Below are 115,343 nucleotides of genomic sequence, written 5' to 3'. Positions count from 1 at the left end.
GTATAAGTGAATGGTGGCTATTCATTTGGGCATCCTTGCCTAGAGAACATGGTTAAAGGATATGCAACCAAATAAGTATTTTCCAGCAAGTGGCAATTTTATTGCAAAGTCACACTTTAAGAACCCTTAACGTTCACCAATAATTGATACGCAATTTTCAACAAACATTCCGAAAAAGACTCTTTAATCTTCTTCTCTTCCCTCAATCACCAATAAGCGCTGTTTACGTTCTACACCACCCGCATACCCGGTAAGCTTGCCATTTTTACCAATCACACGGTGACACGGCACAATCACTGACACCGGATTTTTTCCATTCGCTAAACCCACGGCTCGCACCGCTTTGGGGTTACCAATCGCGTCGGCCAATTGTGCATAGCTCCATGTTTCTCCATAAGGAATGGTAGTAAGAGCCTGCCAAACCGATTGCTGAAATGGCGTGCCCTTTGCGGCGATCGGCACAGAAAATTGGATAACCTCACCAGAAAAATAGCGATTGAGCTGGTCGGTAACCAATTCAAAGATCGGAAAGCCATCATCTCGAACACCTAATTCTTCAGGCTTGGTGGTGTATATTTCAAACCAAAGGCCGAGCAGCCCTTCATCGTTCGCCTGTAAAGTCACGGTGCCCAATGGGCTCTCATAATAAGTAAAACGGTTAGCCATAATATCTCCTAGCCTGCTATTGCATATGTTTGTGGGTTGCAGATGTTTTTGGGCGCTCTTTCTATTAAGACTGATTCCAACAATGGAACGTGGCGTAACTTCCCCAAGGCGAAACACTCTCTGTATTGATGGCTGGGCGATGCTCAATGAACTTCTTCACCACCAGGTCGCCAACCAACAGATGATTAGGTTCACTTAACCCGCGAAGTAGCGCGTATTGAATCGTCCAAGGCCCAATACCCTTTAGCTCAATCCACTTAGAAGGGTGCTCAGCTTCATTGTCGACCATGTATTCGGCAAAGCGCTTTAAGGTCTCTTTGCGGCTTCCCGGCATTCTTAAGAAGCTGACATCAGCCTCCGCTATCTGTTTAGGTGTCGGGAAGTAGACCTTCTCATGTGCATCAGAAAGCTCTTTGACCAACAAGTTAAGCTGACCAATGGCCGCGGTTACCGAGACTTGCTGTCCGAGAATCGCTCTTACTCCGGCTTCCCAAGCACTCCACACGCCAGGAATGCGGATGCCACTCTTAGCCACTAAGTTGGGGTCAATGGTTGTAAAGAAGGCCTCGACCTTGGCAATATCGACATCAAGGTCGAACATGCGTCGAATGTTAGCAATCAAGCTTCTTAACTGGCTTATATCGTCCAACTCAAATTCAATATCTAAGCGGTTCTCTTTGGCCAAGGTGGCCTTGAACCAACCCTTTGACCCATTAACTTTCACTGTGCGTTTGTAATAATCTTCGCCAACGTCTTCTGCACCTTCAATCATTCTTCGTCGATAGAAACCCAGCAAATGCTTCCAGTCTAATGGGCCGTGAAAGACTAGCTGAATATGATTGCTCAGGTTTTCACTTAGCTTTGTTCGTCGGATTTGGCTTGGCGAGAGCTGAAGCTCTTTTAGAAAGGCATCATTGAAACGACGCGTGCTATTAAAACCACTCGCAAAGCCAATATCGGTAATGCTCATGCTACTGGCGTGCAGTAACTGCTTGGCAAACATCAATTGGCTATAAAGGCTATATTGCTTCGGTGACACCCCGATGTAATTGTCGAATAGGGTTCGTAAATAACGATCGGAAATACCTAATCGAGTGGCAAGGTCGACGATTGACCCTGAGTTCAGCGCACCATGATCAATCAACTGTAAAGCACGCAAGAAAGTCGTTTCAACACCTTTCCAAGCTGGAGAAAAAGGTGCGCTGTCTGGCCGGCAACGTAAGCATGGGCGATACCCAGCCTTCAAGGCTTGAGCTTGATGAGAAAAATACTCGACATTTTCTTCTTTGGGCGGGCTTGCTGGGCAAATCGGACGACAAAAAATTCCGGTGGTTTTTACCGCCGTAAAAAACATCCCATCAAAGCGAGCGTCTCGCGCATATCGAGCCAAATGGCACTGCTCACTCGTTAACGTACTGTTGTGATGAATATTTTTCGACATGCTGTGCTCTTCCCATTTGCCATAACTTTTACTCCGATACCTAAAAGTTTACCGTGAACTGTCATTGTCGCTAGCCACTTTCGGAACTGAAGGTTAGATAAATCACAAAAAAGGGTTTTCTTTTCACGCAATTCGACTAAATTTAACCTTGAGAAGAAACTCTTCTCACAACGTCAACGATAGGTACTTAGCACACTAAGATGCAGAGACCTGTCGAATATAAAAAGGAAAAGGCTATGGTTCTTCACACGTGTCGTATTGTTTTATCAAACCAACAGGTTCTCACCAGTCAATCAGTCGAGCAGTCTCTCAGCTTTCTTGAAGACGAAGCGAGTAAGGGGATTTCTAAAATTGAGATTGACGCAACGGATGGCAATCAAATCCATTCATACCTGTCACACTCTCTTGAAGAGTCTATTGAGAATCTAATGAATCTCTAGAATTTTCGAAGAATAGTGCTTTGAAGTGATAGGGCTTTTAAAAGGTTACGCATACCAGGCTTAAACGGTTTTATCCGAGTTAGGGTTATCTCTGACTTGGCAATGAAGATCATCTCTGGTTTAAAACGAAAATGGCTCCCAACTATATAACTAGTTAGGAGCCATTTTTTATTGAATCTAATCAACAAAGCCGTTGCTTACCGCGAATGCCGCTACTCTGGTGCTTGTTCAGCGGCTTGTTGCAACGTATAAGCGGTCGATGGATCAATCTCGTTAACCAACTTCTCGACCTGCATGATCGCATCAACCGAGGTGCTGCTTTTGCGATAGCTCAGATAAATCGGGCGATACCAATCTTCTACCCCTTTCACCTTATGCAGCTGACCCGAATCGATAAAAGGTTCAACCATAGAAACAGGTAAATACGCACTGCCACCTTTCTCTAAAATGAAATCGAGGGCAATACGAGCCGTAGAGGTACGTAAATACGGAGCTGGAACTTTAGGGTGACGTTCTGCGTGTTCTGAACCGAAGCGCGTTCCCCAATCGACATACACATACTTATGTTGGAACACAGATTCCAGATCATCTTGCTGCGTTGATACCAACACCAAAACCAAATCAGCGACTTTTTTACAGTTTAGCTCTTCCGCTTTAATCTGATCGAAGGCGAAAGCCATATCTAAGGTTCGCTCTAGCAAATTACGGTTCAGTTGCTCGCGCCCCATCACCTCAGCCATAAAGCCATAACCACCAAACGAATCGGTCACTACGCTTAAACAGTTTTGCAGATACGCATCCCAAATATTCGGAGTGCCACCTAGTGTTAACTGCAAGGCTTTTCCACTCTCTAACGACAGCTCAAACTTGGCTTGTTGTAAGGTGGATACCATCACTTCAGCATAACCAATCAAGCGCTCACCGGAAGAGGTAAGCTTGATGTTATTGCGGTCACGAATGAAGAGCTGAGTATCAAAATAGCCTTCAAGCTGTTTGATCCGCGCACTCACCGCTGCTTGTGTTAAATACAAGTTTTCAGCTGCGCGCCCAAAGTGGCGCACCCTTGCAACCTCAAGAAAGGTTCTAAATACTTTCACATCCATCAAAAATACATCTCTGTAATAAATCTGCTAACTAGCCGATCTAGGATTGTTTATCGTAAAGGCAAAAACGTTTTGTTTCCTATTTTAGCCTTTTAACAATATTTTCGCGTGAGCAATAAACACTAATTTCTATCTAACCACATTACTGAGGCTGATATGTCTGAGACCGAATTCCGACACGGAAAAAAACGTTTTTATGACACCATTAAATTCCCACGAGGGTTCGCTAAGTCAGGTGATTTTACTCTTTCAGAAGAAGAAATCCTAACCTTGTTTGGCGACACTATGCTTGCACTTGAGACTGGTGAACTAACACCGACCAATGCTGAAGAAAGACATTTCATCAAAGTATTGGCTCACCCTCATAAGGCTAAGTCCAAGTTAGACCGTGTTTGGTTGAAGTACATTCAACTGGCTCGTGGACGCCGTCGCTTTCATACCCTAAACGGCTGCAAACGCGGTGAAGTGCCTAGGGAAGAATACGACAGAGAGTTAGTGTTAGAAGATTAGTAAAACTGCTCAAAGTGATACCTAATCACTTTGGGCTTTTTTTTCATAGCTTATTAGCAGCAACTTAAAAAAAACACGCATCTTCTTCGTAATTAGTAAGTTTAGCCAACCTGTCCAGTTTTACCAATATTTATAGAAAATTCATAGTGATAGCTTTGAATAATCACTATTCTTAAACATACCCATTCACGCCTGTCGGTGATACTTCCTCACTTTTTCTCCTCTTTTTTGCACGGCAGTGCCACATAAGTATCACTCTTTGATCATACGTCCATTGCACTCCTGACCATCCATCTATCCACTCATCCACTCATCCACTCATCCACTCATCCACTCACAAAGCTTGTTGATCTTTCAGACCCTGAATCAAACCCACCTGACGATATATGACAAACGTATTAATCTTGTTTAACGCTACCAAATATCCATACAATAATTGTGCAAATTTGAGAGTTCTAGTCACAGATACGACGAAAAAAGCAAAAACTTGACCTAAAACAATAGCGGAATTTAATAACTTATTTTATAATGCGAATTAATTTTTCAGAACACTATAAAATTTTATTTCTAGGGGCAAAATCAATGAGACTTATTCCATTAAGCAACAAAGCTAAAGTAGGTAAATGGGCTGCTCGTCACATCGCAGATTCTATCAACAAATTCGCTCCTACTGCTGAGCGTCCATTTGTACTAGGTCTTCCTACTGGTAGCACACCTCTAACTACTTACGCTGCGCTAATTGAGCTACACAAAGCTGGCGAAGTAAGCTTCAAGCACGTTGTAACATTCAACATGGATGAGTACGTTGGTATCGACCCTAACCACCCAGAGTCTTACCGCACATTCATGCACGAGAACTTTTTCAACCACGTTGATATCCAAGCAGAAAACATCAACCTGCTAGACGGCAAAGCTGAAGACATCGATGCTCACTGTGCAGCATACGAAGAGAAAATCCGTTCATACGGCAAAATCAACCTATTCATGGGCGGCGTAGGCATCGACGGTCACATCGCATTCAATGAGCCAGGTTCTTCTCTATCTTCACGCACTCGTATCAAAACATTGACTGAAGACACTCGTATCGCGAACTCTCGTTTCTTCGATGGCGACATCAACCAAGTTCCTAAATACGCACTAACTATCGGTGTTGCTACTCTTCTAGATTCTGAAGAAGTAATGATCCTTTCTCTAGGCCACAACAAAGCGCAAGCGCTTCAAATGGCTATCGAAGGTTCTGTAAACCACATGTGGACTGTTACCGCTCTACAGATGCACCGTAAAGCTATCATCGTTGCTGATGAGCCAGCTCAACAAGAGCTAAAAGTTAAGACTCTACGCTACTTCCAAGAGCTAGAAGCTGAGAACATCCAAGACCTATAATCGATTGTCTTGAATAGATAGCCGTTTTTAATAGAAAAGCGTCTTGAATAGAAAAAGCCACTGAGTGTGGCTTTTTTTGTATCTGCTACTTTTGTATTTGATAAGCGGGGGGAAAGTGTCGAGAGTTTTTGATAGACACAAAAACAACAAAGCGATTTCCCCAACGAGAGAAACCGCCATCATTTTAAGCTTTGGATTGAAACGAACGAACAGCTACAAGATATGTAGGATGTGAAACAAGATAAGCAGGACTGCAAACTAGAACTAAGAACTCAGTGCGTTATCTCGGCATAAGGTCGTGATAATGTCAGTGATCGCCAAAACGATCGTCGACTTCACTTTTTGATTGTGTCGACCCAAGAACATTTGAAGCATTGGGCCCGACATGGTTTCCACCATCTCCGAGTCATATTCGATAGGCATTATGCGTTGAATCGCCTGCACCTTGTTGAGCTCAAATATAACGTCGACTTCTGTGAAACTGGTATCTTCACCCTGTATTTTCGCCCACTCTTTCAAGGTAACGAAAATCTCTAAATCATCGTAGAGCTCTTTACTGATCACACCAAGCCCTAATAGCAGCTTAGCGCGGATCATAATTTCGCCCAACGGACCGCCACTGTTGAGAAGTGGTTCAACAACAAATTTAATTGCCGTGTCGTCTTTCTTGAAAATGTTTTTTAATACGGCATCTACCGTGTCGTCCAATGCATCGTAAGCCGCCATTAGACAGGCGCTAGCGCTCTCAGCTTCAGATAGGGCTTCGAGTAATTCAGTTTCGTGGCTAGTTTGTATTGGCATAACGGCTCGACAATAAGAAAGTGCCACTGGTGTGGCACTTTGATGGTTTATCATTTCAATGCTAGATAAGCTTCTTCCGCTAGTTTAACAACTTCTGAGTCACTATTCAGCTCAGAATAATGCGCTAATGTCTCAGCAAACCCTTTTTCTGCGAACATTGCTTGAAGTTCAACCGCTTGTGGGTCGTCTTCATTCTTGTAATGGAACGCAGCTGCGATTGCTTTTACTAAGTGAACATTCGGTAGGCCGTACTCTAATGTGCCATTCAGAGGCTTAACTAGGCGGTCTTGTGGGCTCAGTTTACGAATTGGCTGACGACCAACACGGTCTACTTCATCACGTAGGAACGGGTTAGCAAAACGACCAAGAATCTTTTGGATGTAGGCAGCGTGAGCTTCTGGATCAAAGCCGTAACGCTTAATTAGAACCGCACCACTCTCTTCCATCGTTGCTGTTACTTCAGCTCGGATTACGTCATCTTCGATAGAGTCTTTAATGGTCTCGTGACCTGCAAGTACACCAAGGTATGCCGTTACCAAGTGACCCGTATTTAGCGTGAACAATTTACGCTCAACGAAAGCCATTAGGTTGTCAGTGCATTCCATACCTGGGATGTTTGGAATCTCACCCTTAAATTGTGTTTGATCTACGATCCACTCGCTGAACGTTTCAACGGTTACGGCTAGAGGGTCTGTTTCGCCCGCTTCTGCCGGTGGAACAATACGGTCGACCGCTGAATCAACAAAGCCAATGTGCTCTTCAGTGAAGGCTTTCATTTCATCAGAAAGGTGCTCTAACACTGCTGCCTTTAATTGGCTAGTACCGCGAACCATGTTCTCTGCCGCGATAATGTTCATTGGTGCCGTGTTGTTTGCTGCTGCACGCTTTTCAATGCCTTGAGCGATAGATTTAGAGATAATTTTAAGAACAGTAGGGCCAACGGCTGTCGTCACAAGATCAGACTCAGCGATGCAATCTACTACAGCGCTTGTCGCTGAGTTTACAGCTGTCACGTTCTTAACCACTTCTACAACACACTCTTCGCCAACAATCTTAACTGGGTATTCTTGGCGTTCAATTAACGCATTTACAACCGTTTCATTTACGTCAGCAAACGTAACCTTCATACCTGCATCAGAAAGAAGCTTACCAATGAAACCACGACCGATATTACCTGCACCAAAATGTAACGCTTTCATAATTTTGACCTTATAAATATTTGAATCTAGATAGCTAACGGCTCAACAACATGCCTTGACGACGTGCCCTAGGCATTAAGCAGTAAGCTATTCAGACTGAATCTTGTAAGAAAGATTAAGACCGAAATGAGGCCAGTAGGGGGATACTGGCCTCCTTCACTCAGGAGCTTGACTAGAGCTTTTTAGTTTCCGTTGAGAATACGTAGAACATCAGCAGGGTTTGTTGTGTTCTGTAAGCATTCCACAGCTTCTTCATCATCGAGTGAATTGGTAATAGCCATCAGCACCATGTTGTGCTCATCGCCTTGTGCGGCAATACCGATAACCATCTTCGCGATATCATCTTCATCTTCGCCCCACTGAATACCTTCAGGGTACTGACAGAAAACAATGCCGGTTTTTTGTACATATTGTTTCGCTTCGATTGTGCCGTGTGGCACAGCGATAGACTCACCTAGGTAAGTAGACACAAGCTCTTCACGAGCAAACATGCCGTCTACGTATTCCGGTGATACGTTGCCAAGTTTTACTAATTGTTCGCCAGCAAACTTGATTGCGTCTTCTTTCTGAGTCGCTTTTAGGCCAAGGAAGATGCTGTCGTCAGTAAGTGCAAGCTTGTTGCCTTCTTGTGCTGCAGCTGCAGCAGGCGCCGGAGCTTCTACTTTCGCTTCACCACTTTGAGCATCGACAAGCTCAGCAACTAGTTGGTCGTATACGCCGCCGTCTAGGAAGTTGCTTAGAGACATATGCATCGCACCTGGCACAGTGCTACGAGCACGGTCTGTTAGGTCTTTATGCGTAATAACGATTTGCGAATCAGCCGGTAGGTTGTTGATTGCGTAGTTGGTCACTTCAATGTCTAGGCCAGCTGTTGCTACTTTTTTACGAAGTAGACCCGCACCCATTGCACTTGAACCCATACCCGCATCACACGCTACATAAACAGCTTTAACATCCGCTAGGTTTACATCAGCGCCTGATGCTGCACCTTTAGAAGACGCTTTCATGTCTTTCATCTGTGCAGACGCTTTTTCTAGTGAGTCTTCGTCATCACCTTGAGCTGAAGTCTTAAGTAGGATTGACGCTACAACAAACGATACTGCCGTTGCTGCGATAACCGATAGAATCACGCCGATGTAAGAGCCTTTAGGTGTCATCAACAAGATAGCGAAGATAGAACCTGGTGATGCTGGAGAGATAAGGCCAGAATCGAACACTACGTTAGTGAATACACCCGCCATGCCACCTGCAATTACAGCAAGGATTAGACGTGGGTTCATTAGAACGTAAGGGAAGTAAATTTCGTGGATACCACCTAGGAAATGGATGATAGATGCACCAGCAGCAGACTGCTTCGCGCTACCTTTACCAAACACCATGTAAGCAAGCAGAAGACCAAGACCCGGACCTGGGTTTGCTTCGATTAAGAAGAAGATTGAACGACCAATCTCTTCAGATTGCTGGATACCTAGTGGAGAGAAGATACCGTGGTTGATTGCGTTATTTAGGAATAGAATTTTCGCAGGTTCAACAAAAATAGATGCTAGAGGTAATGCACCTGCTTCTACCATTGCGTTTACGCCAGCAGCAAGTCCGCCAGATAGAATCTTAACCGCAGGACCAATCACGATGAACGCGATGATCGCACAGATCATGCCGATGATACCCGCAGAGAAGTTGTTCACTAGCATTTCGAAACCACTCTTCACTTTACCGTGAACAGCTTCATCGAATTTCTTAATTGCGATACCACCTAGTGGACCCACAATCATTGCACCCATGAACATTGGGATATCAGTACCAACGATAACACCCATTGTCGTGATGGCACCCACTACCGCACCGCGGTCACCACCAACCATTTTACCACCGGTGTAACCAATCAATAGTGGCAATAGGTATGTAATCATAGGGCCAACCATTGATGCTAACGTTTCGTTAGGCCACCAACCGGTTGGGATGAATAGTGCAGTAATGAAACCCCACGCAATAAATGCGCCGATGTTTGGCATTACCATATTGGATAAGAAACGACCAAAGTTTTGAACCTTAATCTTTGCTTCTGGTGATAACATAGGTAGAACCCCGTAATGTATTGGTTGGTCAAATGACCGAAAGTGTGTACTCAAAAGTCGATTAAAATGTATCACAACATTTCCAAAATGCACCTTAGCCCAACTTTCGTGACAACCATCACACACGAAAAACACTTTAGGGTTAACAAGAGCACTTTAGATCACAAAAACACCATGAATTTAAATTACAAAGCCAAATTAATGAGAATGAATATCATTAACACAAGATCTAGATCACGCTTTATTTTGTAATACTTAAAAATAAATAGTGATCAAAATCACACTTAATAAAATATAGCATCTAAGATCTATATAAACCGTATAAAAGAACATCGTGTCACGTATAGAAAATATGCACCCAGATGAGCAAAATCGCTAATTGTGTAATTTAATTACAAAAATAACCACATTTCCCACAAAATCAAAACCAGACATGACTTTCTACTAAAAACATAGACCAGTGAGCTGCAGTTGGCATTAGTAGATGTGATATGGTATTCACCAGTGCTATCACATCATGTATCTCTCCAAAACCCATCAGCGGATCACTCTGCTATTTGAGAAAAGACTATGTCAGACAAAATTTCCACATCCGCACTCGCTAAACAAAAAGGCATAGAAGCTAAAACTTTATTTAGCGATCTAAAGACAGCGGGTTATATCGTGCGCTCACAAGAGCGCTGGGTTCTTACAGAACGAGGAGAAAGCTTTGGTGGGGAATATGTCGAACATAAGAAGTTCGGTGTCTTTATTGTCTGGCCAGAGAAACTGCTTATCGATTTGGATTCATTCTCAGGAAACACATTGACCGCCACTCAGCTCGGCGGTGCCTTTCAACTCAGCGCAAAGAAAATCAACTTATTGCTCAATGAGCTTGGCTGGATAACAAAAGAAGACGACGGCTGGCATGTCACCTCTACAGGCTTAAAAGCCGGTGGTGAACAAAGAGAAGATAAAGCGACTCAAAACTTATTCGTGGTATGGCACGACTCACTGGTTCGCAATAAACGTTTGAAGCAGTCTGTTGTTGAATTCCTAGGGCATGATGCTGAAAGCCACTCTACTGATGTGTCATTTTCCAGTTTTCGTCAAAAATTTGAAGCGAAGCACCGAAGCTTAGATGGGCATTATGTTCGTTCAAAGGGAGAGCTGATCATCGATAACTGGCTTTATATGGCAGGAGTGGTTCATGCGTACGAGCGTCCGCTCCCGATATCAAAAGAAGTAATGAGCGATTTCTACCTGCCAAGCGGCAAGGTATACATTCAGTTCTGGGGAACAGATTCAGGCCCTATAGAAGAAGACAAACGAAATGCGACCAAGAAAATTTACCAAGAGCACGGTTTTAGCTTGATTGAACTTAACCCTGAAGATATCCCAAACCTCGACAGCGTACTTCCCTCTTTATTACGCCAATATGGAATAAAAGCGTACTAACTGGCTGATTTTCGAAAACCAACACACATCCAGATCACACTAATTAAATCATTATGGACATTACCAACCATAGTGATTTGATGTGTTCGCTATTTTTCCCAAGCCATTCTTCTATTATCTTACACCCATCGACTTGAGCTACCGCAGATACTCGATTTATGGGGACATGTTCGATAGCCATTTAAGCACTAGGTCTTTTAGAAATTGACGGTTCTAGCAACGATTTTGATAGAGATACTGCCTAAATGCGTTATCCGTTTATTGTTGACGTTACCGAACATAAAACCCTACAACATTTATTATTGATAGATATTAGGATTCAACATGACTCATCCAATCATTACTGATCTAAACACTCGTTACACAGCTAAAAAATACGATGCCGACAAACGCATCTCTGCGGAAGACATGGAAGTAATCAAAGAAGCACTTCGTTTATCAGCTTCTTCTATCAACTCTCAGCCTTGGAAATTCATCATCATTGAGAGCGACGCAGCAAAACAACGTTTCCACAATACTTTCGAGAACATGTTCCAGTTTAACCAACCACATGCGAAAGAAGCGTCACACACGATCCTGTTTGCTCACGATCCTAAATACACTAAAGAGAAATTCGCGAAGCGTGCTGATACAGAAGTAAGTTCTGGTCACCTACCTGCTGAAATGTACGAGCAATTCTTAGGTGCTTACGCATTCGCAGAAATGAACACAGACGAAACGGGTTTCAACGGTAACTGGACTAAGTCTCAAGTGTACATCGCACTAGGTAACACAATGCACACACTGGCTCGTCTTGGTATTGCATCAACACCGATGGAAGGCGTAGATGCCGCTATGATCGGCGAAGAGTTTGCTGACGAACTGGAAGGTCACGTTGTTGATGTAGCACTGGCTATCGGCTACCACAAAGACGGCGAAGACTACAACCACGGTAAACCAAAAGCGCGTCTAGCGCTTGATGAAGTGGTTACTACGCTTTAATAGCTCGTATTTATTAGTGGCTTCAAAGCACTAATAGGTCTAGTTAATTTTAATAAAGCTAATAGCTTTAACAGTTAAATCACACTGCCTTATTTGGCCAGACTCTCGTCTGGCCTTTTTTTTTATCTGTTATTTATCCAAGCAACTACTAACTACCAATTACCAACCACTTAGTCATAAAGACACACTGTGTTTATTTTGATTACACAAACCACAATGTCATAAAGACACATCATGGCGATTAAAAACCAAACAAACGACATAAAAACAAACACTTAAAAACATGGCACAACTAGTGCTATGAGAGCCTTAGATATTTAAATAAGGTATTATCATTATGACTATTCACGTTAAATCAAATGTTCATTGGGTCGGCGTCCACGATTGGGAAACCGAGTACTTCCACGGTAAGGAATACCACATGAACAAAGGTACGAGCTATAACTCGTATCTGATCCGTGAAGAGAAGACAGTGCTTGTCGATACTGTCGATCATCGCTTTACTGAACAATTCCTTGCAAACCTAGAGATGGAAATCGACATCAACGAGATCGACTACATCATTTGTCAGCATGCAGAAGAAGATCACTCAGGCGCCCTCTCTGCGCTACTGGCTAAAATTCCGAACACGCCTGTTTACTGTACGGAAGCGGGAGTGAACTCCATCGTTGGTCACCACCACCAACCAGACTGGAACTTCAGAACCGTCAAAACCGGTGACACTCTTGACGTCGGTAACGGAAAACAACTGATCTTCGTAGAGATGAAAATGCTGCACTGGCCAGACTCAATGGCAACATACCTCACTGGTGATGAAATCCTGTTTAGTAACGATGCTTTCGGCCAACACTACTGCGACGAGAACCTATTCAATGACCAACTAGACCAAGTAGAGCTGCATGACCAATGTCTGCGTTACTTCTCGAACATCCTGACGCCTTTCGCGCCTTTGGTGAAAGCGAAGATAGAAGAAGTCCTGAGTTTAGGCGTGCCGATCGATGTCATTGCTACTTCTCACGGCTGTATTTGGCGCGACAATGCGACTCAAATCGTTGAGCAATATTACGAGTGGTCTAAAGCCTACAAAGAAGATCGTATCACCATTGTCTACGACACCATGTCCAATAACACTCGTATGATGGCTGACGCAATCGCAAAAGGTATCCGTAAAGGCAGCCCAGAAACAGCCATCAAGGTCTTCAATATCTCTAAGCACGATAAGAATGACATCCTTGCCAATATCTTCCGTTCAAAGGGCGTGCTTGTTGGATCATCGACCATGAACAATGTGATGATGCCGCAAATCGCCGCGCTACTTGAAGAAGTACACGGCCTGCGCTTTGCAGAAAAAAGAGCCGCAGCATTTGGTTCTTCAGGGTGGACTGGCGGCGCGGTAAAACGCATCGACGCTCGCTTACGTGAAGCCAACTTCGAAGTGAGCGCACCTCAGCATATTCACTGGAAACCAGATACAGACGCACTTCGCCAATGTATTGATTACGGAATGACACTTGCTGAAGTTTGGCGTGTAAATCCAGACGAAGTCAGCGCACCAAAGCAAGTATCACGCAATGTTACACCGCTTGAAGCCACACCAGCACCGGCAAACACCACTGCCGAGCTCAAAGACACGACAGAGCAGGAAACAGAAGTAGCTCAAGATAAGTCAGTACACACTGCAGACTGTACTTGCTGGCGCTGCACAGTGTGTGAATGGGTGTACGACCCTCAATTGGGTGAACCCTACCAAGGCGTTGAACCAGGAACACCTTGGGCACAAGTGCCGGATGACTTCCTTTGCCCAGAATGCCATTTAGGCAAAGAAGTATTTGTGGAGAAGTAACATGTCGAACATTGTGATTGTGGGTGGTGGTTTCGCCGCCCTACAAACCATAAAGATGGTACGTAAAATTGACCAAGATATCGCGATAACCATGATCACGGCAGATGCGGGAGTTGAGTACAGTAAGCCGAATCTTTCACACGTATTCAGCCAAGCTCAAACACCACAAGCCTTAGCCGTTAATAACGCTCAACAATTGGCTGAGCAGTACAACGTGGTCATCAAAACCGGGGCTTTAGTCAGCGAAATCGATACCAAGCAGCAGTGTGTTCGTGTTGATGGACAAACTATCCATTATTCGAAGTTGGTATTAGCAACGGGCGCGACGCCTTTCATACCACCAGCGGAAGGGCTTAAACGCAGCGCGACCATTACGTTAAATAGTTTGGAAGAGTTCAAGAAACACAAAGCTCAGATCGATGACGCTCAGCGCATCACCGTAATGGGTGGAGGCTTGATTGGGGTCGAGCTCGCGTTCGATCTTCAAACTGCGGGCAAAGATGTCACGATTATCGAACCTGCAAGTTATCTATTGAATAGCCTTGTGCCACCTTTCGTTTCGCTTGAGTTGGAAAGGGAGCTGACAAAAGCAGGGGTTACCGTCGAAACCGACTCTGTGATTTGTCGAGCGACTTACCTGTCTGATGGAGTTAGGCTACAAACCACCTCTTCTCGGCTAATACGAGCAGATACTGTGATTGCTGCAGCAGGATTAAGGCCAAACACAGCTTTAGCTACCCAAGCGGGATTAGAGGTAAACAGAGGCATTGTGGTCAATGACACCCTGAAAACCAGTGCTAACAATGTGTATGCGATTGGTGATTGCGCTGAAATTGAAGGTCGTGTGATGGCCTATTTGCAGCCCGCTATTTTGTCTGCAAACGTGTTGGCGAAGCAGCTGACTAAGGATAAAGGAGAGATCAAAGTGGGCGAAGCAAAGCTCAGCTTGCCTCATATGATCACCAAGGTGAAAACACCGAGTTACCCTATTCAGCTCGCAGGGCGCGATATTCACACTGCTCAGAGCTGGGAAACTCGATTCGATCCTAAAGGCATTGTTGCCAAAGGCTTCAATGAAGATAACCAGTTGGTTGGATTCATCGTCACTGGAGAACACACCAAAGCCGCGTTCCCTCTTCTTAAAGAGCTACAAGCAAGCTCACCCGCATAAGTTCTAGAGGCGCTAATACAAAAAAAGCCAGTCAACAGACTGGCTTTCTTGTATTCATCTTAGTGCGATGAGCTCATCGCATTTAAGCACAGGCGAACATTAACCGATAAACGAGATGTAACCTTGAAGGATGATCAGGTTAACGATATCGATAAAGAAGGCACCAACGATTGGCACAACCATGAAGGCTTGTGGCGACGGACCGAATCGGTTCACCAAAGAACCCATGTTCATTACCGCTGTTGGTGTTGCACCTAGGCCGAAACCACAGTGACCACCCGCCATAACCGCTGCGTCGTAGTTAGAACCCATTACTTTGAACGTCACAAAGTAAGAGAAGATACCCAACACCACAGCCTGAACCGCAAGGATTACCAAGAACGGAATCGCAAGGTCAAAGATGTTCCAAAGCTTAAGGCTCATTAGCGCCATCGCTAGGAACAGCGACAATGACACCGTACCAAGAATATCGACCGTTTCACTGTCGGTTTTATGCAGCTTAGTCACTTCAAAAACGTTAGTAATGAACACACCGATAAACAACGCGTAAACGAAGTCAGGAATCATCAACCAAGAAATTTTAAAAGTCGCCACCCACTCTTCTAGGTATTTCGCCCCCGAGATACAGATAAGAAGAATGAACAATACTTCAATCACCTTCTTCGCTGTTACTTTGTCTTCTTCATACTCGTTGTAAGTAACAAGCTCAGGAAAACGCTCGTGGGTTTGTGTGCCAGTGCCGTACTCAGATTCAAGCTGGTTTTTATCAATCAGCTTTTGTGCTACTGGGCTACCGATAATACCACCGATAATCAAACCAAACGTCGCTGAAGCCATCGCGATTTCTAGAGTATTGGCAATGCCAAACGTGTCTGAAAAAGTTTGAGACCAAGCTGCGCCCGTGCCGTGACCACCCGAAAGCGTGATAGATCCAGCAATCAAACCCATCAAGGGTTCAAGGCCTAGTGCCGTCGCAAGTGTTACACCTACACCGTTTTGGATAATGATGTAAACCGAGGCAACCCCTAAAAATAGGAATACCTTAGCACCACCCTTTATCAGCTGCGTGTAGTTCGCCGCAAGGCCGACCGTTGCAAAGAACATCAACATAAACGTGTTCTGCAGGGGCAAGGAAAACTCAAGATCAAGGCCGTTAAAGTGCAGGGCTGTAATAGCAAAAGCGACAATCAAGCCGCCGACAATGGGCTCTGGAATATTGTACTTTTTGAGAACCGGAAGCTTTGCATTGACGAAATGACCTAGAAACAAAACACTAATCGCGATTAGGAAGGATTCTAGTGGTCCAATTGAAATTAATTGATTCATATAACCTCTATTTTTTTACGTTCTCATCTTCCTTAATGAGTCTAGTTTTATCTGTAATTATCTGTGCTGCTCTACCTATATTTATACAAACTGGAGAGAAATTGTAGATTCGAAAAGCGAACACATTACTGCGTTCACTTGGTGCCATGTTAGTGACACGTTAACTTTTATAGGAGATAAAAGGATTTGTGACAACAATCACCTCCAAAAAGTTGATAACGGCGTGAGTATCCTTGCCGCTGACTCTGCTTTTTTAATACCTAAAAAAGCAAAAAGGAGCTATTACTAGCTCCTCTTTCATCACCATCACTGGTAATTAGAATTTTTTCGGTGCGTAACCAGTCATAACCTCAATGCGAAGCTCTTTACCGATCTTCGTCATTGGGTGAACAATTACGAGCCCTTTTACAGACTTCTTAAGTTTACCCATATCCGCTTGCTCAGCTTTTGTAATCTCACGGCTAAATGGCATATCAACCAAAGACTTACGCTCTTGATTTACATCGAAGCTTTCTTTGTGTTTCAACTGAGCAATTTTCTTGGTTAGCTTCTTAATCTCGTCTTCAAATTGACGAACAACAGGACGATCATTACGAGTTTTAGCAGCCGCTAACTTGTTGCGACATTTGTCTAGACGGTTGTTAATTTGTTGAAGTTCGTTTTTAACACTCATAATAATTTCCTAAGATTTAACAAGCCAATTCGGATTGGGGCGCGGAGTATAGCACAAGGGTTCACTTGAACCGAAATTTATCTATCAATTACCAACAGAAACGAATCACATCAACGCTGGTCATTCAGCTCGCCAATTCTTTGTACCCAAACCTCAAAGCGGGTCACTCATTAATCAGCCAGTGTCGACTTCAAAAATTGCTGTCCTCGATGCTTCAAAATTCAGTCTAAACTTGTAATCTAACCACCGTAATTAACTTAAATAACTCAATTAACTCAAATAACTCAAATAACTCAAATAACTTAAACAGCTTAAACAGCTTAAACAGCTTAAACAGCTTAAACAGCTTAAACAGCGTAAGGTACATAACTTGGATCGCGTAACTTGAGTTACATGACTTAGGGGGATCACCTTAACACCGAGCCTGAATCGCAGCATAATCACAAGGATAGCCGATGACATTATTGAAACGAACACTGACCTACAGCCTAGCCCTTAGCTCAGCGTTTGCCGCCACTTATGCATCTAGTGAACAAACAACCCAAAGTAACCTGATCGTTGAGTTCTCTTCACCACAAAATACTGAAGAAGAGCAGCTCAAACGTGAAATTCAAAACAGTGGCGTTAATGACACTGTGATTGACCTGTCAAACCAACTCTTCATGTTTGAAAAGCCATTAACCATTCAATACGGCGGGGAAGAAGGTCCACTCTACGATCCACAAATACATCAAGTGCTTATCCCGTATAGCTTCTACTCTGAGTCGCTTAATTACTTTGAAAAGAATCAATACGAAAAAGAGTATGGAAAGACCGCGCAAACTGGTGCTATCGATACCTTGCTTCATACTCTACTGCACGAAGCGGGGCATGCTTATATCGAAGACCAGAATATTGCCATACTGGGCAAAGAGGAAGATGCCGTTGATAACCTCGCGACAGTGCTTTTACTTAACTATGTAGAACATGGAGGTGATGCCGCAATCAGCGCCGCTGACATGTTCGCTTTCGAATCAGAAGACCGCCCTGAGTATTACGACTTGGGTGAATACATTGATGAGCACAGTTTTGATCTACAGCGTTACTTCTCCACGTTATGCTTGGTGTATGGCAGCGATCCTGAAGCCTACAAGAACTTGCTCGATGAAGTGGAAAACGACTATTTGAAAGATAGGAAAGAGTTCTGTGTGGAGCACTTTGATGTCATCAATGCCAACTGGCACCGTTACCTAAAAGAGAACGACGAGAGCTAATGGTTTAACTTTCTCTATTGGTCTTCTTCAATAACAAGCGGCTTAGTGTTTTTCTAAAGCCGCTCTCAGTAATCTTTAAATCTAATGTTTGAAGTGGAATATATCTTAGTCCTGAGACCTTAGAACTTAGAACTTAGAACTTAGACCTTCACTTTATACTTCAGGTCTTGGGCTTCATCACCGGTCATGCCTCGAAATCCCCAACAGTGTGCAGGTTGTTCCTTGATGGTTATTTCGATATCAATAGGAGAGATAGCTAACTGCTTTTCTATTTCAGAAAATATCTTCTTAATTAAGCGCTTCTTGGTGTTGACCGCTCGACCTTCCATCATATTGATCTCTATAACGGTATAGGCTTCTGTTCTTCCTTCTGGATAAAAGAAATCATCCCGCTCCAATGGTACAAATCGATGCGCTCGCTTGTCATCGGGTAAACCCATTTCACTGTTTAAGCACTGTTGCAATACATTAGAGAGCTGCAACTTAATTGGATTCAAGCACTCTTTGATACCATATATAACAATCATGACCATTCCTTTGATGCGATGTCAGGTAAAGAAGAAGGTTAGATAGAAGCATCGTCTGGCGACTACCCATCCGCTTACTATTCGTACATATATTACCTAATGACGCGTATGAAAGAAGGTAAAAACAATGAATTTATGAGCATGTGCAACAAAAAATCATCTGCTTTGGCTCATGTCTGGAGCTCATCACCCAATAACAACAACCACAATCAATTGATCGAACACCACCGACTCCGCGTATATCTTCTCAAATTACATTTGAACTAAGGAGTGCTATGTGCCGAATTCATCGAGCCAGACCACACGGACAGACGCCGAACCAGAGACACTCGTAGAGTCTTCTCTCGAGCTCGCCGTATTTCCCCTTCCGATATTCCTTCTGCCCGGAGGTCGCCAGAGGCTACGCATCTTTGAACCAAAATATCTTGCTATGGTTGCACATGCGGCCCAAGGAGGTGGGTTCATTATTGCCACCCAAGACAGCACCAACTCTGAACATCTCAGTTCTTGGGGAACCAAAGTGTCCATCGTTGATTTCAATATGTCTGACGACCAAATTTTGGAAATCGATGTCGAAGGTCAACAACTGGTTCAGCTTCACGGATCATTTCGAGACGACGATGACCTGATTAAAAGCCAGTTCAGGTTGTTACCTCATTGGCCAGATCTAGAATGCAAAGTACCGAACGTATTTACTGCATTCTTAGTACAGCTGTTTCGAGACCACGATTCAATCAGAACGCTCTACCCCACTCCAGACTTCGAAAGTCCACGATGGATCTGTGCGCGATTACTCGAAATGATGCCTATCCCATTGGAAAAGAAAACAGAATTTACCGAACCCGCTAGCTTTCCTTCTTTAGTTCCTTTTTTGAATCAAATCATTACGGGGCAATAAGCACTTTTCTTCACTATAATTTTGTATAGTGGAAATTAATTTAAATTAAAGTGATCCCGACCTTCTCCTTTCACGTAGTGCCACTCAAATTCGCATGATGGTTAAGTACTATGCAAGCCGAAAGCAGAAGTTCAGGGAACGGCAAGGAGCATGTCATTATCCCCGACAACAAACTACCTAATGAAAATAAGGTACCTACAGAGCTCTCAAGCTGGTTGATTTTGGTTGGTTCAGACCGAGACAAACAAGCCTTCACCTGTTTGTTCAAGTTCTTCGCACCTAAGATCAAGCGTTTTGGAATCAGCAAGTTGGGCAGCGAAGCTGCTGCAAACGAGCTAGTTCAAGACACGATGACTAACGTTTGGAAGAAAGCGCATCTCTACAACGAAGAGAAAGGCGCTGGGACTACTTGGGTCTACACCGTGATGCGAAACGCTGCTTTCGACATGCTACGAAAGGTAAAAGCTAAAGCAGAGCAAACCATCGCTGACGACATTTGGCCAATAGATGCAATGGTCGCGGAATCTCAAAGTGATGAATTACCGTTTGGTGATCATTTGATGAGCCGCCATGTAATGACTCAAATAGAGAAGTTGCCTTTGGCTCAGAAAACGATTGTTAAAGGCGTTTACTTTCAGGAGTTGTCACAAGAGCAACTCGCTCAACAACTTGGCGTCCCACTTGGAACCGTGAAATCACGTCTAAGACTCGCTTTAGCCAAACTTAAGGTTCACATGGGGGAACAAGATCATGATTAAACATCACCCAAATGCCGCAATTTTGAAAGATTTTGTCGATGGCACACTCGCAGACTCAGTTTCTTTGATTGTCTCTAGCCATGTAGAACTGTGTCAACACTGCCAACAACAAGTAAGCATGCTGACGGCGCAAGCTGCTAACTCAGTCTTTGAAAGCGATACATCTGCCTTTGAAAGTGATACCTCAGGGCTTCAACTTTCTGACAGCGAAATGGATGCGTTCTTATCCGATGATGGGGAGTTTGATTTTGATGCGATTGCTCAAATCACTGCTGATTCATCTCAAGCTATCGAAGTGACACCCGAAGTTCAGCAAGTTACGGTTGCAGACACCACGTTCACTATTCCTCGCGCGTTGAATTCAGTGGCGAGAAAAGACTGGATGAACTTAGGCAAAATTTCACGCGCAAGACTCGATTTTGACGACGAAGCACACCACACCAGCTTGCTGCACATCGACAAAGATGGACAAGTGCCTTGCCACACCCACAAAGGCTTTGAGATTACGCTTCTTTTAGAAGGCAGTTTCGAAGACGAAATGGGCGTCTACAACAAAGGCGACTTCATCTGGTTAGATGGTGACCACACCCATCAACCAGCCACCAAAGAAGGTTGTGTGTGTTTAACTGTTTCAAGTGATGCGCTTTACTTCACAAAAGGTGTGAGCCAGTTATTCAACCCACTGGGTAAATACATTTATTAGATTGAAAAGATTTACCGGGTACGTCACAAGACTCATAGAGTTGGCTAGTAAGCAAAGTAAAAACCGAACTAAAGTAATGTTTAATAAGCAACAAAACACACAATATAAGAATAACAACGAGCAATGAGCGTAAGGAATTGACCAATGGATAAAAAAATAAAAATAGGCATTAGTGCATGTGTCGCCGGTCATAAAGTTCGGTTCGATACTGGTCATAAACGTTCGCGCTTCTGCACCGACGATCTTGCAGATTACGTAGAGTTGGAACCTGTTTGCCCAGAGATGGGCATTGGGCTTCCAACGCCTCGACCAACCATTCGCCAAGTTCGTCAGCAAGACAATATCATTCACGTTTCTAGACCTGACGGTTCTGGTGATGTGACCAATGATCTGATCGAGTTTGGACAAAACTATTCAAAGAGCAACCAGCACATCGCAGGATTCATTGTGTGTCAAAAAAGCCCAACCTGCGGTATGGAAAGAGTAAAAGTGTACCACCACCACGGTCGCGGCTCTGAATCGACAGGCGTAGGCATGTTCACCAAACAAGTGATGGAAGGCAACCCATTACTTCCAGTTGAAGAGAATGGTCGCCTCAATGACCCTATTTTACGCGAAAACTTCATGACACGTGTCTTCACTTATCAGAAGTGGCTCAACCTTGTTGACGAAGGCGTAACTAAACACAAGCTGATTCAATTCCACAGCGCTCACAAGTACTTAGTAATGTGTCACCACATTGAAGGCTATAAGAAACTTGGGAAATTATTAGCAAGCAACGATCTTGAAATCGATGAGTTGGCAAAACAATATATTGAAGGCTTGATGACGGCATTATCTCACCACGCGAACCGTGGTAGCCACGCCAATACTCTGCATCATTTGCAAGGTTACTTTAAGAAACAATTGAGTAGCGCGCACAAGCAAGAGCTTACCAATCAGATTTCATCATTCAGAGAAGGTCTTGTTCCTCTGTTAGTTCCACTAACACTGATTAACCACTACTTGATGGAATATCCAAACGAGTACCTTGAATCACAGGTTTACCTAAACCCGCACCCACAAGAACTTAAGCTGAGATACGGATATTGAGCGACATTCTATGGATAAGACGAGACCTGAGGATTCACGATAACCCAGCGCTCGTCGCGGCAGTTGAAAACGGCGTCTCTATCGCCGTTTTTATTTCAACGCCACAGCAATGGCAGCAACACCACCTTGCGCCAATCAAAGCCGATTTAATCTATCGTCACCTGCAGCAACTTGAATCCCAACTCGCTGAATTTGGGATCGATCTTTTGCACCTCAAAGCCACAGACTTTGACGACCAAGCCGCACAACTCACTCATCTATACAAACAGCTTGATGCGACGTGTGTTTACGCAAATTCTGAGCCTGAAGTAGACGAGCAGTTACGTGACAAACGCTTAATCGCTAGCGGTATAAAACTGAAGATAACCGACTGCGATACGATTCTGCCATTAGGTAGCGTGCTGAATAAACAAGGTGAGATGTTCAAGGTTTTCACACCTTTCAAAAACGCATGGTTAAAAGAAGTGCAAGCGAAAGGCATCATTTGCAGCCACGCTCCAGTGCATTCAACAGGATCAGCGCAAGCAGGTTCATCTGAAACGGATTCGCTTCAGAATCCATCACAACTGAAACAATCGTTAAGTGGTTTTTCTGGCGAGTACGATTTCGACTTTCCGCGTACCGATTCAGAGCGTTGGCCACTAAGCCAAGACGTGCTTGAGAGCGTGATCCCCAATTTCTTAGCCAATAAAGTTAACGACTATTCTCGCCTTCGAGACATTCCCTCGATAAAAGGCACGTCTGGACTATCCCCTTATTTGGCGATTGGCGCTGTAAGCCCACGTTGGTTAGCGATTCAGTTGATACAGCAACAACCCGATTTGTTGTTTGACACACAACTGCCAGCCTTTTCTTGGCTTAATGAATTGATTTGGCGAGATTTTTATAAGCATTTGATGTTCCATCATCCTAAACTGGTTAAAGGTGAGAACTTTCAGCAGAAATACAACGGCTTAGATTGGTATCACGACAACCCTAGCTTCAAGGCGTGGTGCGAAGGAAAAACAGGCTACCCATTAGTTGATGCAGCGATGCGTCAATTGGTTGAGACAGGCTGGATGCACAACAGGCTAAGAATGGTGGTGGCAAGCTTCCTAACCAAGCACCTACTGATCGATTGGCGTTGGGGTGAGCGTTTCTTTATGTCGCACCTTATCGATGGTGATTTCAGCGCGAATAATGGTGGCTGGCAGTGGGCTTCAAGTACTGGCTGTGATGCTCAACCCTACTTTCGAATTTTCAATCCGATCACTCAGAGTGAAAAGTTTGATCCAAAAGGAATTTTTATTCGTAAGTACATACCAGAGCTGCAAAATATCCCAGATAAACATGTGCATTTCCCACATGACTTTATCACTAAAAACGGAATAGACAGCGAATACTGGCAACCCATCGTTGAGCACAAAGAAGCACGATTGAGAGCCTTAGCCTTCTTCAAATAATTAGAGTGAATATTATGGATAACTCTCTATGGCTTGATAACTTTCTCAACATGTATCGAGAACTCGGAACCGACAATTTCGACGTGCTTAAGACGGTTTATCACCCTGGTATTGAATTCCAAGACCCGCTGCATCATGTCAGCGGTATTTCGGCGCTTACGCACTACTTCGAGAACCTCTACACCCAGGTAACGAGCTGTTACTTTCATATCGAACACACTTTCGAAGTGAACGACGAAGCTTCGGTGTATTGGACGATGCAATTTTCTCATAAGCAGCTGAACGGTCAAAAGCCAATCGAAGTACAAGGACACAGCCACCTTAAGATGCTCGACGGTCAAGTGGTTTATCACAGAGACTATCTTGATGTCGGCTCTATGTTGTACGAACACATTCCAGTTCTGGGCTGCGCCATCAAATCCATCAAAAAGAGAGCGAGCCAATAATGCGTATTATGATCACAGGCGCGACCTCAGGTATCGGCCAATCACTCGCTATCGATTACGCTCAACAAGGGCATCAGGTGATTGCTTGTGGCCGTAACCCAGACAAACTGCAAGCCTTGGTTGATTCTCATGAGACAGACATCGCGCATTCATCCATTACGCCGCTCTGTTTCGATCTGACCGATTACCACAACTTCCCAGAGCTCGACCAAGACAAGCCGCTCGATCTGCTGATTTTAAATGCGGGTGATTGTGAATACATCAACGACCCAGTGAATTTTGATGCTGAGCTTTTCGAGCGCGTCATCAACATCAATCTAATTTCGATTGGCTATGCCCTTAAGGCTTGGCTAAAAAACATTAAGCCGGGTGGCCGTTTGGTTTTAGTAAGCTCCAGCGCCAGCTTTTTACCTTTGCCAAGAGCCGAGGCTTATGGCGCTTCAAAGGCAGCCCTCACCTACTTAGGCAGAACACTGTCGGTTGATCTGGCCGAGCACAATATTCATGTCTCAATTGTGCACCCAGGCTTTGTTGAAACGCCATTAACCGAGCGAAATACCTTCTCTATGCCTATGATTATTAGTAGTGAGGCCGCAACTCAGCGAATCGTAAATGGTATTGCTCAAGGAAAGAGTGAAATCGATTTCCCAAGACGATTCATCATGTTGATGAAGCTACTAAGAATGCTTCCAACTCCAGTTTGGCAAAAACTCGCTTCAAGGATGGTATAACAATGAAGAAAATCGCCATTATAGGTTCAGGCATCTCTGGACTGACTTGCGCACATGTACTAGATAAGCACCACGACGTGACGGTATTCGAGAAAAATGACTACGTCGGCGGGCACACTGCTACGGTTGATATAGAACACCGAGGCACGGCGTTTTCAATAGATACTGGCTTCATCGTTTTCAACGATCGAACCTACCCAAACTTCAATCAGCTACTCGAACAACTCGGTATTGAAAGGCAACCTACCGAGATGAGTTTCAGCGTCCACAACACCACCACTAAGTTTGAGTACAACGGTCACAGCATTAATTCGTTGTTTGCTCAGCGAAGCAATATTTTCAAACCTCAGTTCTGGTCTTTAGTGTCAAACATTCTCAAGTTCAACAAACTGTGTAAGGCTCAGTTTGAAAGCAACGAATTCACACCAGATGTCACCCTTGGCAGCTTCCTAAGCGACAATCAGTTTTCCGACTTTTTCAGCCAGCATTACATCCTACCGATGGGCGCAGCAATTTGGTCGACAAGCTTAGAGGAAATGGAAGAATTTGAGCTTAAATTCTTCATTCAATTCTTCTACAACCACGGGCTACTCGACATCGCGAACCGTCCTCAGTGGTATGTGATTCCAAAAGGATCGCGCTCTTACGTTGAAATTATCCTTTCAGGTTTGAACAAATCCGTCGCTTTGAACACATCGATCAAACAAGTCACTCGCCATGAAGCGGGCATCACGATTGAATTTGAAGATGGCGGCACACAAGACTTCGACGAAGTGATATTTGCTTGTCACTCAGACCAAGCGTTACGTTTACTCGGCGATGCAACAGAGCAAGAGAAGCAGGTACTGGGCGAGATCCCATACAGCCGCAATGAAGTGGTTCTGCACACTGATACCCGATTGTTACCAGACAGAAAGCTTGCATGGGCAAGTTGGAACTACATGTTGGATGGCGACAGTAAACGACCTGCCTGTGTGACTTACAACATGAACATTCTGCAAGGCATCGAAAGCCAAGACACCTTCTGTGTCACCTTGAATCAAAGCGAAGCCATCGACCCAAAAAAAATTATTCGCAGCTTTGTTTATCATCACCCGGTACTTAATTCGAACACGGTCGAAGCTCAGCACAAGCGTGAGCAGATTTGTGGCAAAAACCAGACGCACTTCGCCGGCGCATACTGGTACAACGGGTTCCATGAAGACGGCGTCCACAGTGCACTCGATGTGACCAAACGCTTCGGTTTAGATTTGAGTACGAGTTCAGCGCTATGAACAGCCAAACCCTGACATCCGAAATGGAGATCGCATCCGAAAAGAGTGAAGAGCTCAGCGGTATCTATTGGGGCAACGTCAGACACCGCCGCTTTGGCGACATCACTCATGAGTTTAGCTATCAGCTGTATATGATGGGGTTAGATCTCGATGAACTGCCCCAAACCACAGCGCGTAGTGCGCTGTTCGGAACTCGATGGTACAACCCGATTCGCTTTGTCGAATCGGATTATCTCGCTGAAAAAAAAGAAAATGCCACTACGGATGAACCAAAATCACTTAAACAACGTATAGCTTCCAAAGTGCAAAAACTTGGTGGGGTTTGGTCTGATTCAAACCGTGTGACGATGCTGGCTCAGTGCCGCTGTTTAGGTATCTATTTCAGCCCAATCAACTGTTTCTTCTGTTACGACGAAACAGGAGCTTGTAAGTACATGTTGGCTGAAGTGAGTAACACGCCTTGGCGCCAACGACATTACTACCTGATCGACATGCACCAAGAACTAAAGGTTAAGAAAGAGTTTCACGTTTCGCCGTTCATGGATTTGAATATGACTTATTTTTGGAAGATTAAGCCACCAGCGAAACGCACCTTGGTCCACATCGAAAGCCGCCGAGACGACAAGCTTTTCGATGCGACACTGGCCTTGACGAAACAGTCAGTAACCAAGACAAACATTAGACGAACGGTATTCAAGATTCCGGCGATGACGATCAAAGTCGTGATGGGCATTTATTATCAGGCTCTCAAATTATTCCTGAAAAAAGTACCGTTTGTGGGGCATCCAGACTCAACATCTTAAGTGTCTTCACAGCAACTAAATAATAGAACTCGACCCAAGCTTGGGTTCGCTCCAACTAAGGGGCACAACCCAGCTTAGTTGGCACAAAATATTAGAATGAGTTATCAGCGAGGTTTACATGGAACAGCTTGCCAAACAAAACAACAACATTGAACAACAAGCTAAAGCCGTTGCTGTTTCAAGCAACTGTAAATATCGAGCTTTAATCTTTAAGGTTCTAGAAAGCCTGCAATTCGCGACGCTTGAGATTATTGAGCGCGACCAGCATTCGGTGTTCGGCGATCGAGAAGCCGACTTGAAAGGTCGAATCGTGATTCACGATGCAACCTTTTTTAGAGATGTCGTGATTGACGGCAGTATTGGCGCATCTGAGGCCTACATTGATGGAAAATGGACAAGCCCAGATCTCACCAAAGTGATTCAAATCATGGCTCGAAATCAATCTCAACTCGACGAGCTTGACGATAAAACGCAATGGATTTCTCGCATCAAAAATCTATTGCTGCGTCGTAAGAATGCTAACACCGAGCAAGGCTCTAAACGTAATATTCTTGCGCACTACGATATTGGCAACGAACTGTACGAGCGCTTCCTAGACAGCTCGATGCAATACTCTTCCGCTATCTACAGCGAAGAAGCAGAAACCCTATCCAAAGCTCAGCAAAACAAAATGAAAACCATCTGTGAGCGATTAGAGCTGTCAGTGAAAGATAACGTGGTCGAGATAGGCACAGGCTGGGGTGGCTTAGCTATATTCATGGCGCAACACTACGGATGCCATGTCACCACTACCACAATCTCAGATGCTCAACACGCGCTTGCAGAACAGAGAGTAAAAGCGCTTGGCTTAACCGACAAAATCACCCTGCTTAAACAAGATTATCGCAACCTCACTGGTGAGTATGACAAGTTGGTTTCTATCGAGATGATTGAGGCGGTCGGCCATGAATATCTCCAGACCTTCTTTGAGAAATGTTCTTCTCTGTTGAAACCATCAGGCAAAATGCTGATTCAAGCAATTACCATTGCCGACAGTCGTTATGACAAATACCGCAAAGGCGTCGACTTTATTCAGAAGTACATTTTCCCAGGCGGTTGCCTACCTTCGGTCTCAGTGATGACCCAACACCTCGCGACCAGTACAGACCTTGTTGTCCAAGAAATTGATGACATTGGCCTGCACTACGCTCGAACGCTTAATGATTGGAACATCGCCTTTGAAAACAGTTGGGAAGAGTTAGAGTCTCTCGGCTATTCAGAAGAGTTTAAGCGCTTGTGGATCTTCTACTTCTGCTACTGTGAAGGTGCATTCAAAGAGCGCGTGATCAGTACTCATCACTTAGTTGCTAGAAAACCTCGTTACTTTGGAGCAAAAGATGAAACGGTTTTGGATTATTAATCTCGTTCTGTTTCAAGCGACCTGGGTTTGCAGCGCGTTCTTTACCGCGCAAGCCCCGTTCGTGGCGCCACTGATTGTGGTCGTTCACTTCCTTCTCTCCCCTACTCGCAGTAGCGATCTGAAAATACTCATTTTATTACCATTGGGGCTGTTGCTTGATAGCCTCTTACTTCACTTCGGCGTGTTTGCCGTCGACTCTGAAATTGCAAATCAATCTTGGTTCCCAGTGTGGCTAGTCTGCCTGTGGATCATGTTCTTAATCAGTTTTAACCACAGCCTAAATTGGCTTTTAAAATGCTCGAAAGTGATCTTGTTTGTCATAGGGTTCGTAGCAGGTACTAGTAGTTATTGGGGAGGCATCAAAGCAGGCGCCCTTCTGACTACTTGGCCAGACGCATCGGTGTTAGCTGCCCTTGCAATAAGTTGGGGGATTTTGTTGCCCTTACTGGTGGCCGCTTACTCCAACTTAGTACAACCCAAAATGGCAACAACGAGGTGACTTATGGCTTTTCCACGCAACCCTACGCAAGCATTCAAATCTGAGAGCGATTTTAGTCGTGTTCGCACTCAAACAAGCGAACAATCAAGAAACCGACTATTTAGCTTAGTCACCCTAACCCTCATTTGCGCAGCACTCCTATTTACCGGGAATGCCAAAGCTTCTGCTGTCGATGATTTAAACAAGCGTGGCCAAGGTGAGATGAGTTACTTGTTTTGGACTTTGTATTCTGCAGAGTTCTACACCACTCCATCTAACTCTGAGCGTGCTTTGAAACTTGAGTACTACAGAGCAATTGACAGCAAAGACCTTGTAGACGCAACCAAAGACCAGTGGAGCAAACTTGGTTACTCCAACAACAATATCCAGCGTTGGTTGAAGCCTTTGTACGCAATGTGGCCCAACGTTGAGGAAGGCAGCACGCTGACTATCCGAGTTGCTGAAGACAACGTAAGTCGCTTCTATTTCGATGAGCAACCCATCGGCACCATCCAAGACAAGCAATTTGGTGAAGCCTTTCTCGCGATTTGGTTATCTGAAAACACATCTGAGCCCGGTCTACGCAAACAACTATTAGGTTTGAACAAATGAATCCAAAAACAACAATAATAAAATTTGCTTTGGCACTGGTTTCACTCACTTGGTTAGCGGGTTGTGGCTCTGCAAGTTTAGAAAACCACGTAGACACTACGCCAGAGCTCAAGCTTGAAACCTTTTTCAATGGCGAGCTAATGGCTTACGGGATGGTACTCGACCGCTCTGGTAACCTATTACGCCGTTTTGACGCTAAGCTTGTCGCGACTTGGGACGGTGACAAAGGAGAAATCAGAGAGTGGTTCTCTTTTGCTGATGGCGAACGCTCAACACGCGTTTGGAACCTGTTAAAAACCGGCGAAAACACCTATTCGGGCACAGCTAATGATGTAGTCGGTACCGCTTATGGCGAGACTCTAGGTTCTGCTCTGTATTGGAAATACGACTTAGAAATCGAAGTCGACGGCAGCACCTATGAAGTGGTGCTAGACGACTGGATGTTCTTGATGGACGACAAACGCTTGTTCAACAAAACTGAGATGTCTAAATTTGGTTTTAAAGTAGGCGAAGTGATCTTATATATCGAGAAGATTTAATTTAACCACTCTTTCCTGTTCCCATTTTCATCAACGGTAACCGTTATCCCAAAAGACATTTTCAGCCCACCATATAATCTCAGCCCGCAAACAATCTCAGCCCACAATGCAATCTCAACCCACAACAGAAAATTGTGGGTTGTTCTGTTTAATCCCTCGAATAGCATACCTGCATGCTCAAGCCTTTGTGCTAAGATGCGCCACCAGCATACAAATGGGCTAAACTCAGTTGAGCGGATGTGATACACAGTTCCACCAATTCAGAGCACTTCCCCATTGTTTCGCTAAGCGTAGATTCCCTACCATGAATAATTGAAAAGGCTTTAAAGCATGAGCAAGTTGACCTCAGCGGAGCGTAAAGCTCGCGACAATGAACGTTTCTCACAACGTGTAAACGACCGCAGAGAAAAAGGCGAAGACGTAGTTGCTTACGCACTGACTAACAAGAAAGCTGTAAAATTTCTGACTAAGTCGGAAAAGAAACGCTTCAATGAAGCAAAAGTCATTCGCCAAGAAGAACAGCGAGTGAAAGATCAAGAAGAACTCAACAGAATCGAAGACTCATTCACGACCAAACAGTTCGACGAAGAGTAATCTGATTTCAAAAGCGCTGGCTCTATGCCGGCGCTTTTACCTTTACACGCTTTACCTTTGCGAGCTTTACCTTTAGGCATTTTTTCCTTTCTGCTTTTCTTGTTATCTTCCTATCTTCCTACGACTTTCTCAAACCCTGTTTTATCGATCTTACTCATGGATCTCTGCATCTTGGTCTTAGATCTCAGCAAACAGGTATTCAAAGCCTTACTATCTCGATTCAATTCAACAATTCCGAGTCACCATGATTTTAATCACCGGATCAAGCAGCGGTTTAGGCGCAGCTTTAGCCAAGCAATATGCGAACACATCGAACAGCCGTCAGCGCTTAATGATCACTGGCCGCAGCTCCCAACGTTTAGCTGAATTAGCAAAAAGCCTGCCAGCGAATACTGTTAGCCAAGCCTGTGACTTGTGTGATCCACAATCAGTGAGCGAGTTATTGGATGCGTTGCCTGAAACACCAAAGCTGGTGGTTCATAGCGCAGGCAGTGGGTACTTCGGTAAAATTGAACAACAAGATCCCGCCGCCATCAGCGACATGCTGAAAAACAACATCGAGTCTTCGATCTTTTTGATTCGCGAGCTTGTGCAGCGCTACAAAGATCAACCCGTCACCATTGCTGTTGTGATGTCGACCGCGGCTCAAGGCGCTAAAGCAGAAGAGTCCACCTACTGCGCAGCCAAATGGGCAGTAAAAGGCTTTATCGAATCGGTCAGGTTGGAACTCAAAGGTCACCCGATGAAAATCGTTGCGGTTTATCCCGGAGGAATGGCGACAGAGTTTTGGGGAACCAGCGGCAAAGCGATGGATACTTCAAGCTTTATGACAGCTCAAGAAGCCGCTCAAATGCTGCAGCAGGCGTTAACCAACACCGAGCATGGATATGTGTCAGATATCACGATAAACCGCGGTTAACGGCTAATGAGAGCAGCAAACAGGTAAACCGAGCTATTCCGCTAATTATTTGTGAGGGTGAGCACGAAAGTGTGCGACAATGCTCAGCGTAAATTCATATTCAAGGTTTATTATGAAACTTCTAGTTCGTAACCTATCGCGCTCTACTGCAGAGCAAGACATCCGTGTTCTATTTTCTGAGTTCGGCTCAGTAAAAGAGTGCAGCCTAGTTTTAGACCAAGAAACTGGCGAATCTAAAGGCTTTGCTTTTGTTGAAATGCCAGAGCACGAAGAAGCTAAAGCGGCACTAAACAAGCTGAACTTGTCAAAGCTTGGCAGCAACACGATTCGTGTAAAATTAGCTAACTCTTAATCGAGTAAACGCTTTATAAGCCACATGGCTTAGCTTAAGCAGCACAAGCACAGATGATAAAGCCCGTAACGATATTGCGCTGAAAAACGTAATATCGTTACGGGCTTTTTGCTGCTCGCGATTCTCTTTTCACACGATTCGAATACGCCTACAGCCCTTCATGTTCATCAATGGCACGCCTTGCTTCTGCCATTGAACATCCAGATTCCATCACCAGTTGAGCGACGGTCATTGAGGGTGTCGCGGCCAACAGAGATGCCAAACACACCACTGGTTTAGGCAGCACTTTGTCGATTGCGATTGCTATCCAACCGTCTTTTTCGTGAGTTAACATCGTTTTAAATTCAACGAGTTGATGCTCTTGAGCGACCAACAGCCAATTGCGCGAACGACGAACTCGCTTCAACTGGCATCCACATTCTGCAGCATGCGCCATCACTTGGCTTTTATCACTCACACGATGTACAAAACTATTCAGTGGGACGCTAAACATAACTCTCTGCTAACCATTCTATTCCTACCATTCAAGAGATCGCTACCTATCTCTCAGTACTTTCTAACTGTCACTCAATAAAACCGTACGTAGGATTACACAGACATAAAAAAACCGCCAGTGATGCACTAAGCAGCCTCGCGGGTTTTTGTTCTTTAGAGCCTAACGCTCAGCATCAACAGCTAAGCGTTTTCAATTCAACATGGCTAATCAGCAACAGCTTTTTGAAGTGCCGTTATCGCAGCAGTTTGAACTCACCTCAGTTCCTCGCTTAAAACCATCAATCGCGTCGGCTAAAGCAGTAAACGACTTCTTGATATTGTCACGTGATGTGGCGATGTTCATTCGCATGAAGTTAGCGCTTTGTGCACCAAACCAACCTCCTGGGGTTAAGCCCATTTTAGCCTGTTCAAACACCACATTTTTTAGCTCTTCTTCCGAAAAATCCAAGCCTGAGAAATCAAACCACACTTGGTAAGTGCCTTGCGGCTGGAAGACTTTTAACTGAGGAATGCGCTGCTCCGCAAACTCAGTGATCCATTTCACCGTGTCTTGCAGATACACCAACATGCCATCTAGCCACTCTCCACCTTTCTCAAAGGCCGCCACGGTTGCAAATGTGCTGAACGCATTACCATGGTCGAGATACATCGCCACCACATTGGTTTTGAACGCTTCAAATAACTCATTATTGTTGGTGTACACATACCCATTTGAGATGCTATGCATGCCGAAGGTTTTCGCCGGAGAGCCAATCAAGGCAATGACCTTGTCGTAATCAAAGCTGGTTAAGCTCGTAAAAGAATGACCTTCAAAAATAATGTCGGAATGGACTTCATCACTGATGATCAGCACATCGTGGCGCTTAGCGATCTCGATGACTTGTTCAATTTCTTGAGGTGTCCACACTCGCCCAGTCGGATTATGCGGATTGCAGAAAATCATCGTCTTCACTTGCTGGTCGATGATCTGTTGCTCCATACCAGCAAAATCAACCTGATAACTCTGTCCGTCATTAATCAACGGGCTATTCACGACCTGACGACCTGCTTTATTCACCAAATTAGCGAACTGATGGTAAGCCGGCGTATGAATAAGTACACCATCACCCTCGTTGGTAAACTGGCGCAGTAACAACGCGATGCCTGGTAATACTCCCGGAACCTGAACGAATTTGTCTGAAGACAGATTTAAACCATGACGCTTTGAATACCATTGAGATAGCGCCTCAAACACCGCCTGTTCGTTAAACTCATACGAGTACACTCCACGCTCAACCAATCGGTTAAGCTCTTGAGTGATCGGTTCCGCTACCTTAAAGTCCATGTCGGCAACCCAGTAAGGAAATACATCGACAGTGTTGTAAATGCTCTCTAGCATCTCTGGTTTGCTTTTGATAAACGCATGTTCACCGTAATTCGATGCACTGTTAAACGCTGTCATGGAGGGTTCCTCAAATAGTGTGTTTGGTTCTTTTGCAATCAACTGGATTGCCTGAATACCCTTAAGACGATAGCGAGATAAAAAGGACGAAGCTTTTAAAGAAATCTTGTGATTAATTAAAATTAATCTCGCATCTCGACCACAATTTCAGTCTTGACCGAGTTCGCGATAAAGCAGTTTTTGTGCGCCAAATGATGCAGTTTGTCGAGTTGTTTGGCGGTTGGTATCTTAGATCCGGAGAACACAATATCAGGTCGCAGAGTCACCTTAGTGACCGATGAGCAGCCTGATTCATCTTCTTCCAACACGCCGATTGCATCATCCACATAAGAATCGATCACATACTTCTGCTTTGCGGCAATGCCCAAAAACGTCAGCATATGGCAGCTAGAAAGTGCCGCGATAAACGCTTCTTCCGGGTCAACATTCGCTTCCACCGAAAACGGCAGTGGCACTACATGAGGAGAAGATGAAGCTGGCACAGTAATACCACCATCGAACTCCCACGTATGACCGCGACTGTATTGGTTGTCGCTAAAGGCTTCATCTTCCGCTTTTTGCCAGCGAATGACCGCTCCATATTCAGACATAATTAATTCCTTTTATATTGTGTAACGACTTAGCGATCAGCAGGGTGATTAACGCCATCATTGGTCACCACATCACCAATATCAAACGGGTTTACCCCTTCCAAACAACCGATGTTAAAACCGTATTCATTTGGGCTTGAGCGGCGTTGGTGATGGGTATAGATACCGCAGTTTGAGCAGAAGTAGTGCTTCGCGGTGTTGGTATTGAATTGATAAAGCTTAAGATGCTCCGCACCTTTGAGGATCTTGATGCCATCTAGCGCAACAGAGCCCACAATCGCTCCCCTGCGACGACAGATAGAACAATCACAACGACGTGGTTTTTCTATCCCGTTAGGTAAGCTAAGCTCTAATTCAACCGCACCGCAATGGCAGGTTGCCTTGTGAAAAGGTTTGATAACCGTATCTCCGACCTGTTTCATGAGCACTCCTTGTTCTAGTTACTGGTTGCTGGTTACTTTTCACCCATCATATCGTGATTTGTTATTTTGGTAAAAAAATGTGTTTTCCAACAAATATATAGCGCATGTTCTCAACACATAATTTAAGCTAAATCTCGGCACCACTGACTCTACCATCATCGACACAACGATCACTGAGTCGTATTCAAACTATTTAATCTCTTTCTACAGGGCACACCTATATGAATCTCAATCTGATTAAACACTTTCTCGCAGCCTATGACTTCAAGAGTATTTCTAAAGCAGCAGAACATATGAATATGACTCAGCCATCAATGACCGCCGCGATCAAAAACTTTGAAGAGCAGAGCGGAAAGATCATGTTTTATCGCACTAGTCGTTCAATTCAGCCGACAGAAGATGCGCATTATCTTGCTGAGCAATGCCGAGAAATATTAGGTCGGCTCGACTCAGTATTTAAAGAAGAGAGAAAGCTAAAAATCTGCTGCCCAGAAGTGATCATGCAGGCACTCCCTGGCTATGAAGGCGTCTACTTTGTTGAAACTCCCGCCATCGAATACAGCATTTTGGACAAACTAAGAACCGGAGAGGTGGATATTGTTGTCGACGACATCTCTGTTACTGATCACTCCTTTATTGTCGAATCGATCGGCTCCCAAAAGCTCGCACTTGCGTGTCGTAAAGACCACCCAACGATTGGCGATACCATCTCCCTTGAGCAGTTCAAAAACGCCGAGCACATCATGCTGCGCCTAAAAGACAAAAATGTAAGCGCACTAGAAACCCGAACTGAAGAGGCATTTGAGCGTAACGTGGTTCGAGAAGTTTCCGGTCAATCGAATCTACTGCTGAACGCTCGTAACTCTGACGCGGTGTGCATTGTCAGTGAGTCCATGTTTAATTTAGCAGAAGAGCTAGGGCTAAAAGTCCTCGAACCGCCATTTGCGTTGCGTAACTACGAAATGAAAATGATTTATCACAAACGCAGTATTCAAGATCAGCGACATGCTCAAGTTCGAGAACACATCAAAAAGCATCTAACGCCACCTTCCAAGAAATAAACAAAAACTATGCAAGCAATGATAATTCGTAAATAAAGGCAAAATAAACCAAATTACATAGAAAAAATCTATGTGTTTTATAGTTACTACCCAATGGTTCGCCGCTTAAAAACTGCCTAAGATATCGTCATCAACGAGGCCTATTACACACCCTCGTATCCTTCAACTTTTGAAGAACGACGAAACAGGATGGATTCTGAGTCTGATTCATACGAAATACAGAACCAGGGTAACACTATGAAAAAAACCATTATTGCTCTCTCAATCTTAGCGTCTTGCAATGTGATGGCTCACTCTCATCACGCATCAGAGCGTTTAACTCACGGCGACCATGACCACTCATTCGATATGAGCGAGTACGATGTTGTGCTTTCTAATAACTATGACCCGTTTGCCAATGGCATTGAGTTTCTCTCTCCAACCATGTCTGCTGAGCAGCAAAGTTACTTCCCTTTATCTGAAAATGCCTCGACAAAACTAGCGGGGTCATTCCCAGAAATAATCTGGCGAGGTGAACCTCTATTCACGCCGGAATACAACAAAGAAAACATGGAAAAGGCGCTGCAAGAAGGCAAAATTCATCCAGAGTTAGCAGCGATGGAAGAAGCAATGACCAACCCTGTGATCTTTAAGCTATCAGACCGCATGTACAACGCATTTGGCTTTGAGGGAGCTTCGATCACCTTCCTTCAGGGTGACAAAGGACTGATCATTATCGACGCTGGTTCAACGGCTGAAACCGGTGAAGCCATGCTGTCGGCTTACCGTGACGCAACTGGAGACGAACGTGAGGTTCATACGATTTTCTATACTCACCACCACCCAGATCAATGGGCAGGCACCGAGGGGCTAGCAACGCGTGAAGACTTCGAATCTGGCAAAATTAATGTCATCGCTCATGTTGATTTCCAGAAGAAAATGAATGAAGAGTCTGGCATTTATCTTAATCAACAGTCGATTCGAACCGCGTATGCATTTGGTGCCTTTATCCCTCATAACAATGACTACGATAAAGGGGTAAACCAAGGTGTTGGCTACCCAGCAGACATCGTGATGCAATCACAAAACAAATCCTTCTTCGCGCCAAATATCTTAGTCGACGATCTGATGATCATGAAGGTAGATGGCCTTACATTGGAGTTTTTCCACACCCCAGGAGAAGCGCCAGATGGTGTTGCACTCTATGTACATGAAACGGGAGACATGGTCGGTGGCGATACCATTCAAGGTGAAACCATTCCAAACCTCTACACCATTCGTGGTACCGAGTACCGTGACGGCCTTGAATGGGCAGACTCTATAGACCGCATGCGCCGCTATCAGCCAAAAACGCTTTCCCTACACCACGGCCGTTCTGCAGTAAGCCAAGAGCGTGTTGAAGATGTAATGAAAGCCTACGCGGATTCACTGCGCTACATGCAAGATCAAACGGTTCGCCATATCAACAAAGGCTATACCATGCATGAGCTTTCGGACAGTATCCGTCTGCCTGAAGAACTCAAAGATCACGATTACCTTCGCCCGTTGCGTGGCTCAGAATATCAAAATGTTGCCAATATCTATGCGGGTAATGTTGGTTGGTTCAATGGTGATGCCAGTGAGCTTGCGAAGCCTGCACACAAAGACATGGCGCAACTTTACGTTGATATGATGGGTGGCTCAGACGCCATTAGAAAGGCTGCGGATCGCATGATCGAGAAACAACAGTACGGTGAAGCGATGCAGATCCTAACGCATGTTATCCGAGTCGATCACAACGATATGTATGCTCGTGGACAAAAAGCCGTTGCGCTAGAGCGTTGGGGTTGGGAACAATCGACCCCGGGTTGGCGTCACTGGGCACTCACAGGTGCAGCAGAGCTTCGCGGAGAACTAGATGGCGTACTCGATACAATGAACTTTTTTGGCGATGCCAGCAAGTTCGTTGAGGCACCAACCGATGATGTGATGTCACTGATTCCAACTCGCCTAATAGCCGAGCAATTGAACACCAACGAGACGCACGTCATCAACCTTGTTGTGGATGGAAGCCCATACCTTGTCAACGTGTCTAACCGCACAATGGCTGTCGACAATGGTTTTAGCTCTGAGAACGCCGATCTCACCGTCGATATGTCAAAACAAGACCTTGTTCACTTGTTCTTAGTCAAAGACATCAATGTTGAAGAATCAACAGCGAAAGCAACCAAGGGCGATATCAAGCAACTTCAACGTTTGGTTGATGTGATTGATACCTTCTCTCCGTTCTACCTACACCTTCGTTAACCCCAATAAATAACCCGTGCCTCATTCATTTGAGGCACGATAAGAGGTGCCCATGATAGACAAAGATACTTTTATCCCAAGGGCGTTAGCGGTTGCCATCGTTGTATTTCTTTTACTTGTTTAACTCGGAAATTAACGACTCTAGCTGACGTAATCGCCAAAGCGCTCAAACAGAAAATCCAAAAACAGTCGGATACGCTTCGGCTGATATTTCTTGCTGATGTACACCACATTCAAGTCGGCGCTCGACACCAACATCGCGGTATTGAAGTTTTTCATGTAGCCATTAAGCAGAGTCACAAGGCGTTGGTTATTGATGTCGTCTTGCACATCCAACACCGATTTAAGCGCAATGCCCTCACCTTTTAATGCCCAGTAGCGAATCACTTCGCCATCGTCTGAAAATCGCTTCGGCACAACCGTCACCGACTTCTTCATATCATTATCTTGGAAGTGCCATGTCTTGAGCTCTTCATTGCTACGCAGCATGGCTAAACAGTCGTGTTCGACCAAATCTTGTGGTGTTAACGGTGTTCCATGTTTAGCAAGATATTCAGGAGAAGCGCACAACACGCGTCGGCTTGGCGATAAGCGTCTGGATATCAAACTGCTGTCGACCAGTTCACCATAACGGACCACGATATCCATGCCAGATTCAGCAATGTTCGAGAGGTTATCGTTCAAATACAGGTAAGGAATAACGTCCGGATACTGCTGACAAAACTCCGAAAGTATAGGAAGAATGTACTGCTTTCCGATGTCTTTCGGCGCGGCGATTTTTAGCGAGCCTTTGACTTCTTTTACACCATTTTGAATCAGGTTTTCGGCCTCACTGACGTTGTCTAAAATCTCCAAACACGCCTTGTGATACAGCTCCCCAGAGTCAGTCAAAGACACATGACGCGTGCTTCGATTCAACAACTTCACACCATATCGTTCTTCAAGCGCCTGCAGCCTTGCTGTCATGGTCGCAGGAGAAAGCCCTAACTCTCGCCCAGCCGCAGCTAACCCGTGATGCTTAACAATACTGACGAACATCGCCATATCTGAAAACTTATCCATACGATTCTCGCTTCCACCTCTTCGTCTTACTTCTCGATCTTAATGCTCGATTTGAATACTCAGTCACACTATTCAGCTTAACCGAATAATGAATTTATATTTTAACCAATTATCAAATTTAGTCGAATAAATATAATGGCAAACATCAACAGAACAACGCAGGAATTCAGAGAATGACTAACGAATCGACTAAACAAGAGCAACGCACTTTCGTCATCATTGGTGGCACATCAGGTATCGGCAAAGCACTAGCGATGCAACTAAGAAACGAGAACAACACGGTACATATTGCCAGCCGACACACAGGCGTTGATATCACCGATGAAAAGTCGATTTGTGAATACTTCGAATCGATTGGCGTGTTTGACCACTTAATCGTAACGGCTGGCTCATCCGCTCCCGCAGGAAAAGTAACAGACGTAGTAACCGCAGACGCTAAGACAGCTTTTGACACTAAGTTTTGGGGAAGCTTAAACGTAGCCAAACATGCCGCTCGTTACATGACACCAAATGGGTCTATCACGTTCACAACTGGCATGTTGTCACGCAAGGTTGTGGCAGGCACTTACGTAAAAACCGCCATCAACGCCGCACTAGAAAGCGTAACCAAAATACTGGCGAAAGAGCTATCACCCATTCGAGTCAATGCCGTTAGCCCGGGTTTAACCATGACGGAAGCCTACAAAAACATGGACGATTCCGCTCGTACAAGCATGTACGACAACGCCAAAAACAGCCTACCCGCAGGCAAGGTTGGCGAGCCTTCAGAGATAGCCATGGGTTACCTGTTCGCAATTAATAACCCATACGTCACTGGGTCAATCATCGACATCGATGGCGGCGCTCTACTCGGCTAACACTCCGCAAAGAAGCAAAGAAGCAAAGAAGCAAAGACATAAAGAACAATCGTTAGGGCGTGTATCTCACGTCCTAACAAACAAGAATTTACATAGGTAGATCATCATGAAACAAGAAACCGTCAACCAAGAAACTATCCATAAAGAAACTACCCATAAAGAAAAGATTCCATTCCAAGTTTGGATACTGACACTCGCTGCATTTGCAATCGGCACGGCTGAGTTTGTTATCGCAGGCATTCTTCCACAGATCGCCACATCACTTTCAATCACAGAAGGCCAAGCTGGCTACCTTATCAGTGCTTACGCGTTGGCTATCGTTATCGGTGGACCGATCTTAACCATCTACCTTGCTCGCTTTAACAAGAAGATGGTGCTTATTGGCTTAATGGCACTGTTCATCATCGGTAATGTCTTATCAGCCCTTGCTCCTAGCTACCCACTTCTACTTGCCAGCCGTGTTATCGCAGGTTTAGTGCAAGGCCCTTTTTATGGTATCGGTGCGGTTGTTGCAACCAACTTAGTGTCTGAAAAAATGGCAGGTCGTGCCGTTGGCCAAATGTTCGCAGGCTTAACACTCGCTAACGTTCTTGGCGTTCCAGCGGGTACATGGGTCAGCTTGCAATTCGGCTGGCACACTACTTTCTTTACCGTGGCAGCACTTGGCACTATCGCGATGCTTGCCATTCTGACTTCAATTAAATCGACCGGTCACAGTGAAGCGAAGGACATCAAAACTCAGCTTCTAGCGTTCAAAAATCCAATGTTACTGATCAGCTTAGCAATCACCGCTTTTGCTTGGTCTGGCTTCATGACGCTTTACGGCTACCTTGCGCCAATCGCCATGCACATCACGGGTTACAGTCAAGAATCAGTGACTTGGATCTTAGTGATTGTAGGTGTTGGCTTAATCATCGGTAACACCTTGGGCGGACGCTCTTCAGATAAAAACCTAGGCAAAGCTTCAATGTTTTGGGCTGTCGCAATGATCGTGTCATTGGTGGTGGTTGGCCTTGTGGTAGACAACAAAATCCTCTTCGTTGCAGCTGCATTTGTCTTTGGTATTGCATCATTTGCCAACGTCCCTGCCATGCAACTTCGAGTAATGAACCACGGTGGCGAAGGGCAAGAGCTAGCAGCAACTGCGAATATCTCAGCGTTTAACTTAGCCAATGCCTTTGGTGGATTCCTTGGCGGCATGGTACTCGACAGCCAACTAGGCGCAGGCATGATTCCGTTCGCAGCCGTTGTGGTTCCTATCGTGGGCTTGTTCTTAATCGCTAAAGCTAACCGAAACGAGAAACCACAAAGCAACTCAATATTTGCACCAACAGAAGCTAAATAATTTAAGAATTCCGTAACTTCAAAGTGCCAATTCATTATCAAACTGGAATTGGCACAGCACTAAAAATTCATAAAGGTAGAGATCATGAACAAGTTATTCGAAACATCAGAACTGAAAGGCCTAGAGCTGCAAAACCGTGTAGTTATGGCACCCATGACACGCGCTCGCACTAGCCAACCTGGAAACGTGCCAAACGACATGATGGCGACTTATTACCAACAACGAGCAAGTGCAGGGCTTATCATCACTGAAGCCACACAAATTTCAGATGACTCCCAAGGTTACTCATTCACACCCGGCGTCTATACCGATGCGCAAATCGAAGGTTGGAAATCAGTAACAACAGCAGCAAAAGAGCAAGGTGCCGCGATATTCTGCCAACTATGGCACGTAGGCCGAGTATCACACCCTACCTTTCAAAAAGGCGAGCTGCCGATTGCACCTTCAGCACTGGCACCTATAGAAACGCAGGTTTGGATCTCTGATGAAAATGGTAACGGCAACATGGTGGATTGCATCCAACCAAGAGAGATGACCCAAGCCGATATCGATCGTGTTGTTCAAGATTTTGCTAACTCAGCGAAAAAAGCTGTCGAGGCAGGGTTCAACGGAGTGGAAATCCACGGTGGTAATGGCTACCTCATCGATCAATTCCTAAGAACCAATTCAAATAAGCGCACCGACAACTACGGCGGTAGCCGCGAGAACCGACTTCGTTTTCTAATTGAAGTCGTGGATGCGGTAATTGAAGCGATTGGTGCTGACAAAGTGGGCGTACGTTTGGCCCCATTCATCACCTTCAAAGACATGAACTGTCCAGACATCGTGCCAACGATTTTAGAAGCGTCAAAGGAACTGCAAGCTCGTAATATCGCTTATCTGCACCTATCAGAAGCCGATTGGGATGACGCGCCTGTGATACCTGAAAGCTTCCGTGTCGAACTAAGAGAGCTATTCTCTAACACCATCATCGTTGCTGGCAGCTACACACCAGAACGCGCCCAAGAAGTGTTAAGCAAAGGCTACGCCGACCTTGTCGCATTTGGTCGCCCATTCGTCGCTAACCCAGATCTCGTTTCACGCCTACAAAACGGCAGCGAACTATCCGATCTTGATGGCGCGACTCTGTTCGGCGGCAACGAAAAAGGCTACATCGATTACCCAGCGTTGTAGTGAATTTGGAGGAGATGATGGTTTCTAACCACTAGAAACATTTCCGACAGGCAAAAGAAAGGCTCGCATGACTAGTGCGAGCCTTATGCAGTTTAGGGGGTAAACCACAATCTAGTTTAATCTTAAGATTAATTATTTAACTTATGAGCCATTATGCACTTGTGCGCATTGATATTCTATTTTTAAATGATTCACTGCAATTAATCAATCGATAAAAGTTAGCGTTTGGTCAATTTAAACCACATAAATAACAGTGATTTAGTGAACGACGTCTAGAAAATCATCATAAAATCCATAGAAATCAGATTTATAGACTTCTCATTTGCCAATACCCTTCACCATTTGTCGCGAGTTGGCTGTGTAAATAATCAAGCGTATCCGCGACCGTTCCCGCAATGCCTTGGGGAGGATTGAACAACAGCAAACCACTACCGATCAGGCGATCATCACCCTTAGGATCACGAAGGCGAAGCTCCGACTTAATCGGACTTGGCAGCAAACCATCTTTCACTGCAGTTACACAGTGGTTCAAAATCAGTGAGCTCTTGTCATCCGTGTAGAGCGGGTACCAAATTAGTGCAGATACCTTCTCAGATTGCTGATACGCCTTAACTAAGGCATCGATCACCGCGAGATATTCTGAATCGGTTTCATAGGGTGGGTCGATAACAATCAGATGGTGGTTGTCATGTTTAGCAACGTCATCAGGTAACGCTTTAAGCCCATCACCTGCGCTAATCGTAAGCTTGCTCGAAATATCTAGGTTACATTGTAACTTCTCGATATTGGTTTGCAGTAAATCAGCTTCATCTTGCTGAATGTCTGAAAAATAGAAACTATCTTGGCTGCGACCTTGTTGGTAAGTGATGGCGGCAGAACCCGGATACAAAGAGATAAGTTGATTCGGATTGTAGTATTCCAGTACCGACATAAAAGAAGCGAATGCCGGAGGAAGATAAGCCTTATTGCGCCACAAGTACCCGACCCCTTCAGAAAACTCACCGGCGTGATTACTTGGTGCGGTAGTTAGGTCATAACACCCTGTACCTGAGTGCGTGTCGATAACGTTGAGGCGTGAATGCTGCTGCATTAATGACTGAACAAGTGCACTCAATACTGGATGCTTCAGTGCATCACCATGGTCGCCTACATGACATTGATGTCGATATTCCATTCCCTTGCCTCATTTCTACTAACGTCATCTAAACATACTTCATATCATGAGGGCTTGCCTGCTCAATCCATCGTTTTTTGAAATAGGCTCACTTTTCTCTAACCAGTTGACTCTTATAAAAAATAAAGCCCCTGAGCTTACTTAGGGGGCTAAGTGAGTTCAGGGGCTTTCATTATTGATTTAGGTTAATAGCGTAAGTAAATCGGCCTAGCGTGCATAAGCTAGCTTAGCTTGACTAAGGGTACTCACCCTCAACTTCTACTGGCGCTTTCACTTGGTAGTGACAAGGCTGTAGGCCAAGTAACTTAGGCAGTGTGATGCCGACAGAAACTGAAGACCACGTACCGCTGACAATGCCAACCACGAGTGCAATAGCGAAACCTTGCAGCGCAGCGCCACCAAGTAGCCAAAGCGCTGATACGGTAATTAGCGTTGTTCCTGAAGTCACCATGGTGCGTGAGAAGGTCGCTTTAACCGATTCGTTGAGCAGGTTATCAGTATCACCGTTTGGATTGCCGCGCAGCATTTCGCGTACACGGTCGGCGATGATGATCGAGTCATTCAATGAGTAACCGAGAATCGCTAGCACGGCCGCCAATACGGTCAGGTTGAACTCAAACTGAGTAAAAGCGAACAGACCCAAGATAAGCGTCACGTCATAGATGATCGCGGCAAGCGCACCCAGAGCCAAACGCCATTCAAATCGCACACTCAGGTACAGCATGATCATCAAGAAACACACCAATACCGCCAAGCCACCTTGATCAACCATGTCTTGACCCACCTGAGGGCCAACCACGCTGCTGTTCAGCACTTTTACTTGGTCACTTACAGAAGACAAAGCATCCACTAAGTTTGGCTGTGGAGCGTCTGTCAGTTGGCTGTAACGAATTGTCCAGCGATCTTGCTCTGCCATGCCGACCACTTGTACGTCTTGTTGGAAAGCCGTATCAAGTTTGGTTTTTAACGCATCTTTGGTTACTTGATCAGAGAGTTGAACCTCGGCAACCACACCGCCAGTAAAGTCCAAACCCCAGTTAAAACCTTTCACTGCCACCAGCATCACAGAGCTCATGAACAGCACAATAGAAATCACAGACATCACCTTACGAAGGCGAGTCATATTGCTATTTGAAAAATAGCGGTCTGAAATAGTCATTTTTGAAGTACTCATGCTTAAATCCTTACATCGTGGCGTTGGTCACGCCCCCAAACCAAATTGATGATTGCTCGTGAAGCAAAAATACCCGTAAACATACTGGTTAGAAGACCTAAGCCCAGTGTCAGAGCGAAGCCCTGAATCGGTCCATTACCAATGGTATATAGAGCCACAGCAACGATCATGGTAGTGACGTTAGCATCGAAAATTGACGAGAATGCGCTATCGAAACCACGATCGATAGAGCTAGCAAAGCTGCGCCCTTCTTTCATCTTGTCTCGAATACGCTCGAAGATAAGCACGTTAGTGTCCACCGCCATACCAACGGTCAGTACTAGACCCGCAATACCCGGCAGAGTTAATACCGCACCCGGTAGCAGCGCAATCAAACCAAATAATGTGGTCATGTTAACCACCAATGCACAGTTCGCGACCCAACCTAAGCGGCGGTACCATAGCGCCATAAACGTTAGCGTAAGGCCAAGACCAAGTGCCAAAGCAGCAAAGCCGTTAGTTACATTTTCAGCCCCCAAAGATGGGCCAATGGTACGTTCTTCAATGATGGTCACAGGCGCAGTCAATGACCCCGCACGCAGCAGTAACGCGAGCTCTTGCGCATCAGCTAAGCTGCCAGCGCCTGTGATTCTGAAGCGGCTACCCAGTTGAGATTGGATGTTTGCCACACTAATCACTTCGCTGTCTTGCTTGCTGTTGCCCGCTCTATCACGGCTGTATTCGCTGTACACCGTTGCCATTGGCTTACCGATGTTATGACGTGAGAACTCAGACATTTTCTTACCACCAGAAGAATCCAGCGTAATGTTGACTTCTGCACTGCCCATCTCACCAATGCCACTGCGAGCATCAATAATGTGTTCGCCACTCAACACAGCCTTGCGGTCGACGACCACACGGTTGCCGTCTGAATCTTTCAGGGTTTGAGTACTGCGAGTGGCATTGTCGTACACCGAATAGAACGCCAAAGATGCCGTTGCACCAATCACGTCTTTCGCAGCTGCAGGGTCTTGTACACCCGGCAGTTCAATACGGATACGGCTTTCACCTTGACGCTGAATCGATGCCTCAGTGATGCCTAGCTCTTCAATACGGCTGCGCATGATTTGCAGGTTTTGTTGAACCGTAAGGTTGCGTAGCGTTCTTTGCTCTTCTTCAGACTGAGTTAACGTTAGCGACTTGTCTGAGCGGTTACGTAGCCATTGTGGGAACTCTTGACGAATCAGCTTCTGGGCTTTTTCGAAATCGGCGTCGGTACGGAAATCAAACTGAACTTGGTTGTTGACCACTTTACCGCGGGCATAACGCACTTCGCTGGTGATCTCGTCGACCATCGCTTGAGCTTGCGCGTGATAAACTGGCTCCATATCCACTTCTAATAAGAACTGCACACCACCACGTAAATCAAGGCCTAGCTGAATCGGCGCGAAGCCCATGTCTGTTAGCCATTTAGGTGCTGCTGGTTCCATCGCTAGCGCAACCGTCGCGTTATCCAATAGGCGCTCATTCAGCACCTCTTTGGCTTTCGCTTGTTGTTCAGCATCTTCTAAGATCACGACTAAACGTTGGTCTTTTTGAAATGCAGATTTGGCTTGGATGCCTTCGCTCGCAAGGTATTGAGTAATTTGAGTCGCATCGATGGTCTGTTCAGAGCGATTGCTGATTTGAACCGATGCATTCTCGCCATACCAAGAAGGTAAAGCACTCAGAACCATGATGATAATGGTGGCGATAAGCACCGCGTATTTCCACTTTGAATAGTGGTTGATTTGTTTTCTTGGAATGCGTTTTTTCACAGTCAAGATCTCTTCTTTTTACCAATCACCGTAAATACGTGCTCAAAAATAGCACCGGAAAAAGCAGTGAACGAGCATTTTAACCAGCTAGGGTGACCAGTTATTTACTACGATTGGTATAACTAATGTTTTGCGAACACGATCGATAGCTGGAACCAGAACAAGCTGATTGAACGGTAGTGATGCTAAAGCTGATGTCGCTATGTTTGTCTTGGTTAATTGGCGAGTTCAACGGGCGCGAGGCGACCATCGATACGACCAATTTAGGGTCAAACGATTAGCTAAGAAGTTCTCGGAAATGCGAGTATTGGATGTTGCCCTCTTTCCACCCCGAAAGCCGGGAAGACGGAGAACTCACAATACTGGTCCAGTGCAGCTTGGAATCCAACAACGGCGTGTTGAAGAGCAGGGAAGCCAGTATTGAGGGGGGAGAGAAGTCAATCAGTAGATGATAAGCAGGCTCAAGATCGGCCACACTTTCTTGCTCGTTACTGAGCATACGTCTGAAGTTTGCAGCTTGGAGGCTCGACTCAGTGTCGTGATAGTTGGAACTGTCACCAGAAGGATCGGTGCCAAACTGAGCTTTGTTGCACTCGAAGTAGCTCGACGGGTTATCCGTAGCGGCTTGTTTACACTGTTTTATCGAGGAAGATTGTTCATTCTGTGAAGATTGCTCTTGAGCCGAGTATATTTGAAATGGCTTAGAAGGGAACGAATAGCCGTTAGAGTTCACTAAGCCAAAGCTCAGTAAAAACAACATTAAGACTAATCGGGTACCTAATTTAAGCAATCTAATATCCAAATAACATTCTCGTAGATCGTCAATCTACAATACAAATGAAACGCTGTCTTGATTTAAAACATTTTTTTAGAAAATGATACGATGCAACCGATTAGGCACTCACGGCATTTAGATTTATATACCTAAAAAAGAGCTCAACAAAGCTTGGTGCATAGATATTATGAATGGTGTAAAAACAAGAAAGCCAAGCGGTGTGCGCTTGGCTTTGGGTTAAGTGTTTCAGTCTGCTTTAGGCTTTAGGCTTTAGGACGCATGATGTTCTTAACCTTACGGCTATTTTCACCAAAGATGCGTTGGACAAGTTGATTCATGTCTTCCGCAGTGATCGACCTCGCCACTCGCTCAACTTGAGACAAAGCTTCGATGTCGTAACCATGAAGTAAATAACGAGACAAATACCAGGCTTGGTCGATGGAGCTCATCTCGAGAGGCGTGAAGTCAGCTTCAAACTGTTTCACTACCGCTCGCATTTCCTCTTCAGAGACACCTTGTAGAAGGTCTGCAATCACCTTATCGATCGCCACTTCCACTTTATCAACGTTCTCAGGCGCTATCATCGCACCAATAACCCACTCATGACTCAGTTCGCCATCTGCAGACGCCGAATACGTATAAGGTGAGTAGTCTAAACTCAACTCTTCACGAATATAAGCATCTAAGCGAGTCGCCAGCAGTCGTTCTAGCAAGTTTTCCGTGAAGATATCTTTTGCCGTCACGCCTTGGTCGGTTTCGGTTGTAGGTTCAGAGATGACTCGTAAGACGTACTCTGCACTATTCACATTATTGATGGCTAAATCAATGCGTGATTCAGATGGCTGCTTGTAGGCCACCTTAAAGTCAGGAACGTCGGCTTTTTCTAATGGAATCGAAGCCAAGTATTGCTCAACCAATGGCTTTAATTCACTTGGGTCGATATCACCCACGATCACCAATTGGTTATGTCTCATTTGACCAAACAGTTGCTGATGAAGATTAGCGATGTCTTCCACAGAAACTGCTTCAACACGTTCTTTACCCACAAAGAGGTGGCCACTGTCCTGACGATAGATGTTCTGGTTTCTTGCGCGTTCAAACTGGCCAACAGGGCTGCTCAAGAAAGATTCCTGACCCTGTGCAAACTCCTGCTTCACTGCCTCTAACTGATCGGGAACAATTTTAGGCGCAGTTATGAAGGTATAAAGCGCAGCAAGCGTGTCTTCAAGCCCGTCTTTATTGATATTAAATTCAATACCATGACGAGTATTACCAATGAAGGAATCGGCGCGAATATTTTCACGATCAAAGTACGCTAAAAGCTCAGAGCCCGTAAACTCACCGGCACCGCTTCGAGCGAAAGTAGGTAATGCGACCTCAACCGCTGGGTACAAGCTCGGATCCAAAGCGGCTTTTCCGCCAAGGCTCATATACATTACACCGACATCATCACCTGCCACATAATCACGCAAGTACCACATATCGATACCATTACTTAACGTCCACTTTTGGATGTATGGATCTACGGACATTTGTTCAGCAAGCACAACCTCGCCTTGCGAGCTAGGTACAGCAAAGGCACTGGCTGTTCCAATCGCAAGCGGCGGAATTCCCGCCTCGCTATACGTGGTTTTTAAGCTATCTAGAGAGTTGATGACCGCAGTTCTGTCTTCATTGTCGTCCATCCCAATAACAATAAAGTAATCATCAGAAAGTAGATTCTTGATGTTGTCGTTAATCACTTCAAGGCTCAAGTTATCAATGAAAGCTTCCAAGCTGACTTGATAGTCTTTCTGTGATTGGACAATTCGATCAGTGACTAACCTGCTCACTTTGTAATTCGCGTGTTCAACGCTGTCCATTTTATCCCAGTCATGCTCAATGTTATCCAGCAAGTCTTGGTAGTAGTGCAGTTCACCAACAATATCCGTTTCCGAAACACCAAAATCACGCAGTGATGCCAATGTAGAAAGCAGATCTTTTTGGATAACTTCGCGGCCTCCAGTCGGAAACCCAACACTTATTGACGAATAGTACAGAGAACCCATTCGATAGCTATCAGACGCTATCCATTGAGTCGGCAGCGCGGCATCATTGAACACCGCTTCTAATCGCTGTCGAATCAATTGTTGAGAGGTTTCATCTAACCTGCGTTGGTTCTGCTGAGCATGATTTTCAACTCTATTTAAACCTCGGTTAAACGTCAGAGTGATGCTTGGCGCTTCTCTTCCTGCGTACTCAACATAATCATCTTCATTGAATGAGGTCACTTTCTGTTTATCTGGTCTCGGCGTGTCGCCACGTTCCCAGCTAGAAAACTTTTCTTCAATGAGTGGAATCACGGTTTTGATGTCCACATCACCAGAAACGACCAGCTCAACTATTTGAGGTTGATACCAAGTTTGATAAAAGTTGGTGATACCTTGAGGAGTGGCATTCACAATAGACGATTTAGTCCCTAGTGCATCTTGCGATTCGTAAGGGCCGCCTTCAATGAAGTGATCATAATATATATCTCCGAATGACTTATCATCGAGGCGAGCCATACGAAACTCGCCAAGAACCACGCCTTTCTCTTTTTCGACTTCTGAACTTGATAGATCCAGGCCATCACCAATGTCACGCATCCACGTCAGGGCAGACTGCAATTGGACGTTATCTGGCAAATCTAACTGGTAGACCGTCTCTTCATAAGAGGTGTAGGCATTAATATCAGCACCGAAGCTAGCGCCTGCATCTTCAAATAAGCGAATCACGTCATTTTCAGAGAAATTCTTGCTGCCATTGAATGCCATGTGCTCCAGAAAGTGAGCATAACCTTCTTGCTGATGAGTCTCTTGAATTGAACCCGCGTGCACGACTAAACGAACAGATACGGATTCTTCATGATCTGGATAAACATGGTAGGTAAGGCCATTTTCTAGCTGGCCTGATGTCCATGCCGGATCCGGCTGGATTAAGGTTTCAGTGGTTTTTGATGTTGAGCTACAGCCAACCAAAGTTAGGCATAGTGCCGTCGCTAAATAATATGTTTTCATAACAACCTCTTAATGTCATTCATCGACAATATACAGATTGAGTTAACGATTATTATTTAATATTGAACCGGATGAGTATCTTTGTGATCTAGATCTTTATTTTATAAATCATTATACGTTATGTAAGATTGATTGTGCTCGTTTAAAGCAGCGTTTTGATAAGAGCCTAGTACATCCATTTAAACTCGCTAACTACATCCATTTAAAATCAATGGCTACATACATTTAAGCTAGTTTGCTACATACCCTTAAAGAGCGCTTGCGAAGCGCGGCTGATCGGTAACTTCTCTCCTGACACATAAGCAGACATCTGGCCTGAAAGCCCTTTCTTCACTTTATCAATGGCTGACACTTTCACCACCACCGAGCGGTGGATCTGCCAAAACTCATCTGGGTTAAGCTGCGCAATCAGCTCTTTTAGCGACACGCGAAGAATAAACTCCTCTAGCAAACCGCCTTGGCCTTTTTTGAATATAGACACGTACTTGTCTTCCGCTTTGAAGTAAGCGACATCATGGACTGCGATTAGGTGAATGTCTTCTCCAACGCTAGCCTTGAGCCACGTGAGATGTTTCTTCTGCTGTTGATAAAGGGGCTGCGATAGATAAGGAGGCTGCGTTTGCTGGGAAGTCGATTGTGATAGCTGTTGAAGCTGAGCCATTAACGCTGTGATATCGGGCTGTACTGGGATGTCATCAGGCTGTTTTTGACGGCTTAACAAACGCGCTTGAACCTTCTGACATGTGGCCAGTAAACGCTCTTCATTGATTGGCTTAAGTAGGTAGTCCATCGCATTGTGCTCAAAGGCTTTGACCGCGTATTCGTCATAAGCCGTAATGAACACAATCAATGGCGGTGAATCTAGCTTGTTCAATTGTTTCGCGAGCGAGATTCCATCCAGCTCAGGCATACGAATATCGAGAAACGCCACGTCGGGCTTAAGCTGCTGAATACTCTGCATCGCCTCCAAACCGTTTTGTGCCTTGCTGACGATTTCTAGCTCCGGCCAAACCTCAGCCAAACTCTTATCTAGGTGATGCCTTAACAGTGCTTCATCATCTGCGATAATCGCCGTTACGCTCGGCTGTATTGCTTGGTTATTCATAGTTAATCCTTTAAATTCACACTGTAAATCGTCTATTTTTCGTCACTGTTCTGTGCTTTCTAGTCTGTAATTCTAGGCAGCTGCGTCAGTCAGCGGTAACAAGATCGTCGACACTACCCCGCCTTCAGTTTGTTCAGTAATCGTTAGGCTCGCCTTATCACCATAAAGGGTTTCGATTCGCTGACGAATATTGCTTAACCCAACACCGTGACCCGTATTCGCAGAAGGCGTTTTCAGCCCTGCGCCATTATCAGCCACTTCAATTTTTAGCTGCTGTGCTTGTTGAGTAATACGAATATTCACTTGGCCACCCGCCGCTTTGGGTTCGATACCGTGCGTAAGCGCATTCTCGACCAAAGGTTGAATCAAGAACGGTGGAATCACCTGCAAATCGCTAATCTCGTGTGTTTCAATCGAGAACGTTAAGCGCTCACCCAAGCGTATCTTCTGAATATTAAGATAAGCGTCTAACAAGTCGACCTCTTGTGCGGTGGTCGATTGCTCGGTGCGGCTGTTTTTCAAAGTCACGCGCAATAAGTCAGTCAGTTTTTCGAGCATCAACTTGGCTTTCGCGCTATCACTCTCAATCAACACATTGATGGTCGCAAGTGTGTTGAACAAGAAGTGCGGTTCAATTTGGCTTTGCAGTTGCTTGAGCTGACTCAGCACCACCACCTTTTCTTGATCGGCCTGACGACGCTTGGCCACTTCCAATTCGTTATCGGCGCGTAGTTGTTGCTCTCGTGTATAGAAGTAGTAATAGCAAACCGAACAGAAGATCACACCGAGCAAGACTACGGATTTAAGGTCCGAGATATTGGCTCCAAAATATCCGTTCAACCAATAGTGCGCGTTCAAGGTACCAAAGGTCATCGCAATCACCATTGAGATCCCTACATCAAACACCTTTGATTTCCTCTTAAACACCTCAACCAAGATAAAAGAAGAACCCACCGCGCTGTAGCCAAAACCAAAGCTTATCGCGAGATTGACCACAAGATCGCCGCCCCAAATTGTCTGTGTGGTGATGGCGATAACGAAACAAAACAGAGTGGTCAGCGTAAAGCTTTTAATCCATGGAAACTTACTGTTTGAAAAAGTGTTCATTAAAATCGTCCTTTGATATTTAAAAGAATCATATGACTATCGGGTAAGTTGGCGTAAGCAGAATCACTTTTACCGCCTAGAAAGCGTGCAGCAAGTTCCAAATCCAACGATGAATCGCCATTATCTAAAGCCTGATAGTTGAGCCACTGGGTCGCAATAAACCCGCTATCTTGTGGAGAGAACATCACATCAAATGTTGGCGTGATATCTTCAAGCCAACCATGTGTCGAATCCAGAGACCAGTGAAACATGATGTTGTGCTGAACCAAATTGGCGTGTTGATAACCTTGAGCGTAAGACCCTGCCAGTGATGCTGTCATCGAATTAACCGACAAAGACTCGGCACTTTCTATTGCACTTTGCCATTCAGAATTGCTCCAAGCGCGGCTATCAAACCAATATTCCAAGACCACATTGTGACCCGTGTCATTGGCCCATGTTAGTCCTGCCAACGCTTGATAAGCTTCGCCCTGCTCTTCAAGATAAACCGGTTTAAGCAGTAAGTTAGGCTGACTGTAGCCAAGGCTTTGTCGTTGATAGACCACCGAGCCATGAAACTCCCAAGCGAGGTTCAACACCGAAACCAAACTCGCCCCAAGCAAGCCGTGGCGTACATCGTCATAATAAGCGACCCATTGATATTCGTGATCACCTACAAGATTGTAACGACGCAAGCCAACCCCTTGTTGTTGGTTCTGCTTTTCGAATTCATTTACGTCTTGAGAAGTCCATGACGAATCGCTGTAAAGCAGTGTCCATTCTCCCGTCATATCGAACAGTGACGCCGAGGTCACACCCGCGCCCTCTTCTGCAACAATACCAACGGGATTTTGTCGATAAGGCTTGATGATGTCTAAAGGTCGATAGCCATAGCCTACGCCCCAATCTAGGCGAACCTTACCCAGCGTGACATCAAGATAATGGTCACCGAACGCTGAATTCGACAGCTCAACCCCACCTTGCCAGAACAACTCACGCACAATAAATTCCGATTCAAAGCTCGCCTCTTGCCCTTGAGGGTTGTTGCTCAGAATATCGTTGGCTTTCACTGCGAACAGACCAAGCCAATTACCATATCCAACCTCTAGATCCAGCAAGCCATTTAAAGACTGACGATTATCAGATGGTAAAGGGCTGAATGGCGACTCTCGCGATTCAACGGCTTCTGCACTCAATTGCCAGTCCCACGCCAAGCTCAGATCGTCCGCTTGAATCGTGTTACTCACACAAGACAAAGCAAGCAAAGTAACGGCTGAATACTTGATGTGGAATCGGCGATTGGAAGCTTTCATGACGTCCACCTAAAGCCCAGACACGCTGTTACGCGATAGGTAGGCAGGGTTGTAATACTTGTCTTCCAAGCTTTGCTCAATCACTTCGCGGTACTCAATCACGGTTTTCTTGCTTGGTTGAATCTTATCGAGCAAGGTCATCGACACAACGGTTGGTAATCCATCTCGCACGCCTTCGGTAAACCACGCTTGCTTCGCCAGTTTACCTGAACGCAGATACATATCCGCTTTCACTGGAAACGCTCGGTCTGCCGTTAACCACAGATCAATCAATTGATAGCTGGCACCCTTAGTTTTCGCCGCGAGCTTTAGGTGATGGGTATCGAGCGTCTCGCCAGTCGGCATCTCAACCTGTTGCTCGGCAACCCACTCACCTTGGTAATCTTCGCTCCAAGTGAGCGTCGAGATGTCACCTACCGAGGCTTCACCCAATAGCTTTTGCATAGGTGTGATACGAATTGGGCGACGAGATTTCGGCATCAACAGCCAATAGTTATCTTCAATCATCAGCATCTTTTGCCCAGCCTCGACGGCTGATTTGAACACCACTAACGACTCTCGATTTGGTCTTGTATAGACGTTGTATTCACGGGTTTTATCCAGTTGATCGTCTTGATACAGCGCCACCAGAGACACTACCTTAGAGGCTTGTGCGCTGTTCAATCGGTAACTATCCGCCTTAGCGATCATCTCAGTGACTTGTTGTGAATCGACAGCCCAGCTTGGTGTTGATGCTAGAACCAACACAGAGCCCAACGCGAAAACCAACCCCAAGGTATTGAATGAACGAGTTAATTTATACATAAACCAACGCCTCCGTGATTGGCTTATTCACGCCTTTGCGAGCAGAAAAATAAGCAGCCAGCAAACATATTGTCAGCACACCTAAGGTGGCGTAACCAACCAATTCTAATGAGAAGTAAATGTTGAGTGGGTAACCTTCGGTTCTGCCGGGAGGTGGTGGCATTTGTATATCAACCACCAGCAATAACAGCGACACTAAACCACTCACTAACGCGCCTATTGCACTGCCAATCATCGCCAGTAATCCCGCTTCTTTTAAGAAGCCAGCCACGATTTCAGAAGGGTAACTACCAAGAGCCGACAAGGTGCCAATTTCACGAGTACGTTCCGTCACCGACATGGTCATGGTGTTAAACAGCGACACAAACACCACCAATGCCATCACTGCGCCCATGATGCCGAAGATCCGGTCGTAAAGATCTTTAACCTTGGTGTAGAAAAACGCGCGATCTTGCCACGGAGTGATCTCGATCTCTGTGCCTTGATCGCTTTGACTTGCACTATTTCGATCTAAAGCAGTTTGGATACGCTGTTGAACGGTCGAGGTCTTGCTTGTTTCAAATAGGAACACCGACAAGGTACTGACTTTGTCTGAGGCCAAAAGCTCTTGAGCAGTGGTGATGTGAACATACAGCTGACGCTTATCCAGCTCAGGAACCCCTGTCGAGTAGATACCCTGTACCTTAAAATCAAAGGCATTCAAAGCGCCATCACTGGTGGTGGCGAGCAGCGTTACCCAATCACCGACGGCAACTTTGAGGTTACGAGCCAAGTCGGTTCCGAGCATTACTTGTGGCTCTTGGTTGTCGTATCTTGGGGATTTCACATCCGACAGGGTTTGCCCGCTGCGCACATCAAGGAAAGGTCCTTTCATATCGAACTCACGCTCATTCACGCCCGTTCCCATAAAGATGGTCGATTTGCTGCCGTTAGACACCAAACCGCTGAAGTAGACTCGTGGCTGCACACCACGCACATCGCTGTCGCCAATAATGCTCTTGGTGAGCGCTTGAACATTATCGAGACCATTGCTCAGCGGCATGTCTTCATCTTGCTCAAAATAACCCGGTGTGCTCAAAGTAAGATGACCAGTATCGCGCGCGGTCGATTCTCTCAAAGATTCGTAGGTATAAAGTCCGTAACCACCGGCACTGGTGAGTGCGAAAACCGCAATCGCGATGATCAACACAGAAAGCAAGCTACGACGACCGTTTCTTAATAAGTTAAGCCAAGCCAAACGCATCGAAGTTGGAAGTAAAAACGTGCTCATTCTTTGTGTTAACTTGCCCATGAGATCGCCTCCGTGGTTACAGCTTGTGGCGCCAGTTGACCGTCGATAAGTTCAATGACTCGATCGCAGCGCTGTGCCATTCTTGGGTCGTGCGTTGCGACAATAAAAGTCGTGCCCATTTCGTGGCCAAGCTCTTTCATAATGTCGATCACAAGGTTGGCGGTGTGGCTGTCTAAGCTAGCGGTCGGCTCATCGGCAATCACCAAGCTTGGGTTATGGATAAGGGCTCTGGCTATCGCAACACGTTGCTGCTGACCGCCTGAAAGGTTGTCTGGACGGTGATGAACGTAATCTCCTAGCCCAACACGCTCTAACATCTCTTGAGCTCTGGTCTGCTGTTCTTGTTTTGAGCATTGGTTCAACATCAATGGGTAAGCGACGTTTTCTAGCGCGGTCATCACAGGAACCAAATTGAAGCGCTGAAATACAAAACCCAACGACTGACGACGAAAACGTGCAGCGGCGATTTTCTCTGTCGGATATGGTTGGCCATCAATATTTATCTCGCCTCGGTAGTCCATATCCAACAATCCAAGAATATTCAAAAGTGTGCTTTTGCCAGAACCTGATGGCCCACATAACGCCACCATTTCACCACGTTGGATATGTCCATCGACCCCGTTTAGTGCATCAACACGTTGACCGCCCGTGACATACGCTTTGCCGATATTTTTAAATTCAATCATTCCTTTGTCCTCCGCTGACCCATAATTTTTAAGCGTTCGCAGTTGTTAATGAGCTTGAGTAAACCGCTATTTAGCATTCGCAACTGTTACTTGGCTTTCGCTATTAGGGCCTTCGCTGTCATGGTCTCGATGTTGCCAGCATCGGTGTTTTCCATCTTTTCAAGCCACACCTGTGCTTGCTCGAAGTCTTCAGCACGAATCGATGCGGTAATGGCGTAACGGTAAATCCATGAGGTCGCAGCGAAATGTTGTTGTTGGAAATCATCTTCCGCGAGTAACGAGAGGAACAGATCATAACCACGATCGAAATGGTTAAACATGTCTGGCAGAGAGGTGTAAGTCACCGCAGCCATAGCGCGAGTCAGGTAAGAATCTGGCAGCCCTTGAACACGAGGTTGCTCATGAATCGGTTGGTCTTCGTCTTTAAGCAGCACCAGTGATTTATCAATGGTCGACAAACCCTTTTCCACATACTTCATCTTATTCCAAGGTAAGAACGCATCACGCCCCATCAGGGTTTCTGTGCTTCCGAGGTAAACCAAGGTCAGTGGTGTCGCTCCATCTTGTTGCAGCGTGTCATTAAGGCGTTCATAAGCCACCTCAACCAGATCTTCATTGCCTTGAGCGGCTTGATTGTAGATATCGAGCACGTCAGAGCTTGGGTTAGCCAAAGCTAACGTAGGAGCGAATGAAACAAGAGCAATCAGCAATGAACGCTTAAGCAAAGAAGTGGTAGAGCTTGAATTAAATGAGTGTGAAGTAGTCATGATTTCTAATCCCTTTCAAATGTTGACGTTGAAAGGTTAACTAGAATTTGTCGTGCAGTTTTATCAATGCGACGAATGGTAATAACAAGGCGTGAATGGTTGAGTTAGGGTGTGAGTGGTGGGAGATCCAAACAAAAAGCACGAGTAGGAAAGGATAAAATGAGTGGGCAAAAACGTATCTAACATTTCCTACTTCAGGCCTTGATCAGAGCTGACTCATTTCTGCCCCTAAACGTGTTGAGCAATGCAAAACGTAGCATTTTTACTTTTCATTGATAGCTACTAATGATTTAGACTACGCGTAGAAATCAAGAAAACCTTGTAGGTAATATGAAAAATATAGAATCCGTAAACTCTTTTTTTGAAGGGCTAGGTATAGCTCACCCTGAACATTATTTTTCTACATTTTCAACTTCATTCGTCGATGAATCTTGTGTATTACTACGTCAAGGTGAAGAGCAGAGCCATGCATTCTATTTGATCTCTGGTATCTTAAAGGCCTGCCATTATACCGATTCAGGTGCAGAGCGATGTAAAGAGTTTTATTTTCCTCAAAGCCTTTGTTTACTTTTTTCGAGCTGGATAGAGAATCGAGAGTCTAGCTATCAAGTTGAATCAGTAACTAAAGTTGAATACATTAAAGTCCCTATGAGTATGATTAACTCTCAAGAATGGGTTAACACAAAAATTCAGCTTCTTGAACAGCAACTGCTTTATAAAGAAAAAAAAGAAAGCTTTTTTCTGCTCAATACGCATGAAGAAAGATATAAATATCTAGTTGAACACTTTCCCCACTGGGTCAAACACTTAACAAGCGTTGATATCGCTAATTACATGGGAATAACCCCTGTTAGTTTGTCAAGAATAAAAAAACGCATTAACAATTGTTAATTAACACGATTGAGTTTCAATAGAACATAGAGCCACTATTCTTTACTTGGTGAGCTCTATTTTGTGGGTTTTATTTTCTGTTCTATCCGCTGTATTCTTAACCGTAAAAGATGTGTCATTAAAAAAGTCCACATCTAGATTATCAGTAACACAATCGACCGCAGTAATGCTGTTCATTCTTTGCCCTATTTGTTTGTCCACCATATTCACTATCGAAAAGGTGAACTACGACGTTAATCTGTTGATAATTATGCTCTCGGCTGCCACGCTTGATGCTGTTGCCATGGCATTTTACCTCTTAGCTTTGCGTAATGGCTCTTTAGCCAAAGTCGTGCCTATTTTATGTTTTGTCCCTGTATTTCAGCTGGTTTTAAACTTTGTTTTTTACAATGAAGTCCCGTCATTGTTTGGATTAATAGGGATAATAGCTGCGACCTTTTTTATGTTTTATGTTTTATGGTGCAAGTTCAAGCCTAATGAGCATAATAAAAGATAAAGCTGTATACAGCATGGTATGCGTCTCCTTGCTTTGGTCACTTAGCTCAATCATTCATAAAGATGGTTCTAGTCAGATTGGGGCTGTCAATTGGACTGCGCACATATGCTTAGTCATGTTCTTATATTATTCGCCTTTCCTGATCAGAATACGGGTATCGACTATAAGCTTAAGTAACTTTTCCGCTTTAATTGTTCCTGCTCTTGCTCACTTACTAACTTTACTTACATTTTATCATGCAGTTTCGATAGGAAACGTTGCTTTTGTATCTTCGCTAAGACGATTATCGACTGTGTTTTCAATTTGGATTGGTTGGTATAAGTACAATGAGACTGTAACAAATAGACTCTGCATATCGATATTTGGACTAATAACTTCAGCTTTAACCATTACACTTTTCGGCTAATTGTGTAGTGAATGATTAAATTTGACTACGAGGTAAGAGGCTTTTGCAATATCTAAGTAATCCATCAAATGCTAAATTGGGAAGTAGTGTAACTCATGAATATCCAGAGCCTTCACAAGCTGAATTTTTACCTGTGGCATTTTAGCTCGCCCCCCTCATTACCTTTACCAATAATCCATTGATTTATTTATTGTTGGAGCGTAAAAAGAAAGACTGCAATATGTGAACATAAAAGACAAACGCCGCTTAGAGAGCGTTAGCAATCAGGAGAAGCAATGGGTGTAAATATCAGAAGCGCAGAAATCAGTGATGCGAAGGGAATCAGTGAATTAATCTCACCTTTAGCAAAAAAATATGTTTGCCCTACTTGCGATGCGTCTGTACACGATATTTTGCTCAATTCAATGTCAGAGGAAAATGTAGAAAAGTATTTATCCACCAATTACACTTATGTAGTTGCCGTGACTGCGAATGGTGAAATGGTTGGTGTGGCTGGAGTTCGAGACAACTCACATTTATATCACCTTTTTGTAGATGATAATTTTCAAGGCAATGGGCTTTCTCGCCAATTATGGGAAGCAGTTAAAGAAGAAGCAATAAAAAACGGAAACAGCGGTATCTTTACGGTCAACTCAGCGGTAAATGCAGAAAACGTATACTTGCGGTTTGGTTTTAAACGCACTGAGGGCATTAGAAATCGGCAAGGAATGATCGATATTCCAATGCTGTTGGAGTTTGATTACTAACAAGCCAAGTCAGCAGGGCAATTTTAATCAGCTTTAAAGTTGCCCTTGCTTGGCTTTAAGTAACTAAGGAATTGCAAGGAGTACACGTGAATCCAAATCTAGGTGAAGTCTTAAAAGCTCTTCAGGATAGTTGGTCTATAGAAAGCACCGATGAGCCAGAAAATTGGACCCAATCCAACCCAAGCCGCGGGCAGTGCGGAATGTCATCGCTCATAATCAATGACTATTTCGGTGGAAAACTGGTTTTGTGGAAGGTGTTTGTAGGTCAGGAGCAAGTTGGTGTTCATTATTCAAACGAATTACCAGATGGTACGCCATTCGATTCAACTGGCGATCAATTTTGGGATATTGAAGAGCTACAAGAACCTTCGTCATTTGAAAGACCGAATAGACCACCAAAGAATGGAGCTGACCGTTATCTGAAATTATCAGATTTGGTCCGTAGTAAACTGGAAAATAACCGGGTAGAAGAGGCCGTCTCTACCTAACACTTAAAGGTGCGGGACGCGAAAAATCCCGACCCCGTGTTTTAGGTATCCCCTTACTTTGTCCAATGTCTACTGTTCTAAATAAAACAAGTTACCTAAATCGTTTTTGTCCACAACTTGGATAGACCGATTTTTAGCTCGTGGCACTTTATGACTCAAAGTGCCCTAAAACGAGTTCAGAATAGATAGATCATCAAGATAAATACTTCAATAGCCTTATGAACTCATCCCAATAAAGTGTCCGTTTTTTAGTACGCTGATTTGTTTATATAATAATCAGCGACTTTGATGATCGATTTTTTTACCAGAGCAATCTGTTTTGAATGTGGACACCAAAGAGATATGGGAACCATTATTTCTTGTTTGATCTCGTCACATTTTATCTCTACCAAATTTTCAGTCACATATTCAGAGTCAATTATCGATTTTGGTAAAAGAGCCCAGCCAAAATCATCTTGGACAAGCTTAACAATGACTGCTAATTGATCAACATATTCATGTTTTGAAGAAACAACAACCTTCTCCGTCATTTTATCTTCGACCATAGATTTGAGAACAAACTGTCGTAAAGATTTCATCGTTGAGAGTGTCTCGTTTGCTGGCTTAGCCGATAGTTCACTTTCTGCATTAGCAAATGGAACAAAAGGCATATTCCCCAAAAAAGTAAAATCAATACTATTAATCACTTTGCTTTCGTATATGTTCACAATACCAAAGTGAATGCTTCCATCTTCAATCCCTGTTTTTATTTCTGGTTTCGTTCTGACCAAAAAATTAACACGCATGGATGGAAAGTCTTCATCGAGCTGTCGACGAATTTTAGAAACAACATGATGAGGTAAAAAGCTCGCATAGGCTATCGTCACCGATTCTAGCCCGCCAAATGAAAGACTTAATGCAAATCTATCAAGAGTTTTAGCCTGCTCTAGTATTTGCTTTGCGTAATGATAAAGAAGTACTGCATCTTCAGTGGGTTCTACACTGCGGCTCAACCTATCGAATAAAGTGATCGCTAACTGGTCTTCTAAACTCGTGATGACTTGTGCAACCGTTGTTCGATGCTTATTTAATTTTATCGCCGCTTTACTAAAAGCTTCCTGCTCATATACCGCAACGAAAGTATTTAATTGTTCAAGACTAAAGTTCATATCCTGTCCTGCAAGTCCTCATATTCGTTAATAAATTTTACCACCAGAGTCTACATTAACCAACACAGAGCCTGTTTCTCTTATCAAACAACACATCCCTATCACCACGCTCTGACATCAATTAAAAATCTCTCATCGAATACACTTTAAACAGATGAATTAAAATATTTCTTACCAAAAAAACCGAAATCCCCCTTTACCGCAAATGTTTGGATGACAGCGATGGATCGAGCCCATCGCTAGAGAGTTAATGAGTATAAAAACCTTATGTAAAGTTGCGTTATTGCTTCGGCTACTTAACTTAAATAACTCGGGAACGTCTCATGACCAGACTCAAAATGACCGCTTTGTCTACGGCTTTACTTGCTACCATTTCTATTTCAGCATTTGCTGATGACACCCAAAAAGTTGACCCGTCCGATATGACTCGTGCCAGTACCAATATGTATGTGGCAACCAACAACATAGGTGATCTAAAGCTATCGGGAGCTCTATCATATACTTATGACAACGGACAGATGTCTATGATCACATTGGAAGGTTCGATGGATAATGAGGGGAAATATAAAGACAGCCGAGCTCAATATTTCCATGTATTCAATATAAATAATGCCATTACACCTCGTGTAGCCGCGTCATTAGACATCATTGATAATGCAAGCTTTACTACTGCAGCTGTAGGTGGTGTCGCTATTTTTAGAACTCCAATCGGCTCTCTGACCTTTTTTGGCCGTGCAGCTGTGATGGGCGGTGAGTACTCAGACAGCACAACAAGTGCCTTTGGTGTTACAGACAATAGTATCGTAGGTGGTATGGCCGCGGCTTATGCGGTTTGGAAGCCGGGCGCCGATGGTACTTATTTTGCAGCCTACCCAGAGTTTACGTACATGGATGGTGATATTGAAACGAGTACCGTTAAAACCACTCTACTCGCAGCGACTCCTTTTTCGGCAGACAAAACACGCTGGGGACAAGTCAAGGTTGAAAATACTTATGGAAGCATGGAATCAACCAATCAAAAACTAGACATTGACGACACCGTGGTTTGGTTCCAATACAAAGTCTTCTTCTAAAACGACCAATAGCCATAATACGTTAAAAGGTGGATCGAGAGATTCGCCTTTTTTTAGTTTTATTTTCCTTACCCCCTCTCACTCTTCTTTATTAAAATAGCCACGATTTACTATTCAGTTCGGGCTTACTTTGAACTGACTCTCTACCTCAACACTACATGTATTGCCGATGAGTACAGGGTAAGGAGCTCTAATGTATCGTCTGAATACAATGAGTAACGGGAAGAAGCTCAAACAATCGTATCTATATAACGTGCACTTCTTTACGCCATGACATCGGTGTGTAACCACGAGCCTAAAGCGCATAAAAGCGTTACCACAAGCGATAATGGATAGCAGTGTTGAGATGACCCAAAGATATCGTGATACTTAATCGCGAGCACACAAGAAATAAATAGCGAAACTAAATAAACAAAAAAACGCCAGTCAGGCGACTGGCGTTACAAAAAGATAAAACTCTATTCAATGATCAAATCTATCAATGATTAATCACACCAAGTGGCAATCACCGATTGCATAATTAGCGACTAAAATACTTCGCAATCTCACGAGCATAAGTTTCTTCTTGGTTTTTACCGTTACTGGTTGAAAAGAAAGATATAACTAAGTCTTTGTCTGGTGAAATATACACACCTTGACCGCCAACACCTGCTTTGAATAAGTCGCCATCCTCAAAGATTGCATCAAATTGATAACCATTCTTGATGTTTGTGTCGTTGGAGAAAGAGTTTTCCATCATCTTGCCCACATAGCCACCCCCGTAAGCTTCTGGGTTACCAGAGTCTTGAATTAACGTAATGACTTCTTTGCTAACACCACCATTACCCAACTTTGTGGCTGACGGAGTAAGTAACATACCGAATTTAGTCATATCTTCAATTGTGGTATTCATTGAGAAAAACATTAAAGGGTATCCCCCTTGTGGAGAAACGACAGTATAAGCGTCATTATTTGCCCCCATTTTCTGCCACATATCACGACTGACAATCTCATTCATGGGTAAGTTACGAACGTTCTCAATAAGTCGAGCTAGAACAAACGTATTAATTGAATTGTATTCGAATGTTTTTCCGCCCGGCGCTCTTCGTTTCATTTCAGCAAGTACTTCAAGTGGGCTTTGGTTGCCTTCACCTTCAAACACGCCAATGGAAACCGCCCATTTAAACCAAGGTTGTTCTGGGTTTATACGTGAGTCTGCTTCTGGCTCATCGTGCTCTGTTGCATTCAAGCCTGTCGCCATATTTGCAGTATCAGAAACGGATACTGTATCCCAGTCAGATCCCTTTAATTCAGGAATGTATTTAGAAATAGGGTCACTCAGGTTAACTTGCCCCTCGTTGACCAATTTAGCCAGCTCAATACCTACTGTAATTTTCGAGTTTGAAAACCAATTATGCTTGTCTGTTTTTCCCATCGTGTTGTAACGCTCAAAGACAACTTCTCCACTCTTAACAACAAGAAAAGCATCGACAGGATAAGAATCTAGGTGTTCGTTTAGAGTCTTACTCTCACCGTGTACAGTCGCTGATATTTCACCAATATTTTGGTCAATTTGATATGGAAACTGATAGACGGGTCCATCACGTTCAATTTGAGCCGTAGGATAGAAACGGCTTAAATTCTGCCAAGCAAACTTAGACTGTTCAATAGGAAACTGAAGTTTAACGCGATTGCCTTTTTTCAAGAAAAAGTCATGAGTGTTGTAAACATCAACGTTTGTGGATGATTCATTAATGCTCTCATTAGCAAACGCTGAGCCTGCAGATAGAGCCGTTACAATGGATATAGCGATTAAGCTTTTCATATTGGTTTTCCTATTGATATATAAGTGCTGTAGTGCGAACTGCATGCAAAAGCTGCGAGCCAGTTGTCTTTGTTAATACAGGCACGTTACAAGGAAAACGGAATAACGCCTCATCGCCTACGATGGATTGCCTCCATCAAACGTTGAAAGTTAGAAGCATGAATGTTCTTTTCTCACTAGTTTCCTGACCCCAAGTGACTCTAATATTTGCGAGGTGTAGGCTGTTATGTGTAAAGCGTAAAGAGAAATGAGTTAAACGGCACATAACGATCAGATTTAACCTAAAGGTTCCCCGTTAATAACCTGATCATTTTCTTAATTCGTTGATCAGGTTTATTGATAAAGCTCAATATCCGACGCGTCAATGACGTATCCGGTTTGAATATCTTGATTGCCATCAGAAAGTGTAATCGACGTATCAACCGCCCCTGTTTTAATGTTCCCTATCACCCATACTGGTGTGTATAAACTTTGCAATTCATGGCCTTCAGGAAATTCGACTAAAATCGTTTGATTTACTGGTGGTGGAGGTGTGTGAATGCAAGCCCCTGCGGTTGGTACTAAAATGAACTGCGTCCCTATTAAGCCTTCCATTTCGAGCGGTACTAAAAACCCGGCCAGTTTTATATCGTTAATACTAAGGTCGGGAACTATATCGTTCGATTGTTGTGTTCTTTGTATAAGCAGTTCACTTACGTTTAAGCCAAACTTTTCAGCTAATACCACACGTTGATTGTACCCATCGTTTTCCATTGGACTTAACTGACGCGTTTTTTGAACGGCTTCATAGGCGTAAATCTCAGAAAGTAGCGCCTTATTCCCAGGAGAAAGAACCTGATATTGATTCTGCAAAGGTCTTAACGATTCCCAAGATATGGTTTCAGCCGCTTGTGTGAACAAACTAAAACAACAAGCCGTAATCATCAATAATGTACTTTTCATTTCAACATTTTCTAATTAGAACAATAGCTAATGAAAAAATGGCTAAGAAAACCTTAGCCATCGTCTCGTTTTATATCAGTCGATAATATTTGAATTACAGACTTTCGAGGTTATCCATTAGTTGGTAGAAGAACCCAATAGAGCGACCGTATTCTTCAACTAAGATACGCTCGTTCACACCGTGGAAGCCTTCGAATTCTTTTACGCTTTCTAATTGTATCGCCGTCATTGTATATACATCAGGTGCGAAATCACGTGCTTGGAAGTGTTTAGAGTCTGAGCCTCCAATAACAAAGAACGGTGAAACAATCAGGTCATTACCCCAAGTTTGACGAATCGTTTTTTCAAGCATCGCGTAACCAGGGCCACTTGGATCCGCAACATTCGTTGCTGGTGTTGATGCTGATATATCACGTATGGTCATGCGATCATCGCCAATCGCTTTTTTCACATGTTCAATGATCACTTCAGGTGTATCGCCTGGCATCGGTCTAAAGTTTACAACGGCGGTTGCTGCTGGTGGCAATACGTTATCTTTGATACCGGCATTAAACATGGTAACGGCGGTTGTTGTATGAAGCATGGCACGAGTCACTTGGTTTTCCGACATCACCTCAATGAATTTTTGTTCTAAATCTGTCACGGTGTCGTTATTACCGTAAGCAACGGCTTTATAAAGTGGTTGCTGCGCTTCTGGAAGCTCAGGTCCCATGTAGCGGTATTGGTAACGCACCGCATCATGAATTTTGTAAAGGAATTGCGCAGCTTCAACTTTCTCAACCGCTTTTGCTAACGCGACAATATTCGATTCTTCTCCCGGTTGTGATGAGTGTCCACCAACACCATTGATGGCAATTTCTAGACTAACGAATCCTTTTTGAGCAATACCAATCAATGCTGTATTTTCACGGATTCCAGGGAATATACCAGGGACAAGAGGAGCAGATTCATCCATAACAAAAGCAATTTTTTCATAACGTTGCTCAATGATATCAGCGGCGTGTTTAGCGCCTTCAGGTCCGCCGACTTCTTCATCGTGGCCAAATACAAACAAAATAGTGCGCTCAGGTTGGAAACCCTCTTTGAGTTTCATCTCAGTCGCTTCTAACAGTGCTTGAAGTTGGTTTTTGTCATCTAATGAACCACGACCCCAGATATAACCGTCTTTAATCGCGCCTGAAAACGGGTCTTCTTTCCACTCATCACGAGACTCTTCTGCAATCGGTACCACATCTTGGTGCGCCATAAAAATAGCAGGAGCGAGTGATGGGTCTTTACCTTCCCAAGTGTAAATTAAGCTGAAAGGGCGTGGGTCACCGACTTCTTCTCGCTTGAGTGTTTTGTGCACTAATGGGTACGATTCTTCAAGAAATTGGTGGTAGTCACGAAAAGCTTGCTCATCAAAATCACTGCGGTCTTGGTTAGAGATAGTTTGAAACTGAACCGCTTGCGATAAACGTTGCGCAGCGCCTTCTACATCAACTTGTATGTCGACTTTTTCGACACCTTGCATTTGCATCGAACTAAAGTCTTGCTCATCAGCCCACGCTGAAATGCTAGCGCTCAATGCCAAAGCGGAAGCGATACCGGTAAAGAGTTTTGATGGTTTTGTCATGATTTGAAGCCTTAACTGGATGAAAAGTAAATCTGTGTTTTGGTTTATGCGTTAATTATTAACCAACAATACAGACCAAACTAATCCCTAGCGAAGGACTCCACCCATCAGAAGACGTCGGTAACAATTTGTAGTGGATAAGTGAAATTAAAAATGAGCGTGTCGGGGATGAAAAGCTTTTACAGTCACGGAAATGATCCGATATCACCCTGTGACATAAAATTCGTAAAAAGATTTAGTGCAATGGTGAGTTTCAGAACAAACACTTTCTCTGTATTGCTAAATTATCTTATGCAAAAAAATAGCCGCTAATCAGCGGCTATTTTCTAAATGTCTAAGCAAAGCCTTTACTGCTTCTTCGCTGCGACTATTTCTTCGTTTCTTCTACTTCTTAGTCTCTTCAACCACAGCTTTCATCAATACTGATGTATCCATGCGGCCTTGTCCTTGGGCAGACAGTGCCTTGTATGCGTTGTTGGTCTTTTCAGTCAGTGGAAGTTGGATACCTTGGCGTTCAGCTTCATCTAGACAGAAGCCTAAGTCTTTGATCATCCAATCAATCGCGAAACCGAAATCGAACTTGTCTTGCGCCATTGTGGTTGCGCGGTTTTCCATCTGCCATGAACCAGCTGCGCCGTTTTTCAGGCAATCAACCAGAGTTGGGATATCCAAACCTGATTTTTCAGCAAGCACCAAGCCTTCAGAAAGGCCATTCAATACGCCTGCGATGCAGATCTGATTGACCATTTTCGCGCGTTGGCCTTGGCCGACTTTACCCATCAGAACTGACGATTTTCCGTAAGCTTCGAACACAGGTTGAAGGTCGTTGAAAAGCGCTTGTTCGCCGCCACACATGATGGTTAGCACGCCGTTTTCTGCGCCCGCTTGGCCACCAGATACTGGTGCATCCATAAAGCGAATACCGGCTTGCTTCGCTGCCACTTCAAGCTCTTCAGACAGAACTGCAGACGTTGTGGTGTGGTCGACAAGAATCGCGTTTGGCTTCATTGCAGCCAGTGCGCCTGTTTCGCTGGTTGTCATGCTGCGTACATCGTCATCGTTGCCCACACAAACTAATACCACGTCAGCTTCCACGACACACTCAGACACAGATTCTGCCGCTTTACCTTGGTGTTTATCAGCCCAGTCTAGCGCTTTGCTGTGAGTGCGGTTAAATACCGTTACTTCAAAACCGGCTTTGACTAGGTGGCCTGCCATTGGGAAGCCCATAACGCCTAGCCCGATAAAACTTACTTTCATTTCTTTCTCCTTTTATTTGACCGAGTCATCGCTATGAAAAGATCGAACACTCTCAATCAATGCATCAATAAGCAGGGTCAAAGCCTTTGGCTGATATTTTCTTTCTTTGTACACTAAATACGCTTGGCGATCACCCCGATGGTACTCAGGGAGCACTTGAATCAGATTCATCTCAGGGGATACATGACGAAAAGGCAATGAAGCGAGCCCCAAGCCTTTTTGCGCCGCGGCCGCCACCGCATGAATATCGTTGACGATGAACTTGGGTTTAATCGTGATCATCTGCTCTAAACGGTCGGACTTATAGAGCGGCATATCAAACACATCGTCGACGTTAATCCAGTCTTGATGCTCTAAGTCGTCCGGTTTTTCTATTGCTGCACGCGAATCTAAGTATTCTGGGCTCGCATAAAACCCGTGTTTGGCTTTAAACAGCGGTCGAGCAATCATGCCTTCCATATCCGAGATCTTAAACGTAATCAGTAAGTCACGATCGGTCTGAGGAATAAGCTGCTGCTGGCTCAGGGTTAGGTCGAGCTGAACGTTCGGATATTGAGTGAGGAATTGCTCTACTGTCGCCCCTAGAAAGCCACTATAGAAGTTATGAGGCACTGCGAGCTTAATCTTACCTTGGATAGCATCACGCTCTTCCAACAAGCTATTAAAGCCTTGATGGATAGACTCCATGCCACTGCTCAGTGCAGCAAAGGCCGCCTCACCGTCTTTAGTGGCCACCAGCTCACGACCTTTCTTTTCTAAAAGTCGGATATTGAGGCGATCTTCCAATGCGGTTAACCGACGCGACATAGTCGACACGGGCAGTTGCAGCCGTTTCGAGGCCGATAGCAAAGAGCCCTCTTCAACCACTGCACAGAATAAGAACAGATCATCAATGTTTCCAAATATGGAATTCATACTTCTATATGTGCCTATTTTTCTCACTAATGGATAGATGTAACCTTATCTCATCAACAACAGAAAATCACGGGAGAACACTGTATGAACAACAAACAATTTTGGGTAACCGCGATTTTATCCTCCCTGACCATGGCGACCATCATGTCTGGGTTAATTTCTGGCTACAAAATGGGATTCAGCCACGAATGGCCGCCAATCTGGCTGCAAAGCTTTTTGATTGCTTGGCCGTGTGCCATCACGCTCAACCTCACCGTGCTCCCTTTGATCAGAAAACTCTCAGCATGGATTTGTCGCCCGAGAACGCTTTGCGTACAAGAGATCACGGAACGATGATCAAGGGCTAATGTTCAGGAGCTATGACCTAGGTTCTTCCACCAAAGAGCTACGATAAAAAAGCTATGTTCACTGATAAATGCCTGAATTACGCACATAAAAAAACCGAGCACTAGGCTCGGTTTTTTGTATTCTACATTCTACTCACAAGAGCAAAGCTATCAATTATTGATTGATATTACAGCTCAGCGTTGTGGTAAACCTGCTGAACGTCATCACAGTCGTCAAGCATGTCTAAGAACTTCTGGAACTTCTCAGAATCTTCTTCAGCTACTGGCGTAGTTGTTTGAGGAACGAAAGTGATTTCCTCAACGTCTAGCGTTAGCTCAGGGAACGCAGTGTGTAATGCAGTCTTCGTTTTGAAGAACTCAGTCGTTGGAGCGAATACAGTGATAACACCGTCTTCTAGCTCAACGTCAGTCACGTCTACGTCTTCCATCATTAGCGTTTCTAGGATGATCTCGTCATCTTCACCAGCAAACTGGAATACAGCTTGGTGAGCGAACATGTGAGAAACAGTACCTTCAACACCGATTTTCGCGCCAGTTTTAACGAAACATTGGCGAACGTCTTGGAAAGTACGGTTACCGTTGTCAGTTAGACAGTCAACGATTACGCTTGTGCCACCTGGGCCAAAACCTTCGTAACGAGCTGGTTGGAAGTCTTCACCGCCGCCGCCGTTCGCTTTATCGATCGCTTTGTCGATAACGTGAGCGGGTACTTGGTCTTTCTTCGCTTTAGCAATCAGGTGCTTAAGAGGTAAGTTCATGTCTGGGTCAGAGCTACCGTTCTTAGCCAGTACGTAAATCTCTTTACCGTATTTAGAATAAACTTTAATTTTTGCGCCTGCAGTTTTCGCCATTGAGGCCTTGCGCACTTCAAAACTTCTTCCCATCGGGATCTTCTCTCTGATTCAATTAACGGTGCAAATTCTAGCAAATTACTGCGTCATTTCAATTCAACAGCTTTGCTGGGTAAGGTTTGTCTGCGTTTATGCGACACCCATTACTCGTTTGTATTTTTCAACAGACTGATCAAACCAAGCCTTTTCTTCTGGATCACCTAGCTTCATTGCTTCTTCAACAATGGCTTCAGGGCCACATTTCGCTTGCTTCAGTTTCCATACAAGAAACGATGCTTGCTTATCCAGTTCGATTTTATTTTTCTCACTGGGTGGAAGGAGTGAAAGGTTGATAGACATTATTAGCCTTCGTCTGTAATACGCTTGGCCGAGAAATATATCATAGAGCAGCCTCATAAAACCAATACTATGAGCAATAGTGGGGGTTGTCGGACGAGAAAGCAGCAAGTCGCTGATGCAGGTCAAGCTAGTTTGGGAAAGTGCGTTTGGCTGAAGAGCCGCTATAAGCTGAAAGGCGGAGATTGGAATGGTTAAATTGCGATGAACTAATCAGTAGCGCACCGTCCTGCTCAGTATGTAACTACCGTTCACAGCTCATTTGCTCGATTAGAAAGGAAGGGAGTATTAAAATTCAGTTTTAATTATGATTAAATAATAAGTGTTTTTTTAATCAAACCGATAGTGTTGATGTTTCATTCACAAACACGGTTAAATTAAAATATGCGTAAAATCATTGATACTCAAGCAGCCCCAAAAGCGATCGGACCATATTCTCAAGGGGTCATCACCGGTGGGCTAATTTTCACTTCAGGTCAATTACCATTGAGTCCTCATACCGGACTTTTGGTCAAAAGTAGTCTGGAGAAGCAAACCGTGCAGTGTCTAGAGAACATGAGAGCGATTTTGCTCCATGCAGACGCTGACATGTCAGATGTAGTGAAAACAACCGTCTACCTTACCGATATGATGAGCTTTTCCGTGGTAAATGAAATTTATAACGATTTCTTTATTAAGAACGGCGCCAATTTTTTCCCCGCGAGAACCTGCATCGAAGTATCGAAACTTCCTCTCAATGCCCTGATTGAAATAGAGGCCGTAGTTGTCGCGCCTTAGTTGTTATTCGTTTCGTTTTTTAGCCCCAGCCTAGAGCTGGGGTTACCTATTTAGACATACCTTAGTGCGCACTTTGTCTGATTATGTTTAATGGTGCATATATTATTAATTCATTGCAACCTCTTGTATTTATAGGTTTTGTCTGTGAAGTATCGCGAAATGAGTAAGAATTACATTTTTCGAGAGCTAGAGTGCCAAATGACCAAGGAAGAGGTCGCGGAGCTGTGTTTTAAAACTGTGAGAACGGTCACGGGATGGGACGAAGGAAAACCAATACCGCCTGAGTGCAAAAGACTAATGAGAATGGCAAAAGGTCGAGAACTAAGCATTAGCGAAGACTGGATACAGTTCAAAATGTTATACGACAGTATGGAGCTGCCGACAGGCCAAGTGGTGAGGCCGCAACAAATCTTAGCAGGGATTGCGCTTTTGGGGATTCAGTCGGAATTGGAGATTAAGACTTCAACACATTTGCTAGAGCTTGCTAGGGCGATAGCAAACATTAAGAGAAAAGTTGGATGACTGAAAAACTCTAGCATATAGACAAAGAAACCCAACGATGGAATGAGAGTCCCCAAGAGTTGGGTTTCAATATTAAATTGTTTTTTATACCTGTTCTTGCAGTAACCTAGATATCTTATTGACATGCAATTGTTCTATCACTTTAGGAGTGTTGATTGTCCGAAACTTCCCACCAGTTTGAATATATTTATGATTATCTGGTGTTGGTTCGATTGTATAGCCTGCAAAGTCACAAAGGTTCTGAAAATAGTCATGAGCATATCGGTAGGATGCAACTAACTGATCAGTCGTAGTACCAACACTCAAGTATTCATCATCTGTTCCTCGCACAGTTAGCCTTAATAATACCCCTTGAGATGCAACATTCTGGTAAATCTCACGTAAACCCAATGTTCGACTTAAAGAATGGATTGTCACGCAAGCATTTAATAAATATAAGTCAAAAGCTAATTCGGGCTCATTACACGTTAGAACTGCATCTATTTCCATACGAGCCGAAGCCAACGTACTTTCAACCTGTTTAAACAATACTTGGTTTAATTCTGGAATACCCTCGTTAGGAGCCCCGACAAAGAAGTTTTTATGTAATCGGGGATGCACCTTAAACTCAGCTGTCAATGCCCCAAAGTAATCAGTTTCTTCAAGCTGAGAGAAATAGGAAAACATCTCCTTTCTGTGTGCATAAAAGGAGTCCAAATTATTTTTGTGGCTTGTAATAGCAATTTGCGTAGCAGTTTGCTCTGTAGAATGGAATCGAGCGACCAAAATGGTTAGAGGTAGAGCCAACGATATAAAAGTTAATGGGATTTTACTAATCTCAAAAAATTTAATAAGGCCTTTAGAACTGATCTCAATCGTATAACCTTCCCAGGCTATAAACCCAAAGACAAAGAAGTATGAAATAGGAAGTAGTATTGCTAACCACAATAAACCTTGATTAAGAAGGCCATTTTTTGCGTCCAATTTAAAAGAAGAGGGCCCTAACACAACCCCAATACCACCCACCACTGCAAGAAGTGGTATCAAAACTATAGTTATCAAGTGTACTAAATTTGTCAAACTCATCTCCGACAGGGTGCACTTTGTAAAATCATTATTTACCCCCGTTAACAACAAAGCAGCCAATTAAAAAGCTAAACGTTTTGGAATCTAGCTGAACAATTTACTATATAAGTATTAACCAAATGGGTCATAGTCTGTATTTGTAAATGCGATAGAACTGACCTTTTGTGTTTCTTCAATTTTGAAAGGTTTTTCACAACTAGGGCAGTTATAGAATCCTTGAAAGTGACCCGTAAACTGCAATATGTTGATGATTTTCTTTTCTGATATACATCGTGGACAGGTATAGTGGATGGGTTCAAACTTAGACTTGTAAACAACTGCTCCACCTCCAGATCTTATAAGTTCGTATTTTTCTAGTTTTTCGTTTAAGTCCGTATGTACCTTGAGCTGGTCAGTTAGTTCCGAATTTGCCTCCTGATAGCGGAAAATTTCGGCTTGCAGATCCATTAAGGCTTGTTGTATATCAAGTACTTTTTGATTTGATTGTTGTTGCAATTCAATCACTTTTTCTTTTGCAACACCGTCAACATGGCCATCAAACATACCTTTTAAAAATTTGACACTATCAAAAGCTGTCTTGACTGCTTCAATTGCCATGAGTTCTCCCACTTATTTTAAATGTATAACGGATTTAGATAGACACAAAGTTTTCTGTCTCACTCTTTGTTACTACGATTTTACTGGAAAATTTCAATAACAAACAGTGGCCTATCATCATAAACAGATGACTAAATCAAAAATCTATAATTATTCTGTAGCGCTCAACATAAAGGACTAGCGCGCAAGCTTGCAACTAAAACAGGGTTGTGTGAGTACTGATAGCTAGGTCGAATTTACCCCCGTGATACAAACGGGAAAAAGCAAAAATATACGGGTAGCTCTAAAGGTTAAATATAACGTTACAGAGTCACTGCTGGGTTGAGGATCACTAGCCCTAATTTGAAGGTTTTTGGGTGGAAGATTAAGTGACACGGTGTGCCACTTAATAATTAATAAGGTTAGACTCCGTCAAAAACGGGCAGTGCTTCGAACATAACTAATACGTTGATAATAATGATACTCACACCGTAAACAAATACACCAATCAACACCAACTCTCCTCCAGGCACTTGGTAAGGCTTCGATTTTTGCTGGTCCTCTTCACTCTCTTCAAGGTTATAAAACGCTGGTCTTTGCAGCCTTGATTTCCTTGCTAACAATGCAGGTACGATGCACGCCCAAATAGCCGCGGCCGATGCGGCATAACCAATGGCTGTAAGAAAGCCGAAAGGAAAGAGAAGGGAGAAAATAAGCGGCGGAATAAATGTAACCGCCCAAGTTTTAGTTCTTCCTTTGGATGTAGCATCAAAATGAAAGAGGTCAGCCAAAAAATCAAACACACCCAAGCCTACCCCTACAAAGCTCGACAAAATGGCAGCCGCAGAAAAAGCACTAATCACATTTGATAAAGTTTCTTCAGCCAAGACCGCTTTTAAGCTAATCAGCAAGGTATCGATATTGCCGCCTTCGGCAATAATGGGGCCGAAGCTAAATCTTGGTAAATTACCATAAATACTTAATAACCAAACGGTGTAAATAAAAAGCGCAATAAGTGTTCCACCTACAATAGCCCTTTGTGCGAGCCTTTCTTCAAGGTAGTAATCTCGTAATGTAGATACACTGTGGTGATACCCAAATGCAGTTAAAGCAATGGGAAAAAAGACCCACACGTACTGTGCATACTCAAATTTTAGATGAGCAACATCAAGCAAGGTACTAAGGTTAACGTTGAACCAAAGGCCTGCAGTGCCAAAACTAAAACTGATGATCATAAATAGCATTAACACGATAGAAATACGGTCAACCGTTTTTGTTGAATGCCAAACTAATACTGAAAATATAAGCACAAAAAGAATAGAAGCGAGTTTTGGGGCCAGGCCAAAGTATTCATTAATAATCAGCCCGGATGAGGTGATGTAAGCGTACAGTAAAATCCCCCCTACAAAATAAATCATTAAGTTATTTAGAAAATTAATCTCTTTCCCTAGCAAGTCTTTAGTGATGGAAGAAAAAGACGACCTGTACGGGTAATCCTTTAGAACTTCAAGCAATAGACAACCACTGGTTGTCATGATGAGCATAGTGAAGAGCAAAGCCATTAAAGCACCGATGGTCCAAACCCCAGCACCAGCAGCGGGGAGCCCAAGCATACCAGCACCGATGCAAATGCATGCGACGATACAGGCACCTCCAATCACTGAAGGCGGTTTGGTTGTCATTGCCTGTTTCTGTTTCATACTATCCATAAATGAATACCTTTCCTTTCGTTGGTTCACATTGCTTTCTTAGACGCGGTTATCCGCTTCTTTTTTTAGTGAATTTGGCGTTCAAAAAAAGCGCTAGAGTCATCGACTTTAGCGCTTAAATTTCAGAGTGAAATAGTAATTAAATACTAAATTAGGATCATATTTGGACATCTACAGAATAACGTTCGTGTTGTTTTTGGCTTCTAGAAAAATAATTACTCCCATGCTTGTGAAAAGTCCTGATCTTTAAAAGCAGCAGCAAGCCCAGTGACCTGCTGCAATCGTAAAACTTCATCTTTATCCATTCCCAGTTCGTAGCAAATCTTATGATTTGTCCATCCCATGTCTTTAAGCTGGATAAGCAAAGCAGCTGTAAGCTCGACTTGATGTGAACCACGAGCAAGATTATGACGAACCGAAGTCGACATACACTTTTCTTCAGGCAAACTAAGCACCACTGCGGGTACGTAGCCCTTTAAGGCTTGCAGTTCGGGGTGATTTAATAATAATTGATAGCGATGAAAACCATCGATGACGACATATTTTTTCACCGAAGTATTCAAACAACTGACTAAAATAGGCATAGTTACGCCATTTTTCTCCATCGACGTTTTTAGAAGTTTACTTTCTGGAGGCGCCATTTTATTTGGGTTGTATTGGTTAGCTTCTATCTCATCAAGTGGGATCATTTCAACATGACAAGCTGGCGGTAAGTCAGGAATAAGCTCGATGAGTACTTTGACTACTTTATTGTAAATTGCGACCTTATCAATGATTTGTTTGTTCGTGTTATTGATAGATTTCAACCGCTTCTTGGTGCGGTGCTGATAAGCTTGAGTAGGTTCACTTTCCATTCGTATTACTCTCTTCTCCATAAAGGGCATGGTATTGTTTTGCTAAGGACTTGTTGTACCCAAAAGAGAGCCCTCGGCACCAATAGTCATTTTTAATCAGTACTTTACAAATTCTTCTCCAACTAGGAACTTGCTTTTTAGATTCCAATTTACTCTCTGCGTAGTCAGGGATGCAGGTCACTCCTTTTTGAGGACCGTTTTTACGCCACCACTGTAAGAACTTAAAAATTCGGTCTCGGTAATGTTTTTCTACATGTGGCGGCATGGTTTTCAAAAGGTATTTACTGTATTGCCGGTAGCTAAGTCCCGGTGGTAATTCAAATCGATAATAACCAAGGATACGCCCCTGACTTTTTGAGTATCGAGCACCAAAGTTACACCCTTCTACTCTGGCAACTAGTTTTTGCCAGGTATCAGGTTCTAATATTTGATATAGCCACAAACCTTTTCTTTGCTCATCTCCAAAAGGTTGGCAAAGCCGCTGCTGTGAAAGAGGGACGCCGGCCTTATGCATTAAGTCGTAAATACGGTTGTAATCCCAATTGAAGCGCGAGTTCGCGACCCAAATATCTGGAGTTTTCCAATCATAAAGAGGGTAAGCCATATAGACGTCGCCCTGCATTTGAGTCGTCCAACATTTATCATCAAATTTCTTTTTGGCACGATTTTTAATAGTTTTAAAACGATGTAAAGACTCATCCGCTCGTATACCAATGAGCACAGCAATTGGTGTGCCTTTCTTTTTTTGGTACCAATGAGCAAATTTAAAGACGAAATCCTCAAATTCCATGCCTTTTTTAAAAAACGAGAGATGCTCCAGATCAGAAATCACGCCTTCATGTTGTGGTATTTCTCTAACCCATTGCGCTTCCTTATCTGGATCCCAACAAAGCCATTTAGGCTGAAATTGTGAAATTGAATTTCTTAAACTAAGCGGTAAGCAAACCCAATATGGGTTTACTTCGCCACGAAGTACCATACGCTCAATAAAAGCATGAGTTTCGTGGTATTGGGCTTCGAAGTCTACGATGAGTACATCAACAGGTAGTCGGCCACGTTTTTTTGATTCTTGGATAGTTAAGTTCAAAAGAACACCAGAATCTTTCCCTCCGGAAAACGATACATAAAAGTGGCTAAAGTTGTCGAGAAGGTACAATATTCTTTGGCGCGCTCCTTCGAGCACATTGTAATCCTGCTGAATCTTGTCTCGAGAGAAGTAACCTTTTCTTCTTCCTTTACTAATACTAAGTAGGCGCTTGGTAGTCATGGGTTCACGAATGTCATTTAATATTCAAACCAAGGTACGTAAATTTCGTGTTTTTTATAAATTAATTATTGGTAATTAATTTAATTTCTAGGTACCGATTTGAAGCCTCATCGTAAAGAGCCGCTCTCCCGTTGTGATCTAGGAAAGAGCGGCTTGGCTTACATTAAAAACCGAAGTGAAGGTTGCCTCTTAAACCTATAATCCAACTGTCATCGGCTTTTGAGTTAAACGGTAAAGTGTGAAGATATTGCACATTAGGAGTTAACGAGAGAGCCCCCCAATTCATGCGGTAATAGATTTCTGAATTATAAGAATCATCTAGTTCGGCATTAGGCTTAGCCCAACCTAGAGCGATACCAAGCGTGCCAGGCCCTACCCCACTATATCCTGTGCCAAACACGACCGAAGATTTGTATAGAGCCTCAGGTCCTTGCGCGACACCGGCTCTGAAAAATGGTATCCATGAGCCGGTTTTATATATGGATGACCAATTTGCGCCATAGTTTTCGCTAGCTTGCTCTTTTGGCCCATCACTGTGCCAAACTGTTAGGTGTGAATTCTTCAAATAAAAATCGTCTTTCGACTCCACCCAACCTATTTCTAGGGACTTAAAATATTGATTATCATTGATGAACTGTTCAACACCATCGAAAGGCTTAGTCGAATCAGCTTTTGCATCAGAGAAACTTGCATAAAAATAATAGTTTTCCGACATCATATGGCGTAGAACACCGCCGAATGTTGATTCATCTGGGATTGGGATGGAACCGGAACCGGTACTAAACTGTAAGTTAGAAAAACCATAGTAAGGGTTACCCAACTGATAAGTATCAACATAATCAGTCGTATCTAAAAAACCAACCATCATATCGGTAGATTGTTTATTAAAGGTTTGTGTCCAATAAAGATTCGTTAACCTTAAACCTATATCACTAAAAGCTGGTTGGATTAAGCCAAACCCTCCGACATTACCCATGACAAATTCAGAGGGCGTACTATCTGTATAACCGTGCTTATGATCAACCCTCAGCTGCAAAGCTCCGGTATCACTCTCTTTTTGGTAAGCTAGCCAATTCAATGTAATCCGTGCAATACCAGCTGCCGCACTGCTGTCTTTGTTCGGCAAGCTCTCACTGGACGTTAAACCATAAACATAATAATCCACAGCTCCCTTTAGAGCTTTATCTTCAGCCGCATTCGTCAAGGTTGGCGTGCCAACGACAAACATTACGGCTCCCAAAAGCGTTAGCCAAAAACGCTTTGTCTTTTTCGTAAATGGTACATTCTCGCTCATATCAATAACTTCCTGTTGTTGTCATGGTAGTTGTACAGCTCGGCTCAACTTTTGTTAGTCAGAAGGTATTAAGAGGGATTTGAAAAATGAATTCTTGTAATTAATGGGTAATTTATGGGCTCATCTTTATCAACTTTTCTCCTTGCACAAACAGAAAGTGAAAGGGGAAATACAGATGTTACACAACAGCGTATAGGAAAAGTTTCAATCAGGTCTAAAAGCCTTAACCAAACAAGGTTCACCTAAAATGGAGTGGCTCCGTTTAACGTATTGAACAGCAAAACATGTTTGTTTGTAAGAAGGAAAATGACAGAGTTTCTGATATGATCTTGGTCACTTAAAAATAGGACGACTACAAGTAACACTGCCCAGTAATGAATAACAAAGTTGGTTTTGGGGAACTTTGCTATCAAATATATAGAGGGTGACTTCATCCTTATGTGCCCAAAAGATTTGGCAAAATGCAAGAGTCGCTGGTTCCTAAGAACCAACGGTAAAATTATGCGAGCGACCTGACAAATCTTCCAATAATTTATAACTAATAAATGAAGCGAGAGCCTTTATTAAATCCCGCATCTCCCCCCCCACGCCCAGAACAATCAAAGTGCATAATTATAATTCAATCCTATAAGTCAGAGTCTATCTCGTCCTCCTTTCCTGTATGAAAGAGGTGTCTGGAGGTAATTAATAATCATTTTTTATTAAAACTACGTCGTCTCTAAAGATAAAATCAAGAAGATTTATATGAATAAATTCTCAAAAGGATTACGAATTTATGGACACACTTATATGCCGTTCTTTCCAATCATTTATCGACTTCTGCGACAACGAGATCGTTGAGGGCAAAAATGTTCATTGCACCTTTAAAGCCTGTAAGGACAATGACTGGCGTTGGATGAAGATCTACTTAGAAAACAAAGGAGGTAAAAATCTCACGTTCAGTTTTATATAAAACAGATAGCACCATCTAATGTGCAAAAAACTTACACTTCAATTAAAATTTTATTCACAAATTTATTAATAATATTCAAAATATGAGCCATTATATAAAATCCTAGGGGTGCAATTTAATCCCCCTTCTCTAGGTATATGGAGAAACACTATGTTAAGAGTACAACTGGACAACGTAAAACTGCCTATAGGTAATTGTGTACTGCAAAGAGACGAATCGGGGGCTCAACTCCTCCTCAGTAATCAAAAATCATTTTCAATCACTCTACCTGAAAGCTGCATATTAGAAACTCTGATCCAAAAAGAAGAATTTATTTCGACTAAAGAAGAGCTGATCATTGCTGCGTGGGGGAACCCGGATATCATCGGCCCTAACTCTTTGCCAGTCGCTATTACCAACCTCAGAAAAGTCTTAGAACTTGATAGTATCAAAATCGTAAATGTTCCAAGAAAAGGTTACAAGATCCACATTCCTGAGTTTGAAACTTCGCTAGACCCACCGAAACAGATAAAGTTACCTCGTTCTAACTACTTAAGACTCTACCAATGGGCTCTTGTTGGCCTATCTTCCACCATCCTCTCTGTACTAATAATCAGCTATTTCTACTTCTGGCACGAATTTGACATCGTCAACGTCAACGTCAATAACCAATCGAGCCAAATCTGCCTAACTAAAAAGGATGAACTTCAATTCATCTTAGCCTCTCAAAACAACTTAGCTTCTCAGCCCCAGAAAAACTATCACGCTAACCCATAACCCTCGTTGCTTGAATTTTTCAGATAAAAGAGAGGTAGCCCCTTTGCTGTGTGCAAAGGGGCACAACTTAAAGTGCAGGTTCCAATGTAGCGTTAAAGTGTCTCAATACCTTAGGCTCATAAGTAAACTTTAAACCTGCAATTGATGAAGCACGTTTCTTCACTTCTTTAAAAGCAGCAATAATGTAATCAAGGTGGGCCTGTGTATAGGTTGCTCTGGGAATAGCTAAACGAAACAATTCAGCCGGGCAAGGAAGCTGCTTTCCTGTTTCAGGATCACACCCTAGTAATAAAGAACCGATTTCTGCACCTCGAATACCTGCCACTTTATAAAGCTCACAAGACAAAGCATGTCCAGGAAACTGTTCTGGTGAGATATGAGGTAATAATGCACCGGCATCAACAAAGGCAGCATGCCCACCCGCTTGCTGGCAACGGACCCCTAACGCTTCTAGGCCGTTCACTAAGTATTCGACTTGCTGCAAACGTGATGCTAACCAGTCTTCTTCCATTCCATCATAAAGTCCAACAGCCAAACGTTCCATCGCTCCACCTTCTAGACCCCCATATGTTGGAAAGCCCTCCAATAACACACATAGTGTTTTGCATTCCAACTGCACATCTAAGAAGCTATCGTCTTTGAAAGCGAGTAGCCCACCAATAGGAACCATGGCATCTTTTTTCGCTGACATAGCAAAGAGATCTGCATATTTAAAAGCTTCGCTAGTTATCTCTTGAACACTCCAGTCGGCATAGCCCTCTTCACGCTGCTTAACAAAGTAAGCGTTCTCTGCGAATCGGGCACAGTCCATAACAACTGGAATATCGTGAGACTGCGCTAATTCATAAACAGCCTTCAAATTGGCAAGAGAAACAGGCTGACCACCTGCAGAGTTACAAGTAATCGTACTTACGATATAGGGCACATTTTTAGCACCGATCTCTTCGATTCCTGCCGCGAGTGCTTCCAAGTCAAAATTACCTTTAAAATCACTCTTAATTTCAGTATTAAAAGCTTCAGGTGAAGGAACGTTGATCACTCGACAATTATTATGCTGAGTGTGCCCTTGAGTAGTATCAAAAAAATAATTTGAAAATGCGGCCATTTTGCCTCGTTCGAGCCCCTGATCTCGCTCACGTTTGTTAATCAGGGCAGGGACATATAACTGCTCGGCACCACGTCCTTGGTGTGTAGGAATAGTAAACTGATAGCCAAAGATGTCTTTTACCGCTTGGCTAAGCGTTCGATAACTTCGACTGCCACTGTACGCCTCATCTCCCCTTAGCATTGCAGACTGCATCTCCTGCGTGACAGCTCCCGTTCCACTGTCGGTCAAGAGATCAATAAACACTTTGTCGCTATCCAACAAGAAAGGGTTATATCCCGCTTTCATTAGCGCCTGTTCTCGCTCACGTTCCGTTGTTCTTTTAACAGGCTCGATCACCCTAATTCGATAAGGCTCTGGCAAATAGTGTGAATCCATTGGCTGTTCTTGGTTATTGCTAGTTGCTGACATAGGTATCTCTCCAGACATTTTGATTCTTAAGGATAAGTTGGTTAGACGTAGGTGAAGCATTCCAGCGATACTAGATACCTCAACCGACCCTCTCCAACCCAATCAAAATGAATCAAATAAATACGGCAGGGTATTAATTTCAGCGTAAATTAACGATTAATTAATCGATGGCCTACCCCAAACAACTTTAAATAAAGCATCAGAATCTATGAAACATTCTTCCTCAAGAAGATGGTTTCACCTCAATTAATAATAATAATTAAATAAACAACGAAGTTTTAAATTGCCACGATGAAGTGGTGTTATTGAGAATAAAACAGCGAAGATGCCGAAAGGTATTTAAAGAAAACATTCACATTGAGAGTCACATCATGATTTTAGGCAACACATTGGTTGTTGGTGCCGGCCCTGCCGGTATTCAAACGAGCCAAATCCTAGCTCCTTTTAGTCAAAAAATAGCCCTCATCAGCAAGAGTTCCCATCAATGGGAAACTAGAAAAAGACTAATGAAACAACATGGGTACTTAGCTAGTTGCGAGGTAAACAAACCACAATTAGCACCGCTCGTCGGGCTAGTTAGATTTAATGAGTTCTATACTGAATTATCTCCCCTTCCCTCCTATTGGGATACTTTAGTTTTAGCCACTCCTGCTCACACCTATTGCGACGTATTGTCTTCCTTTTCTGAGCTTTGCTTAAAGAATTTAAAACAAATCATTCTTATGTCTTCAATGATTGGTGGATGTCTTATTTTAAAAGGGATGTTAAAAAAGATAGGAGCATCTCCAAATATAATCCTATTCTCTAACTATTTTGCGACCTCTTATTTTACCTCTAACCCAACGCAGAAACACCCGCTTACCGTCATAACCAAAACAGTAAAAAAAAGGGTTTACCTTTACCTATCCGAATCCAATGATGTTTTATTGAACGCCTTGCGAAACGCCTTAGAAAAGGTTGATGTGCAAGTCATCCCTTTAGATAACCCGTTCAGTGTGGAAGGCAGAAATATTGCTACTTATGTACACCCTGTTTTTTTTATCAATACGTTTGCATTAGATCATATTTTGTCTAATGAAGACGAAGTTAAGTACATGTATAAGCTGTACCCAGAAGGGCCAATCACCATAGGTTTGATTCGGAATTTACTGCTTCATTGGAAGTCAGTGTCTCGCCTACTTGAACATTACTCAGCTCAACCAATTAACCTGTTGCTGTTGTTAAATGATGAACATCACCGAGTACATGAAACGACAATTCCTAAGGATAAAATCGATTCTTTCAACGAGCTTGATCAAGTAGAACAGGAATACCTACTCTACGTACGATATAGCTCAATGCTGATTAATCCAGACCCACTTTCCGAATCCGAACACAACAGCAGAGTTTTTGACGATTCAGCGAAGCCTTATATCAAGGGACAAGTCAGAAAAGGAAAGCTACAACTCCCCAAAAATCCACTGGAAGCTCTGCAAACACTTTACTGGTTAAATCACCTAGCTCAACACTCCAATCTAATCTCGTCTGGAACATTTCAATCAATAGAAGTATTTGAACATTGGATAAAAGAAAGGAACTTGCCAAGTGCTTTAATCCAAGCACTAAAACAGCGCGCGGATGAATATTACGAACATACAAAAACGTCTATCTGCCAATAAATTAAGTTTAATTACTAGTGGTTATTCTAATCAGTTACTTAGCATCTTAGACGTTTTGCGTCAGAAGAATAACCGTAGAAAAAGGAGATTTAAGGTGTTAATTAGAAAAGCGACTCTCAACGATCTATTCTCTATCAATGCTTTGTGTCACGAACAATTAACCGGCAGCCACAGTAATATTAGTCATTCGAATAAAGATAGGAACAAATACAGTTTAAGTGACTACAACTTAAGTAAGTTAAGAATCATTGATTTACTTTTCACGGAGTCATTACTCAAGGAGAAGCTGAACAATAAAAATGTCTATTTTTTTGTCGCTGAAACAAAGAAAAAGACAGTTGTGGGTTACCTCATGGTTAGTGTCCACGCACAAAAAAGATCAATAATTTCACAGCATACACCTCAGTTCTACGCTTATATAGAACGATTTTATGTGTCGTACAAATACCATGGAAAAGGTATCGAATTAGCATTACTTAACAGCTTTGATTATTGGAAAAAATACAAATCTGCGCACTAAAGAGTTATCTCTAAAAGCCGCTAACAGTCGCCGATATTCAGATTAATATCGGCAACTTGCGACACGAACGTCTATCACTTACTTTGGTAATAAGTACCGCGTGCTTCGTCCGCCAGAACCAGATTTAACTAAGCAGCCATGCTCAATCAAAGCGTTCAAATGACGTGTTGCTGTGGCGCTGCTCACCTTTGCTACTTTCTGATATTGACTGGCATTGATACCTTCTGAAAAATCACCATCGAGCATCCTATTCAACACTTTTACTTGCTCTGTTGTAAGCTTAGTTTGGTCGATACTTCGCCAATAGTTAGTCTTATAAACGGTTTGATCAACCTCAGCGAAAACGCCTGTAAACGTCTCGTCTAACGTATCTAAGAACCACATCAACCATTCGCTAATATCGAGTCCACCTTTCTGGGTTCGCTCCAATATCTCGTAGTAATGCTTGCGGTTAGCGAGAATCCCCACCGACATCGCATAGAAACGTACCGACTGCTGCTCGGCCTGTGCTAACGCCAAGTCAGTCAACAATCGAGTAATACGACCATTACCATCATCTAACGGGTGTAAGGTGATAAACCAAAGGTGAGTTATCGCAGCTCTAAGTAAGGGATCGAGTGTAGCGTCGGTAAGTGAATCATTGAACCATGTGATAAACGCATCTAACTCAGCATCAAGAATGTCTCGGCTAGGTGCTTCAAAATGTACGGTCGGACGGTCAATTCTTCCCGATACCACTTGCATGGGAGTATCACCTCTTAGCTGACCTCCGATTACAGGGTTAAACATGGTGTAACCTTGAGGAAACAGCCTATCGTGCCAATGCAAAATCCTATCAAGCGCTAATGGCTCAGTGAGGTTCTGCACGGCATCCAACATAATTTCGGCTAAGCCATCAGTTTGTTCTGTCGTAGGAAAAGGTCGCTCTTCGCTCACGCCAAGTTTGTTAGCTAAAGAAGAACGAACAGAGAAGGCATTTAGCTTTTCTCCCTCTATCGCACTGGAGTGGACAATGTTCGCTAGCAAAGTATCGAGCATTGTTTGCGTTTGGTCTGCGGATTGAGAGGTTATCTTGCCTAATAGGATGCCCTGATTAAGCCGTACTTCTCTTAACCTCACGCCTATTCTCTGATTATCCCAAACAAAGTTTGGCCAATTATCTTGCTGCCAAATCCACATATTACGCCCCATGATGCGAAAGTATCACTTATTCAAATCATATTATGAGCTGTTTAAGCTCATTATTCAAATCATAAAATGAGTCGAATAATGGGGTATTCAAATCATTGAGGCTGGAGAAGTCCTTCCCCAGCCCAGAAGGACTATTCACTCTCCGAGAACACATCGCAGCGTGAGGCGCAGATGAAGTCGTTTTTGTGTAGGCCTTTGATTGAGTGGCTCCACCAAGTGACGGTGACTTTGCCCCACTCCAATAAGATCGAAGGGTGATGGAATTCTTCTTCTGCCAACTCTGACACTTTATTGCTGAATGCCCATGCTTGTTTATAGTTCCTAAACTTGAACACCTTCTCAAGCTGTGGGATGCCGTCTCTTTCGATGATTTGCCAGTCAGACAACTCCAACAGCAAAGACTGTTGCTCGTCTTTACTTAGGGCAATCGCGTCGATACTGCAGGCTTCGCATTTTTGTTCATTCAACATGTGTTGGTTCCTTGGGTTCAAAAAGTGGTGGTAGTAATCCCTCGTCTATCGCGAGATCAGCTTGCTGTACTAGGTTTTCCTGACTGATTTTAAATAGCTCAGACAGCTCATCAATCACATAATATTTCGGTTGTATGATGTCGATGCGATAAGGGGTTCTCAAAACCGTTTGCAGATCGAACCGCTCGCGAACGGCCAAATCCCCTCCCAACGCATACATGGTTTCCGCCGGAGACGAAAGAATGCCGCCGCCATAGATTTTCAGCCTATCGCCTTCTTTTACTAAACCGAACTCGACCGTAAACCAATACAAACGGGCCAGATACGCGCGTTGTTTGGCTGTCGCTGCTTGGCCTAGTTTTCCGTAATGCTCAGTGAATGTCGCAAAATCGGCATTGGTGAGCATGGCACAATGGCCGAAAATTTCATGAAAGAAATCAGGTTCTTGTAAGTAATCGAACTCATCTCGCGTTCTCAAAAATGTCGCCACTGGGAATTTCTTATTGGCGAGCAAATCAAAGAAACGATCGAAATCGATCAATGCAGGCACAGGCTGTACCTGCCAACCTGTTGTTTCCATTAGCACTTTGTTTATCTCTGGAAGCTGGGGAACTCTGTCTAATGGCAGATCCAGCAGGGTTAAACCGTGTAAATAGGCATCGCATGCGCGGTCGTTAATGACGTCCAGTTGCCTTTTCACTAAGTCGTGCCAAATGGCGTCTTCTTCGAGGCTCCACTCAACCCATCCCTCTTGGCTCACGGGCTTAGAATGATATTGAGTCATTACACACCTCCTTTCGAATGTCTCCCTTTAAGCCTATCTCCACTCCTTATATCCGCCAATTTGCGCGATTTTTCGAAACAAGCGGTCGTGTAACATTTTATTTACACGATTCCGCTAACCCCTTATTTTGCTGATCTTTTGACTTTGTAAAACCTAAATACCAGACTGAAAACGTTAACTTTTTGTTAAAGGTAAAGGAATGCACGAAAACAATAAGCCAGTTTGGCAGCCCTGCGAACAGCGCATCGCAGACGCCAACGTAACCCAATTCATTGATAGCCTTGATCAGCAGGGCGTACTCGAGCGGGAATTGAAAAACTACGCGGAGCTTCATCAATGGTCTGTGGATCAGCCGGAGTCGTTTTGGCAAAACGTGTGGCAGTTTTGTGGAATGGTCGGTTTGCAAGGAGGTGACACCAAAAATCAAGGTGAGAGCCGCTGGCAGCAGCCGAAATCAAATCGCGATGCGGTGTGGTTTCCGAATGCTCAAGTTAACTACGCAGAAAACTTGCTGCATTCAGCCAAAACGTTGCCAAACGAGCTTGCGATTTGGTTTGAAAATGAACGTGGCGAGCAGCAAAGCTACACATGGAAAAACCTTTGTGAGGAAGTCTCTAACATTCAACAATGGCTCGTTGATTGTGGTGTTCAACAAGGCGATGTGGTCGCCGCTTATACCCCTTATCTGCCACAAACCGTGGTCGCAATGCTAGCGACCACCAGCTTGGGGGCGATTTGGACATCAACCTCACCTGACTTTGGCGTCGAGAGTGTGATTGAGCGATTTGGCCAAGTGAAACCCAAAGTGTTGTTCACCTGTGACGGTTACACCTTCAATGGCAAAATGTTCGATATGACGGACAAGAACCGTGAAATCATCGAACACTTAAACGAATTAAAACAGGTGTGTCAGATCAGTTACTTGAAACCGAACAATGATTTAGAGAAGAGCGGTTTAGAGAAGAGCGATTTAAGGAAAAACAAAGTTGAACATGATGTGTCGATCCAAAGCTGGCACAGCATCATTAATCACTATCAGCCAAAACCTCTTCGATTCACTCATGTGAACTTCAATGAACCACTTTTTGTACTCTACTCTTCCGGCACAACGGGCAAGCCTAAATGCATTGTGCATTCTGTTGGCGGCACCATCATCAATCACCTAAAAGAGCATCAACTTCATTGCGATATAAAGCCCAACGATCGCGTGTTCTATTACACCACTTGTGGTTGGATGATGTGGAACTGGCACGTCTCTGCACTCGCCAGCAGGGCTTGTTTGGTGATCTTTGATGGCAGCCCAGTTTATCCGCAACCTAACGTTCTGTGGGATTTAGCGCAGCGAGCTGATGTATCGATATTTGGCACCTCAGCCAAGTACCTAGAAGCGATTGAGAAAGCGGAACTCTCACCGATCGACAGTCACAACCTTCCTAAATTAAGAACACTGTGCTCGACCGGTTCTGTACTCTACCCAGAGCAGTTCGATTACGTCTACAAACACATCAAACAAGATCTGCATTTAGCGTCCATTTCTGGCGGCACGGATATTTGTGGCTGCTTTGTTTTAGGCAACCCTATCTCCCCTGTGTATCGCGGTGAATGCCAACAGGCCGGGCTCGGCGTCGACATCAAAGTGTTCAACTCTTCTGGCCAAAAGGTCAATCAAGAACGAGGCGAGCTAGTATGCACCAACTCCTTACCCAACTTCCCTGCCGGCTTCTGGAATGACACCGGAGAGCGCTACCACAGCACCTATTGGGATAGGTTCGACAATGTGTGGCATCACGGTGACGAAGTCGCACAGAGCCTGCATGGTGGCTATTTGTTCTATGGGCGAGGCGACACCACACTCAACCCCTGTGGTGTGCGAATTGGTACCGCTGAAATCTACCAGCAAGTGAACACCATTGAGGGCATCATCGATTCCATCGCAGTCGGTAAAGATGTCGACCGCAATGAGCAGATTTGGCTGTTTGTTCAACTGCAGCAAGGTGTGATTCTAAATGAAACGCTATTGGCCGCCATCAAGAGTAAACTCAAGTCATCTTGTTCACCAAGGCATGTGCCAAGCCAGATATTTGCGATCAGCGATGTGCCAAAAACACGGTCGGGCAAGCTTGTGGAGCTAGCAGTGAAACAGGTCGTGAATGGCAAAGATGTAGAAAACCTCGGAGCAATCGCTAACGCCGAGGTCTTGGAAGAGATAAAGCGCGTTGTTTCGCTTTAGCGATTAGGCCTAGAACGTAGCAAGCTATCTCCACTTTTCACTTGGCTGTCAGATAACATCTGGAGTAAAGGCAGCCGATTGAAAACCGAATCGAAGCCACTATTTAAGCTCATGAACCCTCTCATCAGTTTGGCCCCGTACCTTTTCTAAAGATCTAAATGCGATCTGAACGTCATATTTAGAACAAAATTTGAAAATTAATCATTTTATAGCCAGAGATAATATTCACTAAAGACGAATCATTTATACGAAAAAAGAGTCCACCACTGGATTGTATCCAAGCTTATGGATATTTAATCGAATTGCAATAACTCCCATTTCCACAGCTCCATTACTAGTGAAATAATAATTTGATAGCTATCACATTTAGGACGGTTATTTTCCCATACTATCTCGGCATGTTAATTACTTAAGAGTAATTAAAAACCTAGTCATTGTTATTAATAAGCTTGAATTTAATTAGAAACAAGTGGTTAATCCCTACGTAAAATAAAATCATTATTAAATGATCGGAGACATTATCATGCGCATAGTATTAGCTTTAGGCGGTAACGCTCTTTTAGCAAGAGGCCAAGCATTAACGGCTGAGAACCAACGTGAAAATATAATCAAATCAGCGGCGAGTATTGCTGCAATCGCACGCGAGCATGAGATTGTTATCGTTCATGGTAATGGCCCACAAGTAGGCTTGTTGATGGAACAAAACGCGGCTTATAGCGAATATTCGCCAGAGACGACCCCATACCCAATGGATGTACTCGGCTCTCAAACCTGTGGCATGGTGGGCTACATGTTACAACAAGAGCTAAGAAACATTGACCCTGAATTAGACGTAGCGACGCTAGTCACGCAAACTGAAGTATGCAAAAAAGACCCTGCGTTTGCTAACCCGACTAAATTTGTTGGCCCTGTATATACAGAGCAACGAGCCAAAGAGTTAATGGCTCAAAGCACAATGCAATTTAAAGCTGATGGCGAGTACTACCGTCGCGTTGTGCCTTCTCCTATGCCAAAAAGCATTGTTGAAATTCAGCAAATTGAAACTCTTCTAGATACAGAAAACCTTGTTATCGCTTGTGGCGGCGGCGGTGTTCCCGTGAGTATTGAACAGGGTAAGAGTACTGGCGTAGAGTGCGTGATTGACAAAGATCTTACGGCTGAATTACTGGCTGAAAAAATCCATGCTGACCTATTTATTATCTTAACCGATGGTTCAATTTTCCGTAACTATGGTAAAGAAGACCAAGCAGAAATGAAGCAAGCAACGCCTGCTGGTTTAGCAGAGTTTTCATTCCCTGCTGGTTCTATGGGGCCAAAAATTGATGCCGTTTGTAAATTCGTTGAAGCTGGCTTGGGTAATGCGGCGATTGGTTCATTATTTGATTTAGATAAAATAATTACCAATGAAGCTGGCACTCTGATAACGAAAGGCGAAGGTATTGTTTATTACTAATATTATCGAGTGATAAACACCACTAATATAAAACTTTGGGTTAAAGCCTCTTATTTAATAACGAGGCTTTTTTATTAGGTCCATATTAGTGCTAAACGGAATAAATATTCATACGCTTACTGCATTTAATATATTTAATTTTGGAAACCGCTTCTTTCAAGAAACGGTTTGTTAGCGCAAGGGAAAAGTATTTGCGTTTACACAGTGAATCTACATGGACTCATTCGCATCCGCTTGGTTCTCTGGCATCGCCTCAATAAACGCGGGTAACTGGTTACACGCTTCGACAATCGAATTAATTAGCGGAAACGGCGACATATCAAGATCAAAGCGCAGTGCGTTGTATACTTGCGGCACTAAGCAGATATCGACGATACAAGGCGAATCTGTGAGGCTATACACCGAATCACCGTGTGTTTTTCGGTGTTTGGCCAGCTTCTCTTCTAACGCCGAAAAACCTTGGCTCATCCAATAGTGAAGCCAGTCTATTTTCGCCTCTTGCTCACACGACAACTCTCGCTCCAAATACTGCAGCACACGCAGGTTATTAAGAGGGTGAATTTCCATCGCAATATCCTGAGCCATTGCCAACGCTTGATAACGCAGCGGCACTTGCTCTGGAATCAGCGAGGTGTCTGGGCTGCTCTCACACATGTAGTGTTCATCGAGATATTGAAGAATAACCAACGACTGATTGAGTTGAACTTCACCATCCACCAGCACAGGCACTAGTTCACTGGCATTGAGATCGCGATATTGTGGGTCATGTTGCTCGCCGCCATTACGCACCAAATGCACCGATTTCGACTCATAGTTGAGTTGCTTTAGGTTCAATCCAATACGCACTCGATAGGCTGCGGACGAGCGCCAGTAACCGTAAAGTATAATGTTCTTGTTCACGACGCTCTCGCTCATACAGAAATCCTATTATGTGGATTATAGCGCTCGATACTGGCTCACTTTTTGGTCTATCGCACCAAAAATAGAGTCACCCGCCGCATCAAACATCTCAAGCTTGATCGAGTCACCAAACGACATGAATTGAGTCGACGGCTTGCCATCTCGAATCGTCTCAATCATTCGCACTTCGGCAATACATGAATAACCCACACCGCCTTCGGCAATTGAGGTGCCGTGGTCAGTCCCTTGCTTATTAGAAACCGTGCCTGAACCGATGATTGCACCGGCAGATAGTGGGCGAGTTTTCGCGGCATGGACTACTAGTTCAGCAAAGTTGAAAGTCATATCGACGCCCGCATTCGGACAACCAAAAGGCTGGTCGTTGTAGGTCGATATCAACGGTAAATGTACCTTACTGCCTTTCCATTGTTCACCAAGTTCATCGGGTGTGACGGCAACCGGAGAAAACGCCGAAGACGGTTTAGACTGGAAGAAGCCAAAGCCCTTCGCGAGCTCAGCGGGAATCAAGCCACGCAGTGACACATCGTTCACCAACATCAGTAAACGAATCGAATCATGCGCTTGTTTAGCACTTGCGCCCATAGGGACGTCACCAGTTACAATCGCGACTTCTCCTTCGAAATCTATACCCCACTCATCGCTGGCAAATTCGATGTTGTCACGAGGGCCGATAAAGGCATCTGAGCCGCCTTGATACATTAATGGATCGACCCAGAAGCTTTCTGGCATTTCAGCACCACGCGCTTTACGTACAAGCTCAACATGGTTTACATAAGCACTGCCATCAGCCCATTGATATGCGCGTGGCAGAGGTGATTCACAATACTGAGGTGCAAAGACTTCACTGCCTGTCACATGCCCGTTGTTTAACGAGGTGTATAACTCTTCTAACTGAGAAGCCACGCTGTCCCAGTTATCCAAAGCCCCCTGCATGGTGGGTGCAAGGTGCATCGCGTGGAAGATTTCAGTGGCAGCCACACACTGCTTTAAATCTTTACTCACGACCATCAACATCCCATCACGAGTACCATTTTTCTTGGTTGCTAATTTCATCCTTGTCCCTTATTTCTTGTCGTCTACCGGCTCTTGCAGGCTCATCTCTTGAGAACCAGTATCTTGCCAACTGTAGACATATTCTTTGTTCTCAACACTGTCGAGTTCGTCAGAGAACTGCAGTGCATGGCGAGTATCGATCATCACCGCCACTTCATCGGTAAACTTCTTCTTGTGCGCTTGCCCAGCCTTGAACGCCTTTGGGTGAGGCCCATGAGTGAAGCCCGCCGGATGGAAGGTCACCATGCCCGCTTCAATGTTGTCGCGACTGAAGAAGTCACCAGCGTGATAGAACAATACTTCGTCGTAGTCATCATTGTTGTGGTAGAACGGCACTTTCAATGCACCGGGATCGCTCTCAATCGGGCGTGGTACAAAGGTGCACACCACAAAGCCTGCGCCAACAAACGTCGTATGCGCAGAGGGTGGCAAGTGGTAGCGATGTGACATCAGCGGTCTGATATCGCGCCAATTCACTTTCACCACTGTTAGGTCGCCATGCCAACCAATTGCGTCCAATGGATTGAACGGATAGGTGATCACACTGACTTTGTCGTGGCGTTTCACCTGCACCTGAGTTTGATTTTCTGAATACTGAGCGCGAAATTGATCATTGATTGAAGGAATGTCGAGCACCGCAGGATCAAACACCGCGTGATTACCGACCATGCCTTTCTCTGGCAGGGAGTAAGCCGCGTCTGTGTTCTCAATCATTAAGATGAACATCGGCTCACTTGGCTCTAAGCGCCAGTTGGTCGAGCGCGGGATCATCACGTAATCCCCTTCACCCACCTCTAAATGACCATAGTCGCAATAGAGATCGGCGCTGCCTTGGTGAATGAACAGCAGCTCATCACCATCGGAATTACGCACCAAGAAATCCATCTTCTCATCCATGCGCCATACACGGATTTTGCAGTCCGCATTGTGCAAAAGATGAGGCACAGCCCAAGGGGTTATCTGGCTAGCTTTCTCCACCAGCGTAAAATCAAAAGCGCGAGGACGCAGATCGCCCTCCCACTCCGACCAACCAGTTGGGGCATGTTGGTGATGAAAATGAGCGGCAGGGCCGAAGAATCCACTTCGGCCCGCCTCTCGCTCATAAATTGCCTCTTCGGGAAAATCGGCATGCGCTTGTTTAGAGCACACCCCCTCCCGATGAGGAAACGAGATCCATTTATGCATCGTCTAATACTCCTCGACGAATCTGGTCCTCTTCAATCGATTCAAACAGTGCTTTAAAGTTGCCTTCGCCAAAGCCTTCGTTGCCTTTACGCTGAATGATTTCAAAGAACACAGGCCCAATTACCGTCTGTGTGAAAATTTGCAGCAAGATGCCGTCTTTGGTCGGCGCGCCATCAATCAGAACACGTAAGTCACGCAGCAAATCGGTATCTTCCCCGTGGCCTTTCACACGATCGTCAACTTTCTCATAGTAGGTATCTGGGGTTGGCATAAAGTCCATGCCGCGATCACGCAGAGTCTTCACGGTTTTGTAGATATCATCGGTGGCGAGTGCGATGTGTTGGATACCTTCGCCGTTGTATTCACGAATGAACTCTTCAATTTGTGATTTGTCGTCGGAAGACTCATTAATAGGGATACGGATTTTGCCACACGGTGAGGTCATAGCGCGGCTCACAAGGCCTGTCAGCTTGCCTTCAATGTCGAAGTAGCGAATCTCGCGGAAGTTGCCAAGACGCTCATAGAACCCAGACCATACATCCATATTGCCTTGTTTCACGTTGTGCGTGAGATGGTCGATTTCATACAAGCCAACATTGGCTTCGGCCATGCGCTGCTCCGCATCGTCATAGAATCTGAAATCGACGTCATAGATGCTCTGCTTGCCATAACGATCCACAAAATAGAGCAGGCTTTCACCGATACCGTAAATGGCAGGAATACTCAGCTCCATTGGCCCTATTTCTGTTTTGTACTCTTCACCACCGCCCTTAAACGCTTGTTCCATTGCAGCTGTCGCTTCGTTGACACGAAAAGCCATGCCACAGACCGATGGCCCATGCACTTTAGCGAACGCTTCCGCTTGGCTGTGCGGTTGTTCATTAACGATGAAGTTGATGTCACCTTGTCGATACAGCCAAGCCTCTTTTGAGCGATGCTTGGCGACCTCAGCAAAACCAAGTGACACAAACAGTGCTTTAAGTTGCTCAATTCCCTTGTGGTCAACGGCCGTGTATTCAACAAACTCGAATCCATCCGTGCCAAGCGGGTTGTATGTATCCACCATGAACTTTCTCCTTGTACCTATTGGTTTTGTATTACGTGTTTTTTGTCCTTAATTAAATTTGGCCCACAAGCGGAAAGATTGGAATGCATCGAAGGAAATGGGCAATAACGCTAAAAACCCGTCAATTTGTAAAATATTTGTTACACACAAACCCTCACAACAACAAAGTGAGTGCTATCAAGGGATTGAAGAGTGGTGGTTTGATTTACAGCAAAGCAAGAGATGTTACTTAATTGTTACAAGTGATTTTTTTGGCTAAAGCAGAAAGAGATAAGTGTATGTTGAACGTAAAAAGAGCATCACAAAACAGGTGATGCTCTTTTAAAAAGCTTCATATCCCAGCGGTATTCTTATGGGACGAAGTATCAAATCAAACCCATTACTTTAATGGTTGACGGTCAAATAGCGGTTGTTTCTCTCGTGAGCACGTCATCAATTTAGGCAATCACAGAACGAGACTTTTTCAAGCGAACTGAAAGCACGGACATTAAACTGATAAGCACCAATAGCCCGGTACCGGCACCACTACGTTCAACATCTTCAGCGCTATCATCACTTCTTTCAGCAATGTCTTCACTTGTTGCTCCAGATATCGGGATAAGTTTTACAGCCACTACCCTCTCGTCACCTACTCCATCATTACAATAAGCAAAGTGTGCGGTTGAATCATAAGCCATAGAAGAGGAGCTACTTTCACTCGCAAAACATTGTATTGCCGTCCCTGAGATAACACCCGCGTCATTAATGTCGGTTGCGTCCAATATTCTAAAGTGGTTGTTGGCATCACTGTCGTCACCACCGTTAGTTAGGTCGTCTAACCACCAAGCTTGATCATTATATCTTGCACGTCTATCTGCATCGGTACCAGTGTCGTTATAAGGGAAAATGAAGCCGCGATGCCTTCTTTCATGGCCGTCTACTTCAGCGTGAGTTTCGGCGTCAACATAGCCAACGATTTCATTGTAGTTATTGATCTCACTTACTTTTCCCTCTGCACTATCAAAGAAAATGTCTTCACCTAAACTTGCGAAGAATGTGGCAGTTGGCGTTGTGTCATTCGCATCAGCGACGAACATACGATTATCAGACACACGATCCGACGGATAATCACCATCTCGTTTTGCATAACCAATAACCATCATGTTTTCATTAATGTCTGTTGCGACAGAATTACTGTGAATGTATGAATCACTCACTTCTACCGTCGCATTAGCGATAAATGTAGTCGTCCAAGCATTTTCCGAAACGCTGAAATTTGACGTACTGCTTGGCCTAAATACAGCAGCCTGCATAAGAAAGTTATCTGAATCATCTAGTTCCGTATTGTAACCAACTAAAACAGGATAAGAGCTATATGTCCCTCTAGACGAAATCGTTGCAGCCCTCACACTCGCTTGTGCTGAAGCTTCATCATCGTTGTAAGAGTAATAGGTCGAACTGGTTTCCCAATCGGATACTGCAAAACGGTTTCCATCATCATTGGGACCATTCGCATCGGTTATATTCCAGACAAAAGCTCGATTAGCAAAAGCAAAGTTCTGACACTCTGGATATAAAGCAGGCTCAATATCTTCATCGATACAATTATCTAGATCCTCAGCATCACTGTCGGATGTGTACGGAGAGTCATAATCTTTGTATCCATCACTGTAATTAAAAGTCGCAACGGACGCGCTTCCGACCACATAGCTTTCCCCTCCATAACTGAAAGAGTCAAAAGCCATCGTTCTTCCCATTTGGGAGATTATATTCGCTTCGCCGTCAGCATCGCTGATCGTAATGCTGGTATCGGCTTCAGGTTGGAGAACCGTAAATTCAGTGCCTGTATCGTAGTAACCACGCTGCCTATACAACTGAATATATTGGTTGTTATAACTGTAGTAACCACTGCTGGTGTTACCAAGAACAAAACCATTCTCGTCAACTTTAGTGATGACCTTCTCCTCTGTTCCATCAACAAAGGAATAACTATAACTGCTCACATCAGGTGGGTTGCTGCCAACATCTGGGATCTCGCTTAGCGAAGAAGAATCATAAAAAGCCGTGGAATTAGTCTGATAGCTAAGCTCGTAATACGCATCACGCTCATTTTTCAAGCCTCCAATGCCCGCACCATCATCGCCATACCACAATAAAGAACTCCAAGCTTCACAAGTCGCGTAGCCAAGTTCGCTCGTGCAGTAGCTATAGATATCGTCATAATCCAAATAGTAGAACGTGTTATCGATACCAAAGGGGACCTCCTCTTTGAAGGAAAAACCTGGTTCTGCATTTTGAGCTTCCCCTGCGAATGCGTAGTCGGTGTCACCACAACTGGTACTAAAGCAATCCGTTGTACCAAGCTCTGGTTCAACTGCGACCCCATACACCGATTCCGTTTCTACTGGTGATTCCTCCAAAACCACCCTATAAAGCGCAGCGTTACTATAAGAAGCAACCAACAACGTAGATGAGACAACGACTGATTTTTTTACCATTGCCTTCATTCTACGGCTCCTAAAAAATAATCCATTTCAATACCAACGATAGCTTTCTGCCTTTATTGCTAAAGGCATTAAATTCATGAGTTCAATAGTTGACTAGGATAAAAATAGAAAATGTGGAAACTATGTAGAAACAATGGAGGTTTAAACAACCTGACTTGATGGGCTAATGATCTGATGCTCTTATAAAGTTAAGCGCTAACTTTCATCTCCTAGATTTATCCATTTTCTCTGCTAATTTGATCGCTAACCTATTTGCGTCAAAGAATTACACTTATATTTGGTTACGAATAGGAATTAAATGATGAACAAAATCACGACGGCATTACTTTTACTGACATCGACATTCGCGCTTCAAGCGTGTGCTGAAAGCCGTGAAGGCCCAAGAGAAATGCCAAGCTTTGAAGAAATGGATGCAAACGGTGATGGCGAATTACAATTAGAAGAGCTCAGAGGTCCACTCGCCGATGACTTTGATAAACTAGACGCAGATGGAAGCGGTGGTCTATCGGAAGAGGAAGTTCCGCCACCACCACCAAGACGTCAATAATGGTTAGAGGGTTATCCTAAAATAGTGATAATTCAATGCGAGCTGATGGGGTATAGCACCCTGTCAGCTCGCTATTCGTTTCTAACAAAAGAGTGCTTATACATGGCCTAAGATGAATAAAGAAAGCAATGTCCATATTTCCCACACGATCGAGGGCTAATATTGGTTTATCTCATTTTATTGTCTTAACTCACTCTATCGTCTTAATTCACTTTAATTTCTGGAGAGAACGTGCGCATATCAATCTTCACCAAACTGTTTGTTTCAATACTAATGGTGTGCGTGACCATGCTCTTTGTACTGACCTATTTTATTAACTCCAGTTTTCAAAGAGGGCTCCAAGATTTCACAAATAATAATGAGATTGCCCTAGCTCAAGAACTCGCCAATAACTTAAAGCAATATTACTCACCTTCCGAAAAGTGGAGGAGGCTAGAGCGTGAACCACATTTAATCGCCAGTAGCATTGGCGGCCCCTCACGACCACATCCTCGTGACAGACACCCATCGCCACCACCATTAAGAGAGCCGGAAGCGCCAGGCCTTCAACCTATTTGGCAACGACTCAACATTTTAGATCAAGACGGGCGAGCCATAATTGGACCGCCTGAAAACCTACATCACCTTGAAGATGGTCAGCATCAAGCGCTAGTCGAAATAACACTGGATGATCAAGTTATTGGGTATATCTCCATCGTCCAGATGGATGAAATATCAGGGCCTTTAGCAGAAAGCTTTTTCAAACAACAAACGACGCATGTAAGCACTATCGCATCGATTACCGTGTTACTTTCATTCCTTATCTCTTTGTTTCTTGTTAGGCGATTTTTGAAACCATTGCGTGCTTTGTCGAAAGGTGCCAAATCTATCGAAAATGGCGATCTCGATTTCTACATTAAAAAAAGCGGCAATGATGAATTGTCTGATCTCATCGGAATATTCAACGGTGTTGTCGAGACACTAAGAAAACAGAAAACACTTAGAGAACAGTGGTTATCAGATATTTCACATGAACTTAGAACGCCTATCACCGTGCTTAGAAGTGAACTAGAGGCGCTACAAGACGGTATTCGATCACCTGAACCAAAATACATCGACTCGTTACATCAACAAATCATCACGTTGGGTCAACTCGTTGAGGATCTTCACCAACTCTCCCTGTATGACATCGGATTTAACCTCAATGTTAAAAACAACGTTGATATACATAAACTGATTGATTCTGTGATCGTTCAAAACTCGATCCGTTTAGAACAAAAAAACATCACATTAACAAAGCACTATGACCATTCGGCGCCACTGTTTACCTCGTGTGATGAGAGATTACTGACACAACTGTTTGTGAATCTGTTAGAAAATAGCGCGCGATACACTGGCAATAATGGGTATGTATCGATAGATGTTACCGATATTAGTGATAGTATTGTTATCAACGTTGAAGACAGTGATCCAGGTGTACCTGATGCATCACTTCCGCGTTTGTTTGAGAGGCTTTACCGCGTTGATAAATCGCGCAGCCGCTCAAGTGGCGGTTCTGGACTTGGCTTATCTATCTGTAAAAATATCGTTGAAGCGCACCAAGGACACATTACTGCCGACCACTCAGAATTGGGTGGACTACGAATCATCATAGCGTTACCAAAGGAAATAAAATCGTGATTTTAGTCGTCGAAGATGAGCCTGCATTAGCAAGTGTACTTTGTGAGTACTTAGAGCACTCTGGCCTTGAAAGTCATCATATTATCGATGGTAGTCTTGTCATTGACTGGGTAAAAAAAGCATCGCCTAAACTCATTATTCTCGACCTCATGCTACCTAATCGAGACGGGTTGGATATTTATCGAGAGCTGAGAACGTTCAGTGACATCCCAGTGGTTATGGCGACAGCCAAGGTCGAAGAGATTGATCGACTCGTTGGGCTTGAACTGGGTGCAGATGATTATATATGTAAGCCGTACAGCCCGAGAGAAGTGGTCGTGAGGGTGAAAAATATTTTGCGCCGTTCCAACAAGCCCCAAGCCACGTCAGCAACGAACGCCATTGATATTGATGAATTGAGTATGACCGCCGTCCTATGTGGTATTAAGCTAAGTTTAACGCCAGCTGAGTTTCGGCTTTTGCACCTTCTCTATCAAAATGTTGGCCGCATTTATAGTCGCGATCAATTAATTGATAAAATCTACGACGATAGAAGAGTGGTCAGTGATCGCACTATCGATAGCCATATTAAAAACTTACGCAAAAAAATGGTCTCGATAAATGAAAAATGTGACTACATTAAATCCATTTACGGGATAGGTTACAAACTAGAAATAGAATAATACGAATCAAAAAGCCGCTTTCATCAGCGGCTTTTTTCGTTCTAAAGCGAACATAATTCAAAGATGGGATCAGCGTTAATCCCAGTCAAGGATCGACCAATTAGGTTGATCGGCTAACGCTTTCAAACGCGGACATGGGTTTACCAGATAAGCAAAATCAGCGTGTTCACACAAAGGTAAGTCGTTGATTGAATCTGTATAAAAGTGAATGTCTGAGTAGTTTGTTTCTTGATTGTCTAACCACTCTTTTAAACGCGTCACTTTGCCTTCACGGTAGCTTGGTACGCCTGAGATCTGAGAAGTAAAACGGCCTTGGTTTTCAATCAAATCGATACCGAGTGCGTTCTCAATACCAATCTTACGGCCGACCGCTTCCACTAAGAAAGTCACGCTGGCAGAGATGATCAGCATATCAATATCATCATTCTCAAGCTGCTCAATCAAAGGTTTCGACTGCTTGAACTGTTTAGGCAAAATATGCTGTTCAACACACTCTTCCACCAAGGCGGTGACTTGCTCTGTTGGCATATCGGCTAAAGGCTGCATGGAAAACGTGAGGTAATCTTCCATGTTCAGTTTGCCTTCCGAATACAGGCCCATTAAGCGCTTATCTTCTTCAATAAAGTTGGACGCAGTGGCAATGCCCTTTTCAACCAAGAACTCATTCCAGAGCATCGCTGCATCGGCATTGATCAGCGTTTCGTCCATATCAAATACATACAAAGGTTTGAACATCTTAGGCTCTCACAGGTTGAATTTCGTTAAGGTTAAACAGGAGTTCAAGTTGGCTGCCGTTTGCCAACAGTCGCTCAGAGGAGCGGTTAAGTAAATCGACGGTTAATTCACATTCATCGACGTCCACTTGGTAGCGAATCACGTTACCCAAGAGCTGGTGGTTACGAATAGTGCCCGTTTTCGGCGCGGAGATATGCTCGCCATATTGTCGGCCTTGTTCTTTCACGTAGATAGATTCCGGTCGAATCGCCACTTTCCACTCGGTTTCAATGTTGAAAAGTTGCTTGGCTTTGTTCGCTTGCACCAGATTGTAGTGACCCATGAACCCAGCCACAAATTCATTGGCTGGTTGAGTGTAGATCTCTTCGGGTGTACCTGCTTGTACGATCTCGCCTTTGTTCATCAAGAAAATACGGTCAGACATGATCATCGCTTCTTCTTGATCGTGGGTCACGAAGATCGTGGTCAGGTTCATCTCTTTTTGAATATCTCGGATCTGTTGGCGTAGGTGCTTTCGGATCTTCGCATCCAACGCCGAAAGCGGCTCATCTAATAACAAAATACGCGGCTTGACCACCAAAGCTCTTGCCAAGGCCACACGCTGGCGTTGACCGCCCGATAACTGATGCGGGTAGAACTTCTCTTTGCCCGTTAAGTCCACCAGCCCAATCACTTTCGCGACTTCACGCTTAATCTCGTCAGCAGCAAGCTTTTTCATTTTCAGGCCAAACACAATGTTGCCTTCAACCGTCATGTTCGGGAAAAGCGCATAAGATTGAAACACCATGCCGATACCACGCTGTTGTGGCACTTGGTGAGTAATCTCTTCACCGTTCACCCAGATCTCGCCACCATCAACAGGATTCAGGCCAGCCAAGCTGCGCAGCAGAGTCGATTTACCACAGCCACTCGGGCCAAGCAGAGTAATGAATTCGCCCTTCTCGATGGAAAATTCAATGTCTTCAAACACTGTGTTGTCACCAAAGCGCTTGGTGAGGTTTTTCGCATTTACATAGCTCATTATTTTGTTCCCTGGCTGAAACGACTTGCCAACCAAGTCAGTAAGAAAATAAACAGGAAGTACGTCATCACAAGGGCTGACGTGAAGTGGCCGCTGGTTTGACGCATGTTGTATAGGTAGATTTGCAGTGTCTCGTAGCGTGTTCCTACCAAGATGTTGGCGAACACGAACTCGCCCAATAGGAACGAGAACGACAAGAACAGTGACGCCATTAAGCCTTTCTTAAGGTTTGGCAAAATAATCAGCAAGAATGCCTTGGTGGTACTCGCGCCAAGCAGGTGTGCCGCGTCCATCAAGTCATGCAAGTTAATTGCTTCAAAGCTGTTGGCAATCGCACGATACATGAATGGCAGTGCGATGGTGAAGTAGGTGCCAATCAAAATCCACGGCGTGCCTATCAGTGAGATTTCACTGTCTGCATACAATTGAAGTAAACCAACTGATGACACTACTGGCGGTACAGCGAATGGCAATAAGATCAGAATATTCATTACCTTGTCGAGTTTCGGGAAATAGTAAAACACCACGAAAATCGCAGGCAGAACCAACACCACACTCAATGACAGTGCCGCCACGCAGATAAACAGTGAACGACCAAAGGCTTGCAAGAAGCGAGGATCCGTCAGCAGGTTGATGTACCAATCTAACGTGAAGCCATCCGGCAGGATAGTGGCGCCCCAACGCGAGGAGATCGAGTAGATAAAGGTCGCTAAGATCGGGATCATCATGATGCCGACAATCGAATAGACAACCGTTTTATGAAAGCGAGTATTTACGGTGTTCATTACTTTCTCTTCCCTGCGTAGCTTTTGCTGATCAGCCATTGGTTAATCACGGTGATGAAGGCCAGCATCGCCATCAGAATCACAGAAATTGCGGCGGCTAGATTGGGTTCTAAGAACAAGTCGCCCGATACCAAGCTAGCGATTCGAATCGTAATCACGTTGTAGTTGCCCGAGGTCAACGCATACACGCTCGCATAGGCACCAATCGCATTGGCAATCAAGATGATGAAGGTGCCGAACAAAGCCGGAGATAACACAGGCAGCGCGATTTTGGTCCAGTACTGCCAAGTTTTCGCGCCAAGCAATGCCGAAGCGGCTTGCCAGTCGTCACTCAGAGCATCAAACGCTGGATAGAGCAACAACACCGCTAATGGGATCTGGAAGTAGATGTAAATCGCCAGCAAGCCCCATTTACCGTACAGGTCGAAATCACCTAGTAATCCATACTGCTTGAGCAATAAGGTGATAGCACCGTTGGTGCCCAAGATGATGATGAATGCGAACGACAAAGGCACACCAGAAAAGTTGCTGCTCATATTGGTAAACGCGATCACCGCATCGCGGATTTTAGAATCAACGCGGCGCAGTGAAGAAACGAGCAGAGTCGCGATCGCTAAACCAATAATGCTCGACCAAATCGACAGCCATAAACTGTTACCGAAGGCCTGCATCATGAAGGCAGAATCGAATATTTCAGAATAGTTTTCGAGAGAGAGTTCGTCGTCATAGAAGAAGCTGTTGATCAGCACCCAAACCATCGGTGCCAGTTGGAACAGATAGAAAAACAGCGCGAAAGGCGCAAGCCACAAAGCGGGCTTGAAGCGTTGAAACAAAGATTTGGTTTTGGGTTTAAGCGCAGAGCCATCGGTCTGCGTGATTACAGAACTGCTCATAGGGCCAACAATTCCTGAGTGTAAGATTTATCGTGTTCAAGGTTGAGTAGCTGACAGACGTTGCCGCAGATGTCGGTCTGTTTCACTGAACATTCTTGGTGTGTAAACTTATCGCCAATCACAAAGAAAGGCACTTCACGCTCTTCAGGCAGAATGCCACCATGAGACAAGTCATTGTTCATGCCATGGTCACTGGTGATGATCACTTGATAACCATCATTTACCCATTTCTCAAGGTAGTTCGATAGGTAGATATCCGCGCCACGAGCACTATTACGGTACTGGCGAGAATCCAGCCCATGCTTGTGTCCCATGTCGTCAATGTTCATTGGGTGAATCAATAAGAAATCAGGTTGATGAGTGACGCGCAGATGCTCTGCATCCAAGAACAAGGCTTCGTCTGGGTAGTGATCCCAGTGGTAGAAACAACCATGTTGGATGTTCATGCTTTCATCATTGGTGAAACGGTCGCGTACTGCATCAAATGGCGCTCGGTTATATAACTCGCTCACCCAATGGTAAGCCGCAGCTGCCGTCACTTTGTTCTGCGACTTCGCCAAGCTAAAGATCGACTCGTGATTCGACAAACGCACGATTTGGTTGTTGACGATGCCACTCTCGACAGGGCGAACACCGGTCAGGATGCACTCATACAGTGGACGTGACATAGACGGCAGTTCGCACTGTACAGGGTAAAGCGTGGCGCGCAGCTTATTTTTTTGCGTGCTCTGCGAAGTACTCTTTTTATTGTACGAATCGCTCTGTTCATTGTGCGAATCGCCCTGTTTTGTCTGCATATCACTTAGTTCTAGAAGACCGTTCAGGTAGCCCATGCAATCACGGGCTACCTGATAGTTCAGTCCATCTAGAACAACAAGGATAACCTTATTGCTCATGGTCTATTCTCTATTGCTTGTTTCTAAAAGCCACCTACGGAAGGTGGCGTGTTAAGCGGGGTTACTGCTGGTGAATCAATACGCTTTCTTGCCATTGACGTGGCAGGCGACGTGCTGATTTTTCCCATGCTGAGAAGTCAGTCACTGGGTGCACATTGCTGTATTCATCGTTCGAGATCAGCTTGTCTTGTACTGATTGAGGTAGCGTAATGTTGCTGCGGATTGGACGTGCGTAACCTTCTGCTAGGTTGATTTGGCCTTGGTCGCTGAAGATGTATTCACGAGCCAACTTCGCCGCGTTCGGGTTTTGTGCGTATTTGTTAATGATGGTGGTGTAACCAGAAATCACTGAGCCATCTTGTGGAATGCTGACTGTAAAGCGCTCACGGTCGATCTTGTCGCGGTAGTTCAGTGCGTTGAAGTCCCACATGATTGCCACTTCCACTTCGCCTTTTTCAAGATTCGCGATGCTTGGGTCGGTGTAAGACAGACGGCCTTGCTTCGCTAGCTCACCAAAGAATTTAATCGCCGGTTTTAGGTTTGACTCGTCACCACCGTTAGCAAATGCAGCCGCTAGAATTGCGTTGTTTGCTTGTGCTGCTACACCTACATCACCGACTGTGACTTTGTAGTCACCTTCTAGTAGGTCACTCCAAGATTTTGGTGCATCTTCAACAAGGTTATTGTTTGAAATGAACGAGATAGTACCTGTGTAAGCCAGAGCCCAGTGACCATCTTTGTCTTTTGCCCAGTCTGGAATGTCATTCCAAGTGGTTGGTTTGTATGGCTGAGTGACGTTTTTCTTTACGGCCACACGTGCGAATGCGAAACCCACATCACCAATATCAGCGGTTGCGTTTTTCTTCTCTGCTTCAAATTTCGAGATCTCTTGCGCCGAGCTCATATCGGTATCCTGATGCTTCAAACCGTAGTTTGCTTTCAGGTCAGTCCATGTGCCTTTCCAGTTTGCCCAACTGTCTGGCATACCCACACTGTAAACAGCACCCTCTTTTTGAGCGGCTTCAATCAGTGACTCAAGATCAGCATCCTTCGCCATCGCTGGCATTGAAAGTGTTGCCGTAAGTCCTGTTACACCAATCAATTTAGCGGTTGTGCCTATTAGCTTTGTAGGTGAACCCATCAATTTTCTTGGCGATACAGTTGAACGGCTAAGCAAAGTTTTCATTGTCTCTATCCTTCTGGACTAGGTCAGTAAGTTCGTTTTGTATGCTATAGCCGGAATGTGACGGTTTACCGTAAGTTATTTGACAGTTCGAGTGCATTTACGTGGCAGTTATATTTCACTCATATGACAATAAGCCATTGGTTACTGTCACATTCCTGTTAACTCCATGGTTTACCTTATTAAGCACACGAACTTATGGACTAGATCAGTAATGAGAACATTGGGCACCGGGCAATCAGGGACACAGTTAGGAAGAATTAAGGCGAGTATTCGAGAGCAGCTTCAATCAGGTATCTTCATTGAAGGGCAAAAACTGCCATCAGAAAGAAACCTGAGCGAACTGTTTTCCACCACACGAATCACGCTCAAAGATGCGTTGGTGTCTCTGGAAACCGAAGGTTTGATATACCGAGAAGAGCGCCGTGGCTGGTATGTGTCACCCGAACGTATCCGCTACAACCCGCTGTCTCGTTCTCACTTTCATCAAATGATTCGCGAACAACATCGTATTGCAGAAACAAGGCTGCTGAGCACCCGCACAGAGATGGCCGCGGGCGATTACGCCAAAGCATTAGAGATAGAACAGATAACGCCGATACACGTGATTGAGCGACTACGCTTTATTGATGGCCGAGCGGTGCTGTTTGTTGAAAACGTCTTAAAAGCGCCGTTGTTTGAGAAGGTGTTGTCAGAAAACCTCACCATGTCGCTGACAGGCATCTACCGAGAAAAATACGGCTACGAGACCCAACAATCGCGCTTTGATGTGATACCCACCTCTGCCCCTGCGCATGTCGCCAAGGCGCTGAATTTGGCAGAGGGGCAGCCTGTTCTTAAGATCTGCCGAGTGAACTACAAACAGGACGGTGAACTAATGGATTGCGAGTTGGAATACTGGCGACCCGATTCTGTAGTGATTCATATTGATAGTATTGGTTAGCGTCACGTAACCATTTGCCTAGGCTTAGGAAAAAAAGCGAGCACATACAAAAACTCCGACTGATTCAGTCGGAGTTTTTATTTTCAACGGTTACGTTTAATGAGGCACTAACTAAACAATCTTTTGCTCATCTTCTTCTTTGGTCGAATCGGTTTCTTTAGATAAAAAACTGGCAACTATCTCTCTCAGCTTTCCTTGATTAACCGGTTTTGGTAAGAACTCATCCATACCCACATCAAAACACAAATGCTTGTCTCGCTGCACAACGTTGGCCGTGAGTGCGACGATTGGAATATGTTGTGAAGAGCCCTCTTCTAACGCTCGGATCTGTTTAGTGGCTTCGAAGCCATCAAGAACTGGCATCTGGCAATCCATAAAAATCATCTCGTATTCGTTGGCCTGGAATTTCTCGACACCAATCTCACCGTTATCGGCAATATCAACCTCAAAGCCAAGTTTCTTGAGCATCATCTTGGCAACTTGCTGGTTTACTCGCGAGTCTTCAACGACCAATACCGTACCACTAAATTCTCCAGCAACCGCGACAGGTTTTGACTCTGCTTGAATTGGATCTTGCTTATCTACTTTTCTGGTTTTAACAGAGACAGTTGGTGTAGCTTCAGCAGAACTCGCAGGTTTAGTTAATGGTACAGGTTCATTGTCTTTGAACGCGACCTCACCTCTGTTTGGATAAGTAAAGTTTGAGGTATCCGCTGCTCTCGCGAGGACTTCACTCAACGTCCATTTAAGTTGGTTATCTTGATAAGGACGAGCTATGTAGGCAACAAAACCCACTTGTTTAGCGCGAGCCTCATCTTGCTTTCTAGGGTCAGCGGAGATCATCACTAATTTAGGACACTCGCTACCAAAGCGTTCAACTAAGCTTCTCGCCAGTTGAAAGCCATCAACGGATGGCATCACTTTGTCTATCAGCACTAGATCATAGGGTGATGACTTAGCCACAGACTCTGAAACAAGCTCTAACGCTTGGGTGGCGGTTTCACAACACTCAGACTTAACGCCGAATGATTGAAGCTGTGTTGAGGTAATACGCATATTCAGCTGACTATCATCAACCAGAAGCACCGAAACTTTATTAAAATCGATATTGCTTTCGTCAACGTCCAGGCTCGGGTCAAAGTCAGCGGTAAAGTAGAATGTACTCCCCTTGCCTACGACACTGGTTAGCTCAAGCTTGCTGCCCATCAATGTCACGATCTTCTCGCATATCGTTAAACCAAGCCCTGTGCCTCCGTAAATACGCGTGGTACTGCCGTCGGCTTGTTGAAACTTATCGAACACCGATTTCTGTTTGTCTTCTGCAATACCTATACCGCTGTCAGTCACCTCAAATTTCACTCTGAGCTTTTGTTTTGGTTCTATGACTTCTTCCAAGCGAAGTGAGAGTGTGACATGACCATGCTCGGTAAATTTGATGGCGTTACCGACCAAGTTATTCAGTACTTGTCTTAGCTGGGTGCCATCGCCAATCACCATAGTTGGGATCTTAGGATCAATCGCCAGTTGGAATCTGAGCCCTTTCTGCTCGGCTTTAACTCTAAACGTCGATTCAACATCGGCAGCAATACCCATCATTTTCATCGGTTCTTGTTGCAGTTCTAGTCGCCCCGCTTCTATCTTCGAATAATCCAAGATGTCATTGATAAGGTCGAGCAGCGTAAGCGAAGAGGTATTGAGCATGTTGATGTACTCTTTTTGCTCTTTCGGCATATCCATTTCAGAAAGTAGAGACGATAACCCGATGATGCCATTCATTGGAGTCCGGATCTCGTGACTCATGTTGGCAAGGAATTCACTCTTGTTGCGGTTGGCAACCTCAGCGACATCTTTGGCTTTTTCCAGTTCTTGGTATTGTTGACGAATACGTTCAACCGACTGGTTATAGCTACTCTCTAGTGTCGAGATCTCGTCTCTGTAAGTAGAATCGGTTGGCGTTATGAAGCGTGGTTTGTTGTCTTCGACCTGTTGCTGGTTGATCTGGGAAGACATAGTCATTAAGCGTTTGACCACGAGGCGATAGACAATCGTTAAACAAACCAGAGACAATAAGAAGATTTTAACGGCTTCGAAGGCGAGCAATAGTAGAACTCGTTCTTCAAAGTCGTTGAGGATCATGCTCAAATCAGATTGCACCGTGAGCGTCGCTAATGGGAAATCTGTCCCCCCCATCTGGTGCACCATTTCCCAAGACTGGGAATAAGACTGACCTGCGGTCTTTTGACCTAATTCTAGAATTTTTTCATCGGGACTTTCGATAAGAAGGTAACTAACCGAGGGTAGGCGGGAGATACCTTCGGCTTGCACAAACAGTTGCTCTCGATCTTCAACCCACAAACTGGACGTTAAACCCGAAAGGTAGCCAGCCTTAACCTGTTCGATCTGAGAACTGATAAAAGAAACTCGACTTTGGTACTCCACATACAACCCTAGACCTGTCACTATAACTGTGAATAGGGTGCTGATTGCTATGATAGTCCCGATCAACTGTCGGGAGAGTCCAATATAGCGTTTTCCTTTTGTCACCATACACAAATTACCATTATTGTTATCCTAGCAAACTACAATTACTCAACTAGTATAATAGTAGTCATTCATCAAATAACTAGGGAAGGTTATGAAAAAACATCTTATATTTGCATCCATAGTCAGTTTGTTTTCAAGCAGTTATGCTTTTGCAAGCGAACCTGTTCACTACTACATTATTGCGAGCCAAGCGCAACCTTTTCAGATCGAAACTGACGGGTCATCTCACAGAGGAATGGTTTCGGATATTGTTGAGGCCGTATTTGATGACAGCCAATACGAGGTCGATTACCACACCTACCCTTTCAACCGCATGATTGACAAGCTCGACGCGAGAGAGAATCCAAACTGGGTAACTTACGGCAGTCCTAGTTGGGGAAATATCCAATCTGTAAACCTGTCTAAAGATCCGATTTACAATGTAAAACACGTGTTACTGAGTAGCGGTAAGGAACCATTTGAGTTCAATACTATCGACGATTTAGACGGAAAAGCGGTGGTCTTGCTGGTGGGATTCGAATATCCAAACCTAGAGCCTTACATCAAACAAGGTAAGCTCAACGAGATTCGAGTTAAAGATTACAGCGCGGCTTTTCGTGTATTAAACCGAACGCCTGGTGATACCGTTTTTGTTGAGATGGAATCGAGAATCAAATACAACCTAAACGAGCAAAAGTTAAGTATTGATGATTATCAGATGCAAGAGTTTGGTTCAGTGATCAATAACTACCCTATCCATTTGGCGTTTGACCCTGAGATGGATCCTAAGCTGCAAAGCTTCATCAACCAACGTCTCGACCAAATGAAAGACGATGGTCAGCTCGATGACATCGTGCAAGGGTACTTATAGATTCTTCGTTTATCTGTAATAGCGCCTAGTTGACGTTGTAGAGCACTTTTCTACTCTTAGTCATCTTAGCTCGACTTGCAACGAAAAGGCCGCTCTGCTTAGTCTAGCTTAGTACTAAATTGCAGAGCGGCCTTTAAAATTTAACGTTTGGGGAAACTATCTTTGAACTTGTACTCGATAGGTTAGTGCGAAGCAATCAAATGCAGTTGTTGATTACGAAGCTGTTGTCGCACCGCCATCAAAATTTCACCTAAACGGTTCTCACCAGTTCCATCACCACCATCGCCCCAAAAATGGTCTTTATGAGAATGCTCTTTGATCACCGAATCTCCGGTGTTAGTCAGAAACAGCGCAAACTGCGGGTTCTGTCTGAACTTCTCAGTCACAATGAACTGCATCACTTCAACACGAATGTCATACCAATCTTCTCGAACTTGGTCTTCATAATCACGACTTAAAGAGAACGCTTCAGCAGGGGTACTGGCTTCCAAAATAGTATTGCGTAACGCTTCAGAAGCAAATTTCATCGCTTGATAATAATGTTCGCTGGTTGCCCAAACTTGATCGTTAACCTTAATGGGACAAGCTGCAAAATTTGACAGGTATCCGTTTGGATCTTCAGGTTCATAAAACAGCACTTCTTTGGCTTTCGCCACAGAATTAGACATAGCCTTCTCCTTACCAACGACATCTCATATTTTTGCTTTAACTTTAAAATTAGTGGCGTTGCATATTACTGTCAAACAACTTAGTTCAAGAGTATGCCATGAGCATGTTTTTAGTCGGGAACAAGCAATGTAAAGGCGGGACAATGGATTTAAATGGTGGGAGACAAGGAACATGGTTTACTTATAAAAAACTCATAGCCCTTTTAAAAAGTTATATAAATCAAAGGGTGGCGGTGCGCCACCCTCTTAAATGCAATAGGGGTCCTTAGTGAATAAGACCTAGTTCCCTCGCTTCTTCCAGACTAAAACCGCTTTCTCTAATTTCTCTTAGAGCTTCAATACGACGACGAGCTTCAGCGGACTTCATTTTCTTTTCTGGTTTGAAAGATACTTCTTCTTCAGCATCCCACTTGTTTGCAATATTTGTCATTTCATCATGGTTGATAGAATTAATGGACATGTTTTCCTCCGAAAAGCACCATGTAATGGACAGCTAATCTGTAGCAAATGCTATTTCACTTGTTAAGACATTCTGTACTGAAATGTGATGATTCCGACGCTTCACAAAGCTAATTAATAAATGCCTCATTTAAACTTTGCCAAAGCCATTTTCTGCAATTACATTTACAAGATTCCCCATAAGAAATGTGGTTTGATCCACCTCTCATTTTCCCCGTTCTCATTTCTTGTTTCCCACTGAAATTTCGTGAAATAACCCAAGATAAATTTCGAGGCACTTCATTCTTTTTGTGCTCATCGCTTTCACTAAATTCACTTCATGTTAATGATAATAGTTATCAATATCATAACTGAGTATTTATCATGTCTAGGGAAAATCCAGATAAACCACTTCTCGAAGTGAAGAATCTATGTGTCGATTACATCACCGATGACGGCGATTTTAATGCTGTAAAATCCGTAAGCTTTAGCATAGGCCAAGGCGAGATTTTTGGTTTGGCTGGCGAATCAGGATGCGGAAAAAGTACCATCGCGTTTGCCATTAACCGTTTACACAAGCCGCCTGCTTTCATCTCTGGAGGGAAGATATTGTTCAACGGGCAAGATCTGCTCGGTTTATCTGACGACCACTTGAACACCTTGCGTTGGAGCGAAATCGCCATGGTATTCCAAAGTGCAATGAACTCACTCAATCCCGTACTGACCATTGAAGAGCAGTTCGCTGATGTTTTACGTCACCACAAAGGAATGACCAACGAACAAGCTAAAGACCGCGCAGAGAAGCTCCTCGACCTTGTGAACATTCCTCGTAACCGCCTCACCGAATATCCGCATCAGTTCAGCGGAGGGATGCGTCAACGCTTAGTCATCGCCATCGCGCTCGCCCTCAATCCCAAATTGATCATCATGGACGAGCCGACAACGGCGCTTGATGTGGTTGTACAACGCGAAATTCTGCAGCAAATACACCAACTCAGAGAAGAGTTTGGGTTTTCGATATTGTTCATCACCCATGACCTGGCACTAATGAGCCAGCTATGTGACCGCATTGCCATCATGCGCCACGGCCAGATCGTTGAAATCAACCAAGCCTATGAGATTCGTAACAACCCTCAGCACTCCTACACCCAAAAGCTATGGAGTTCTTTCCCTAACATTCACGAACATGCGCACGCGACTACGTGCTAGGAGAGCTCCATGTCACAACCTATTTTTCAAGTGAAAAACCTCGTTAAAGAGTTCACCGTCGGCGGTGGATTTGGCAAAGAAGCGATCTTTAGAGCCCTACATGGGGTGAGTTTTGATTTGCATGCCGGTAAAACATTGGCGCTGGTTGGAGAATCAGGCTGCGGGAAAAGCACCTGCGCCCGATTGATGACCAAGGTTTACGCACCGACAGAGGGAGAGATACTGTTCAATGGCAGAGACATCTCTACCCTAAAAAGCCGCAAAGATATCTTGGATTACCGCAGCCGTGTACAAATGATATTTCAAGACCCATTTGGCTCACTTAATCCAACTCACACCATTGAGCACCACTTAACTCGCCCGCTTAAAATCCATAAGCAAGTTGCCACGAAACAGGCTCTCTCAGAGCGTCTCAAAGAGTTATTAACGCTGGTGGAGTTACCCATTGAAACTCTCGCCAAATACCCTCATGAGCTCAGTGGAGGCCAAAGACAGAGGGTTAACCTAGCCAGAGCACTGGCCGTTGGCGCAGAGGTTATCCTTGCCGATGAACCTACCTCGATGTTGGATGTTTCAATACGACTTGGCGTGTTGAACCTAATGCAAAAAATGAAAAAAGAGTTGGGGATTGGCTTTTTGTACATAACCCACGATCTTGCCACAGCACATTACATCGCAGAAGAGACAGCGGTGATGTACAAAGGACAGATCGTCGAATGGGGATCAACCCAGTCGATCTTGACCAATCCACAACACCCGTACACTAAACTGTTGATCTCTGCCGTGCCCGATCCCGATCTGCCATTTGGCGAACTCGTCAAAAATGAGCCAAACTATTCAATAAACGCAGATCGAATTCGAGAGCAGAGCTGTGAAATACAGCATGAAATCAAGCAAGTTGCTGATAATCACTTTGTAAAACAGTGGGATAACGTTGCATGAATGAACTAGACACTTGGTTAGAGCGGATCGGAGATTGGTACAAAGACCGAAAGCATGATCAAGTGGACCGGTTAGAACCTTTGATCTTAACGCCTCCAGATGCACTCTGGGGGCCAATGATCACGGATGAGCAGAGCAAAGGCATCGCATGTTGGCTAGACGGATGCCTGAGAATCTTTACGTTTTATCGATATAAAGACGGAACGCTGACGACATCGACAAAGTTTGCAGCATCAAGCGTATCATCGCTCTCAAACGAGGCTGGTGGTTCGCACAATCAAGAAAAGGCCTATCAATACCTGATGTTTGCCTATAGCAAGCTGCAGGCCGTGTCATGCGACCCAAAATCAGAGCCTGACTTGCAAGAGTGGTGTACGCAGCGGCTACAACACTTGTGTGTATTGGCTTTGGAGTTTACGAACCAACAGCAAGAACCACGTTGGAAAGCAGAATCAGAGAAATTGATCGAATCGCATGTACGCTTTATGGCAACCCATCCCCGAAACTATGATCAAGGCAGCATTCAAAGCCATCTCCACTGATCAAGCCCTTCTCGATCAAACATCAAATCAAAATCTCATCAGAGCTAGATCCGTAGAAAACATGATCTGGCCTTGATCATGCTTCGGCGTTTAATTATGTAAGCTATTGAATTTTAATGATTGACTGAATTTCAGGCAAAAAAAAGCGAGTCCCTTAGGAACTCGCAAAAATCTATTCAGTATGATGTAACAAAATATGAGCCAATCTATTAATCATAAGAAAGGACAAAGGTTGTCTATTCGGGATAAATAATAATCAACTGGATGCGTTACATTGTCAGAACTTTGTCAGCGTTAGGTGCGATTTTAATCAGCACCTAATGTGTTCAAACTATCCATTCATCGACCGTAAATTCGGGCTTCTTGGTAATGGGTATTTCTACTGCAAAAATCAGCTCGAAAGATCAACACGCCCTCATGATTAATGGCCAATCGCCATTTCATCGAGCGCTAGAAACACATTCTCGTCCAAATGACCTTCGTGAACTTGTTTACACACTTTACGACGCACAGCCAAACCAGAAATCAAACGTTCAATGGACAGGTGTCGATTGCTGGTGCTGTCACGGTCGTTGTACAGCTCAATTAAGCGACTCAGTGTTTCGTATGGGATAACATCCTCCCCGACTCTCAACCAATCAAGCTTCTCAATGAGCTCTGAGCACTCTTCTTTGATTGAGGCATGTGAATGCCCGGTCATAGCAGATAAAGCCGTTATACTGCGTTCTAGAGCCTCTGTGGAGGTATATTTAGAGAGAGTAATCATGATCTCATCAGCGTTGATCTCAACAGAGTGTTTACGCTGCTTAACTCGACGTCCCAATTTGCCTCTTGGCGACGGAGCTTTGCGCTGAATTGGTTCAAACTCACCATCGATAATCTCAGACAGCTCTTCCAGCTTCTGCTTAGACACCATCTCGTTACGCAGCGGGTTCGGTAACGTCGGTGCCATATTACGCTTACCGGCGTTGGTGGTACGCGCTCTTGAATAACGCAACACCTCTTCGACATTACATTTGATATCAACCTGATAATCGGTGGTTTTTCCTTTTTCGATCAACGCCGTGATCGTCAAGTGATAACCCCAAAGATTCACCAGGAAGGTATCTTCTTGATCCCCTACTTCGCCCAATTTTCTGAGTTCGCGGATCAAATCCATCGAGAAGCGACGCCAATCGATATTACGAGCCAACTTCTGGTTCAGCTCGCTCAGTAACATACAATCTGAGTGGCGACGTGCCATACGGCTTCTAAAGTACGAATACATTTGGAAGACCAAGGTATGTTGTTTCAGGATTTCTGGCGGAAATAGGAAGAAATAATCACGCGTCAGCAGCTCTTCGTAGAACGAAGGTTCCCAGACAAGGATATACAGGTTCGGTTTAATGCGAATTTCGCCATCAGAGCCCTCTGTAGGCGCTTCTTCTGATGCCGTAATGGTTCTAGCTAAGAATCGGAAACGATCACTCTTGAAGCCTTCTGGCATGTTCTCGCTAAGCCAACGGCCCGTGAGCTCGTGCAGTTGGAAATCCGTAAATTCGATACGATCAATACTGTCACGGATCGAATCGCGTGCAGGACCGCTGTCTTTCTTGCCACGCAAAGACAAAATAT

110 protein-coding genes (2 of these 110 only partly in view) are annotated in these 115,343 nt (G+C 44.2%); 50 read left to right on the top strand and 60 right to left on the bottom strand.

What is annotated here, in order from left to right:
- The 3 genes from L3V36_RS04405 to L3V36_RS04395 form a co-directional block, all read right to left on the bottom strand.
- Positions 1–25, bottom strand: the 5' end (the start) of a protein-coding gene (locus tag L3V36_RS04405; protein WP_108161139.1) for a hypothetical protein. Its footprint begins 362 nt before the window's first position; the window shows 25 of its 387 coding nt (coding positions 1–25); it begins with the start codon at positions 23–25; its stop codon lies beyond the left edge, outside the window.
- Positions 26–183: 158 nt separating this feature from the next.
- Positions 184–666: a methylated-DNA--[protein]-cysteine S-methyltransferase gene (locus L3V36_RS04400; RefSeq protein WP_017092461.1), complete on the bottom strand. Its 483-nt coding sequence runs from the start codon at positions 664–666 to the stop codon at positions 184–186.
- A 64-nt stretch (positions 667–730) separates the two neighbouring features.
- Positions 731–2,107 carry an AlkA N-terminal domain-containing protein gene (locus L3V36_RS04395; protein WP_208774440.1) on the bottom strand — a complete coding sequence of 459 codons (1,377 nt, stop codon included), beginning with the start codon at positions 2,105–2,107 and terminating at the stop codon, positions 731–733.
- A gap of 236 nt (positions 2,108–2,343) precedes the next feature.
- Here L3V36_RS04395 and L3V36_RS04390 point away from each other — a divergent pair, with 236 nt between their 5' ends.
- Positions 2,344–2,547 (top strand): hypothetical protein, encoded by a 204-nt coding sequence (locus L3V36_RS04390; protein WP_004732734.1) that lies wholly within the window; start codon positions 2,344–2,346, stop codon positions 2,545–2,547.
- Between the two features lie 212 nt (positions 2,548–2,759).
- On the opposite strand, the gene L3V36_RS04385 is transcribed toward L3V36_RS04390, so the two are convergent.
- A complete protein-coding gene (locus tag L3V36_RS04385) occupies positions 2,760–3,650 on the bottom strand; it encodes a LysR family transcriptional regulator (RefSeq protein ID WP_004732733.1) in 891 nt (296 codons plus the stop codon).
- A 156-nt stretch (positions 3,651–3,806) separates the two neighbouring features.
- Here L3V36_RS04385 and L3V36_RS04380 point away from each other — a divergent pair, with 156 nt between their 5' ends.
- Both L3V36_RS04380 and nagB read left to right on the top strand, forming a co-directional pair.
- A complete protein-coding gene (locus L3V36_RS04380; RefSeq protein WP_017092459.1) occupies positions 3,807–4,160 on the top strand; it encodes a DUF413 domain-containing protein in 354 nt (117 codons plus the stop codon).
- Between the two features lie 582 nt (positions 4,161–4,742).
- Entirely contained in the window at positions 4,743–5,543 is an 801-nt protein-coding gene (nagB, locus tag L3V36_RS04375) for a glucosamine-6-phosphate deaminase (protein WP_004732731.1), read from the top strand.
- Positions 5,544–5,807: 264 nt separating this feature from the next.
- Here the strand turns inward: nagB and L3V36_RS04370 are convergent, their stop codons facing one another.
- The 3 genes from L3V36_RS04370 to L3V36_RS04360 all read right to left on the bottom strand — a co-directional run bounded on the left by L3V36_RS04370 (position 5,808) and on the right by L3V36_RS04360 (position 9,618).
- Entirely contained in the window at positions 5,808–6,344 is a 537-nt protein-coding gene (locus tag L3V36_RS04370; protein ID WP_193835446.1) for an MltR family transcriptional regulator, read from the bottom strand.
- A gap of 50 nt (positions 6,345–6,394) precedes the next feature.
- Positions 6,395–7,543, bottom strand: a complete 1,149-nt coding sequence (locus L3V36_RS04365; protein ID WP_017077054.1) for a mannitol-1-phosphate 5-dehydrogenase — start codon at positions 7,541–7,543, stop codon at positions 6,395–6,397.
- Between the two features lie 182 nt (positions 7,544–7,725).
- A complete protein-coding gene (locus tag L3V36_RS04360; RefSeq protein WP_102456212.1) occupies positions 7,726–9,618 on the bottom strand; it encodes a PTS mannitol transporter subunit IICBA in 1,893 nt (630 codons plus the stop codon).
- A 570-nt stretch (positions 9,619–10,188) separates the two neighbouring features.
- Here L3V36_RS04360 and L3V36_RS04355 point away from each other — a divergent pair.
- The 4 genes from L3V36_RS04355 to norW all read left to right on the top strand — a co-directional run bounded on the left by L3V36_RS04355 (position 10,189) and on the right by norW (position 15,050).
- Positions 10,189–11,055, top strand: a complete 867-nt coding sequence (locus tag L3V36_RS04355; protein WP_017077056.1) for a hypothetical protein — start codon at positions 10,189–10,191, stop codon at positions 11,053–11,055.
- 324 nt (positions 11,056–11,379) lie between these two features.
- Positions 11,380–12,036: an NAD(P)H-dependent oxidoreductase gene (locus L3V36_RS04350; protein WP_004732726.1), complete on the top strand. Its 657-nt coding sequence runs from the start codon at positions 11,380–11,382 to the stop codon at positions 12,034–12,036.
- A 337-nt stretch (positions 12,037–12,373) separates the two neighbouring features.
- Entirely contained in the window at positions 12,374–13,879 is a 1,506-nt protein-coding gene (norV, locus tag L3V36_RS04345) for an anaerobic nitric oxide reductase flavorubredoxin (RefSeq protein ID WP_208774442.1), read from the top strand.
- A 1-nt stretch (position 13,880) separates the two neighbouring features.
- Positions 13,881–15,050, top strand: a complete 1,170-nt coding sequence (gene norW / locus L3V36_RS04340) for an NADH:flavorubredoxin reductase NorW (RefSeq protein WP_208774444.1) — start codon at positions 13,881–13,883, stop codon at positions 15,048–15,050.
- Between the two features lie 99 nt (positions 15,051–15,149).
- Here the strand turns inward: norW and gltS are convergent, their stop codons facing one another.
- Both gltS and L3V36_RS04330 read right to left on the bottom strand, forming a co-directional pair.
- Positions 15,150–16,376 (bottom strand): sodium/glutamate symporter, encoded by a 1,227-nt coding sequence (gene gltS, locus L3V36_RS04335; RefSeq protein WP_208774446.1) that lies wholly within the window; start codon positions 16,374–16,376, stop codon positions 15,150–15,152.
- A gap of 316 nt (positions 16,377–16,692) precedes the next feature.
- Complete coding sequence (locus L3V36_RS04330) at positions 16,693–17,049, bottom strand: YibL family ribosome-associated protein (RefSeq protein ID WP_004732722.1); 357 nt, start codon at positions 17,047–17,049, stop codon at positions 16,693–16,695.
- 455 nt (positions 17,050–17,504) lie between these two features.
- On the opposite strand from L3V36_RS04330, the gene L3V36_RS04325 reads away from it, so the two are divergent.
- On the top strand, positions 17,505–18,302 hold the full coding sequence (locus L3V36_RS04325; RefSeq protein WP_208774448.1) for a DUF4344 domain-containing metallopeptidase: 798 nt from the start codon (positions 17,505–17,507) through the stop codon (positions 18,300–18,302).
- Positions 18,303–18,442: 140 nt separating this feature from the next.
- On the opposite strand, the gene L3V36_RS04320 is transcribed toward L3V36_RS04325, so the two are convergent.
- A complete protein-coding gene (locus tag L3V36_RS04320; protein ID WP_004732720.1) occupies positions 18,443–18,829 on the bottom strand; it encodes a tautomerase family protein in 387 nt (128 codons plus the stop codon).
- A 277-nt stretch (positions 18,830–19,106) separates the two neighbouring features.
- Between L3V36_RS04320 and L3V36_RS04315 the strand changes: the two genes are divergently transcribed.
- The 16 genes from L3V36_RS04315 to L3V36_RS04240 all read left to right on the top strand — a co-directional run bounded on the left by L3V36_RS04315 (position 19,107) and on the right by L3V36_RS04240 (position 31,869).
- The gene (locus L3V36_RS04315) at positions 19,107–19,727 is read left to right on the top strand and encodes an LON peptidase substrate-binding domain-containing protein (protein WP_108109291.1); all 621 of its coding nucleotides are present in this window, start codon (positions 19,107–19,109) and stop codon (positions 19,725–19,727) included.
- A gap of 110 nt (positions 19,728–19,837) precedes the next feature.
- Positions 19,838–20,485, top strand: a complete 648-nt coding sequence (locus L3V36_RS04310; RefSeq protein WP_108091384.1) for a sigma-70 family RNA polymerase sigma factor — start codon at positions 19,838–19,840, stop codon at positions 20,483–20,485.
- A complete protein-coding gene (locus tag L3V36_RS04305; RefSeq protein ID WP_108091385.1) occupies positions 20,478–21,188 on the top strand; it encodes a ChrR family anti-sigma-E factor in 711 nt (236 codons plus the stop codon). Before L3V36_RS04310 ends, L3V36_RS04305 begins: the two co-directional genes overlap by 8 nt.
- Before the next feature lie 144 nt (positions 21,189–21,332).
- On the top strand, positions 21,333–22,280 hold the full coding sequence (locus L3V36_RS04300; protein WP_108091386.1) for a DUF523 and DUF1722 domain-containing protein: 948 nt from the start codon (positions 21,333–21,335) through the stop codon (positions 22,278–22,280).
- Complete coding sequence (phrB, locus tag L3V36_RS04295) at positions 22,277–23,722, top strand: deoxyribodipyrimidine photo-lyase (protein ID WP_208774450.1); 1,446 nt, start codon at positions 22,277–22,279, stop codon at positions 23,720–23,722. Before L3V36_RS04300 ends, phrB begins: the two co-directional genes overlap by 4 nt.
- 14 nt (positions 23,723–23,736) lie before the next feature.
- The gene (locus L3V36_RS04290) at positions 23,737–24,168 is read left to right on the top strand and encodes a nuclear transport factor 2 family protein (RefSeq protein WP_208774452.1); all 432 of its coding nucleotides are present in this window, start codon (positions 23,737–23,739) and stop codon (positions 24,166–24,168) included.
- Positions 24,168–24,899: an SDR family NAD(P)-dependent oxidoreductase gene (locus L3V36_RS04285; RefSeq protein ID WP_054546096.1), complete on the top strand. Its 732-nt coding sequence runs from the start codon at positions 24,168–24,170 to the stop codon at positions 24,897–24,899. Before L3V36_RS04290 ends, L3V36_RS04285 begins: the two co-directional genes overlap by 1 nt.
- A gap of 2 nt (positions 24,900–24,901) precedes the next feature.
- Positions 24,902–26,173: an FAD-dependent oxidoreductase gene (locus tag L3V36_RS04280; protein WP_208774454.1), complete on the top strand. Its 1,272-nt coding sequence runs from the start codon at positions 24,902–24,904 to the stop codon at positions 26,171–26,173.
- Positions 26,170–26,976 (top strand): DUF1365 domain-containing protein, encoded by an 807-nt coding sequence (locus tag L3V36_RS04275; protein ID WP_108109299.1) that lies wholly within the window; start codon positions 26,170–26,172, stop codon positions 26,974–26,976. Before L3V36_RS04280 ends, L3V36_RS04275 begins: the two co-directional genes overlap by 4 nt.
- A 118-nt stretch (positions 26,977–27,094) precedes the next feature.
- On the top strand, positions 27,095–28,375 hold the full coding sequence (locus L3V36_RS04270) for a cyclopropane-fatty-acyl-phospholipid synthase family protein (protein ID WP_208774456.1): 1,281 nt from the start codon (positions 27,095–27,097) through the stop codon (positions 28,373–28,375).
- Positions 28,353–28,874, top strand: a complete 522-nt coding sequence (locus L3V36_RS04265) for a DUF2878 domain-containing protein (protein WP_208774458.1) — start codon at positions 28,353–28,355, stop codon at positions 28,872–28,874. The genes L3V36_RS04270 and L3V36_RS04265 overlap by 23 nt, the downstream gene beginning before the upstream one ends.
- A gap of 3 nt (positions 28,875–28,877) precedes the next feature.
- Complete coding sequence (locus L3V36_RS04260) at positions 28,878–29,465, top strand: chalcone isomerase family protein (RefSeq protein WP_208774460.1); 588 nt, start codon at positions 28,878–28,880, stop codon at positions 29,463–29,465.
- Positions 29,462–30,004, top strand: coding sequence for a DUF3833 domain-containing protein (locus L3V36_RS04255; RefSeq protein WP_108099804.1), 543 nt, complete (start codon positions 29,462–29,464; stop codon positions 30,002–30,004). Before L3V36_RS04260 ends, L3V36_RS04255 begins: the two co-directional genes overlap by 4 nt.
- 330 nt (positions 30,005–30,334) lie before the next feature.
- Positions 30,335–30,598 carry a hypothetical protein gene (locus L3V36_RS04250; protein ID WP_004732701.1) on the top strand — a complete coding sequence of 88 codons (264 nt, stop codon included), beginning with the start codon at positions 30,335–30,337 and terminating at the stop codon, positions 30,596–30,598.
- A 244-nt stretch (positions 30,599–30,842) separates the two neighbouring features.
- Positions 30,843–31,517, top strand: coding sequence for an SDR family NAD(P)-dependent oxidoreductase (locus L3V36_RS04245; RefSeq protein ID WP_108099809.1), 675 nt, complete (start codon positions 30,843–30,845; stop codon positions 31,515–31,517).
- Between the two features lie 112 nt (positions 31,518–31,629).
- A complete protein-coding gene (locus tag L3V36_RS04240; protein WP_108099811.1) occupies positions 31,630–31,869 on the top strand; it encodes an RNA-binding protein in 240 nt (79 codons plus the stop codon).
- A gap of 148 nt (positions 31,870–32,017) precedes the next feature.
- On the opposite strand, the gene L3V36_RS04235 is transcribed toward L3V36_RS04240, so the two are convergent.
- The 4 genes from L3V36_RS04235 to L3V36_RS04220 all read right to left on the bottom strand — a co-directional run bounded on the left by L3V36_RS04235 (position 32,018) and on the right by L3V36_RS04220 (position 34,817).
- Positions 32,018–32,362 carry a ribosome recycling factor family protein gene (locus tag L3V36_RS04235; RefSeq protein WP_004732696.1) on the bottom strand — a complete coding sequence of 115 codons (345 nt, stop codon included), beginning with the start codon at positions 32,360–32,362 and terminating at the stop codon, positions 32,018–32,020.
- A 210-nt stretch (positions 32,363–32,572) separates the two neighbouring features.
- Positions 32,573–33,805, bottom strand: coding sequence for a PatB family C-S lyase (locus L3V36_RS04230; RefSeq protein ID WP_208774461.1), 1,233 nt, complete (start codon positions 33,803–33,805; stop codon positions 32,573–32,575).
- A 122-nt stretch (positions 33,806–33,927) separates the two neighbouring features.
- Positions 33,928–34,395 carry an OsmC family protein gene (locus L3V36_RS04225; RefSeq protein ID WP_004732693.1) on the bottom strand — a complete coding sequence of 156 codons (468 nt, stop codon included), beginning with the start codon at positions 34,393–34,395 and terminating at the stop codon, positions 33,928–33,930.
- A gap of 29 nt (positions 34,396–34,424) precedes the next feature.
- A complete protein-coding gene (locus tag L3V36_RS04220) occupies positions 34,425–34,817 on the bottom strand; it encodes a GFA family protein (protein ID WP_017077078.1) in 393 nt (130 codons plus the stop codon).
- A 221-nt stretch (positions 34,818–35,038) separates the two neighbouring features.
- Here L3V36_RS04220 and L3V36_RS04215 point away from each other — a divergent pair, with 221 nt between their 5' ends.
- Both L3V36_RS04215 and L3V36_RS04210 read left to right on the top strand, forming a co-directional pair.
- Positions 35,039–35,878 carry a LysR family transcriptional regulator gene (locus L3V36_RS04215; protein WP_017091916.1) on the top strand — a complete coding sequence of 280 codons (840 nt, stop codon included), beginning with the start codon at positions 35,039–35,041 and terminating at the stop codon, positions 35,876–35,878.
- A gap of 237 nt (positions 35,879–36,115) precedes the next feature.
- Complete coding sequence (locus tag L3V36_RS04210; RefSeq protein WP_237296603.1) at positions 36,116–38,143, top strand: alkyl sulfatase dimerization domain-containing protein; 2,028 nt, start codon at positions 36,116–36,118, stop codon at positions 38,141–38,143.
- 141 nt (positions 38,144–38,284) lie between these two features.
- Here L3V36_RS04210 and L3V36_RS04205 read toward each other — a convergent pair whose 3' ends face one another.
- Positions 38,285–39,205, bottom strand: a complete 921-nt coding sequence (locus L3V36_RS04205) for a LysR family transcriptional regulator (RefSeq protein ID WP_208774463.1) — start codon at positions 39,203–39,205, stop codon at positions 38,285–38,287.
- 173 nt (positions 39,206–39,378) lie between these two features.
- Here L3V36_RS04205 and L3V36_RS04200 point away from each other — a divergent pair, with 173 nt between their 5' ends.
- From L3V36_RS04200 to L3V36_RS04190, 3 genes are all read left to right on the top strand, one after another.
- Positions 39,379–40,062: an SDR family oxidoreductase gene (locus tag L3V36_RS04200; protein ID WP_208774465.1), complete on the top strand. Its 684-nt coding sequence runs from the start codon at positions 39,379–39,381 to the stop codon at positions 40,060–40,062.
- A gap of 106 nt (positions 40,063–40,168) precedes the next feature.
- On the top strand, positions 40,169–41,407 hold the full coding sequence (locus tag L3V36_RS04195) for an MFS transporter (protein ID WP_102504358.1): 1,239 nt from the start codon (positions 40,169–40,171) through the stop codon (positions 41,405–41,407).
- A gap of 84 nt (positions 41,408–41,491) precedes the next feature.
- On the top strand, positions 41,492–42,580 hold the full coding sequence (locus tag L3V36_RS04190) for an alkene reductase (RefSeq protein ID WP_102462075.1): 1,089 nt from the start codon (positions 41,492–41,494) through the stop codon (positions 42,578–42,580).
- Positions 42,581–42,887: 307 nt separating this feature from the next.
- On the opposite strand, the gene rlmJ is transcribed toward L3V36_RS04190, so the two are convergent.
- The 12 genes from rlmJ to L3V36_RS04130 all read right to left on the bottom strand — a co-directional run bounded on the left by rlmJ (position 42,888) and on the right by L3V36_RS04130 (position 57,589).
- Positions 42,888–43,754 (bottom strand): 23S rRNA (adenine(2030)-N(6))-methyltransferase RlmJ, encoded by an 867-nt coding sequence (gene rlmJ, locus L3V36_RS04185; protein ID WP_208774467.1) that lies wholly within the window; start codon positions 43,752–43,754, stop codon positions 42,888–42,890.
- Positions 43,755–43,989: 235 nt separating this feature from the next.
- Complete coding sequence (secF, locus tag L3V36_RS04180; RefSeq protein ID WP_004732672.1) at positions 43,990–44,928, bottom strand: protein translocase subunit SecF; 939 nt, start codon at positions 44,926–44,928, stop codon at positions 43,990–43,992.
- 2 nt (positions 44,929–44,930) lie between these two features.
- Positions 44,931–46,730 carry a protein translocase subunit SecD gene (secD, locus tag L3V36_RS04175; RefSeq protein WP_017084986.1) on the bottom strand — a complete coding sequence of 600 codons (1,800 nt, stop codon included), beginning with the start codon at positions 46,728–46,730 and terminating at the stop codon, positions 44,931–44,933.
- A 271-nt stretch (positions 46,731–47,001) separates the two neighbouring features.
- A complete protein-coding gene (locus L3V36_RS04170; RefSeq protein ID WP_029221919.1) occupies positions 47,002–47,484 on the bottom strand; it encodes a hypothetical protein in 483 nt (160 codons plus the stop codon).
- 278 nt (positions 47,485–47,762) lie between these two features.
- Complete coding sequence (locus tag L3V36_RS04165; RefSeq protein ID WP_065680982.1) at positions 47,763–50,537, bottom strand: insulinase family protein; 2,775 nt, start codon at positions 50,535–50,537, stop codon at positions 47,763–47,765.
- A gap of 238 nt (positions 50,538–50,775) precedes the next feature.
- Positions 50,776–51,642, bottom strand: a complete 867-nt coding sequence (locus tag L3V36_RS04160; RefSeq protein WP_208774468.1) for a response regulator transcription factor — start codon at positions 51,640–51,642, stop codon at positions 50,776–50,778.
- Positions 51,643–51,714: 72 nt separating this feature from the next.
- The gene (locus L3V36_RS04155) at positions 51,715–52,749 is read right to left on the bottom strand and encodes a histidine kinase (protein WP_208774470.1); all 1,035 of its coding nucleotides are present in this window, start codon (positions 52,747–52,749) and stop codon (positions 51,715–51,717) included.
- Positions 52,749–54,041: a hypothetical protein gene (locus L3V36_RS04150; protein WP_208774472.1), complete on the bottom strand. Its 1,293-nt coding sequence runs from the start codon at positions 54,039–54,041 to the stop codon at positions 52,749–52,751. Before L3V36_RS04150 ends, L3V36_RS04155 begins: the two co-directional genes overlap by 1 nt.
- A gap of 9 nt (positions 54,042–54,050) precedes the next feature.
- Positions 54,051–54,845, bottom strand: a complete 795-nt coding sequence (locus L3V36_RS04145; RefSeq protein ID WP_208774475.1) for an outer membrane lipoprotein-sorting protein — start codon at positions 54,843–54,845, stop codon at positions 54,051–54,053.
- Positions 54,838–56,136 carry an FtsX-like permease family protein gene (locus L3V36_RS04140; protein ID WP_102575218.1) on the bottom strand — a complete coding sequence of 433 codons (1,299 nt, stop codon included), beginning with the start codon at positions 56,134–56,136 and terminating at the stop codon, positions 54,838–54,840. The genes L3V36_RS04145 and L3V36_RS04140 overlap by 8 nt, the downstream gene beginning before the upstream one ends.
- Positions 56,124–56,822 carry an ABC transporter ATP-binding protein gene (locus L3V36_RS04135; RefSeq protein WP_017098816.1) on the bottom strand — a complete coding sequence of 233 codons (699 nt, stop codon included), beginning with the start codon at positions 56,820–56,822 and terminating at the stop codon, positions 56,124–56,126. Before L3V36_RS04135 ends, L3V36_RS04140 begins: the two co-directional genes overlap by 13 nt.
- Before the next feature lie 86 nt (positions 56,823–56,908).
- A complete protein-coding gene (locus tag L3V36_RS04130) occupies positions 56,909–57,589 on the bottom strand; it encodes a hypothetical protein (RefSeq protein ID WP_108192351.1) in 681 nt (226 codons plus the stop codon).
- Positions 57,590–57,919: 330 nt separating this feature from the next.
- Between L3V36_RS04130 and L3V36_RS04125 the strand changes: the two genes are divergently transcribed.
- From L3V36_RS04125 to L3V36_RS04115, 3 genes are all read left to right on the top strand, one after another.
- Positions 57,920–58,480 carry a Crp/Fnr family transcriptional regulator gene (locus L3V36_RS04125; RefSeq protein WP_208774479.1) on the top strand — a complete coding sequence of 187 codons (561 nt, stop codon included), beginning with the start codon at positions 57,920–57,922 and terminating at the stop codon, positions 58,478–58,480.
- Between the two features lie 1,177 nt (positions 58,481–59,657).
- Positions 59,658–60,128 carry a GNAT family N-acetyltransferase gene (locus L3V36_RS04120; RefSeq protein ID WP_017094178.1) on the top strand — a complete coding sequence of 157 codons (471 nt, stop codon included), beginning with the start codon at positions 59,658–59,660 and terminating at the stop codon, positions 60,126–60,128.
- Between the two features lie 86 nt (positions 60,129–60,214).
- The gene (locus tag L3V36_RS04115; protein WP_208774487.1) at positions 60,215–60,616 is read left to right on the top strand and encodes a hypothetical protein; all 402 of its coding nucleotides are present in this window, start codon (positions 60,215–60,217) and stop codon (positions 60,614–60,616) included.
- Positions 60,617–60,864: 248 nt separating this feature from the next.
- On the opposite strand, the gene L3V36_RS04110 is transcribed toward L3V36_RS04115, so the two are convergent.
- Positions 60,865–61,764 (bottom strand): LysR family transcriptional regulator, encoded by a 900-nt coding sequence (locus L3V36_RS04110; RefSeq protein ID WP_102454020.1) that lies wholly within the window; start codon positions 61,762–61,764, stop codon positions 60,865–60,867.
- 323 nt (positions 61,765–62,087) lie between these two features.
- Here L3V36_RS04110 and L3V36_RS04105 point away from each other — a divergent pair, with 323 nt between their 5' ends.
- Positions 62,088–62,837 carry a hypothetical protein gene (locus tag L3V36_RS04105; RefSeq protein ID WP_208774489.1) on the top strand — a complete coding sequence of 250 codons (750 nt, stop codon included), beginning with the start codon at positions 62,088–62,090 and terminating at the stop codon, positions 62,835–62,837.
- Positions 62,838–63,357: 520 nt separating this feature from the next.
- Here L3V36_RS04105 and L3V36_RS04100 read toward each other — a convergent pair.
- The 5 genes from L3V36_RS04100 to L3V36_RS04080 all read right to left on the bottom strand — a co-directional run bounded on the left by L3V36_RS04100 (position 63,358) and on the right by L3V36_RS04080 (position 69,373).
- Positions 63,358–64,641, bottom strand: coding sequence for a serine hydrolase (locus L3V36_RS04100; RefSeq protein WP_065680974.1), 1,284 nt, complete (start codon positions 64,639–64,641; stop codon positions 63,358–63,360).
- A 333-nt stretch (positions 64,642–64,974) separates the two neighbouring features.
- Positions 64,975–65,583: a DUF3299 domain-containing protein gene (locus tag L3V36_RS04095; protein ID WP_208774492.1), complete on the bottom strand. Its 609-nt coding sequence runs from the start codon at positions 65,581–65,583 to the stop codon at positions 64,975–64,977.
- Positions 65,584–65,677: 94 nt separating this feature from the next.
- On the bottom strand, positions 65,678–67,198 hold the full coding sequence (locus L3V36_RS04090) for a M20 family peptidase (protein WP_208774495.1): 1,521 nt from the start codon (positions 67,196–67,198) through the stop codon (positions 65,678–65,680).
- Positions 67,199–67,582: 384 nt separating this feature from the next.
- Complete coding sequence (locus L3V36_RS04085; RefSeq protein ID WP_017091934.1) at positions 67,583–68,458, bottom strand: NAD(P)-dependent oxidoreductase; 876 nt, start codon at positions 68,456–68,458, stop codon at positions 67,583–67,585.
- A 12-nt stretch (positions 68,459–68,470) separates the two neighbouring features.
- Positions 68,471–69,373, bottom strand: a complete 903-nt coding sequence (locus L3V36_RS04080) for a LysR family transcriptional regulator (protein ID WP_208774498.1) — start codon at positions 69,371–69,373, stop codon at positions 68,471–68,473.
- An 84-nt stretch (positions 69,374–69,457) separates the two neighbouring features.
- Here L3V36_RS04080 and L3V36_RS04075 point away from each other — a divergent pair, with 84 nt between their 5' ends.
- On the top strand, positions 69,458–69,709 hold the full coding sequence (locus L3V36_RS04075; protein WP_102291508.1) for a DUF2798 domain-containing protein: 252 nt from the start codon (positions 69,458–69,460) through the stop codon (positions 69,707–69,709).
- 178 nt (positions 69,710–69,887) lie between these two features.
- Here L3V36_RS04075 and L3V36_RS04070 read toward each other — a convergent pair whose 3' ends face one another.
- Complete coding sequence (locus L3V36_RS04070; RefSeq protein WP_004732617.1) at positions 69,888–70,604, bottom strand: YebC/PmpR family DNA-binding transcriptional regulator; 717 nt, start codon at positions 70,602–70,604, stop codon at positions 69,888–69,890.
- 96 nt (positions 70,605–70,700) lie between these two features.
- On the bottom strand, positions 70,701–70,910 hold the full coding sequence (locus L3V36_RS04065; protein ID WP_004732615.1) for a DUF3283 family protein: 210 nt from the start codon (positions 70,908–70,910) through the stop codon (positions 70,701–70,703).
- A 381-nt stretch (positions 70,911–71,291) separates the two neighbouring features.
- On the opposite strand from L3V36_RS04065, the gene L3V36_RS04060 reads away from it, so the two are divergent.
- Positions 71,292–71,684, top strand: a complete 393-nt coding sequence (locus L3V36_RS04060) for a Rid family detoxifying hydrolase (protein WP_017082933.1) — start codon at positions 71,292–71,294, stop codon at positions 71,682–71,684.
- Between the two features lie 144 nt (positions 71,685–71,828).
- Complete coding sequence (locus L3V36_RS04055; RefSeq protein ID WP_017082932.1) at positions 71,829–72,206, top strand: phage protein; 378 nt, start codon at positions 71,829–71,831, stop codon at positions 72,204–72,206.
- An 84-nt stretch (positions 72,207–72,290) separates the two neighbouring features.
- On the opposite strand, the gene L3V36_RS04050 is transcribed toward L3V36_RS04055, so the two are convergent.
- From L3V36_RS04050 to L3V36_RS04025, 6 genes are all read right to left on the bottom strand, one after another.
- Positions 72,291–73,265: a hypothetical protein gene (locus L3V36_RS04050; RefSeq protein ID WP_131825215.1), complete on the bottom strand. Its 975-nt coding sequence runs from the start codon at positions 73,263–73,265 to the stop codon at positions 72,291–72,293.
- 117 nt (positions 73,266–73,382) lie between these two features.
- Positions 73,383–73,868 carry a hypothetical protein gene (locus L3V36_RS04045; RefSeq protein ID WP_017082930.1) on the bottom strand — a complete coding sequence of 162 codons (486 nt, stop codon included), beginning with the start codon at positions 73,866–73,868 and terminating at the stop codon, positions 73,383–73,385.
- Positions 73,869–74,269: 401 nt separating this feature from the next.
- Positions 74,270–75,556, bottom strand: a complete 1,287-nt coding sequence (locus tag L3V36_RS04040) for an aromatic amino acid transporter (protein WP_017082929.1) — start codon at positions 75,554–75,556, stop codon at positions 74,270–74,272.
- A gap of 215 nt (positions 75,557–75,771) precedes the next feature.
- Positions 75,772–76,410 carry a ParB/RepB/Spo0J family partition protein gene (locus tag L3V36_RS04035; RefSeq protein WP_017091942.1) on the bottom strand — a complete coding sequence of 213 codons (639 nt, stop codon included), beginning with the start codon at positions 76,408–76,410 and terminating at the stop codon, positions 75,772–75,774.
- Positions 76,400–77,677, bottom strand: a complete 1,278-nt coding sequence (locus L3V36_RS04030) for a DUF3440 domain-containing protein (RefSeq protein ID WP_017082927.1) — start codon at positions 77,675–77,677, stop codon at positions 76,400–76,402. Before L3V36_RS04030 ends, L3V36_RS04035 begins: the two co-directional genes overlap by 11 nt.
- A 163-nt stretch (positions 77,678–77,840) precedes the next feature.
- Positions 77,841–78,971 carry a carbohydrate porin gene (locus tag L3V36_RS04025; RefSeq protein ID WP_017091943.1) on the bottom strand — a complete coding sequence of 377 codons (1,131 nt, stop codon included), beginning with the start codon at positions 78,969–78,971 and terminating at the stop codon, positions 77,841–77,843.
- Between the two features lie 775 nt (positions 78,972–79,746).
- Here L3V36_RS04025 and L3V36_RS04020 point away from each other — a divergent pair.
- Positions 79,747–79,923: a hypothetical protein gene (locus L3V36_RS04020; RefSeq protein WP_017082925.1), complete on the top strand. Its 177-nt coding sequence runs from the start codon at positions 79,747–79,749 to the stop codon at positions 79,921–79,923.
- A 150-nt stretch (positions 79,924–80,073) separates the two neighbouring features.
- Entirely contained in the window at positions 80,074–80,679 is a 606-nt protein-coding gene (locus tag L3V36_RS04015) for a winged helix-turn-helix domain-containing protein (RefSeq protein ID WP_017082924.1), read from the top strand.
- A 67-nt stretch (positions 80,680–80,746) separates the two neighbouring features.
- Here L3V36_RS04015 and tnaA read toward each other — a convergent pair whose 3' ends face one another.
- Positions 80,747–82,162: a tryptophanase gene (gene tnaA, locus L3V36_RS04010; protein ID WP_029224450.1), complete on the bottom strand. Its 1,416-nt coding sequence runs from the start codon at positions 82,160–82,162 to the stop codon at positions 80,747–80,749.
- A gap of 404 nt (positions 82,163–82,566) precedes the next feature.
- Here tnaA and L3V36_RS04005 point away from each other — a divergent pair, with 404 nt between their 5' ends.
- Positions 82,567–83,853 (top strand): opine metallophore biosynthesis dehydrogenase, encoded by a 1,287-nt coding sequence (locus tag L3V36_RS04005; protein ID WP_076645007.1) that lies wholly within the window; start codon positions 82,567–82,569, stop codon positions 83,851–83,853.
- Positions 83,813–84,373, top strand: a complete 561-nt coding sequence (locus tag L3V36_RS23925; RefSeq protein ID WP_338390235.1) for a GNAT family N-acetyltransferase — start codon at positions 83,813–83,815, stop codon at positions 84,371–84,373. Before L3V36_RS04005 ends, L3V36_RS23925 begins: the two co-directional genes overlap by 41 nt.
- 78 nt (positions 84,374–84,451) lie before the next feature.
- On the opposite strand, the gene L3V36_RS04000 is transcribed toward L3V36_RS23925, so the two are convergent.
- The 3 genes from L3V36_RS04000 to phhA all read right to left on the bottom strand — a co-directional run bounded on the left by L3V36_RS04000 (position 84,452) and on the right by phhA (position 86,818).
- A complete protein-coding gene (locus L3V36_RS04000) occupies positions 84,452–85,552 on the bottom strand; it encodes a Fic family protein (protein WP_237296600.1) in 1,101 nt (366 codons plus the stop codon).
- Between the two features lie 143 nt (positions 85,553–85,695).
- A complete protein-coding gene (locus tag L3V36_RS03995) occupies positions 85,696–86,034 on the bottom strand; it encodes a 4a-hydroxytetrahydrobiopterin dehydratase (protein WP_121602120.1) in 339 nt (112 codons plus the stop codon).
- Entirely contained in the window at positions 86,024–86,818 is a 795-nt protein-coding gene (gene phhA / locus L3V36_RS03990) for a phenylalanine 4-monooxygenase (RefSeq protein WP_208774504.1), read from the bottom strand. The genes L3V36_RS03995 and phhA overlap by 11 nt, the downstream gene beginning before the upstream one ends.
- A 199-nt stretch (positions 86,819–87,017) precedes the next feature.
- Here phhA and L3V36_RS03985 point away from each other — a divergent pair, with 199 nt between their 5' ends.
- Both L3V36_RS03985 and L3V36_RS03980 read left to right on the top strand, forming a co-directional pair.
- Positions 87,018–89,048, top strand: coding sequence for an acetoacetate--CoA ligase (locus L3V36_RS03985; protein ID WP_208774507.1), 2,031 nt, complete (start codon positions 87,018–87,020; stop codon positions 89,046–89,048).
- 523 nt (positions 89,049–89,571) lie between these two features.
- The gene (locus tag L3V36_RS03980; protein ID WP_012601290.1) at positions 89,572–90,501 is read left to right on the top strand and encodes a carbamate kinase; all 930 of its coding nucleotides are present in this window, start codon (positions 89,572–89,574) and stop codon (positions 90,499–90,501) included.
- A gap of 210 nt (positions 90,502–90,711) precedes the next feature.
- Here L3V36_RS03980 and maiA read toward each other — a convergent pair whose 3' ends face one another.
- The 5 genes from maiA to L3V36_RS03955 form a co-directional block, all read right to left on the bottom strand.
- Positions 90,712–91,416 (bottom strand): maleylacetoacetate isomerase, encoded by a 705-nt coding sequence (gene maiA / locus L3V36_RS03975; RefSeq protein ID WP_208774509.1) that lies wholly within the window; start codon positions 91,414–91,416, stop codon positions 90,712–90,714.
- A 21-nt stretch (positions 91,417–91,437) separates the two neighbouring features.
- A complete protein-coding gene (locus tag L3V36_RS03970) occupies positions 91,438–92,475 on the bottom strand; it encodes a fumarylacetoacetate hydrolase family protein (RefSeq protein ID WP_208774512.1) in 1,038 nt (345 codons plus the stop codon).
- A 9-nt stretch (positions 92,476–92,484) separates the two neighbouring features.
- A complete protein-coding gene (locus L3V36_RS03965; protein ID WP_208774515.1) occupies positions 92,485–93,660 on the bottom strand; it encodes a homogentisate 1,2-dioxygenase in 1,176 nt (391 codons plus the stop codon).
- Positions 93,653–94,726, bottom strand: coding sequence for a 4-hydroxyphenylpyruvate dioxygenase (gene hppD / locus L3V36_RS03960; RefSeq protein ID WP_017091952.1), 1,074 nt, complete (start codon positions 94,724–94,726; stop codon positions 93,653–93,655). Before hppD ends, L3V36_RS03965 begins: the two co-directional genes overlap by 8 nt.
- Before the next feature lie 437 nt (positions 94,727–95,163).
- Entirely contained in the window at positions 95,164–97,212 is a 2,049-nt protein-coding gene (locus tag L3V36_RS03955) for a DUF3466 family protein (RefSeq protein ID WP_208774518.1), read from the bottom strand.
- A 301-nt stretch (positions 97,213–97,513) separates the two neighbouring features.
- Between L3V36_RS03955 and L3V36_RS03950 the strand changes: the two genes are divergently transcribed.
- The 3 genes from L3V36_RS03950 (at position 97,514) to L3V36_RS03940 (ending at position 100,080) form a co-directional block, all read left to right on the top strand.
- The gene (locus tag L3V36_RS03950; protein WP_017072318.1) at positions 97,514–97,759 is read left to right on the top strand and encodes a hypothetical protein; all 246 of its coding nucleotides are present in this window, start codon (positions 97,514–97,516) and stop codon (positions 97,757–97,759) included.
- Positions 97,760–98,047: 288 nt separating this feature from the next.
- Positions 98,048–99,418, top strand: coding sequence for an ATP-binding protein (locus L3V36_RS03945; RefSeq protein WP_208774604.1), 1,371 nt, complete (start codon positions 98,048–98,050; stop codon positions 99,416–99,418).
- Complete coding sequence (locus L3V36_RS03940) at positions 99,415–100,080, top strand: response regulator (RefSeq protein ID WP_102397958.1); 666 nt, start codon at positions 99,415–99,417, stop codon at positions 100,078–100,080. The genes L3V36_RS03945 and L3V36_RS03940 overlap by 4 nt, the downstream gene beginning before the upstream one ends.
- 75 nt (positions 100,081–100,155) lie before the next feature.
- Here the strand turns inward: L3V36_RS03940 and L3V36_RS03935 are convergent, their stop codons facing one another.
- From L3V36_RS03935 to L3V36_RS03910, 6 genes are all read right to left on the bottom strand, one after another.
- A complete protein-coding gene (locus tag L3V36_RS03935) occupies positions 100,156–100,815 on the bottom strand; it encodes an HAD family hydrolase (RefSeq protein WP_208774519.1) in 660 nt (219 codons plus the stop codon).
- A gap of 1 nt (position 100,816) precedes the next feature.
- The gene (locus L3V36_RS03930; protein WP_208774522.1) at positions 100,817–101,836 is read right to left on the bottom strand and encodes an ABC transporter ATP-binding protein; all 1,020 of its coding nucleotides are present in this window, start codon (positions 101,834–101,836) and stop codon (positions 100,817–100,819) included.
- Positions 101,836–102,621, bottom strand: a complete 786-nt coding sequence (locus L3V36_RS03925; protein WP_004732591.1) for an ABC transporter permease — start codon at positions 102,619–102,621, stop codon at positions 101,836–101,838. Before L3V36_RS03925 ends, L3V36_RS03930 begins: the two co-directional genes overlap by 1 nt.
- Positions 102,621–103,514 (bottom strand): ABC transporter permease subunit, encoded by an 894-nt coding sequence (locus L3V36_RS03920; protein WP_102447324.1) that lies wholly within the window; start codon positions 103,512–103,514, stop codon positions 102,621–102,623. Before L3V36_RS03920 ends, L3V36_RS03925 begins: the two co-directional genes overlap by 1 nt.
- Complete coding sequence (locus L3V36_RS03915; protein ID WP_102447323.1) at positions 103,511–104,410, bottom strand: alkaline phosphatase family protein; 900 nt, start codon at positions 104,408–104,410, stop codon at positions 103,511–103,513. The genes L3V36_RS03920 and L3V36_RS03915 overlap by 4 nt, the downstream gene beginning before the upstream one ends.
- A gap of 61 nt (positions 104,411–104,471) precedes the next feature.
- Positions 104,472–105,596, bottom strand: a complete 1,125-nt coding sequence (locus L3V36_RS03910) for an ABC transporter substrate-binding protein (protein ID WP_017084958.1) — start codon at positions 105,594–105,596, stop codon at positions 104,472–104,474.
- Positions 105,597–105,807: 211 nt separating this feature from the next.
- Between L3V36_RS03910 and L3V36_RS03905 the strand changes: the two genes are divergently transcribed.
- Entirely contained in the window at positions 105,808–106,536 is a 729-nt protein-coding gene (locus L3V36_RS03905) for a UTRA domain-containing protein (protein WP_208774524.1), read from the top strand.
- A gap of 111 nt (positions 106,537–106,647) precedes the next feature.
- On the opposite strand, the gene L3V36_RS03900 is transcribed toward L3V36_RS03905, so the two are convergent.
- Complete coding sequence (locus tag L3V36_RS03900; RefSeq protein WP_065680958.1) at positions 106,648–109,083, bottom strand: hybrid sensor histidine kinase/response regulator; 2,436 nt, start codon at positions 109,081–109,083, stop codon at positions 106,648–106,650.
- Positions 109,084–109,171: 88 nt separating this feature from the next.
- Between L3V36_RS03900 and L3V36_RS03895 the strand changes: the two genes are divergently transcribed.
- Positions 109,172–109,930, top strand: a complete 759-nt coding sequence (locus L3V36_RS03895) for a transporter substrate-binding domain-containing protein (RefSeq protein ID WP_065680957.1) — start codon at positions 109,172–109,174, stop codon at positions 109,928–109,930.
- Positions 109,931–110,112: 182 nt separating this feature from the next.
- Here the strand turns inward: L3V36_RS03895 and L3V36_RS03890 are convergent, their stop codons facing one another.
- A complete protein-coding gene (locus L3V36_RS03890; RefSeq protein ID WP_004732576.1) occupies positions 110,113–110,598 on the bottom strand; it encodes an NADAR family protein in 486 nt (161 codons plus the stop codon).
- Between the two features lie 265 nt (positions 110,599–110,863).
- Positions 110,864–111,058: a hypothetical protein gene (locus L3V36_RS03885; RefSeq protein WP_004732575.1), complete on the bottom strand. Its 195-nt coding sequence runs from the start codon at positions 111,056–111,058 to the stop codon at positions 110,864–110,866.
- Between the two features lie 362 nt (positions 111,059–111,420).
- Between L3V36_RS03885 and L3V36_RS03880 the strand changes: the two genes are divergently transcribed.
- Genes L3V36_RS03880 through L3V36_RS03870 form a run of 3 tightly spaced genes read left to right on the top strand, consistent with a single transcriptional unit; the run spans position 111,421 to position 113,729 of the window.
- A complete protein-coding gene (locus tag L3V36_RS03880; RefSeq protein ID WP_102447322.1) occupies positions 111,421–112,245 on the top strand; it encodes an ABC transporter ATP-binding protein in 825 nt (274 codons plus the stop codon).
- Positions 112,246–112,254: 9 nt separating this feature from the next.
- Complete coding sequence (locus L3V36_RS03875; RefSeq protein ID WP_102447321.1) at positions 112,255–113,187, top strand: ATP-binding cassette domain-containing protein; 933 nt, start codon at positions 112,255–112,257, stop codon at positions 113,185–113,187.
- A complete protein-coding gene (locus L3V36_RS03870; RefSeq protein WP_102447320.1) occupies positions 113,184–113,729 on the top strand; it encodes a transcriptional regulator in 546 nt (181 codons plus the stop codon). Before L3V36_RS03875 ends, L3V36_RS03870 begins: the two co-directional genes overlap by 4 nt.
- Positions 113,730–114,150: 421 nt before the next feature.
- Here L3V36_RS03870 and L3V36_RS03865 read toward each other — a convergent pair whose 3' ends face one another.
- A protein-coding gene (locus tag L3V36_RS03865) for a replication initiator protein RctB domain-containing protein (RefSeq protein ID WP_004732568.1) crosses the window boundary here: on the bottom strand, positions 114,151–115,343 show its 3' portion. It continues 787 nt past the right edge of the window; 1,193 of the gene's 1,980 nt are visible here — the last part of the coding sequence; its start codon lies off the right edge, out of view; it ends in the stop codon at positions 114,151–114,153.

Origin of the sequence: Vibrio sp. G-C-1, from assembly GCF_021728015.1 — a bacterium.
GTDB classification, from domain to species: Bacteria; Pseudomonadota; Gammaproteobacteria; order Enterobacterales; family Vibrionaceae; genus Vibrio; species Vibrio splendidus.
Note: the sequence above shows the minus strand (reverse complement) of the source record. Positions and strands in the feature narration are given on the sequence as shown.

What these genes read in the sequence shown, in the direction of transcription:
- L3V36_RS03880 (WP_102447322.1), top strand. Translation starts at nt 111,421, where the DNA reads ATGTCTAGGGAAAATCCAGATAAACCACTTCTCGAAGTGAAGAATCTA.
- L3V36_RS04100 (WP_065680974.1), bottom strand. Translation starts at nt 64,641, where the DNA reads ATGAAAAGCTTAATCGCTATATCCATTGTAACGGCTCTATCTGCAGGC.
- L3V36_RS04065 (WP_004732615.1), bottom strand. Translation starts at nt 70,910, where the DNA reads ATGTCTATCAACCTTTCACTCCTTCCACCCAGTGAGAAAAATAAAATC.
- L3V36_RS04025 (WP_017091943.1), bottom strand. Translation starts at nt 78,971, where the DNA reads ATGAGCGAGAATGTACCATTTACGAAAAAGACAAAGCGTTTTTGGCTA.
- L3V36_RS04210 (WP_237296603.1), top strand. Translation starts at nt 36,116, where the DNA reads ATGAAAAAAACCATTATTGCTCTCTCAATCTTAGCGTCTTGCAATGTG.
- L3V36_RS04150 (WP_208774472.1), bottom strand. Translation starts at nt 54,041, where the DNA reads ATGAAAGCTTCCAATCGCCGATTCCACATCAAGTATTCAGCCGTTACT.
- L3V36_RS04265 (WP_208774458.1), top strand. Translation starts at nt 28,353, where the DNA reads ATGAAACGGTTTTGGATTATTAATCTCGTTCTGTTTCAAGCGACCTGG.
- L3V36_RS04035 (WP_017091942.1), bottom strand. Translation starts at nt 76,410, where the DNA reads ATGGAAAGTGAACCTACTCAAGCTTATCAGCACCGCACCAAGAAGCGG.
- L3V36_RS04370 (WP_193835446.1), bottom strand. Translation starts at nt 6,344, where the DNA reads ATGCCAATACAAACTAGCCACGAAACTGAATTACTCGAAGCCCTATCT.
- L3V36_RS04000 (WP_237296600.1), bottom strand. Translation starts at nt 85,552, where the DNA reads ATGTGGATTTGGCAGCAAGATAATTGGCCAAACTTTGTTTGGGATAAT.
- L3V36_RS04160 (WP_208774468.1), bottom strand. Translation starts at nt 51,642, where the DNA reads ATGAATAACCAAGCAATACAGCCGAGCGTAACGGCGATTATCGCAGAT.
- norV (WP_208774442.1), top strand. Translation starts at nt 12,374, where the DNA reads ATGACTATTCACGTTAAATCAAATGTTCATTGGGTCGGCGTCCACGAT.
- L3V36_RS03915 (WP_102447323.1), bottom strand. Translation starts at nt 104,410, where the DNA reads ATGAGCAATAAGGTTATCCTTGTTGTTCTAGATGGACTGAACTATCAG.
- L3V36_RS04205 (WP_208774463.1), bottom strand. Translation starts at nt 39,205, where the DNA reads ATGGATAAGTTTTCAGATATGGCGATGTTCGTCAGTATTGTTAAGCAT.
- L3V36_RS04105 (WP_208774489.1), top strand. Translation starts at nt 62,088, where the DNA reads ATGACCAGACTCAAAATGACCGCTTTGTCTACGGCTTTACTTGCTACC.
- L3V36_RS04215 (WP_017091916.1), top strand. Translation starts at nt 35,039, where the DNA reads ATGAATCTCAATCTGATTAAACACTTTCTCGCAGCCTATGACTTCAAG.
- tnaA (WP_029224450.1), bottom strand. Translation starts at nt 82,162, where the DNA reads ATGGATTCACACTATTTGCCAGAGCCTTATCGAATTAGGGTGATCGAG.
- L3V36_RS03965 (WP_208774515.1), bottom strand. Translation starts at nt 93,660, where the DNA reads ATGCATAAATGGATCTCGTTTCCTCATCGGGAGGGGGTGTGCTCTAAA.
- L3V36_RS03930 (WP_208774522.1), bottom strand. Translation starts at nt 101,836, where the DNA reads ATGAGCTATGTAAATGCGAAAAACCTCACCAAGCGCTTTGGTGACAAC.
- L3V36_RS03970 (WP_208774512.1), bottom strand. Translation starts at nt 92,475, where the DNA reads ATGAAATTAGCAACCAAGAAAAATGGTACTCGTGATGGGATGTTGATG.
- L3V36_RS04170 (WP_029221919.1), bottom strand. Translation starts at nt 47,484, where the DNA reads ATGTTGTTTTTACTGAGCTTTGGCTTAGTGAACTCTAACGGCTATTCG.
- L3V36_RS04365 (WP_017077054.1), bottom strand. Translation starts at nt 7,543, where the DNA reads ATGAAAGCGTTACATTTTGGTGCAGGTAATATCGGTCGTGGTTTCATT.
- L3V36_RS04325 (WP_208774448.1), top strand. Translation starts at nt 17,505, where the DNA reads ATGACATTATTGAAACGAACACTGACCTACAGCCTAGCCCTTAGCTCA.
- L3V36_RS04300 (WP_108091386.1), top strand. Translation starts at nt 21,333, where the DNA reads ATGGATAAAAAAATAAAAATAGGCATTAGTGCATGTGTCGCCGGTCAT.
- maiA (WP_208774509.1), bottom strand. Translation starts at nt 91,416, where the DNA reads ATGAGCGAGAGCGTCGTGAACAAGAACATTATACTTTACGGTTACTGG.
- L3V36_RS03980 (WP_012601290.1), top strand. Translation starts at nt 89,572, where the DNA reads ATGCGCATAGTATTAGCTTTAGGCGGTAACGCTCTTTTAGCAAGAGGC.
- L3V36_RS03910 (WP_017084958.1), bottom strand. Translation starts at nt 105,596, where the DNA reads ATGAAAACTTTGCTTAGCCGTTCAACTGTATCGCCAAGAAAATTGATG.
- L3V36_RS04320 (WP_004732720.1), bottom strand. Translation starts at nt 18,829, where the DNA reads ATGATTGTTATATATGGTATCAAAGAGTGCTTGAATCCAATTAAGTTG.
- L3V36_RS04310 (WP_108091384.1), top strand. Translation starts at nt 19,838, where the DNA reads ATGCAAGCCGAAAGCAGAAGTTCAGGGAACGGCAAGGAGCATGTCATT.
- L3V36_RS04355 (WP_017077056.1), top strand. Translation starts at nt 10,189, where the DNA reads ATGTCAGACAAAATTTCCACATCCGCACTCGCTAAACAAAAAGGCATA.
- norW (WP_208774444.1), top strand. Translation starts at nt 13,881, where the DNA reads ATGTCGAACATTGTGATTGTGGGTGGTGGTTTCGCCGCCCTACAAACC.
- L3V36_RS03900 (WP_065680958.1), bottom strand. Translation starts at nt 109,083, where the DNA reads ATGGTGACAAAAGGAAAACGCTATATTGGACTCTCCCGACAGTTGATC.
- L3V36_RS04040 (WP_017082929.1), bottom strand. Translation starts at nt 75,556, where the DNA reads ATGGATAGTATGAAACAGAAACAGGCAATGACAACCAAACCGCCTTCA.
- L3V36_RS04235 (WP_004732696.1), bottom strand. Translation starts at nt 32,362, where the DNA reads ATGTTTAGCGTCCCACTGAATAGTTTTGTACATCGTGTGAGTGATAAA.
- L3V36_RS04305 (WP_108091385.1), top strand. Translation starts at nt 20,478, where the DNA reads ATGATTAAACATCACCCAAATGCCGCAATTTTGAAAGATTTTGTCGAT.
- L3V36_RS04060 (WP_017082933.1), top strand. Translation starts at nt 71,292, where the DNA reads ATGCGTAAAATCATTGATACTCAAGCAGCCCCAAAAGCGATCGGACCA.
- L3V36_RS04015 (WP_017082924.1), top strand. Translation starts at nt 80,074, where the DNA reads ATGTTAAGAGTACAACTGGACAACGTAAAACTGCCTATAGGTAATTGT.
- L3V36_RS23925 (WP_338390235.1), top strand. Translation starts at nt 83,813, where the DNA reads ATGAATATTACGAACATACAAAAACGTCTATCTGCCAATAAATTAAGT.
- L3V36_RS03920 (WP_102447324.1), bottom strand. Translation starts at nt 103,514, where the DNA reads ATGAGCAGTTCTGTAATCACGCAGACCGATGGCTCTGCGCTTAAACCC.
- L3V36_RS04280 (WP_208774454.1), top strand. Translation starts at nt 24,902, where the DNA reads ATGAAGAAAATCGCCATTATAGGTTCAGGCATCTCTGGACTGACTTGC.
- L3V36_RS04190 (WP_102462075.1), top strand. Translation starts at nt 41,492, where the DNA reads ATGAACAAGTTATTCGAAACATCAGAACTGAAAGGCCTAGAGCTGCAA.
- L3V36_RS04245 (WP_108099809.1), top strand. Translation starts at nt 30,843, where the DNA reads ATGATTTTAATCACCGGATCAAGCAGCGGTTTAGGCGCAGCTTTAGCC.
- gltS (WP_208774446.1), bottom strand. Translation starts at nt 16,376, where the DNA reads ATGAATCAATTAATTTCAATTGGACCACTAGAATCCTTCCTAATCGCG.
- L3V36_RS04230 (WP_208774461.1), bottom strand. Translation starts at nt 33,805, where the DNA reads ATGACAGCGTTTAACAGTGCATCGAATTACGGTGAACATGCGTTTATC.
- L3V36_RS03935 (WP_208774519.1), bottom strand. Translation starts at nt 100,815, where the DNA reads ATGTTCAAACCTTTGTATGTATTTGATATGGACGAAACGCTGATCAAT.
- L3V36_RS04330 (WP_004732722.1), bottom strand. Translation starts at nt 17,049, where the DNA reads ATGAGTGTTAAAAACGAACTTCAACAAATTAACAACCGTCTAGACAAA.
- L3V36_RS04400 (WP_017092461.1), bottom strand. Translation starts at nt 666, where the DNA reads ATGGCTAACCGTTTTACTTATTATGAGAGCCCATTGGGCACCGTGACT.
- L3V36_RS04080 (WP_208774498.1), bottom strand. Translation starts at nt 69,373, where the DNA reads ATGAATTCCATATTTGGAAACATTGATGATCTGTTCTTATTCTGTGCA.
- L3V36_RS04290 (WP_208774452.1), top strand. Translation starts at nt 23,737, where the DNA reads ATGGATAACTCTCTATGGCTTGATAACTTTCTCAACATGTATCGAGAA.
- L3V36_RS03875 (WP_102447321.1), top strand. Translation starts at nt 112,255, where the DNA reads ATGTCACAACCTATTTTTCAAGTGAAAAACCTCGTTAAAGAGTTCACC.
- nagB (WP_004732731.1), top strand. Translation starts at nt 4,743, where the DNA reads ATGAGACTTATTCCATTAAGCAACAAAGCTAAAGTAGGTAAATGGGCT.
- L3V36_RS04250 (WP_004732701.1), top strand. Translation starts at nt 30,335, where the DNA reads ATGAGCAAGTTGACCTCAGCGGAGCGTAAAGCTCGCGACAATGAACGT.
- L3V36_RS04385 (WP_004732733.1), bottom strand. Translation starts at nt 3,650, where the DNA reads ATGGATGTGAAAGTATTTAGAACCTTTCTTGAGGTTGCAAGGGTGCGC.
- L3V36_RS04390 (WP_004732734.1), top strand. Translation starts at nt 2,344, where the DNA reads ATGGTTCTTCACACGTGTCGTATTGTTTTATCAAACCAACAGGTTCTC.
- L3V36_RS04380 (WP_017092459.1), top strand. Translation starts at nt 3,807, where the DNA reads ATGTCTGAGACCGAATTCCGACACGGAAAAAAACGTTTTTATGACACC.
- L3V36_RS04125 (WP_208774479.1), top strand. Translation starts at nt 57,920, where the DNA reads ATGAAAAATATAGAATCCGTAAACTCTTTTTTTGAAGGGCTAGGTATA.
- phhA (WP_208774504.1), bottom strand. Translation starts at nt 86,818, where the DNA reads ATGACTCAATATCATTCTAAGCCCGTGAGCCAAGAGGGATGGGTTGAG.
- L3V36_RS04155 (WP_208774470.1), bottom strand. Translation starts at nt 52,749, where the DNA reads ATGAACACTTTTTCAAACAGTAAGTTTCCATGGATTAAAAGCTTTACG.
- L3V36_RS04270 (WP_208774456.1), top strand. Translation starts at nt 27,095, where the DNA reads ATGGAACAGCTTGCCAAACAAAACAACAACATTGAACAACAAGCTAAA.
- L3V36_RS03950 (WP_017072318.1), top strand. Translation starts at nt 97,514, where the DNA reads ATGAACAAAATCACGACGGCATTACTTTTACTGACATCGACATTCGCG.
- L3V36_RS04165 (WP_065680982.1), bottom strand. Translation starts at nt 50,537, where the DNA reads ATGAAAACATATTATTTAGCGACGGCACTATGCCTAACTTTGGTTGGC.
- L3V36_RS04070 (WP_004732617.1), bottom strand. Translation starts at nt 70,604, where the DNA reads ATGGGAAGAAGTTTTGAAGTGCGCAAGGCCTCAATGGCGAAAACTGCA.
- L3V36_RS04095 (WP_208774492.1), bottom strand. Translation starts at nt 65,583, where the DNA reads ATGAAAAGTACATTATTGATGATTACGGCTTGTTGTTTTAGTTTGTTC.
- L3V36_RS04275 (WP_108109299.1), top strand. Translation starts at nt 26,170, where the DNA reads ATGAACAGCCAAACCCTGACATCCGAAATGGAGATCGCATCCGAAAAG.
- L3V36_RS04110 (WP_102454020.1), bottom strand. Translation starts at nt 61,764, where the DNA reads ATGAACTTTAGTCTTGAACAATTAAATACTTTCGTTGCGGTATATGAG.
- L3V36_RS04045 (WP_017082930.1), bottom strand. Translation starts at nt 73,868, where the DNA reads ATGGCAATTGAAGCAGTCAAGACAGCTTTTGATAGTGTCAAATTTTTA.
- L3V36_RS03890 (WP_004732576.1), bottom strand. Translation starts at nt 110,598, where the DNA reads ATGTCTAATTCTGTGGCGAAAGCCAAAGAAGTGCTGTTTTATGAACCT.
- L3V36_RS04350 (WP_004732726.1), top strand. Translation starts at nt 11,380, where the DNA reads ATGACTCATCCAATCATTACTGATCTAAACACTCGTTACACAGCTAAA.
- L3V36_RS04200 (WP_208774465.1), top strand. Translation starts at nt 39,379, where the DNA reads ATGACTAACGAATCGACTAAACAAGAGCAACGCACTTTCGTCATCATT.
- L3V36_RS04220 (WP_017077078.1), bottom strand. Translation starts at nt 34,817, where the DNA reads ATGAAACAGGTCGGAGATACGGTTATCAAACCTTTTCACAAGGCAACC.
- L3V36_RS04075 (WP_102291508.1), top strand. Translation starts at nt 69,458, where the DNA reads ATGAACAACAAACAATTTTGGGTAACCGCGATTTTATCCTCCCTGACC.
- L3V36_RS04395 (WP_208774440.1), bottom strand. Translation starts at nt 2,107, where the DNA reads ATGTCGAAAAATATTCATCACAACAGTACGTTAACGAGTGAGCAGTGC.
- L3V36_RS04140 (WP_102575218.1), bottom strand. Translation starts at nt 56,136, where the DNA reads ATGGGCAAGTTAACACAAAGAATGAGCACGTTTTTACTTCCAACTTCG.
- L3V36_RS04130 (WP_108192351.1), bottom strand. Translation starts at nt 57,589, where the DNA reads ATGACTACTTCACACTCATTTAATTCAAGCTCTACCACTTCTTTGCTT.
- L3V36_RS04135 (WP_017098816.1), bottom strand. Translation starts at nt 56,822, where the DNA reads ATGATTGAATTTAAAAATATCGGCAAAGCGTATGTCACGGGCGGTCAA.
- L3V36_RS04120 (WP_017094178.1), top strand. Translation starts at nt 59,658, where the DNA reads ATGGGTGTAAATATCAGAAGCGCAGAAATCAGTGATGCGAAGGGAATC.
- L3V36_RS04145 (WP_208774475.1), bottom strand. Translation starts at nt 54,845, where the DNA reads ATGTATAAATTAACTCGTTCATTCAATACCTTGGGGTTGGTTTTCGCG.
- L3V36_RS04255 (WP_108099804.1), top strand. Translation starts at nt 29,462, where the DNA reads ATGAATCCAAAAACAACAATAATAAAATTTGCTTTGGCACTGGTTTCA.
- L3V36_RS04285 (WP_054546096.1), top strand. Translation starts at nt 24,168, where the DNA reads ATGCGTATTATGATCACAGGCGCGACCTCAGGTATCGGCCAATCACTC.
- L3V36_RS04360 (WP_102456212.1), bottom strand. Translation starts at nt 9,618, where the DNA reads ATGTTATCACCAGAAGCAAAGATTAAGGTTCAAAACTTTGGTCGTTTC.
- secF (WP_004732672.1), bottom strand. Translation starts at nt 44,928, where the DNA reads ATGAGTACTTCAAAAATGACTATTTCAGACCGCTATTTTTCAAATAGC.
- hppD (WP_017091952.1), bottom strand. Translation starts at nt 94,726, where the DNA reads ATGGTGGATACATACAACCCGCTTGGCACGGATGGATTCGAGTTTGTT.
- L3V36_RS04090 (WP_208774495.1), bottom strand. Translation starts at nt 67,198, where the DNA reads ATGACAAAACCATCAAAACTCTTTACCGGTATCGCTTCCGCTTTGGCA.
- L3V36_RS03925 (WP_004732591.1), bottom strand. Translation starts at nt 102,621, where the DNA reads ATGAACACCGTAAATACTCGCTTTCATAAAACGGTTGTCTATTCGATT.
- L3V36_RS03955 (WP_208774518.1), bottom strand. Translation starts at nt 97,212, where the DNA reads ATGAAGGCAATGGTAAAAAAATCAGTCGTTGTCTCATCTACGTTGTTG.
- rlmJ (WP_208774467.1), bottom strand. Translation starts at nt 43,754, where the DNA reads ATGGAATATCGACATCAATGTCATGTAGGCGACCATGGTGATGCACTG.
- L3V36_RS04005 (WP_076645007.1), top strand. Translation starts at nt 82,567, where the DNA reads ATGATTTTAGGCAACACATTGGTTGTTGGTGCCGGCCCTGCCGGTATT.
- L3V36_RS03905 (WP_208774524.1), top strand. Translation starts at nt 105,808, where the DNA reads ATGAGAACATTGGGCACCGGGCAATCAGGGACACAGTTAGGAAGAATT.
- L3V36_RS04195 (WP_102504358.1), top strand. Translation starts at nt 40,169, where the DNA reads ATGAAACAAGAAACCGTCAACCAAGAAACTATCCATAAAGAAACTACC.
- L3V36_RS04240 (WP_108099811.1), top strand. Translation starts at nt 31,630, where the DNA reads ATGAAACTTCTAGTTCGTAACCTATCGCGCTCTACTGCAGAGCAAGAC.
- L3V36_RS04260 (WP_208774460.1), top strand. Translation starts at nt 28,878, where the DNA reads ATGGCTTTTCCACGCAACCCTACGCAAGCATTCAAATCTGAGAGCGAT.
- L3V36_RS03985 (WP_208774507.1), top strand. Translation starts at nt 87,018, where the DNA reads ATGCACGAAAACAATAAGCCAGTTTGGCAGCCCTGCGAACAGCGCATC.
- L3V36_RS03945 (WP_208774604.1), top strand. Translation starts at nt 98,048, where the DNA reads ATGCTCTTTGTACTGACCTATTTTATTAACTCCAGTTTTCAAAGAGGG.
- L3V36_RS03885 (WP_004732575.1), bottom strand. Translation starts at nt 111,058, where the DNA reads ATGTCCATTAATTCTATCAACCATGATGAAATGACAAATATTGCAAAC.
- L3V36_RS03895 (WP_065680957.1), top strand. Translation starts at nt 109,172, where the DNA reads ATGAAAAAACATCTTATATTTGCATCCATAGTCAGTTTGTTTTCAAGC.
- L3V36_RS03870 (WP_102447320.1), top strand. Translation starts at nt 113,184, where the DNA reads ATGAATGAACTAGACACTTGGTTAGAGCGGATCGGAGATTGGTACAAA.
- L3V36_RS04030 (WP_017082927.1), bottom strand. Translation starts at nt 77,677, where the DNA reads ATGACTACCAAGCGCCTACTTAGTATTAGTAAAGGAAGAAGAAAAGGT.
- L3V36_RS04085 (WP_017091934.1), bottom strand. Translation starts at nt 68,458, where the DNA reads ATGAAAGTAAGTTTTATCGGGCTAGGCGTTATGGGCTTCCCAATGGCA.
- L3V36_RS04225 (WP_004732693.1), bottom strand. Translation starts at nt 34,395, where the DNA reads ATGTCTGAATATGGAGCGGTCATTCGCTGGCAAAAAGCGGAAGATGAA.
- L3V36_RS03995 (WP_121602120.1), bottom strand. Translation starts at nt 86,034, where the DNA reads ATGTTGAATGAACAAAAATGCGAAGCCTGCAGTATCGACGCGATTGCC.
- L3V36_RS04020 (WP_017082925.1), top strand. Translation starts at nt 79,747, where the DNA reads ATGGACACACTTATATGCCGTTCTTTCCAATCATTTATCGACTTCTGC.